Consider the following 115,343-nt stretch of genomic DNA (forward strand, 5'->3'; position numbering starts at 1 on the left):
TGGCTCTACCTCGCTTGCGTCATCGATATCCGGTCGCGCCGAGTGCTCGGCTGGTCGATGGCCCCGCACATGCGGGCCGAGCTCGTCATCGACGCACTCCAGGCCGCGGTCGCGACCCGCGGCGGCGACGTGGCCGGAGTGATCTTCCACGCGGACCGCGGATCGCAATACACCTCGGCCGCGTTCGCCCAGGTCTGCGACCTGCACGGCATCCGCAGAAGCATGGGCAGGGTCGGCTCCAGCTACGACAACGCCCTGGCCGAGAGCTTCTGGCAGGGACTGAAGCGAGAAACGATGCACAGGAGAGTGTTCGTGACGATGTCTCAGGCAAGGCTCGAGATATTCCGGTGGCTCACCTACTACAACGCCCGACGCCGACACAGCGCGCTCTCCTACCTCTCCCCGATGGAGTTCGAACAGCACCACCACAAGACAGCTAAACTCTCACTCGCAGCATGAACCCCTGTGTCCACACTCCGGGGGTCACCTCAGTACGGCGCGTACCGGCGGCCCGCGCGGTGACCAGTGCGGAGTCGGTTTGGGTTTTCGGACCGACCGGACGGCCACGGACCCCGACCACGACATGGAGACCGTTTATGTCACGAACGACGATGGCGAGATCATCGGGCTCGATCTCCATCACGGCAACGTCCGCCGGCGTCGGGACCTGACTGTTGCCGGAATGCCCGTCGTGGCGACCGCGCTGACCGTTGCCGATCCTGGCCGTCTGCTCATTGGCACCACCGACGGGCGGCTCCTGGACTGCTCAACCGTCCAGGCCGTGATCGAAAGTGCATCGTGAACGATGAATGATCCCGGTTCATGGGGAGGGGAGATCTCAAGGACGGGCAGTGGGCGGTACCGGAGCCGTTGTTGGCGAAGGGTGCGAGGGCGGGGCGGCCGCCTGCCTGGTCCCGGCGGCGGTTGACCGACGGCATACGGTTCCGGATCCGGACCGGTGTGCCGTGGCGGAACGTGCCTGCCGAGTACGGGCCATGGGGCAGCAGCGGACCGCGGGTGTGTCGCATCTCGTCGCCACGGCACGGTGCCTCGTGAGGCGGCTACTTGCCGCACTCGACCGCGTGCCGCGCTCTGCAGTCCACCGGGTCGAACTTCGGTGGACTACCACCGGAGGAGCCCTGCTTCTTTCGGCCGCGTGCCTGGTCGGCCTTGTCCGCGTCAGTGCGGCGGATCCCGCGACGGCGCAGGTACGCGCGATTCCTGCGGGAGGCATACGCCGTGTCAGCCCGCACGCGACGGGGACGGGCCCTCGGCCGGCCCGGCCCAATGCGAGGCACGCGAATCCTTTGCCAGCACGGGTTCGAACTGCGGCGAGTCTCCACGCTGCCCTGCTGTGAGGGCGATCGACATCGCCTCCATCAACGAGTGGCTGCAGTCCGCATGCGTCTGCCGTTCGCCCAACACCTGACATCGGGTAGAGAGGCACCTACCTGCCGATGGAACCGTCAGCCTGCTCACGGAGGATGTCGGCGTGACCCGCGTGGCGAGCCGTCTCTTCGATCATGTGTATCAGCACCCACCGCATCGATCGCACGACGGCCGCTTTGCCCGCCGAGCGAGCACACGGTCTGCTCAAGTCGTCACAGCGCTCGATGATCTCGTTGGACCGTGCGACGGCACCGCGATAGGCAGCGAGGAGACCGGCCGCGCTGTCCTCCTCGGAAAGATCCATGCCGAAGTCCGGATGCTCGACATCAGCACCCTCGAAGGCCCAGGCGAACCAGTAGAGCTCCGCAGCTGTCAGGTGCTTGACCAGGCCGAGAACACTGGTCCCCGAGGGCACGCCGGGCATTCGCCCCTGCCTGTCGTCAAGGCCCTGCGCCTTTGCGGCCACCGCATCGCGGACGTAGTCCAAGAACGCGAGCAGTGTCGACTTCTCGTCGGAGTCGCCGTCAGGAGGGCCCACGTCCTGGCGTTGTTGTGTCTCTGTCATCGGGGCACACTAGCTTGATCGTTGTGCGTCACGCTGTACCGATGGCTGAGCGTGTGCAGGTCCGGGAGATCGATGACGACGAGGAAAGCGGCTGCTGCGGATCATTCGCCGGGAGACCGGGTCGGTCGCGCACAGCTGCACCGTCACCCCGCGAGCCGCCCGCAACCCGGTGGTCACCGCCGGCGGCGTGCTCCCCGGGTGCCGGCCCGTCCGCCCGTGACGTTGAACGCGGCGGCGTTGGACACCTCGGCCGCGTAGTCGGGCAGGTCGACACTGCTGATCCGCTTCCCCTTCTCCAGCATCCTGTCGAGGATCCAGCGCCGGTTCAGAAGCCCGTTGCGCACCCGCAGCCGGGTCGCGGTGCCGGGTGCCAGGAACGGGCCGGTGCGGTCGCCGCCCTTCTGGCAGCCTTGGGCGTAGTCGCGCAGGGTGTGCTCGTAGCGGGCGAAGGCGGTGCGGTGGTCGCCGCGGGCCCGGGCCAGCTCGCCGGCCAGGACGTACGCCGCCACCACCGCGGTGCCGGTGCCCATCCCGCCGATGGTGGCTCCGCACGCGGCGTCGCCGAGCAGGGCGATGCGACCGGTGGACCAGGCGGCGACGTCGGCCCGACTGATCGAGTCGAAGTACAGCTCGGGGGCCTGCCCCAGGCTCTCCAGCAGCCGGGGCACCTCCCATCCGAGGCCGGCGAAGGCGTCCTCGATCAGACTCTTGTGCTGCGCCATGTCGTGGCGGTCGTAACGGAGTTCGGCCGAGGCGAAGAGGAAGAAGGCATCCGCCCGGGTCGGGTCGCGGTGGTCGGCGCCGACGGCGGCCAGCCGGCCGGGGACGTTGAGCCCGACTGAACCGGGAGGCAGGTCCAGGTATTTGGGCAGCTGCCAGGTGGCCGCGTAGTGGCCGAGGTGGCGGACATAGCGTTCCTCCGGGCCGAAGGCGAGCCGACGGACGTGGGAGTGCAGTCCGTCCGCGCCGATGACCAGGTCGAACTCGCGTGGCGCGCCGTTCCGGAAGGCCACCCGGACGCCGGTGGGCGTCTCCTCCAGGGAGGTGATCGATTCGCCGAAGTGGTACTCGGTGCGCGGGAGGCTGCGCCGGTACAGCACCTGGGCGAGCTCCCCGCGCGGGACCTCGATGTCCCCGCCCGCGACGTCGGCGGGCAGGTGGAGGAGCTGACGGCCGCGCTGGTCGACGAAGGTTATCGGGCTGCCGCCGGTGTCGAGGGCACGCAGCTCGTCGAGCACACCCATCCGCTCCAGCACGGCCAGGTGGGTCCTGCCGCGGAAGTCGACCGCCTGGCCGCCGCCGCGCAGGGCGGGGGCCAGCTCGACGACGGTGGTCTCGAAGCCGTACCGGCCGAGCCAGTAGGCCAGTGCGGGGCCGGCGATGCTCGCGCCCGAGATCAGGACCTTCGTACTCACGTGAACCACTCCATCCGGGACCGTTCGACCAACTGTGTCCGCAGGACACTATTTATTGCTGTGTACGGTAGACACAGTTAGGCCGCCCCGCAAGGGCAGCCCGTAACACGAGACGGAGCGGGAATTGGGTGAGGAAGCGAACGAGGCGGTGCGGCTGCTCTGGGGACCGCCCGCCAAGCCGTCCCGGGGGCCGAAGCCCGCGCTGAGCCTGGGGCGGATCGCCGCGGCGGGCATCGAGGTCGCGGATGCCGAGGGCCTCGGCGCCGTGTCGATGCAGAAGGTCGCCGGACTGCTCGACTTCACCAAGATGTCGCTCTACCGCTACGTGCCCGGCAAGGCTCAATTGGTCGCGCTCATGGTGGAGGCCGCGGTCGGCCAACCGCCGCCGGCCCCGCACGGACTCGGGTGGCGCGAGCAGCTGATGGCCTGGGCAGAACAGTTGACGCGGTCGTTCACCGAGCACCCGTGGCTGCTCGACGCCACCGTCGGACCACGGGTGATGGGTCCCGAGGAGCTCGGCTGGCTGGAGCGAGTGGTCGGGGCCCTGGACGGCCATGGACTGACCGGCCCCGAGCGGATGGACGCCGCGATGCTGCTGGCCGGGCACGTCCGGGGCATCGCCGAACAGGCCCGCGCGGCCCTGCCGGACGGCTCGCCCGAGACGGAACTCCTGGCCGCTCTCGGCCCCCTGGTGCACCAGCACGCCGACCGCTTCCCCGCGCTCGCCGCGGCCATGGCCCCACAGGACGGCCGGGACCAGGCACTGGACTTCGGCCTGGAACGGATCCTCGACGGGCTGGAGGCCTTGATCACGCGCCGCGCCGGCCAGGTCCTGGATAAGTTCAGCCGGAGCCCATTTCACGCGGCGCCCGGGGGGCCTCCGACCGATGCGCCCCGGCCGTGACCAGCCCTGCTCGCGAAATACTTCACCGGACTTACGATCCCGGCGAATGGGGCGCAACAGACAAGAGGTTGACCCGTTTTCAGGCCATGCTCAGATCATGGCCCTGAACCGGCGGCGCCGGATGGACCCAGAAGGATCTTCACGTCCAGGGCGCATTCACAGCGGAATCTCCACTTTGTGATCCGTGGAACGTCCGCGCGGAGTGGGACCGAGGTCGATGGGACCCGCATGACCTGCGAAGACATGTCCATATGACAGCCAACCAAAAATTCCCTCCTTCTGTGAACGATCACTCCCCTGTAGGCATGGTCACGGCGGCCCCAAACAACCTGGGGGGGCCGCCTCATTCATGTTCCAGGGGGGATTCACCATGTCCAGACTCACCCGCCGTCAGGCCCTCGGAGCCGTCAGCGGCGCCGCCGCGGGCATAGCGCTCGTCGGCGTGGCCACCGCGTACGCGGACACCGCGCCCGACAAGGAGAACGGCAAGGCGAACGGCAAGGCGGCCGCACCCGGCGGCACCGGAGGGCCCGCGCCCTTCGACGAGGTCTTCCAGGGCCGGCGTATCCAGGGCCTGCCCGCCGAGGCTCATGCCCACGCCGGACACAGCACCGGCTACCGCGTCCTGATCGATGGCCGCGAACTCCATGTGATGCAGCACGGAAAGAGCGGCTGGAGCAGCCCCATCAACCACTACGAGAGATTCACCGGACCGCTCGACGCCGCACGCACCGCGGTCACCTCACTCAAGGGTGCCTCCGTCGTTCCCTTCGACCCCACAGCCTGAGCCGGGAGCAACCGCCATGACCGTACGCAAGAATCAGGCGAACCTCACCAGTGCCGAGAAGAAGGCATTCGTCGACGCGGTACTGGAAGTCAAACGGACCGGCGTGTACGACGAGTTCGTCGCCGCCCACCGCCTCCGGTTCGCGCTGGACATGAACACCGGTGTCTACGTGGGCCACTTCGGCCCGTCGTTCCTGCCCTGGCACCGCAAGTTCCTCATCGACTTCGAGAACGAACTCCAGAAGGTCGACCCTTCGGTATCGATCCCCTACTGGGACTGGACCGCCGACAACACCGTCGGATCGTCGCTCTGGGCACCGGACTTCCTCGGCGGCACCGGACGAGCGCTGGACGACCAGGTGATGGACGGCCCCTTCGCGTACTCCGCGGGCAAGTGGCCCATCACCATCCAGGTCGACACACGCCCGTTCCTCGCCCGCAATCTCGCCTACCGCGTCCCCACGCTCCCGACGCGGGCCGAGGTCGACGCCGCCCTCGCCATTCCCACGTACGACTCCGCGCCCTTCCGTGACGGCTCGGCGGGCTTCCGCTCCACGCTCGAAGGCACGGCGAGCTATATGAGCATGCACAACCGGGTGCACACCTGGGTCTGGGGGCAGATGGAGACGAGCGTCTCCCCCAACGACCCGGTGTTCTGGCTGCACCACTCGTTCGTCGACAAGCTGTGGGCCGACTGGCACGCACTCCACCCGACCAGCGCCGAATACCTCCCCGCCGCGGGCACTCCCGATGTGATCGATCTCGACGAGACCATGCCGCCCTGGACCGACACGACCCCGCTGAGCATGCTGGACCACACCCCCTTCTACACGTATGCCTGATTTCGGGGCATGACGGGTCTGCTGCCGGAATCGACGGCCCCGCGCCGTCGGTCTCCGGTCGCAGGTCCTTGCCGTGTGCGCCGGTCCCCCTGGCGGACCCTCGGCGAGCAGACCAGGACATCCGGGAAAGGGAACGGGGAACGGGGATCGAACGGCGAACCCCCCTGTGCCGTGCGAGACTTCGGCCATGGAGGATGTGAGACTGACCTTCGACGACGGCTCTGTCGTGCGCCTGCACCTCGCGCCGCAGACCGGCACGCCGGGGTCCGGTCCGGGTGCCGACGCGCGCACTGCGGAGCGTGACGGTGATCAGGCGGGCGAGCTGGACCTTCCGCCCGGGTTCGGCGAGGCGCGGCCGGTGAGTGCCGACGGGCGCACGGCGCGGGCCCTCACCCGGAGCGGTCAGACGCTCAGTGACGCGCTGCGCCCCCTCGGCGGGGTACTGAGCGGCATCCACGACTCCGTCAGCCGGTTCGCGCAGCGGCCCGACGAGGTCACGGTCGAGTTCGGTGTCACGCTGGGCAGCGACCTGAGTCTCGGCGTCTTCTCCGGGAGCGGCGAGGCCAGTTTCACCGTCTCGGCGACCTGGAACCTCAACGGCGCGAACGGCACGGAGGAAGCCGCGCCGGCGACCCCGTCCGCAGGGCTGCCGAGCCGGGTCGACGGTTCCTGACCCGGATGCGGCTGGACGTGCCCCCCTCACTCGCCGACGCACCACTGCACCGGGCGTTCGTGTCCGTCCTGGGGCGGGACCAGCCGGTCGGTGCGGGCGTGGTACTACGGCGATCTCGCGGTCATCGAGCTGGACACCGAGGCCCCACCGGGCGCCGAACCGGCACCCTTCCTGACCCATCGGGACGGCAACGAGGTCGTCGCGCAGTGGGCGAGCGGACATGCCCTGCCCACCCTCCGGGCGATGCCGCGGGTCTCCGCCCATCCCTGGATCGCGCTCGACGTCCTGGGCGGGACGGCGGCCGAGGGGTTCAGCGGCGGGCCGTTGTGGGACCGGGCGCGACAGGCCGTCGTCGGGATCGTCGTCGCCGCTCACGAGAGCCGCGCGCGCGAGGAGCGCCCCGTACCGGCCGGGCAGTACGCCCCGCCCGCCGCGATGTACGCGATCGGGCTGTCGTCCATCGAGTCCGAGCTCCCCGGCCTTCCGCCCGTCGCGGTCCCCGCCGCGGGCCGCGGACGGCAGCAACTCCTCAGCGCCCTGGAGAGGCTGCTGCCGACGCGCGGGGAGATCATGGCGTGCGAGGAGCGGCTCGCCTGGCGGCTCGGGCGGCGTTCCTCCGGTCCGGCCGCCGACATCGAACGGCTGGCGGGCATGGCCATGGGCGTGCGCCGGGGCGTCCCCGAACTGCTCAACATCGTCTACGAACAGCTCGCCGAACTGCGTACCGGCTCCCCCGCGACCGATCCCGACTGGGAGCGGGCCCTCGGGGTCGCACGCATCGTCAGTCCGAGGGAACGCCTGTCATCCGGGCAGCGGCGCAATCTCAACGCCCTGCTCGCCGAGTGCCGCACCACCGACCCGAACGCACTCGTCCGCGCCGTACTGCCCTACGCGGACGAGGTCGCGCGGCCCTGCGATCTCGCGGACGCCACGGACATCCTGGAGTGTTACGACCCCCAACCCGGCCAGCCCATGCCCCCGTTGCTGCAGGGCGTCATCCACATCAGCGTCCAGGAGCGCGCATCGGGTGCCTATCTCGCCGACGATCTGGACGCGTGGGTACGCAGCACCGCCCCCCGGCTGGGCGTGGCGCCCGCCGCCGTCGCCCAGTTCCGGGCGGATGTGTCGGCGCACGCCGGGGCGCGTGGAGCACGACCGCCGCGTACCGCACCGCCCCGGGTCCAGGTCGAGCTCCTGCCGGTGTCCACCGGCCATCTCTTCACCTAGCAGATCTGGGTGTGGAGCGGGGACGGGCGGCACGAGGTGGTCCTGACCGAGGACACCGAGGTCTCCAGCCATCGCGTCGTGGAGGCGATCCGGCAGGTGCTGCGCACCGAGGTGGAGGAGCATCCGGAGACGGCTCTGGTCGAGTTCTTCGTGGCCCCCGCCTGGCTGCGGCTCGACGTGGATGCCTGGGAGTTTCCGGGCAGCGCCGACGACGGGGGCTTCCGGCCCGGCATCACCCGCCGTGTGGTGCTGCGGAGTTCGGAGCGGACGCGGGAGACGCACGCCGGGTGGAAGCGTCGCAGCAGCGCGCTGCCGTCCTCGCCCCGGCTGCTGCTCGACCAGCGCTCCTGCGACCCGGCGGTGGCCCAGGCCAGGCTCGAAGTGCATCCGGAGGCCGGGATCGTCGTCGTGTGCTGCGACCGGCAGCACCAGGGGGTGGTGCTGCGGCAGTGCATCCAGGCCGGGGTCCACACCGTGCTGTGGCACCGCGAGGAGCACGGCGGGCAGATCGCGGCGGACCTGCTGGCGCTGGTCGAGGGTGTCGACCACGCGCGCATCCCCGAAGCGGTCCGTCTGGAACGCGCCAAGGCCATGGCCGATCCGGACTGCGCGACCCACCACGGGCGTGAGCTGTCGCTCCTGCACGACGGGCCCAACCACCGGCCACCGCCCCTGGCACCCGCACCATGGGCCCTCATCCAGCCATGAACCCGTCCCGACGAGGAGACCGCGTCGTGCCGCATCCACGCGCCACAGCACCTGGTGACAGCAGCTCGCCCGCCGAACCCTGGTGGGTGTTCCGCGGCCCGTCCGATCTGCCCGAACCGCCACCGTGGCGGCGCTTCCCCGCCGCGCGGCGCAGCCCGGGCTCGCAGCGCTATCTCATGAACGCCGACGAGATCGCCGTGGTCAACGCCGCGCTCCATCTGCGCCGCCCCCTGCTGGTGACGGGCCGTCCCGGCACCGGGAAGAGTTCGCTGGCCCGCGCCCTCGCCGAGGACCTGGGGCTGGGCGAGGTGCTCCGCTGGTCCGTGAACAGCCGGTCGACACTGCAGGACGCCCTGTACCGGTACGACGCCGTCGGCCGGCTGCGCGAGGCCTCCCTGCAACGTGAGCGCGAGGCGCCGCGCGGTCCGGCACGGCGGCTCAAGAGGCGCGGCGCGCAGAGCTCGGACATCGGCAACTACCTGCGTCTGGGGCCGCTGGGGACCGCGCTCGCCGCCACCGGCAGCCCTCGTGTGCTGCTCATCGACGAACTCGACAAGTCCGATCTGGACCTTCCCAACGACCTTCTGGTGGTGCTGGAGGAGGGCGAGTTCGAGATCCCGGAGCTGGCGAGGCTGCCGGAGCACCAGCAGACCGCGGATGTCCTCGTCACGGGCAGCAGGGAGCGGATCCGGGTACAGCGCGGCCTGGTGGCCTGTGACCAGTTCCCGGTCGTCGTCATGACCAGCAACGGGGAGCGTGACTTCCCCCCGGCCTTCCTGCGCCGCTGCGTCCGGCTCGACCTGCGCGACCCGGACGAGGCGAAGCTGCGGGACATCGTCCGGCAGAACCTCGGTGAGGCGGCCCTGGCCGGGGCCGACGACCTGATCTCCGAATTCCTCCGGAAGGCGGCCGTGCAGAGCCTGGCCACAGATCAGTTGCTCGCCGCCGTCCACCTGCGGGTCACCGGGGCCGATCTCACACGTGAGGAGCTGCTCGGCGCGGTCATGCACCGGTTGGACGAAGCGTTCTCGTCATGATCGACCGACTGCGGGTGCTCCTGGATTCCCTGGGGTACGACCTGGCGGCGCCCGAACTTCTCGATGTGCTCTGGCTCGCGCGGGCGATGGGCCACGAAGCACCCGCGACCGAACCCCGGGCCGGCACCCCGACGGTGCAGCCGGGTGCTCCGCCCCTCATGGAGCCGGTGGGGGACGCCGCCGGGCCCGTATCTCCTGTCGCGCCGTCGGAGGCACCCCGCGATCCACGCGTCCCGGCGCCCGCCGCGGAGCCTGCCGGGCGGCCGCACCGCCTGTACGCCGCCGACGGCGGCGGCATCCCGGACGGCGCCGGGACCCGGGCCCGGTCCGTTCGTGCCCCGGGCCCCCGGGCGCTGCCGGGCACGCAGCCGCTGGCCCGTGCGCTGCGCCCGCTGCGCGGCTACCGCGACCACCGGTACCGGACAGTCGCGGACATCGGGGCCACGGTCCGGCTCACCGCCGAGTCGGGTGTGCTGGACGTGGTGGACCGGCCCGAGCAGGAGCTGCGGCACACGGCCGTGCTGCTCGTGGACGACTCGCCGTCCATGCGGCTCTGGCAGCCGCTCGCGCGGGAGGTGAAACGCCTCCTGGAGCGCGCCGGCGTATTCCGTGCGGTACGGGTGCACCGGTTCGCCCTGGGGGGTGGTCACCGCCCCACCGGGACTCCGCGGACGGAATCCCCTGTCACGTTCGTGCTGACGGACGGTGTGGACGAGGCGTGGCAGAGCCCCGCGGCAGACCGGTTCATCGAGGCATGGGGGCGCGGTGGCCCCCTGACCGTGCTGCCGCCGCTCCCCCGGCGGCTGTGGCGTGGCACGGCGTTCGACGCACAGCCCCGTCCCGTCGTGGCGGAACGGCCGTTCGCTCCCGCCCGCGAGCTCCGGGTCCTCGATCCGCTCAGTGGTCTGCCGGTCGGGCGGACGGCGGACCGCCCCAATGTCCCGGTTGTCGCGCTCACCCCGTCCTCACTGTCCGCGTGGGCCCGGCTGCTCACCCGTCCCGGCACGCCCTCGATGGTGGACATCGCCCTGTCCGACACGGGTGACGGGGCATCACGGGCCTGCGGTCCCCCACCCTCGGCGCTCCCGGAGCACCGTGTGGAGCGCTTCCGGGCCTCCTTCTCCCCGGACGCCTACCGGCTGGCCGTGCGGCTCTCCGCGATCAGGCCGCTCAGCCTGCCGGTCATCCAGCTGGTACGGATCGCCTCGCTGCCCGGCACCTCACCGACAGCCGTCGCCGAGGTTCTGCTCGGTGACCTGCTGCGGCCTCTGGAGGACGGCGGGCCGGGAGTCCTCCGGCTGCCGGCGGCCACCGGGGACGGAGCGGCCGATCCTCTCTACGACTTCAGGCCCGGGATCCGGGAGCTGCTGGCGAGCGGGCTCAGCGTGGAGCGGTCCATCGAGGTCGTCGAGGCGGTCGGTGAGGCGCTGGAGCCCTATCTCGGCCGGATGCCCGACTTCGCCGCGCTGCTCGACGATCCGGGCGGGAACGAGCACCGCCCGGCGGGCGCGTCCGCCTTCGCGGTCCTGGTCAGCCCGGTGCTGGACAGGCTGTACGGGAGGACCGCACCGGTCACGGAGGTCCCCCGCGAGCCCCGGGCCCCGCTGCGGTTCACGGTCTTCGGTCCGCATCTCGCCTGGCGGGGCACGGAGCCGGTCCCGATGGGACCGCCACGGCAGAAGGCGGTACTGGTGGCTCTGCTGCTGCGCAGAGGCCGGGCCGTGGACGACACCGCGCTCGTGGAATCGGTGTGGGGTGAGTGGGCGCCCGACGGCAGGAGGCGGACCGCGCGGTCCTACGTCTCCCGGCTGCGGCAGGCGTTGGCCTCCTCCGGAGTCGAGATCGACGACACGGCGAACGGCCACCGGTTGTCGGCGCAGGGCGAGAGGGGCGAACCGGATCTGGATCTGACGGTCGCCGAGCGGCTGTACGAGCAGGCGAAGACGGCGCGGGCGGCGGGCGACCCGGCCGGGGCCCGGCGTGCGCTGACCGATGCGCTCGCCCGCACCGAGGGATCCCCGCTCGACGGGATCCCCGGCCCCTTCGCCACGGGACAGGCCACCCGCCTCGCGGAGTGGCGCCTCGCGCTCCTCGACCTCCGGATCGAGCTCGATCTGGAGGCGGGGGATCATGCCGAGCTCCTTCCCGAACTCACCGCCCTGACCATGGCGAATCCGATGAACGAACGGCTGCGCGCACAGCTGATGCTCGTCCTGTACCGCAGCGGACGCCAGGCCGAGGCCCTCGCGGTGTACACGGACACCCGCAGAGTGCTCGCCGACGAGGCCGGCCTCGACCCGGGCCCGGAGCTGACGAGGCTCCAGCAGCGCATCCTGAACGGCTCCGACCCCCGTCAGCTGGACATCGCCCCGCACCCTCGGTCCGTGCTCACGGCTCCACCGGCCACGCCACCGCCGGCGGACGGGCTGCGGTTCGCCGTACTCGGCCCCGTACGCGTCTGGCGCGGGCGCGATCCACTGCCCTCCGGCTCACCGCAGCAGCGGGCCCTTCTGGCCGGGCTGCTGCTGCACGACGGCCGGACGGCCACCGCGAACGAGCTGATCAGCGGAATCTGGGGCTCCGATCCGCCCCGACAGGCACTGGCCGCACTACGGACATACGCCTCCAGGCTGCACAAAGCCCTGGGCCCCGATGTCCTGGTCTCCGATGGAGGAAAGTACGCCCTCCGGGTCCCTGCCGACTCACTGGATCTGGACCTCGCCCGGCAGTTGGCCAGCGAGGCCGAGCGGGCCCGGGGCGATGGCGATCTCCTTCAGGCCCGCGGCCTCCTCAACAAGGTGCTGGGCCTGTGGGACGGCGAGGCGCTCGCCTCCGTGCCCGGTCCGTACGCGGAGAACCAGCGCGCGCGGCTGGAGGAATAGCGCCTCCAGCTCACCGAGACCCGGCTCGATCTGGATCTGGAATCCGGTCTCCACGCGGATGCGGTCTCCGAACTGACCGCGCTCACCGCCACGCATCCGCTGCGCGAGCGGCTGCGCGAACTGCTGATGGTCGCCCTGTACCGCAGCGGACGCCAGGCCGAGGCCCTCGCCGTGTACGCCGACACCCGCCGGCTCCTCGCCGAGGAACTGGGCGTCGACCCGCGCCCGGAGCTGGCCCAGCTCCAGCAGCGCATCCTCCAGGCCGACGAGGAGCTGGCCCGCCCGGCCGACGAACCGGCGCCCCCGTACACCGCGGCCGCTCCTGCGCAACTCCCCGCACGCGTAACCGACTTCACCGGCCATCAGGACGATCTGCGGGAGGTCACCGAGCATCTGGGCCGGGCTGACGGTTCGGTCATGACCATCGCGTCCCTGGGCGGCCTGGGGGGCATCGGCAAGACGACCCTCGCCGTCCAGGCCGCCCACGCCGTCCGGGCCCACTTCCCGGACGGCCAGCTCTACGTCGACCTCCAGGGCACCGGCCCCCGGGCGGCGGCGGCGGAAACCGTCCTCGGCTCGTTCCTGCGCGCGCTCGGCACCGCCGACCCGGCCGTCCCGGACACGCTGGAGGAACGGGCCGCCCTGTACCGCTCCTCGCTCGAAGGCCGCCGCGTCCTGGTCCTCCTGGACAACGCCCGCGACGCGGCCCAGATCCGCCCCCTGCTCCCCGGTACGGCGGGCTGCGCGGCCCTGGTCACCAGCCGGGTCCGCATGCTCGACCTGGCCGGCGCGCATCTGGTGGACCTCGATGTGATGTCCCCCGAGGAAGCCCTCCTGTTCTTCACCGGCATCGTGGGCAAGGAGCGCGTGAGCGCGGAGCGCGAAGCCGCGCTGGACGTGGTGGCCATGTGCGGCTACCTGCCCCTGGCCATCCGGATCGCCGCCTCCCGCCTGGCCGCCCGCCGCACCTGGACGGTCTCCGTCCTCGCCGCCAAACTGGCCGACGAGCGCCGCCGGCTGGACGAGCTCCAGGCGGGCGACCTCGCGGTCAAGGCCACCTTCGAACTCGGCTACGGCCAGCTGGAGCACGCCCAGGCCCGCGCCTTCCGCCTGCTGGGCCTCGCGGACGGCCCGGACATCTCGCTGGCCGCCGCCGCCGCCCTGCTGGACCGCGAACCTCACGCGGCGGAGGACCTGCTGGAGGAACTGGTCGGCACCAGCCTCCTCGAATCGGCCGCACCGGGCCGCTACCGCTACCACGACCTCGTACGCCTCTACGCGCGTGCCTGCGCCGAGCGCGACGAACAGCCGCCCGTGGAGCGGGAGCTGGCGCTGTCGCGGCTGCTGGACTTCTACCTCGCCACGGCGGCCGAGGTGTACGCGCTGGAGCATCCCGGCGACCGGCTGGTCGAGCATCTGGAGCCCACGGAACACGGGGGTCTGGTCTTCGGCGGCCGGCCCACGGCGATCGACTGGCTGTACTCGGAGGCGGCCGGTCTGCTCGCCTCTGTCCGGCAGTCCGCGGGCCCGTCGCTGCGGCGCGCCGTGGACACCCTGTGGGTCACCCAGGATCTGGCGGACTCGGGTGCCGCAGCCCGGCAGTACGAGGCGGCCGCCACGGCCCTGTGGGAAGAAGCGGCGCGGCGTGGTGACGCGAGGGCCGAGGGGCGGGCCGCACTGGTGGTGGCCAGGACCAGGATGAACACGGGCAGGTTCGAGCAGGCCGACGACGTGGCAGCCCGCGCGCATCTGATGGCGGAGAGCTGCGGGGACGCCCTGACGGCCTGCTGGTCGCAGAACAGCCAGGGAACCATGGCTCTCTACCGGAACCACCATGAGCAGGCCGAACGGCATTTGACGGCTGCGCTGGCGGGCTTCCGGGCCCTCGATGACCGGCCCGGCGAGGCGAGCGCCCTGTGCAATCTGTCCCGTGTCCGGCTCGCCGTCGGCGAGGTCTCCTCGGCCCTGACGCTCGCGGAGCAGGGGATGGCTGTCTACGACGGTCTGGACATGTCCCTGCGCGGCGCCAACGCGCGCTACGCGTTCGGACTCTCGCTCACGGCCGCCCAGCGGTTCGACGAGGCCATCGCCGTGTTCCGTGAGGCCCATCTGAGGTTCGCCGACAGCCGCCAGCGTCTCTGGGAGGGCATGACCCTGTTCAGGATCGCCGAGGCCGAACTCGCCGCGCACCGTCCGGCACCGGCCCTGGATCTGGCCGAGCAGGCCCTGGCCGTGCTGGGCGGCATCGGCGGCGAATGGCGGAGGGGCAACGTCCTGACGGTCCTGGGGCGCGCGCTCCACGCCGTCGGACAGGTGGACCGCGCGCGGGCATGCTGGCAGGAGGCCCTGGACATCTTCGTGGAACTCGGCTCCCCCGAAGCCCGGCAGGTGCGCGAACTGATCGAGGGCCGGGTGTCCGCCGCCGTACCGGACACCGCCTAGCGCCACCGGACCCGGTCCGCCACCAGGCGCCGGCGCCGCTGTCCGAGGAGATCCGCTCGTGCGCGAGCGGGACCCTGCCGCGGCGGCGCCGGCGGAGGCGGCGCCGGGTTACTCCCGGCCGGAGCAGGGGTCGCAGCAGGAACGGGCGCGTTCGACGCAGATGGTGACGCTGTCGGCGTTGTCCGTGGGGTCGGGGTCCTTCTCGCGGGCGGTGGCCGTGGCGGTGTTGGTGATCGGGCCGGCTGCGGTCGCCTTGCCCCGCAGCACGAGCGTGGCGGAGGCGCCGACGGCCAGGTCACCCACGGTCCACTGCCCTGTCGCCGGATCGTAGGTGCCGGGCGAGGGCGTGGCGGACAGGAAGGTGAGACCGTCATGCAGCACATCGGTGACGGTGACTCCGGTGGCCCGGTTGGGTCCGGCGTTGCGGACGGCGATCCGGTAGGTCACGGTCTGTCCCTCGGTGACCGTGGTCGCGTCGGCCGCTTTGGCGACGGTCAGGTCGGCAGCCGGCCTGACGTCCGTGACCGCCTCGTCGGACGTGGCGGTCAGCGGTTCGGGGGTCGGCCCGAGGCGGTTCTCATAGGCGGCGGTGGCACTGTTGATGACCCGCCGGCCTCCCGCGGCGAGGCCGATGGTGACCCGGTACTCCACCGTGGTGCCGCCCGGCAGGGTCTCGGTGCTGGGCAGGCTGCCGGCCTGGGTGCCGGAGGCGCCGTTGCCCAGGTGGAAGACCACCTTGTTGCCCTGGGCGTCGAAGTACGCCTGGTCATCGCCGTTCCGGTCGCTCTTCGGCCCGGTGTGGGGACCGTCGACGATACTCAGAGATCCGGGCAGGTACGTCGTGCCGGCGGGGATGACGTCGGTCAGGACGAGGGCTTCGGCCGGGCCTCCGCCTTCGTTCCTGGCCGTGATGCGGTAGGTGACGACGTCCCCCACCTCCAGGGGTCCCACGGGGATGGCGGTCTTGGTGAGCACCACATGGGGAGCGGTACCGAAGAAGACGCCGTCCAGGAAGTTCCCGATCCCCTGGTTTCCGCCGGCGGCGGAGATGGAGCGGAACGCGAACCGGGTCGTCGTCTGGCCTGCCGGGACGGTGTACGTGCCCGTGTAGTAGCCCCAGGCGTTGTTGCCGTCGGTGAAGCGTCGCTGTTCGACCGCGGGGCCCGGTGTGCCGATGTCCAGTGCCATGGTGTCCTGGCCCTGCCGTCCGCGGTGGTACAGCCTCCAGTACAGCTTCGACCCGGGCGTGGTCGGCAGGTCCTGGTAGAGCGTGGCCACCTGGCGCGCGTTCAGCTCGGCGAACTGGGAGCCGTGCACCGCCGGCACCCCGTTGAAACCGGAACGCCACAGCTCGATCATGTGATCGGTCGAGGTGGTACGCCATCCCGGTACGCGCTTGGCCGCCTGCGTCTGCGACGCGTCCGGGAGGATCTCGAAGCCGGTGACGACGGGCTCTTCGAAGCTTCCGTTGACCAGTGCGACCCGGAGCGGAGCGGGCGGAGGTGCGGTCACTGTGTCCCCTTTGGTTCGGCGAGGGCCGGCGCTCCCGCCGGCCGGGCCATGAGAGCGGGCTTCGGCGGAGCCTCGGCGGAGCTCTGGCCCCCGAGAGCACAGCGCAGTCCAAGGGATACGGAAAGCAAATCCCCATCGGTCCTCGCCAATCCCGCACGGCTGGTTTACCGGGCGCATCCGCCAGGGCCGACGGCACCGCGCCCGCCCCGGCGGCTGTCCGCACAGCACCCGGAGCTCATGAGCCACACCTCTACCTGCCGCCACCCCCTTGAACGGCCGAAAAGGGCTCCACTGCCACTCCCACTCGCCTCCCGTGAGGGTGAATCCGCCGCGCGACGGGTTGATGGCCAGGGGGCTCTCCGACCGCCGGCGTCTCGGGCACCAGGTGTTCTGCCTCCCAGGCACCCTTCAGTGCTCCCGCCGCGGGAGCCGCCGCAGCCCGCTCGCCATGCCGTCCTGTGACAGGAGCTTCACCGCTGTGTCCCGACTGTGTTGCCATCGGCCGTTCGGCCGAAATTCGCTGGTTAGCTGACACGAACGCCGCAAAGAGGCATCGCAACGACCGGACGGAAATGAGAACAGACATGGGCAGACGTTACGGGCACACGGTGTCACGCAGGCAGATGATCAGGCTGGCCGGAACAGGGCTGGGGCTGGTCGCCCTCGGAACCGGGGCCGTGGCGTGCGGGTCCGAGGAGCAGCCGGAAGCGCCGGGCGGCGGTCCGGCACCGGGCGCGGGCAAGGAAGGCGGAGGGTCCACGACACCGCCGCCGGGCACCGCACCCGAACCTCTGTGGAAGTCGGATGCCGCGAACACCAATCTGGCCGGAATGGACGCGCTCGCGGTGGTCGGCGACACGGTCCTGGTGTCGGGAGACCCATTGGTCGGACGGGACATGGCACGCGGCACGAAGAAGTGGTCGCGCGCCGGTGTCACCACCCCCGGCGCCAAACTCATCGTCGGAGGCGGGACGCTCTATCTGGCCAGCGCCGAGTACGACGGTGACGTAGTGGGGCTGGATCCGGCCACGGGCAAGGAGACCTGGCGGAGCCGGCTGGGCAAGCAGTACCAGCTGCCGCGCCCGATCGCGGCCGACGACCGCCATGTGTATGTCCTCGCCGGCATTCTGGAGAAGGACTTCACGACGCCGAACAATGTGATCGCGGCGATCGACACCACGTCCGGCAGGATCGTCTGGCGTGAGCAGCGTGACGCGGGGACCGAGGAGCACGGAATCACCGCCGCGTCCGTCGACGGACACCTGATCTATACCGACTACCGCGAGAACGTGACCGTCCGTGACACGGCGACGGGCCGGCAGGTGTGGACGAAGAAGATCAGCGAGTCCAACCGCCGCCGCTTCGCCGTGCACAAGGACCTGGTGATCGTGGCGGACGGAGGGCGGCTGCGGGCGCTCGACCTGGCCGGAGGCAAGGACCGCTGGTCTCTGAAGACCGAAGAGTTCAGCAGGTTCTACGATCCGCAGATCCTGGACGGGGTGCTCTACGCCGCCGACAGCACGCGCGGCATGTGGGCGGTGGATCCCGGCACGGGCAGAGCGATCTGGCACAACGAGGATCTGCTGGAGTCGGCGACACAGGCATGGCAGTTCGCCAAGATCAAGGGAACCCTGTACGGCGCGACCGAGTTCGACAAGGACGGCGGCGTGCATGCCTTCGACACGGCGACCGGAAAACTGCGCTGGACCTACAACGACGGCACCGGCGACATCCAGCAGTGGTACGTGGTGGCCGCGGGCAGCCGGCTGGCCGTGATGCACGGGAAGCGGCTCTACGCGCTGCCCGCCGTGTGATCGTGATCCCCACGCCCGGTTCGACACACCTGCTTTCCTAAGGGCTGTCCCGCCTCCGAACCGTGTGCCGCACCCCGTGGTGGGCGAACTCCGGTCTCCGGTCGCTGAGTTCGCCCACCGGCTCACAGAGCGCCGGGTCCTGCGGGCGGAGTCCGGCGGCGATCCGCGGGTGGGCCGCGGTTTGAGAGCGGCGATGTCGCGGACGGGGCAGCGGCTTCAGATCCCGTCGCACGCTCAGGAGCGTTTACCGGGAGCAGGAAACGGGATCATGAGGCTTTGCCCTCCGGCATGCTGTAGAAGCACTCCTCGATCCGCTCGATGAGATCACCCTCGAATCGAAAATACACCACGGCATGGATCTCGTTGAATGACCCGCCCTCCATATTCAGATGGAGCACATGCTGCTGGAACACCTCGTTCGAACTGTGAAATCGGCGGATGACATCGAACTTCAGCGACGTGAAGCCGGCGGCGAAGTCCTTGAACCGCTCCAGGCTCTCGACGATCCCCTTCGCTCCGTCGCCGTCGTTGTGCCAGACGGTCGCCCGGTCCGTACACAACGCCTGGGCGCGGGAAAAATCACACGTCTCCAGACACCGCAGAAAAAGATTCACTTTCTCACTCAGATTTTGCTGCACATCGATCCCTCATTCCTGCCGCGGAGACGGATTGTGCTCGATCAGGTCAGTGGCGAAGTGGGCGACGGCAGCGCCTACGCCGGCGCAATACGAGGTAACAACTCGAACCACTGTCGACGGCCCTGCCGATGTGGTCAAGCTGATTGTGTCGATGTAATCGATCGCACGGGGCGATGCAATCATCCAAAGCCGCGGGATCGGGGCATCGGCGCTTGTCCCATGAGCGCCGGTGACCGGGAGCCGAACTGCCCGATGTGGACTGTGTGAACGGTGCCGAACGGCGCCGGCCCCGGTCCGGCGACAGCCGGTGGCCTCTGTGCGACATCATCTGGCCCGGCCGCGTCTCGCCGCCGGCACACGGCCTTTCTAGGGTCGTGCCATGCCTATGAACTACGTACACCGCAGGCTCTGCAGCTCTCCGGGGTGGGCCGCCGGGGTGGCCGAGCGCATGCCCCAGATGCTGGCCGACACCGATCTCGGGGACGACGTCCTGGAGATCGGGCCCGGCTTCGGGGCCACCACCAGGGCCTTGCTGTCCCGTACGACGAAACTGACCGCCGTGGAGATCGACGAGGCCTCGGTGGCCCTGCTGCGCGCCGAGTTCACCGACCGGGTCGAGATCGTCCACGGCAGCGGCTCCCAACTCCCCTTCCCCGATGGCCGGTTCTCCGCTGTCGTCTGCTTCACCATGCTGCACCACGTGCCCTCCGCCGACCTGCAGGACGCTCTGTTCTCCGAAGCCCGCCGGGTACTGCGGCCCGGCGGGGTGTTCCGCGGGGTGGACAGCCTGCCCAGCCTGCGATTCCGGATGCTGCACATCGGGGACACCATGGTGGTGCTCGACCCCGCGACCTTGCCCGGACGTCTGCGCCGGGCAGGTTTCGAAGGGATCGAGTCACAGCACGAGCCGGGCCGGCAGATCCGCTTCCTGGCCCGCCGGGCCTGACACCGCGCCGCCTTCCTCCTCGTGCGGGATCAGGACCTCGGCGGCGCGGGTCCGGTACCGCTTCAGCTCCGCCGGTGACCGGTGCGGGCTTCGGCGGTCGCCTTCAACTCGCGCAGCCATCCTTCAAGGCCGTCACGGAGGATCCTGGTGGCGGTGGGCACGTCCGCTTCGACCTGCTCTCCGGTGTGGGTCTCCTCGGTCCGCACGAGGACACCTCCCTCGACCTCGGTGAAGTTCCACACGTGGACGCCGTCGATGTGCAGCCCCTCGGCAGTCGCGGGCCCCGTCCAGCGGATGCAGGAGTCGCGCTTGAGCTGCTTGACGGTCGAGGTGATGTCCAGGCCGGTGGCGGGGGTCGAGGGATTGGGGGGTATCGGGGTCGTCCATCGGAACGCCGAGCCCTTCCGGAAGGGGCCGTGGTCGAGGCGCTCCACGGTCGTGACCGGGGCTTGCCAGGACGGCCAGCGCTCCACGTCGGCCTGGAGCCTCCAAATGGTGCCCAGCGACGCGTGGATCACGGTCTCGGTCCTGGACCGGACGAGGGCCTTGGCGTCGACGCCCTCGCCGCGGCAGGTGAGAGAGGTGCCGGAGTGAGGTGTGGCTCCGGCGGGCAGGGCGGTACCGAGGACACCGGCGACGACGAGCGGGACGGCGAACAGTACGGCGCGGACGCCGGTGGGGCTGACCCTGGGCATGGGGTTCTCCTTGTCAGTTTCTGGGCGGGCGTGGTGTGTTGGGCTCGGGCGGCCGGTGCGACGGCGCCGCGTACCGGGCTGGCGCCGGCTCGTCCTACGGGCGCGTCACCGGTTGCGGCCGGCCCCCTCCGGCGCGGCCGGGGCCGACCGCCGGATTCGGTGTCAGCAGGGCTTCGGCAATGTGGTGCTCACGGGAGTCGGGGCACCCGCCCCCGGCAGTGGTGTCACCGTGCGGCGAGGCGTCCGCGCGCCCCGCGAAGGGTCACGATGAGGCCTGCGGACGCGGCGATCATCAGCCCGGCGAACACGGGATGCATGTCCTTGGACAGGCTCTGCGCCCCGTCGGGCCTCGTCAGCCACACGAGGAGCGGGGTCGCGAACGTGGCGGCGACGACCGCGGCCGCCCCCCGTACCGCCCGGTCGGGGACACTCCGCAGCGCGCCGATCAGCGCGATCACGACGGGGATGCCCGCGATGAGGGCGAACTGACCGGCGATCATGACGGGGACCGCCCACGCCGAAACGGTCACCGGCAGCGGAATACGCCGGCCTGCCTCGGTGAGTGGTGACTCGACAGCAGTTGCCATGAGGTTCTCCTGAATCCGGCGGTACGCACGGATGCGCGGCCGCACCGCGCTCCACATAGAGCTAGAAGAGCGTACGTTCGTTATAAGTTGTAACGCACCACGGAGCGGGCGGTCAATAGCCTTCGTGACACCTTCCAGCAAGCCCTCAAAGACACATCCGCCCGCACAGGGAGGGCGCGGCGATGCCATCGAGCGGTACGACCACCCATCCGAACGGAGCCCGAGCCCGGAGCGCCCGCCTGACCAGCACCCCTGCCGCACACGGCACCGCGAGCGACCTTCCGGCGTGCGGAGCGGCCACAAATTGGTCTAGTCCTCATTTGGTTCAGACCATTGACACGCGCATGATCACGGGGCTATTCCGTAGGGCAACGCCAGCGCGTCATACATCAGTTGACGCCCCCTCACCTCTTGGATGGCCATGAGACGTATGCGTTCCCTCCGTGCCGCTCTCACCGCGGCGGCCACCGCTGTGTCCGCCCTGGCCCTGACCGCGGTCTCAGGCGCCCCGGCCCAGGCCGCGACCCCGCTCCCCGCCCATGTCTTCGCCCCCTACTTCGAGTCATGGACGGGCGAGAGCCCCGCTGCTCTCAGCGCGCAGTCCGGGGCCAAGCACCTGACGATGGCCTTCCTCCAGACGGCGACGAAGGGCTCCTGCACCGCCTACTGGAACGGCGACACCTCGCTGCCCATCGCCTCGGCGTCCTTCGGCGCCGACATCAAGACGATCCAGGGGCGCGGCGGGGACGTCATCCCGTCCCTCGGCGGCTACACGGCGGACACCACCGGAACCGAGATCGCCGACAGCTGTTCGGACGTCGACCAGGTCGCCGCCGTCTACCAGAAGGTCATCACGACCTACGACATCCCCCGGCTCGACATGGACATCGAGGTCGACGCGCTGGAGAACAGTGCCGGTATCGACCGGCGGAACAAGGCGATCAAGAAGGTCCAGGACTGGGCCGCCGCCTCCGGGCGCAAGCTGGAGATCTCGTACACCCTGCCGACCACGACCCAGGGCCTGGCGCCCAGCGGTCTCGCCGTACTCAAGAGCGCGGTGACCAACGGCGCCAAGGTCGATGTCGTCAACCTCATGACGTTCGACTACTACGACAATGCCGTCCATGACATGGCGCAGGACACCAGGACCGCCGCCCAGGGGCTGTACAACCAGCTCGCCAAGCTCTACCCGGGCAGGACCCCGGCCCAGCTCTGGGGCATGATCGGCGTCACCGAGATGCCCGGTGTCGACGACTTCGGCCCGGCGGAGACCTTCACGCTGGCCAACGCCCGGCAGGTGTACGACTGGGCGGTCTCCAAGGGAATCAACATGATTTCCTTCTGGGCGCTCCAGCGTGACAACGGGAGCTGCCCCGGCGGCGCTGCCGCGGACAACTGCTCCGGCATCGAGCAGAACACCTGGGACTTCTCCCGCATCTTCGCCCCCTTCACCAGCGGCAGCACCGCGCCGAGCGACGACTTCTCGCTGTCGGCGGCCCCGGCCGCCGCGACGGTCGCGGCCGGCAGCTCCGTCAGCACCACGGTGAAGACCGCCGTGACCGCGGGCAGCGCCCGGACCGTGAACCTGACCGTCAGCGGTGCGCCCGCCGGGGTCACCGCCTCCCTCAGCCCCGCCTCGGTGACGGCCGGAGGAACCGCGGCCCTCACACTCACCACGACGACGGCCGTCGTCAACGGCACCTACGAGATAACGGTCAACGGCGCGAGCCCCTCGGCCGCGCACTCGGCGACGTACTCCCTGACCGTCACCGGCGGGAACGGCAACCAGTGCACGGCCGCTCCGTGGGCCTCGGGCACGGTCTACACCGGAAACCAGCAGGTGTCGCACAACGGCCACAACTGGAAGGCCAAGTGGTGGACGACGGGCGAGGAGCCCGGCACCACCGGCGAGTGGGGCGTCTGGCAGGACCTCGGCGCCTGCTGAACACCCCGCCGGGCCAGGCCCGTCGACCGGCCCGGCCCGGCGGGATCGTGCCGATGTCCGGCACGGCGTGCGGCATCCGGCACATCCCCCCGGTCCGCGGCGCCCTGCCGGACAGGCCCTACGCCACCGTGATCGCCCGCACCGGGCAGACGCGGGCCGCCTCGCCCGCCAGAGGGTCGACGGTGTCGCCGTCCTCCGCACCCGGCAGCAGCTCGCTGTAGCCGTCGTCGTCCTGGGTGAACAGGTTCGGGGCGGTCAGCGCGCACTGTCCCGCGCCGATGCACACATCCGTGTCAATACTGATCCGCGTCATGGCCGGATCCTTTCCGGAGAGCCGTGTCACCAGGCCACGGGCAGTTCGAGCATGCCCTGGATCGTGTCGCCGGGCTTGAACGGAATATCGTCGGCGGGCGCCGCGAGCCGCAGTCCCGGCAGCCGCGCGAAGAGGGAGCGCAGAGCGATCTCGATCTCGGCCCGTGCCAGGTTCTGACCGAGGCACTGATGGACACCGAAGCCGAAGGCGACGTGGTGGCGCGCCTGGCGGCCGAGGTCGAGCTCGTCCGGTGCGGGGTAGGCGGCGGCGTCGCGATTGGCCGTCGACGCGGACATGACGACGCCTTCGCCGGCCCTGATCGTCACGCCGCCGATCTCGATGTCCTCGGTCGCCACCCGGGCCAGCGTGTCCGCGATCGACAGGTAGCGCAGCAGCTCCTCCACCGCGGACGGCATCAGCTCCTCCTCGCCGCGCAGCCGCGCGAGCTGCTCCGGGTGCTGGAGCAGGGTGAAGGTACCCAGCGAGATCATGTTCGCGGTCGTCTCGTGGCCCGCGACGAGCAGGATCTGCGCGAGCCGGACCAGCTGTTCGCGGCCGATCGCCCCGGTATCGAGCTGTCCGGCGATCAGCTCGTCGAGCAGTCCCTCACCCCTGACAGTCTGTTTGTGCGCGATGAGCTTCCGGAAGTACTCGTCGAGGTCGTCCCGCGCGGCCTGGACGTCGGCGGCCCCGGGCCCGCGCAGTAACTTCCGCGAACGGGACTCGAAGAAGTCGTGGTCGGAGTACGGGACACCGAGCAGCGCGCAGATCACCATCGAGGGAACGGGCAGCGCGAACGCGTTCACCAGATCGACGGGGGGTCCCTGCGCGATCATCCTGTCCAGCAGCCGGTCCACGGTCTCCTGGATCCGGGGACGCAGGGTCTCGGTCCGCTTGAGAGTGAAGCTCGGTACCAGCATCCGGCGTTGCGTGCGGTGTTCCGGGTCGTCGACTCCCAGGAGTTCGACGCGGCGCGAGGCGATCTTCGCCAACCGCTCGGTGGGGATGGGGAACGCGGGGTTCTCCCGGTCGGCGGACAGCCGCGGGTCGGCCAGGAGTGCTCGGGCCTCGGCATGCCCGGTGACCAGCCAGACGGTCCGGCCGTCGAAGAGTGTGGCGGACGACAGCGGTCGTTGTTCCGTGCCGGGGGGCGGCCGGTATCCCGTCGGCGGGTGGTAGGGGCAGGTGCGGTCCTGGGGGAAGGCGATGGTGCCGGTCCGAACGCCGGTGCCGGTGTCGGTGTCTGCCATGACGAGCCTCGCAAGAGCAGAAGGGAAGAGGTCCTACCGATCACTCCCTACTAGATGCCTCAGTCACCTATTTGGTCTATGCACTGTTCGGCCAACTCGCTTCTGCCCCGAGGCGTGAGCGCCGGTGCGCCTCGTGCCCGACGCCGTCTCCGGAGCTCCCCCGCCGGCCTGCCCCCGCGACTGCGGCGGGGGCAGGCCGGCTGATGCCCGCATCGGAGGTGTCAGGGCTTCCCTGCCCGGGTACGGGGCAGCCTGCTCGCCCCCGCGGCGGCGAGCAGGCAGAAGCCGAGCACCCACCAGAAGGTGTCGGCGAACGCCGAGGAGACGTCCTGGCCGCGGGCGGACAGCCGGTTCTCCAGGACCACCGCGAGGGCGGCGGTCCCGACCGAACCGCCCACCGTATTGAGCAGGTTGAGCGCCCCGGACGCGCGAGGCAGCTGCTCGGGTTCGATGCGGCTGTAGACGATGTTCATCACGGGCGCGCCGACCATGGCCATGCCGATGCCCCGGACCGCGAGCGACGAGGCGATCACGAGGTCCGGAAGATCGTGGCCGAGCCGGGTGAACGGAACCGTCCCCGCGAGGATCAGCACGATGCCGGTGACCACCAGGGTCCGCGGCGCGACCTTGCTGATGGTGCGGGTCACCAGCACGGACCCGGCCGCCGCGCCCAGCCCCTGGGGGGCGAGCAGCAGCCCGGCCTCCCACGCCGTCAGCCCGCGGGCCGTCTGGAAGTACAGCGGCAGCAGGAACATCGTGCCGAACACCGACGCGCCCAGGACGAGCAGCGCCAGGGCGGCGGCGCCGAAGGGCGGCCGGGCGAACAGCCGGGGGTCGACCAGTGGCGTACCACGGGTCCGCAGCCCGTGGACGGTGAAGCCGGCCAGCATCGCCAGCCCCGCCGTCACACCGACCGCGGCCGGGAGCGTGCGGCCGTGGGCGACCTCGGTCAGCCCGTACACCAGCACGGCGAGGCCGGGCGAGAGCAGCGCCGCCCCCCGCAGGTCGAACGCGGTCCGCCGCGTCGACGGCGGGAGTGCGGGCACGTAGCGGCGGGCGAGCACCGCGGCGACCACGCCGATCGGCAGGTTGACCAGGAACAGCCACGGCCATGGCGCCGCACTGAGGATGGAGCCGCCGGCCAGCGGGCCGAACACCGGGGACAGCAGCGGGACGACCGCGACGACGCTGATCACCCGCCCGGTGCGGTCGGGGCCCGCGACGCGGGCCAGCAGTGCCTGGCCGGTCGCGGGCAGCAGCCCGCCGCCGAGGCCCTGGACGACCCGGAACACGATCAGGCTGGTCACCGACCAGGCCATCGCGCACAGCACCGAGCCGAGCAGGAACACCCCCACGGCGGCGAGCCAGGTCCGCCGGCCGCCGAACCGGTCGGCCAGCCAGCCGGACGCGGGCACGGCGGCGACGACCGCCAGCAGGTAGGCGGTGCTGACCCACTGGATCTCGGCGACGGAAGCGCCGAACTCCTCGGTCAGGCTGTCGATGCCGACGCTGACGATCGTGGCGTCCAGGGTCGCCATGAAGGTGCCGAGCACCAGGATGAACGCGATCCGCAGCAGGTGTCCGTCCACCCGCTCGCCCGGCGGCGCGGACTTCCGCTCCGGCGGTGCGGCGTTCCCGCTCATCGGGCCTCCAGAAGGTCGAGCACGTCGTCGTCGAGGTGGGTGTCCAGGGTGCGGAGCAGGCCGAGCAGTTCCTCGGCGAGGCCGTCGGCGTCCACCCCGGCCCGGTGGGCCAGCACACCGCTCCAGCCGTCGCCGTCCGGCATGACCGTCAGGGTCACCGGGTGGTGCGTGGATTCGCGGAAGCGGGTGGCGACGACCGTGAGTCCGGGGGCGGGTTCGCGCAGACGGTCGGGGTCGACCGGGTAGTTCTCGAACACCACCAGGCTGTCGAACAGCCGGTGCCGCCCGGTGAGCCGTTCCAGGTCGGACAGGGCGACATGGTGGTGCTCGACCAGCGCCCGCTGCCCGCTCTGGAGACCGGCGAGCGTGTCGGCGAGGGTGCCTTCGAGCCGTGCCCGGACGGGCACGGTGTTGGCCAGCAGCCCGATGATCTCCTCGACACCCTCCAGCTCCGCAGGACGGCAGGCGACCATGGCGCCGAAACAGACGTCCGTGAGGCCGGAGCGCCGGGCGAGCAGCACCGCCCAGGCGCCCTGCACCAGGGTGTTCCGGGTGAGCCCGCGGCGCGCGGCGAGCCGTGTGAGGCTGTCCACCAGTGCCGCGTCGAACTCGATGAGCTCGGGTTCCTGCCAGGCCGGACCGGGTTCGCCGCCGCCCAGGTAGTCGCCCTCGGGCAGACCGTCGAGTTCGGCCGCCCAGGCGCCCAGGTCCGGTTCGTGGTCGGCGCACCAGCTCAGGTAGTCCGCGAACGGTACGGGTTCGGGCAGGTCCGGGGCCTCGCCGCGGAGCCGCGCCGTGTACAGGGCGAAGAGTTCGGTGAGGATGCGCGGGGCCGACCAGCCGTCGGAGAGCACATGATGGCTGGTCATGACCAGGTCGGCGCGCCCGGGGCCGCACCGGATCACGGTCAGGCGCAGGAGCGGACCGCGGGCGAGGTCGAACGGCTCGGCCAGGTCCGCGGCCAGCACCTCCTCGGCCGGTCCGTCGGCCACGCGGAAGTCCGGCCGGGGCGCCACCGGGATCACCGCCAGGTCGGCGGGGAAGGCGGCCCCCAGGTTCGGGTGCCGGGCCAGCAGGTCGGCGCCGGCGGCCCGCAGGGCCTCGGTGTCGAGCGCTCCGGCGAGGGAGAACGTCGACTGCACGGTGTACGGGTCGGGGCGCTCGGTGCGCGAGTGCCGCAGCATCACCTCCTGGAGCGGGGTGAGCGGCTGCATCCCGGCGACCGGGCGGTCGGGGTCGAGTGCCCCGATCTCCGGCGCGGCGGCGGTGCGCAGGAGCGCGGCCCACAGGGCCTCGGCCAGTTCCTCGGCCTCGGCGGCGGTGAACAGCGCGGACGGCCAGGTGATCCGGACACCGAGCATGTCGTCGCGCACCAGGGCGTTGACCATCAGGCCGTACGGCAGCGGCATGGCGTCGGACCCGTTGGAGCCGAGCGGTCCGGCGTCCGGGGGCGCCTGCCACGGCGTCTCCAGGGCCGGGGCTCCGGGGTACTGGCCGAGATAGTTCCAGGCGATCTCCGGTTCCACGGGGTCCAGCAGGCCCGCCGAGGTGAGGATGCCGTAGCCGAGGCCGTCGCCCTGGGCACGCAGCCTCTCCCTGACCGCCTTCACGTCGTCGCCCGCGTCGAGCCGCACGGGGTGGACGGCGGTGAACCAGCCGACGGTCTGGGACAGATCGACCTGGCGCGGCCGGCCGTGGCTCTCCAGGGCGACCAGCAGTTCGGGGGTTCCGCGCCAGGCCCGTACCGCCTGGGCGAGCGCCGTGAGCAGCACGGCGTCCGGGGTGGTGCGGTAGGCGGTGGGCAGCGTGGTGATCAGGGCACGGGTCGACTCGGTGTCGAGCCGGATCTCGTGGTGCGCCGCGGTGGCCACGGTGTCCCGGGCGGGGTCGAGCGGGCGGGTGAGTGCCGGGGTGGCCGTCATCCGCCGCCAGTGCGGCAGTTCGGCGCGCCGGTCGGCGTCGCGCAGCGAACGCGCCCAGCCGAGGAACGACTGTCCGTGCCGGGCCAGGGTCCCGCCGGAGTGCGCGTGCTCCAGGTCGTCCAGCAGGACGCGCCAGGACACACCGTCGACGACCAGGTGGTGAGCGATCAGGACGAGGCGCCCGGGGCGGTCCGGACCCGCGTCCACCCAGACGGCGCGCAGCAGCGGGCCGGTGCGCGGGTCCATCGACGCCAGGGCTCCGGCGATCCCGGCGTCGGCCGCGGCGCGCAGGTCGTCCGCCGCCCCCACCCGGGTCAGTACCGCGGCTCCGGTCACCGCGCCGGCCGGCGGGATGTGCAGCGTGTCGTCGGCGAGACGGGCCCGCAGTACGTCGTGCCGGGCCAGGACCGCGTCGAGCACGGTCTGCCAGGCCGCCTGGTCGCCGCCCGGCGGGACGCAGATCTCCACCCACTGGCAGAACCCGTCGGCGGCGGTCCCGGCCCGGCGCAGCAGGTCCCGCATGACCGGGGTCAGCGGCGCGTCGCCGACGGCGGGGGCCTCTCCGCCGTCCAGGGCGCGGGCCCGTGCGGCGATTCCGGCGACCGTCTCGCCCTCGAAGACGTCCCGCGCGGTCAGTCCTATCCCCTGGCGCCGGGCGCGCGAGACGACCTGGAGCGAGACGATGCTGTCTCCGCCGATGGCGAAGAAGTCGTCGTCGGGGCCGATGTCCTCGCGGCCCATGACGTCCCGGAGCACGGCGAGCAGCACCGCTTCGGCCTCGGTGGCGGGTTCGCGCCGTGCGGTGGCCAGGGTCTCGGGGGCCGGCAGCGCGGCGGCGTCGAGCTTGCCGCTGGGGCTCAGCGGCAGCCGGCCGATCGGTACGAGCGCCGTCGGCACCATGTGGTCGGGCAGTTCCCGGGCCAGGTACTCACGCACCCGGGCGGTGTCCAGGTCGGCGCCGTCGGTGGGGATGACATAGCCGGTGAGCCTGCCGTCCCGCACGATCACGGCGCAGGCGCGGACGTCGGGGTGGCCGGTCAGCGTGGACTCGATCTCGCCCAGTTCGACCCGGAAGCCGCGGATCTTGACCTGGTGGTCGGCGCGGCCGAGGAACACCAGCTGTCCGTCGGGCCGCCATCGCACGAGGTCGCCGGTGCGGTACATCCGCTCCCCCGGCGGGCCGAACGGGCCGGCCACGAAGGCGGCGGCGGTCAGCGCGGGGCGGCCCAGGTAGCCGCGGGCCAGGCTCGGCCCGGCGAGGTACAGCTCGCCCGTCACTCCGAAGCCGACCGGCTGGAGTCCGCCGTCGAGAACGTAGGCGCGGACGTTGGGGTCGGGGCGGCCGATCGGCAGCGGGCCGGTGTCGTCCGGGTCGTAGTGCCAGGTCGTGGAGTTGATCGTGACCTCGGTCGGACCGTAGGCGTTGAACAGCGCCCGGCGCCCCTCGCCCCAGCGCCGTGCCAGCTCGGGGTCGAGGCGCTCGGCACCGACGACGAAGAACACGTCGGGGTCGACGGTGCGGTCGTCGGGCATCGCGGCCAGGAACGACGGCAGCAGGTTCACTCCGGTCACGCGGTGCTCGGTGATGTAGTCGAGGAGTTCGTCGCCGGGGACGCGTACCTCCTCGGGAGCGATCACGGAGGTACCGCCGGAGAGCAGCGGCACCATGGTCTGCCAGAACGCGACGTCGAAGCCGGTCGAGGCGAAGTGCAGATAGCGGTCGTGCTCGGTGACGCCGACGACCTCTTCCTGGAGCGCGATCAGGTCGGGCACGGCCCGGTGGGTCACGCCGACGCCCTTGGGCCGCCCGGTGGTTCCGGAGGTGTAGATGACGTAGGCGAGCGCGTCCTCGGTGAGCCCGGCGCGTGCCCCGGCCGGGTCGGTGTCCGGTACGGAGGCGAGTGCGGCCGGGTCGTCCAGCCGCAGGACCGGGATGCCGCGTTCGACGGGCAGGGCGGCGCCGGTGGTCACGGCCGCGGCCGGGGCGATGTCGTCGAACATGTAGGCGATCCGTTCCTGCGGGTAGCTCGTGTCCATCGGTACGTAGACCGCGCCGGCCTTGGCCACACCGAACAGCGCGACGGTCATCTCGATGTCCCGTCCGAGCAGGACGGCGACCGGATCCTGGGGCCGTACACCGCGCTCGATCAGCGCGTGGGCGAGCCGGTTGGCCCGCCGGTCCAGCTCGGCGTAGTCCAGGCTGCGGTCGCGGCAGACCAGTGCCTCGGCGTCGGGCCTGCGGCGCACCTGGGCCGCGAACTCCTCCAGCCAGTGGCCCCGGCTCCGGGCGGCGACGGTCCCGGTGCCGGTACGCAGCATCCGCCGCCGCTCGTCGGTGCCGAGTGCGGGCAGCCGGAGCGCGGGCCGCGCCGGGTCGTCGACGATCTCCCGCAGGAGGTTGTGCAGCCAGCGGCCGTGGTCGCGCACGGTGTCCCCGCCGAAGGCGCCCGGCTGGTAGCCGAGGCCGATCGTGATCTCGTCGTCGGGGATCACGATGACGGTGAGCGCGTAGTGGGTGGCATCGGTGATGTCCACGCCGGCCAGGTCGAGTCCGGGGGCGAGCGGGGTGCGCTTCCGGCTGGACAGCGGGAAGTTCTCCATCACCAGCATCGTGTCGAACAGTTCACCGATGCCCACCGCCCGCTGGATCGCGGGCAGTCCGACGTGGTGGTGCTCGTTCAGGGCGACGCTCTCGGCGTGCACACGCGCCAGCAGGTCGCGCACACTCAGGTCCTGGGTGTGCCGGACACGTACCGGGATGGTGGTGCCGAGCTGACCGATCATCGACTCCACGCCGTCGACCTCGGCGGGCCGCCCGGACACCGGGCAGCCGAACACGACGTCGCGGCGCCCGGTGAGCCGGCCGAGCAGCAGGCCCCACGCCGTCTGGAGCACGGTCGTCAGGGTGACGCCCTGCTCGCGGGCGAACGCCCGCAGCCGGTCGCTGAACTCGCGTCCCAGACCGACGGTTTCGCGGCCGGGCCGCTCCACCGTGCTCCCGGTGCTCGCCGGTGCCAGCCGGGTCGCGTCGTCGACTCCGGCCAGCGCGTCCCGCCAGGCGTCGAGGGACGCCTCCCGGTCCCGGCCCGCCAGCCACCGGAAGTACTCCGAGAGCGGCGGGGAGGCGGGGGCGGCGGGGCCGCCGCTCAGCTCGGCATAGATGGCGAGCAGGGTGCGGCCGACCAGCGGCATCGACCAGCCGTCGAGCAGGGCGTGGTGGTTGGTGATCGCCAACTTGTGCTCGGCGGGCCCGACACGCGACAGCAGGAAGCGGATCAGCGGCGGCCGGGCCGGGTCGAACGGCCGCTCCAGATCGGCGCGGGCCGCTTCGGGGAACCGGTCGGCCTCCCGCCAGTCCAGGGCGACATCGGCCGGGATCACCTGGACGACCTCGTCCCCCGCCGTGCCCAGGTACACGCGCAGGGCGGGGTGGCGGCGCAGCAGTTCGCGTGCGGCCTCGGCCATCCGGTCCGGCTTCAGCTGGCCGGCCAGGGTGGTCACGGCCTGGACGACGTAGACGTCGGTGTCGTGGTCGTCGCGGAGCAGGGTGTGGAAGGACAGCCCGACCTGGAGGGGGGTGGCGGGCAGCACGTCCGTGATGCGGCCGGTGCGTTCGAGGGCGTCGATGGCGGTCTGGTCGAGGCCGACCAGCGGGAGGTCCGAGGGGGTGAGTCCGCCCGTGGTGTGCAGCGCGTGCTCGGCCAGCGCGTCCAGCGCCGCGGTCCAGGCCCTCTGCAGCGCGGCCACGGCATCGGTGCCGAGCACCCGGGTCGCGGCCGTCCACTCGACGGCGAGCCGTGGCGCGCCCTTCTCGTGGACGAAGCAGTTGAGCGCGAGCACCTGTTCCAGGGCCTTGGCCCCGGGCTCGGTCACCGAGAAGGCGTCGTGCCGCGGCAGGTGCCATCCGGTTCCGGTGAGCGGGGCGAAGCGGCCCAGGTAGTTCAGCAGGACGTCCGGGGGCGGGGTGGCCGCGAGTCCGGCGCCGGCTTCGGGGTCGAGGTGGCGCAGGACTCCGTAGCCGATGCCGCCGTCGGGGACGCCTCGCCTGGCCTCCTTGGCGGCGCGCAGCGTCTGCCCCACGTCGTCGGACGCGGGGACGCGGACCGGGTATTCGCTGGTGAACCAGCCGATCGTGCGGGACAGGTCGAGGTGTTCACGGCCGTGGCCCTCCATCGACACGGTCACGGCGTCGTCCGGCAGGCCCCAGCCGCGCAGGGCGAGGACGAGTGCGGCCAGCAGCACTTCGTCGGCTCCGGCGCGGTAGGCCGCGGGCAGGGTGGTGAGCAGCGCCTCGGTGACCTCGGGCGAGGCCACGGTGACCGACCGGTGGGCGGTCGAGACGGTGTCCTCGGCCGGGTCCAGCGGCCGGGCGCCCAGGCGGGGGGCGGAGGCGAGCGCGGTACGCCAGTGGTCGAGTTCGCCCCGGCGCGCGCCGGACGCCCCCTGCTCGGCGAGGAGCGTGGCGTGCCGCCGCCAGGACGTCCCGACCGGGTCGAGAGTGCCGCCCGTGCAGGCCTTGTGCAGGTCGGGCAGCAGGATGCGCCAGGACACGCCGTCCATGGCGAGGTGGTGCACGACGACGACCAGGCGGTCCGGTGTGCCGTCGGCGGTACGGAGCAGGGCCGCCCGGAGCAGGTCGCCCGTCCGCGGGTCGAGTTCACCCGCGAGGCGCCCCGCGAGGGCGTTCACGTCCTCGCCGTGGACCTCGAGAACGACGGCGCGCACGGTGCCGCGGGGCAGTACCTCCAGGCCGTCGGCGACCCGCAGCCGCAGTGCGTCGTGGTGGTCGAGCACGGCCTGCACACCCGTGGTCAGGTCCTGGTGGCCGAGTTCGCCGACGCCGAGGGCGGTCCACTGCGCGTAGCCGGCGACGGTGTCCACGTCCGGATGCGGGTCGAGCAGACCGCGCACGATCGGCGGGGCGGGAACGGGTCCGGTCGGGTCGTCCGCCGGTCCGGTCACGTCCTCCAGCAGTTCGGCGGAGGCGGCCAGCGCGGCGAAGGTGCGGCGCGCCAGCAGGTCGCGCGGCCGGAGCCCGAGACCCGCCGCACGCAGTCTGCTGCTGACGGTGATCGCGGTGATGCTGTCGCCGCCGAGGGCGAAGAAGTCGTCGTCCACACCGACCCGTTCGACGTCGAGCACCTCGGCGAGGACCGCGCACAGCAGCCGCTCCCGCTCGGTGCCCGGCTCCCGGCCGCCGCCGGGCAGGGCGGGTGCGGGCAGGGCGGCGCGGTCGAGCTTGCCGTTGGGTGTGAGGGGCAGCGCGCCCAGCACCACCACCGCCGCGGGCACCATGTGCTCGGGCAGCCGCCCGGCGAGGTGGGCACGTGCCTCGTCCCCGGTGACCGAGGCGGACACGACGTAGCCGACGAGCCGCTTGGACCGGATGCCGACGGCAGCGGCGGTGACGCCCGGCACGGCGGCGAGTGCTGCCTCGACCTCGCCGGTCTCCACCCGGTGGCCGCGGATCTTGACCTGTCCGTCGCCCCGGCCCCGGTAGTCCAGTCCGCGGCCCGGCACCCACCGGGCCAGGTCGCCGGTTCGGTACATCCGCTCGCCGGGTGCGCCGAACGGGTCGGCGACGAAGCGCTCGGCGGTCGCCCCGGGCCTGCCGAGGTAACCGCGGGCCAGGTGCGGTCCGGCCAGGTACAGTTCGCCGGCCGTGCCGTGCGGTACGGGTTGCAGCGCGCTGTCCAGGACGTGGATCCGGGTGCCCGCGAGCGGGTGGCCGATCGTCGGCCCGTCGCCGTCGACGCGCGCGGTGGTGCTGTCCACGGTCGCCTCGGTCGGCCCGTACATGTTGCGTGCGGTGATGCCCGAATCGGCGATCCTGCGCCACAGCGCGGGCGGGGTGGCCTCCCCGCCGAGGACCAGCAGCGCCGGGCGCAGTTCCAGCAGGCCGCCGTCGACCAGAGGCGCGGCCATCGACGGGGTGGTGTCCACGATGTCGATGCCGTCGCGGGCGTAGGCGGCGAGCAGGGCGTCGGCGTCGCGGGCCGTCTCGCTGTCGTAGACGTGCAGTTCGTGGCCGCAGAGCAGCCACACCAGGTGGTCGAGGGCGGAGTCGAAGGCGAAGGAGTAGGTGTGGGCGGCTCGCAGCTGCCTGCCCGCGGCCCGCTCCGCCTCCGCGACGACCGTGGACCGCTGGTGGTGCAGGAGTGCGGCGAGCCCGCCGGTCCGGCCGAGCACCCCCTTGGGGCGCCCGGTCGACCCGGAGGTGTGGATCACGTAGGCGAGGTGCTCGGGGTGCCGGGGCGCGGCCAGTTCACCGGCCGTCAGCGGCTCACCGGACAGCCCGGCGGCCTCGCCGAGCAGGGTGTCCCACGACAGCCCGTCGACCGCTCCGGCGGTCAGCACCAGCGCGGGCCGGGTGTCGTCGATCAGCTCACGCAGCCGCTCGGGCGGGTACGCGGCGTCCAGGGGCAGGAACGCGGCGCCCGCGTCCAGTACCGCCAGCAGGGCGACCACCGCATCGGCGGAGCGCGGCAGTGCTGGCGCCACGATGTCGTCGGGGCCGATGCCGCGGGCGCGCAGCGCACGGGCCAGCCGGTGCACCCGCTCCGCCAGTTGGGCCGCGGACAGCCGGACCTCCCCGCACACCAGTGCCGTGCGCCCGGGACCGGCGGCGGCCATCGCGTCGAACGCGGCCGGCACGTCCATCGGCGTGCCGGGCAGCGCGGGCGGGGACCAGTGCGTAGGCGGCCCGTCCGTGCCGCCGGTCAGGGCGATCCGTCCGACGGGCAGTCCGTCCATCAATCCGGACAGCAGGGTCCTGAACCCGGACAGCAGGCCGTCGACCGCGGCCTGGTCCTTGGACCGGGCGTCGACCTCGAAGCCGAGCAGCAGCCCGCCGTCACGGGTCGGCAGGACGCTCAGGCCCATGTCCTCGGGGGGACCGCCCGCGACGTTGCGCATCACACCGCCGGCCCCGGCGAAGTCGAGTGCCAGGTCGAAGGCCTTGAGGTTGATCCCGCGTCCGTGCAGCAGCGCGCCGGCGCCGGGCGCACCGAGGTCGCGCGGCAGGTCCTCGCCCCGGTAGCGCTGGTGTTCGCGCATCTCGCGCATGGCGGCGGCGACCCGCGGGCTCAGTTCCCCGAGCCCGTCGCCGCCGCGCACGGTCACCCGCAGCGGGAGCACATTGACGGCCATGGCGGGGGTACGCAGCTCGGCCGAGCCGGTCCGGCACATCAGCGGCAGCGCGAACACGATGTCGGTGCGGCCCAGCATGCGGTGCAGGAAGGCGGCGTATCCGGCGATCAGTGCCTCACCCCAGGTGACGCCCTGTGTGCCGGCGAACGCGCGCAGCCGGGCCGTCTCCTGAGGCGTGACGACGGCACGGGCGGTCAGGGTGCGGTCGGGCGGACCGGTCTCGGTGCCGGTGTCACCGAGGTCGGGCAGCGGGGTGAACCGCTCGACCCAGTACGCGCGGTCCTCGGTGAACCGGTCGCTGTCCCGGTAGGCGCGGTCGGCGGCGACGAGCGCGGCGAAGCCGCCGAAGGTGGACTTCGCGGGTTCGGTCCCCCGGACCAGGGCGGTGTAGCGGGCGGCGGTGCGGCGGGCGAGCATCGCCGCGGTGTAGCCGTCGAAGACCAGGTGGTGGCCGAGCTGGGTGTACCAGACCTCCCGGTCGGAGAGCCGGATGACGGTACGTGCGTACAGCGGCCGGTCCACCATGCCCCGGCAGGCCTCCCCCACCCGCGCCCGCTCGGCCTCGACGAGGGCGTGGGCTGCGGCCACCGGGTCGGCCGCACCGCTGACGTCCACCACCTCGGGCGGCTCGACCGGTTCCCGGCCGACCGCCTGGCGTGGCCCCTCGGGGGTGTCGTACACCCGGAGCCGCAGGGTCTCGGCCTCCTGCGTGGTCGCTCTGACCGCCTCGGCCAGCGCGGCGGCGTCGACGCTCCCGCCGCCGGATATCTCCACCACGTCGCCGACCACGTAGTACGGCGAGTCCGGCTCCAGCCGCTGTGCGTTCCAGATGCCCAACTGGGCGCTGGTCAGGGCGAGAAGGCCGTCCGAGGGCACGCTTGCGGTGCTCAACTTACTCTCCTTGAAGTGTGGGAACGACCATCGGTGTGCCGGTCACCGGGTCGGGGACGATGACGCTCGGCAGGTCGAACACGTCCTTGATCAGTGCGGCGTCCACGATGTCCCCGGGGTCGCCCTCGGCGACCACCCGGCCGTCCCTCATGGCGACCAGGTGGTCGGCGAACCGGCAGGCCTGGTTGATGTCGTGCAGGACGGCGATGACCGTGCGGCCCTCGTTGCGCAGCCCGGCCAGCAGGCCGAGCAACTGGTACTGGTGGGTGATGTCCAGGAACGACGTCGGCTCGTCGAGCAGCAGGTAGGGCGTCCGCTGGGCGAGCACCATGGCCATCCACACCCGTTGCCGCTGGCCGCCGGACAGCTCCTGCACCGGCCGGCCCGCCAGGTCGCCGACACCTGCGGCGTCCATCGCCCCGGTGACGGCCTCCTCGTCCTGCGGCGACCACAGTGCCAGCAGCGACTGGTGCGGGAACCGTCCCCGCGCCACGAGCTGACGGACCTTGATGTCCTCGGGGGCCAGCGGGTCCTGCGGCAGGAAGCCGAGCTCCTTGGCCAGTGCCTTGGGCGCGTAGCCGCCGACCGCCCGGCCGTCGAGTTCCACCTGCCCGCTGTCGGGGCGCAGCAGCCGCACCAGCGCCCGCAGCAGGGTCGACTTCCCGCAGGCGTTGGGGCCCACGATGGCGGTGAACGCGCCGTCGGGGACGTCCAGGCTCAGCCGTGTGGACACGACGCGGTCTCCGTAGCGCAGGGTGATGTCCCGCGCGGTCAGGCGTGCGGTCACGCGCGCCTCACCTCCTTGGTCAGCAGCCAGATCAGATAGCAGCCGCCGATCGCGGTACTCACCACGCCGACGGGCAGCGCGACGGGCGCCAGCAGCATCTGGGCGAGCAGGTCGGCGCCTTGGAGCAGAACCGCCCCGGTCAGCGCGGCCGGGAGCAGCGGCACCCCGGCGGCGCCGGCGAGCCTCCGGCCGATCTGCGGGGCGGCCAGGGCGATGAAGGCGATCGGTCCGGCCACGGCGGTCACCGTGGCCGTGCAGCCGACGCCGACCAGCACCATCAGCAGTCGCAGCCGGTCGAGCCCGACCCCGGTGGTCACCGCGATCGCGTCGCCGAGCGATGCCTGGTGCATGGCGTGTGCCCGCGCGGTCATCACGGCCAGCAGTACGGCGATCACCGTGAACGGGATCCCCAGGTCCTCCCAGCCCACACCGTTGAGCGAGCCGGCGCTCCAGCCGACGGCGGCGATCGCCACCTCCAGTTCGGCGCGCAGCACGATCCATGAGTTGATCGCGGTCACCATCGCGTTGACCGCGATGCCGATCACGACCAGCCGTATGCCGGAGAAGCCGTGTTCGAACGAGAGCAGGTAGATCGCGGCCGCGACCAGCAGTCCGCCGAGCACCGAGCCGGCGGCCAGTTGGGCGGATGTGCCCGACAGTACGGTGATGGCCACCAGGGCACCGGTGTAGGCGCCGGCGTCGAGGCCGATCACGTCCGGGCTGCCCATCGGGTTGCGGGTGAGGTTCTGGAAGATCGCCCCCGCCGCACCGAGCGCGGCGCCGAAGACGAGCCCGGCCAGTACCCGCGGCAGCCGCCAGTCCAGGATCACCACGGAGGGGTCCGTCCCGGTGAGCGCGGCGAACACCTCGCCGGGCGTCGACCAGGACGCCCCGTAACAGAGCCCGAGCATCCCCAGGCACAGCATCATCGCCACCAGCACCACGACGAGTACGACGGTGCGGCGTTCGACCCTCGGTCCGTGCCCGGTCACAGTGACCCCGCCCCGTAGCGGCGGACGGCCCAGATCAGCATGGGCCCGCCGAGGAACGCGGTCACGATGGCCACCGGCACCTCGCCGGTGGGCAGCAGGATCCGCGAGCCGATGTCGGCGACCAGCAGCAGGGCCGGTCCCAGCACCATCGAGTAGAGGATCAGCCAGGGCACCGAGCCCGACGCCGGCCTGCGGACCAGATGCGGCACGATGAGTCCGACGAACAGGATCGGTCCGGCGACCGCTGTCGCCGCCCCGCTGAGCACGGTGATGAGCACCAGTGCGGCACCCCTCACCCGGCCCACGCCGGCCCCCAGTGTGTGCGCCACGCTCTCCCCCAGCGTCAGGGCGTTGAGTGCCCGGCTCAGCAGCAGTGCGCCGGTCAGCGACACCGCGATGGCGGTCAGCGGCAGGGCGAGCGGCGCCTGTTCGCGGGCCGCCAGCGATCCGACCGACCAGAAGCGGTACATGTCGAAGACGTCCGGGAGCATCAGCCGCAGCCCGAGCGCGACGCCGCTCAGCACCGCGGTCAGGGCCACTCCGGTGAGCACCAGGCGCAGTGGTGAGCGCCGCCCGACCGCGGCGACCAGCAGCGCCGCGAGCACGGAGCCGATGACGGCGAAGCCCAGTTCACCGGCCTGCCCGGCGGCCAGGCCGAGCGCCGAGCCCACGGTGATGGCGAACCCGGCGCCCGCGGTGACGCCGAGGATGCCGGGCTCCGCCAGCGGATTGCGGGCCAGCGTCTGGATCAGCGCGCCCGCCACCGCGAGCGCGGCGCCCACCGCGACGGCCAGCAGCGCGCGCGGTGCCCGGACATCACGCACGATCACATGGTCGTCGGTGCCCCGATAGTCGAACAGTGCCCGTACGACCTCGGCGGGCGGGACCTGGCGGGCCCCGACGCCCATGCTGATCACGGCGATCACCACGAGCAGCACCAGACCGCCGATCAGCCAGCCGATCCGTGGCACGGCGCGCCGGGTTCCCGCCGCACCGGACGCGCGGCCCGCGACGGTCACCGGTTCAGCAGCGGAGCGAGCGACTCGTCGATCGCGTCCAGGGTCTTCATGGCCGATCCGTAGGTCGCGGCCTCGGTGTAGCGGAGCGGGTAGGCCTTGCCGGCCTTGACGGCGGGCAGGTTCTTCCACAGCTTCGAGTCCATGACGTACTTCACCGGCTCGGGCACGGTGCCGTCGGCGTTGACCGAGTACGTGAGGACATCGGCCTCACCGAATGCGGCCGGGAGTTCCTCGATGGACGGGTACTCGCTGACCGAACGCGAGCCGGGGCCGGACTCCTTGACCTTGCCGTAGTACTTCGCGCCGAAGTCCTCGGCGATGTTGGTGCCCCACGAACCGCCGAACTCGCGCTGGAAGGTGCCCTTGGCGACCTCGCCGTACGAGCCGACGTGGCCCAGCTTGAGCTGCGGCAGTACGTCCTTGTACTTCTTGGACAGCTCGGCGGTCCTGGCCTCGTACGTGCTCTTCACCGCGTCGAACTGCTTGAGCGAGCCCGCGGCGTCGGCCTGCTTGTGCGACAGTTCGCGCCACGCGGAGGGCACGGTCGGGCCGATGGCCACGACCGGGGCTATGGACTCCAGCCGCTTGATGTCGATGTCACCGAGCACCGGGGCGGGCACACCGATGATGATCAGGTCGGGCTCGGCCTCGGCGACGGCCTCGTAGTTGGTCTCGGCCGCCGACTCACCGGCGACCTTGGGGAGTTTCTTGTAGGTGGCCAGGTCCTCCTTGCTCATCATCGGCTCGCCGCGCTTCCACGACGAGATCCCGACGAGCGGGGCGTGGGCCTCCAGCATGGCGGGCACGGCGTAGCCGGTGGCCACCACACGCTTCGGCCGGGCCGGGATGGTGATCTTGCCGTTGTCCGCCGCGAACACCCGGGTCTCGGCCTTGTCCGAGGAGTCCGACCCGCCCTCCGACGACCCGCATCCGGCCAGGACGAGGGCCAGCGACACCGCGCCGGCCAGGCCGAACGATCTGCGTATGGACATGCAAACGCTCCTTGCTAGTTAGGTAAGGCTCACCTTAGTTCATGGCCTTTCGGCAGGACAACCGCGGACCGGCGTCACACCTGTCCCGGTCCGGACGGTTTGTCAGTGATCGGCCTCGTCGAAGTCGGCGACGCCGCGCTTCCAGTACCCGGTGATGTCGGAGTCGACTTTGTCCAGGCCCAGTTCGTCGCGGACCCAGCGGCGCAGCGGCTTGATCTGCCCGGCCTCCCCCGCGGCCCACACGTACACCCGCTCCCCCTCGGGCACGGCCACGGCGGTCACCGCCCGCTCCAGCGCGTCACCGCTCCCCGCGGGGTGGCCGCCGCGGTGCAGCCAGCGCACCTCGAAACCTTCGGGCGCGGACAGCTCGATCTCCTGCGCGGCGTCGGCGACCTCGATGAACGCCCAGCCCTTCGCGGACCTGGGCAGCTCCTCCAGCCGGCGAGCGATCGCGGGCAGTGCCGTGATGTCGCCCGCGAGCAGGTAGCGGTCGTAGGCGTGCGGGACGATCATCCCGCCGGGCGGCCCCGCGATGTGCATGACGGCACCCGGCCGGGCCTCGCGCGCCCAGTCCGAGGCGAGTCCGCCCTCGTGCGGGGCGATGTCGATGTCGATCTCACCCGCGGCCGGGTCGTAGCGGCGCACGGTGTACTCCCGCGAGACGAGCGCCGGCCGCGGCCAGCGCAGCATCGCGCCGTTCCGCTCGGGCAGCCGCAGCGTGCCGTCCGGGTCCGGGAAGATCAGTTTCACGTGCTCGTCCGGCGCGTGGGCCTCGAAGCCCTCGGCACCCGCACCACCGAGGGTCACCCGCAGCAGACCGGAGCCGACCATGGCGACCCGTACGACCTCGGTCTCCCGGATACCGATCGGATAGCCCACCTTCTCGGCATGGCGGCCCGCCCCGACCTCCGCGATCCGCTCCAGGTGGCGGTGCCTGTGGTCGACGCGGCTCATGCGGCGCCCCCCGTCAGCAGCGCCGTCCAGTGCCCGAGTTCGGGCTGCTCGGCCAGGTCGGGAAACTCCAGGGCGCCCGCCCCCGCGGTACGCCAGCGCTCGACCAGGACCATGATCCGCACCGAGTCCAGGCCGAGGTCGACCAGATTCTCCTCGGGATCGATGTCGGCGGGGTCGCAGTCGAGCAGCTCCGCGACATCGGCGCGGACACGTTCGGGCGACAGGATCTGACTCATCGGATGACTCCTGCGGAATGGACGCCGGCGGCGCGGTCGGCGCGCCGGCGGTGGTGGATACGACGCCACAGCGCTGGGTGGCCGGCCGCTTCGGCGGACACGCCGCGGCGGAGTCCGGCGCAGCGTCGTTCGGCCGGCCGGCATGGGTCTCCCACCCCCCCAACCCCCAGGCAAGGCAAGGCTAACCTAATTCATGGGGGCCGGTTATGTGAAAGCGGGCTGACCGTGACGGGGCGTCGATGGCGCCCACGGCTGCGCTCCCTGACCCTGTGTCACATCGCTCCGGACACGGGCCGGTCGGCCGCTGGGGCGCGGCGGCGACGTACCTGCGGGCGACGTACCTGCGGGCGACGGCCGACACCCACAGCCGTGGCGCTGCCATCAGCTGTGGGTGTGGGAGCCGGTGTGGGAGCCGGTGTGGGAGCCGGTACGGATACCGCTCAGTCGCGGTCGTGGAGCAGGCCGATCCGGCGCAGGTCGGTGACGTACTTGCGGATGAGGGCGGACGACAGATGCGGGATGTCCTTGTCGGGGCCGACCTTGGCGGCCCGCACCGCGGCGTGGAACCGCCCGGCGGGGACCGCCGTACCGGGGACGCCGTCATCGGGCCGCGCGAAGGCGTGCAGCAGGGGGAGCAGCGAGTGCTGGCGCTGCTTCTCCGGCAGGGCGCGGAGCGCCGCCGAGACGCGGAGGAACCAGTCGTCGTAGTCGTCGATGCGCTGGACGGGGTGTCCGGCTTCGGCGAGCCAGTCGACGAAGGTGTCGAGCGAGATGCCGTCGTCGTGCGGGTTCAGCACGTTGAAGGTCCGGTAGCCCTCGGTGGCGCGCTCGCCCAGCGCGGTGATGGCCTCGGCGGTGAAGTCGACCGGCAGACCGTCGTAGTGGGCGCGGGTGCCGGCCCGGTAGAACGAACGCGGGGCGATTCCGGTGACGGCCAGGCTGAACAGGAGACGGGTGAACATGTCGGGCACATTCAGCTGGCCCGGGTATCTGCTGTGCGCGAGGAGCATGTTCGAGCGGAAGACGGTCACCGGCAGGCCGCACAGGTCGTGCGCCTCGCGGAGCAGGACCTCGCCCGCCCACTTGCTGGTCGCGTACCCGTCCGCGTAGTCCCGCCCGATGCGCCGGACGGGGCCGGTTGCGCGGATGTCGGCGTCCTCGTCCAGTGCGGCGGCCCCGGCTCCGATTCCGAGGGCGACGGTGGACACCTGGATGACGGGTTTGATCCGGGTGGTGAGCGCCAGCCTGATCACCTCCGCCGTGCCGACGACGTTGGGTCCGAACAGCTGGGAGTAGGGCAGCACATGATTGACCAGCGCAGCCGGGTGGACGATCAGGTCCACGGTGTCGGCCAGCCTGCTCCAGGTGTCCTCGTCGAGGCCCAGACGCGGATCGCCGATGTCACCCGCGAGCACTTCCAGGGTCCCGTCGGCCAGGTCCCGGTACCGGCGCAGCAGTTCGGCCTCGCCGCTGCCGAACGCCTCCTCCAGCCGCTTCGCCGCGACATCCCCGCCGGTGCCGCGCACGACGCAGATCAGTCTGCCGCCCGAGGCCGCCAGCCGCTCCAGCCATTCCAGGCACAGGAACCGGCCGAGGTAGCCGTTGGCCCCGGTCAGCAGCACGGTCCGTACGGCCCCGTCGGGGCGGGGCAGCGCCGGGGCGGCGGCGAGCACCGGCGCGTCGAGGAATCTGTCCAGGGTGAGGTCACCGGCACGGACCTCGCGGCTGCTCCGGCCGTGCACGGAGGCGAAGGTGGGCCGCTTCGCCCCGGACTCCCGCTCCTCCTCGATGTACGCGGCCAGTTGTGCCAGACCGCCGGCCGGGCCGATGACCACCCCGACGGGAACCTCGACGTGGAAGATCTCCGTCATGAGCCGGGAGAAGGACAGCGCGGACAGCGAATCCCCGCCCAGGTCGGTGAAGTACACCTCCGCGCCCAGCTCGGTGTCCGCACAGCCGAGCAGCGCCTGGGCGGCCCGGCTGACCGTGTCCAGCACCGGCCGGTCCGGCGCGGCCCGCCGCAGCTCGCGCAACTGCTCGGCCTGCCCGTCGGCGAGGTCGGCGTACAGCTGCTCCAGGACCTCGCCGTAGCGCTCCCTGAGTCTGGGGCGCAGCATCTTGTGGCTCTCGGTGAGCAGTCCGTTCCCGGCGCTGAAGGGTTCGGTCTCGATGAGGAAGTCACGCGGGATCTCGTACGAGTTGAGCTCGGCCTCCTTGGCGGTCTCCTGGAGCGACGCGCTGAGCAGTCGCTTGAGTTTCCCCGGCTCGTCCCCTGCCCTGGCCAGCGCGTCCGGCGTGGGCACCACCACCGCGAGCAGATAGGCGCGCTCGCTGTTGCCGTGCACGAAGATCTGCTGGATGAGGGGGCTGCCGCCGAAGACGGTCTCCAGGCGGGAGACGGCCACGAATTCGCCCTGCGAGAGTTTCAGGGTGTCCTTGGTGCGGTCGATGTAGACCAGCCGGTCGGGACCTGTCTCGGCCATGACGTCGCCGGTCCGGTAGTAGCCGTCCTCGTCGAAGATCGCGGCGGTGACCTCGGGGCGCTTGTAGTACCCGGAGATCATGGAGTCCGTCTTGAGCAGCAGTTCGCCGCGCGGATGCGGCGAGTCGGTGCGGAAGTAGCCCAGTTCCGGGACGTCGGCCAGCTTGTAGTCGATCACCGGCGGGCGCTGCACCACCGTGTCGAGGAGCACCCCGCCGGCTTCGGTGGATCCGTAGCCGGTGTACAGGTGGAGATTCAGGCAGGACTCGACGAAGGCCGCCACTTCGGCGGAGAGCGGGGCGGTCCCGCAGAAGGCCTTGGTGACCCGCCCGCCCAGCTGGTTCTCCCGCAGGTCCGTCCTGACCGCGGTCTCCAGGTCGCCCGGCTCGCCGGCCCGCCGGACCAGTTCGCTCTGGTACTGGTGGAAGAGCATGTCGCACAGCCGCGGGACCATGGTCAGTTCGGTGGGGCGGATCAGGGCGATGTCCTCGAACAGGGTGGACAGGTCGCTCCTGGCGGTGAAGTAGCCGATACCGCCCCGGACGAGCGACCCCATCAGCGAATAGCGGCCCGCGAGATGGCTCTGCGGCATGTAGAGGAGGCTGACCGGGGGGCCGTCCGCGGCCCCGTAGCTGAAGCCGTACCACGCGGTGCCGACCAGCCGCTGTGTGTACATGGCCCCCTTGGGGGTCCCGGTGCTGCCGGAGGTGTAGATCAGCAGGGCCAGCGGGTCGTCACCGGGCTCGGCGACGAACAGCGGGGCGGGCGGCAGGTCCCTGCCGCGTTCGATCACCTCGTCCAGCGACTCGACGACGACCGCGCCGCGGGCTTCGGCCAGGCGGCGCCGGGCCGACTCGAAGGTCTCGCGCTGCTCCGCGATCCGTGGGTCGTACCCGAACACGATCACCCGCTCGACCGAGGCCGCCCCGATGACGGCTTCGACGGCGGCTTCCACGCGCTCGATGCTCGCGGCGAGGACGCGCGGCTCGGTCTCCGCGATGATCGGCTTCAGCTGGGACATCGGCGCACTGGACTGCAGCGGCACGGACACGATGCCCAGATGGATGCAGGCGAGGTCGATGGTCGCGTAGTCGGTGCTGGTGAAGCCCAGGATGCAGATCCGGTCGCCCGCGCCCGGCACGGACCGCGGGCCGTGGTGCCAGGCACCGGCCACCGCGCGGACGCGGGCCCACAGTTCGCGGTAGCTGATGGTGTCGAACCTCGGGAGCAGGCGCGCCGTGGCAGGGTCCCTCGCGCGTTCGCCGAGGGCCGGCCGGTCCCCGTAGCCCTCCAGGACGGCTGCCATGACCTCGGCAAGTCCCTTGCCCGGGTCACGCACCGCCGCGGTGACCTCCTCCACTGCCTCGGCCATGGTCAGCTCCTCCCCCGGTGTCCCGGTGAATGCCGTCGAGTCGTGCGCGGGCACATGGGCGGCCGGCCCTGCCGGGCGGCGGCGCGGGCCGGTGCGGGCCTCACCAGCTGACGGGCAGCGCGGCCACCCCGCGGATGAGGCGGTCGGTCCGCCAGGACACCTGGTCGACCGGGATGGAGAGGTGCAGTCCGGGCAGGCGGCGGACCAGGGAGTCCAGGAGTACGCGCAGCTCCATCCTGGCCAGTTGTGCGCCGAGGCAGTGATGCACACCGTGTCCGAAGGTGAGGTGCGGGTTGTTCCCCCGGTGGAAGTCGATCACCCCGGGGTGCTCGAACACCAGGGGGTCCCGGTTGGCCATGCCCAGCTCGGCGACCACCGCGTCCCCGGCGCGGATGGTCTGTCCGCTCAGCTCCACGTCCGCGACGGCGATACGGGTGAAGCCGGCGGAAGCGCTGATCGGGATGATCCGGGAGAGTTCCTCGACCGCGTCGGGTACGAGAGCGGGATCGGCGACGAGCTGCTGCCAGAGGCCGCGGTTGGTCAGCAGCGTGTAGACGAAGTTGCCGAGCTGGTTGGCGGTGGCCTCCTGCCCGGCGGACAGCAGGCTGACCCCGAGGCTGACCAGCTCCTTCTCCTCGAGGCGGTCCTCCTCGTCGGGGTCGTTGACCAGTTCGCCGAGGAGATCGTCGGTCGGGTCGGCGCGGCGGAGCCTGATCAGACCGGCGAGGTAGTCGTTGAGGTGTTCGCGGGCCTGCAGGGACTGGGCCGGATCGGTCAGCATCAGCAGACCGTCCACCCAGATGTTGAACCGGTCGCGGTCGGCGACGGGCACACCGAGCAGTTCGCAGATCATCGTGATCGGCAGGGGCCAGGTCAGCATCTTCGTCAGGTCGGCGGACGGACCGGCGGCGATCATGTTGTCGAGCAGTCCGTCCATGATCTGCTGGGCACGCGGGCGCAGCGCCTCGACGCGGCGCACGGTGAACGCGTTGGCCACCCGGCGCCGCAGCCGGCTGTGCTCCGGCGGGTCCATGCTCATCATGGAGGTACTGGGCAGACCGGCGGAGACCGTGCGCGGGACGTCCTCGCCGACGGCCGCGGCCCGGCTGAACCGGGGATCGGCCAGCACGATCTTGGCATCCGCGTGCCGCGTGACCAGCCAGGCCTCGCCACCGTAGGGCAGGTTCACCCGCAGCACCGGCTGCTCGCCGCAGATCTCGGCCAGCTTCGCGTCCACGTTGAGCCGATCGGCCGGGCCGAAGGGATAGGCCCGCACCTCTTCCCCTGTCGTGGTCATCGTGTCAGTCCTTCCAGTCCTGGCAAGCCGTTACCTACGGATATGGGGTTGCTGAATGAATGGCGCGAGAAGGCCGGGCGGGTCCGCCGTCGTACGGAGGTCCGGGGGAAACCCGGTTTCGCCGGGCGATGGACGGGGAAGGGCCTCAGCCGCTTCCCACAGGTATCGGCGGCGGTTCGCCGCCGCGGGTCACAGGGCGGCGACGCGCCCGCCGTCGATGACGAGACTGCTGCCGGTGATCCAGGCCGCGCGCGGGGAGACGAGAAAACTCACGGCGTCGGCGACGTCCTGCGCCCGGCCGATCCGTCCGAGGGGAATCTCGTCGGCCCACGACGCGGATTCGTCGCTGTCGCCGCTGTCGCCGCCGAGATAGTCAATGATCTTGTCGCGCGCCTCGTCGGCTCCCGGTGTCGCCACGTTGCCCAGGGAGACGGCGACCACGCGGATTCCCTGCGGCGCCAGTTCGGTGGAGAGCCCCTTGCTGTACGTCTCCAGCGCGGATTTGGCGACCGCGTAGTGCAGGATCATCGGGTAGGACGAAATGGTGGCGATGGACGACACATGCAGAATGACCCCGCCGCCGCTCTCACGCATGGCCGGCACGAGCGCGGAGTTGATCCGGACAGCGGCCAGGAAGTTGATGTCCATCGTGTACTGCCAGTCCCGCTCGATATCCAGCGCGCTCTGGAAGGCCCGGCATCCACCCGCGTTGTTGATGACGATATCGACTCCGCCAAGGCTTTCCAGAGCGGCGTCGGCGAACCCGCGCACGCCCTCGGGAGTACTGAGGTCGGCCTTCACGAACTTGGCCGCGGACGGGGTGTGTTCGGTCGAACTGCGGGCCGAGGTGACCACGGTGGCACCGGCGTCGAGCAGATTCCGCACGATCGCCGCCCCGATACCGCGGCTGCCGCCGGTGACGACCGCCCGCTTGCCTTCCAGCTCTTGGGATATCTCTGCAGAAAGGCGACTCTGGCTCACCCTGGGTTCCGCCCCTTCTTGGCTCAACAGCCCTGCCCGCGGCACAGATCGACGAGAGAAACAGATGGTCCGATTGCGATCCAGAATGGAGAATTCATCCCGTTCGATCATGGTGGCGCGGAATCACCAGAACCACTATCAACGATCTCTTTGACACGGTCAAACTGATTATATCGATGCACAGGATCGCCTCATGCGATACAAGCCAGGAACAGCTGCGGCGAGGAACAGCGCTGCCGGATCGACTGGACATCTTGATCAGCACAATCGATAATTGTTGCTCACCGGTGTGCGGCCGTGAATATTTCCGCACCGCCTGGAATGAAATTCCCAGAAACCACCCTTCGACGTGTCAGGTCTCCTTGGGCCCGCGATCCTTCGATCACGCCCCGGGGGACCCGGCCGACGGCTGCACCACCGGCCTTTCCACAAAACACTTCAGGGTGGTGAACAGGCGCGCACGGAACATCTGTGTCAACAGTGGCGAAAACTCGGGAGGAACAATGGCCAGCCTGGACGAGCCGTTCACCGTGGGCGATCTCGTGGTCCCGAACCGGATCGTGATGGCCCCGATGACCAGAATGAAGTCCCCCGGCGGTGTGCCGGGCCCGGACGTCGCGGAGTACTACGCCCTCCGGGCGGCCCACCAGGTCGGGCTGATCATCACCGAGGGAACCTATGTCGACCGCGCCGCCGCCGGCGCGTACGAGGACGTGCCCCATTTCTACGGCGAGCGGTCCCTCGCGGGCTGGGCGGACGTGGTGCGGCAGGTGCACCGGGCAGGCGGCAGGATCATTCCGCAGCTGTGGCACACCGGGGTCGTGCGCCCGGGGACCGAGCCGCCCGCCGAGGGCCCGTCCGGACTCGGGCTGGACGGCTCACCGGCCGGAAAGGCGATGACCCAGCAGGACATCGACGACACGGTGGCGGCCTTCACCGAGGCCGCCGCGGCCGCCGAGCAGCTCGGGTTCGACGGCATCGAACTGCACGGCGCGCACGGCTATCTGATCGACGATTTCCTGTGGAGCGGCACCAATCGCCGGACCGACCGGTACGGCGGTGATCCGGCCTCCCGCGCCCGCTTCGGCGCCGAGATCGTGCAGGCCATCCGCGCGGCCGTCGCCCCGGGGTTCCCCGTCTTCTTCCGGCTCTCCCAGTGGAAGGTCAACAGGTACGACGCCCGCACCGCGGAGAGCCCGGCCGAGCTGGAGCGGCTGCTGGCCCCGCTGGCCGACGCCGGGGTCGACGCGTTCCACGCCTCGACCCGCCGCTACTGGCAGCCCGAGTTCGAGGGCAGTGACCTCAACCTGGCCGGCTGGGTGCGCAAGCTGAGCGGCAGGGCCACGGTGACGGTGGGCTCGGTCGGCCTCGACCGGCAGTACGGCGAGGGCCTCTTCACGGAGGGCTTCACCCGGCCGGCCGGACTGACCGGTATCGAGGAGCTGGTGGCCCGGCTGGGGCGCGACGAGTTCGACCTCGTCGCCGTGGGCAGGACGCTGCTGGCCAACCCGGACTGGGCGGCGAAGGCACTGCGCGGCGAACTGGCCCGGACCGTCCCCTACGACCCGGCCGTACTCAAGACCCTGGTCTGAGCGCCGCCTCCGCCGGCCGCCGCGACGGGACCCGCACGCGGCGGCCGGCACCACGGCCGGGTCACCGCCCCCGCCCCCGCCCCCGCGCGCCCCTGTGAACGGGCTGCGGGCGACAGGCGGCGGGCTGCTCTATTCCACGCCCGCTTCCTTCTGAATGACCGCATACCACTCGTCCCTCATACGCAGCACCGTGGTTTCGTCAAATACTTGGGTGTCGTACTTGAGGAACACTTTGTACCCGTCGCCCTCCCGGTAGAACTCCACCGAGAGAGCGAACTCTCCGGCGTACGGCAGGTCACCGAACCGGCGCAGGTCCAATTCCCCGGGTCCGGCCGATGAGTTGTTCGTCAGCAGGTCGGCGCCGTCGAAATTCTGGAAAAGGAAGTTCGTCGGTACCAGCGGCTTTCCCTCCGCTCCCAGGGCGCGGGCGATCTCCGGCAGGGGGAGGGCTCCGTGGTCGATGCCGGCGATCACCTTGCGCTGCATGGATCTGAGCAGCTCGGGAAAGGTGCCGGAACCGGTGGAGCGGATGGGCAGGCAGTTCACGAACTGGCCGACCACGTCCTGGAACCGCTCCTCGTAGCGGGCGACCGCGGTCAGGCCCGTGATCAGGTCGTCCTGTCCGGTCAGCCGGTGCAGAAACCGCACGTACGTCGAGAACAGCACGATGGCGACACTGACCCGGTGTTCCCTCGCCCTGCCGGCCAGCGCGGTCACCAGCGCGGGCGGCAGATCCATCGTCGCCACATCCACGCGGGGCATCCGTTCCGGGTCGTACGGACGGTCGTAGGGCAGCGCGAGCGCCGTACGCGGACCCGCCAGCTCACGGACCCAGTGGTCCCGGTGGCGATGCGCCCGCGGGCCGGCGAGCATCGCCGCCTCCCATGCGACGAAGTCGCCGTACGTGGCCCGGCCCGCGCTCTCCTGACCCCGGTAGGCCTCCTTGAGCGTGCGGATCAGGAGCGCCGTGGACGTGCCGTCCAGCAGGATGTGGTGCACGGTGATCAACAGCAGCCGCCGCCCTCCGGCGAGGGTGATCAGATGGACCCTCACCAGGGGGCCCGTCGCCAGGTCGAAGGGGACGTCGGCCAGCGCCCGCAGTTCGGCCAGCTGCCCGGCGTGCGAGGTGGCCGCGAGGCCGGCCCGCTCGAACGACGGAACCCGGTCCGGGTCGATGTCCATGTACGGCACACCGTCCAGCTCCCCGAAGACCGCGCTCAGCACCGGGTGGATCCTTGTCTGCGCCCGGACCGCCCGTTCCAGGGCCGCGGTGTCCAGGTCCCCGTGGATCTCGAAGAGGAGCGGGAGGTTGTAGGTGACCGGCTCCGGCCAGCGCCGGTGGTCCCGGTACATCGTCAGCTGACCGCTCGACAGGTTCCAGCGATCGCCCCCCGTGCCCGGGGTGCCGGACAGCACCGAGTCCAGGTGCGGCACCCGGCCCGGTGCCTCCTGGTGCAGGCCCGCCCAGTCCACTTCGATGCCCGCCACCCACAGCGCCGCGAGCCGGGACAGCTCTCCGGTGGCGGTCCAGCGCCGGATCAGCAGGTCCCGCAGATCGCTGTCGTCGCGGATCTCCTCGACCAGTCCCCGGGAAGCCTCGACGGTGCCCGGGTGTCCCCGGCCGGCCCGCAGGGCGGCCCTCAGCTCCTCGGTCGAGGACACCACGACCGCGTACCGCTCGGCCATCGCCTCCTGCCCCACCTGGAGGGTGAACGCCAGGCCGGCGAGACCGGTGTCCGGGTTGCGGTCGAGGAACCCGGACAGCCTGCCGACGGACGCGGCCAGCTGCCCGGGAGTCCGCGCCGAGAGGACGACGACCTGGTCGCCGGTGGCGGGCATACCGTCAGTGGGACACACGGCACACTCCTCGGTGGTACGCGGACGCCCGCACGGGGCGGTGGAAATCCGTCTCACACATGGGAGTTCGCTTCGCAGCTGATCGAAACCGCCGATCTCAGCACATCAAGGAAGGCTCCGCCCCGGCTGCTCATGGTCAGATCGGGCATCACGGCCACCCCCAGCGACACGGAGGGAGGATTCCCGAGAAGCCCGACCTCCCGGACCCTCCCGCCGTCCAGGGTCGTCGTGCTCGGCACACGCTGGCACATCAGCGCGAACCCGGCACCCGCCGCCACCAGCCCGCGCACGGTCTCCACGCTCGTCGCCGTCATCACCCGGGGCATACGGACACCGGCGTCGGCGAACAGCGTCTCGGCATGGCGGAGAACCGCCGGATCGTTCAGGGCCACCAGTGGCCGGACGGCCAGCTCGTCCAGACCGAGGGGGCCGGACAGACCCATCGGGTCGTCATCGGCCACCAGGGCATGAACGGGCAGATCGGCCAGGAGGTGGAACCGGCAAGCGCCCGACAGGAAGCCGTACGTCACCGCCATCTCGCACCGGCCGTCCTGAAGGGCTTTCAGAACGCCCTCGGCGGACGCCTCGTGGGCGTTCAGCCGCAGCGCCCCGTACCGCTCCCCGGCCACCCGGTGGGCCACGGGCAGCAGAAACGGGGAGAGGGCGAGGAGGAATCCGACATCGAGCTGGCCCGCGGTGTCCCCCGCCAGGGCATCGCCCTGAGCCTTGAGGTTCCTGGCCTGGCCCAGCAGTACGCGCGCCTCCCGCAGGAGGTGGCGTCCGCTCGGGGTGAGACTCACCCCACGGGCGTGATGGCGAAGAAGCAGCTGCACACCGAGCTGCCGTTCCAGCCGCATCACGGCCGACGAGACCGTCGACTGCGAGGCGCACAGCTTCTCGGCCGCCTCGGAGATATTGCCGAGCTCGGCGGACACGACGAAATACCGCAGTTGCGTGAGGCTGAAGCCCAGGCGGTCGTTCATCGCGCACATCCGGGGAGGTTCTCCCGGGGCCCGGCCGGCGGGTGTTCCCGCCGCCGGGCGGCCGCGGGGCGGAGCCCCGGCCGGCGGCCGGGCTCCGTTCGCGCTGTGCCGGTGGCACACGGCTCCATCAGAACCTCTCCCGGACGTCGCTGTGTTCGGACAGCCACTGGTGGACGGCGAGGGCGGTCGAGCCGGCGTGCTCCTCCAGCATGGAGAAGTGGTCCCCCGCGACCTCGGTTCCCAGATGGTCCAGCGGCCAGCCGGCATGGGTGTCGTCGCCGAGCAGTTCGGGCAGGGCCCTGTCCTCCGCGGCCCGCACCAGCAGGGTCGGGGTGGTCACCGGCAGCGGGCGCCAGCCGTCGAGCAACCGCGCGTACCACGCCATCGCCGTGAGCTGTTCGTCGACGACCGGAAGCCGCGGGAACCGGTCCAGCAGCCGCCGCGTGATCACCGTCATGCCCCGGGCCATGGCCTCCCCGGCCGACCGGGGCGTATCGAGCAGCACCAGGGCGGCGGGCGGAGCGCCGGCCGACTCCAGCCGTCGTACGAGCTCGTGAGCCAGCCACCCCCCGGAGGAATAGGCCCCGATCGCGAACGGCCGCCCCTCGAACCGCCGGAGCAGCTTGTCCGCGAGCCGGTCCGCGGCGGCGCCCAGGTCCACGGGCAGCGGCTCCCCGGCCTCGTATCCCGGGACGGCGGCCGTCCATACCTGGCGGCGGTCGCGGAGCGCGGCGGCGAACTTCACGTACTGGAACGGGCCGGTGGGGGCGATGAGGGAGGGCAGGCAGACCAGCGCCGGTCCCTGTTCGCCCTCCGAGAGCCGCAGGGTCTCCGGCTCGGGTCCCGCCCCGGCCGCGAAGGTCGGCCGGAGCCGGGCGGCGATCGACAGCAGGTCGGCGGCCTGTTGCGGGGTGCCGGTCTCCAGCGCGGTGCGGAAGAGCGCGGCGATGGGGTGCGACGCGGACGGGGTGTGGGGCGCCGTCCGGTCCGGGGGCCGCGGCGACGGCGGGGAGGTGTCACCGGGATCGGCAGCGGAGACGGGTGTCTCCGACGCGGAGCCCAGCCGTGCGAGGAGCGCGTCCACATCGGCGCCGCCGGCCGTCAGGAAGTGGTCGGCGAGTTCCTCGATGGATTCGGCTTCGAAGAGCAGGGTGGACGACACCTCGCCGAGATCCTCGCGCAGCGCGTTCGTGAGCTGGAGGACCAGGATGGAGTCCATCCCGTAGTCGCTGAGCGGTGCCGGGAGGTCGATCTTCTCCGCCGGAACGCCCAGGGTCCGTGCCGCCTGTTCGCGGAGGTACCCGGTCATGGTGCCGGACCGGTCGCGCGTACCGGCGCCGGGGACGGTGACGGTCGCGGCCCCGGCCTCCGGCTGGGCCGGGATCGCTGTGGGAGTCACCGGGGCGACGGGGGCTGCCGGGGCCGCCTGGGCGGGAACGGGTCCGGGCAGTGCGGTGGTGGTCCCGGGCGCGGTCCTCACCGGTGCGCGCCCGGTCGTGGATTTCCGCTGTGCCGTCGGTGCCACGGTCCGGCGCGCGATCCCGTCGCTCTCGGCGGCGATGATCTGCTGCCCGAGCTCAAGTGCCTGGGGCAGCACGGAGACGACCGACGGGAACCCCTCGCCCGCCAGCACCTCCCGCCAGTTGGCGGGTGACAGCGCGGGCGAACCCGGCACGCGCAGCGAGTGGTCCTCGAAGAGCCACCAGCCCTCCAGCAGCCCGAACGTGAGGTGGCTGGAGAGATCGAACGTCGCGAGCTCGTTCATCAGGAGCCACCCGCCGTCGCGCATGGTCGCCTTGGCGTTGCGGATGGTGTTCCGGGTGTCGCGCGTCGCGTGCAGCACGTTGGCGGCAATGACCAGGTCGTAGCCGCCGACGTCCATGCCCTGGCCCGCCGGCGGCTTCTCGGCGTCGAAGCGGGCGTAGGTGAGATAGGTGACCTCCGGTCCGTACTCGGTCCGGGCGTGGTTCAGGAACGCCTTGGAGAGATCGCTGTACGTGTAGGTCTCGATGTGGTCCTGGAAGGGGCGCAGGGCCGCGAACATCCCCACGCTCGTACCGCCCGTGCCGGCGCCGATCTCCAGGATGCGAAGACGTGCGGACGGGTCCAGTCGCAGCCGTTCGGCGACGATGGCGGCCGCCGCGTCCGACATGGCGCGGTTGTACATGTCGGCCACGCGGTTGTTGCGGTACGTGCCCTCGACGAGCGCGACGGAGCCGCGCGGGAACATGATGTCGGTCGGCCGGGTCCGGCCGGTGAGGATGTCGGGCAGGGCCCGCAGGGTGGCGTCGAGCAGGGCGAGTTCGGCGCTCTTGTCGGGGTCCTGGGACCACTGCGCGCGGCACCGGTCCCACTCCTCGTCGAGGACGGCGAGCGGCGGGGCGGACTCCGGTACGGCACGGAGGGCGTGGTCGAGCCACGGGCCGTACCGCTCCAGGATTCCGGCACGCCGGCGGAGTCCGGCGACATCGGCGGCGGACGAGGGTGTGCCGGATCCGCCGAGGCCGCCGAGCGCTTCGAGGTGGCCCCGGATCATGCGGGCGAGGAGCGGATCACGCTCGGTCCTGCGCCAGGTGGCGATCGCGCGCATGGCCTCCCACGCGGACGGTTCGGTGATGCCCGCCACGAGGGCGGCGGGGGCGACGTGGGCCGTCGCCCTCGCGTGGACCGTGAGCCGTGTCGCCGGGTCGATCCCCCCGATGGCGTCGGGACTCTTCAGCTTGATGAAGCTCAGCTGGCGCTGCGGGCCGCCGAGCAGTGTGTCGAGTGCCGCCATCGCCTCCGGCGGTTCGATCGAGGCGAGGCCCCAGCGCGCCATGTGTTCCCGGTGGAATTCGGACGAGGCGCTGCCGATGCTTCCCCACCATCCCCAGTTCATCACCTTCACCGGGCAGGCCCAGTGCCGGCCGAGGAAGTGGGCGTAGGCGTCGCTGAAGGTGCACCCGGCCGCGTAGTTGGCCTGGCCCGCGGCCGTCGTGAACGACTGGACGGACGAGAAGAAGAGGACGAAGTCCAGTGGCTCCCGCGCGAACACCTCGGCCATCGCCACGCTGACGTCGATCTTCGCGCCGAGGCTCGCCCGAAGGGTCGCTTCGTCCATCCTGGCCAGGCTCTGGTCCCGCAGGACGAGCGCCGCCTGGATGACGCCGTCGATCCGCGGGTGATGCCTCCTGACCTCCTCATGGGCGGCGCGCAGCGCGACGGGGTCCGCGGCGTCGGCGGAGATGTAGCGCACGCTGCCGCGGCCGGTGTTCAGCTTCGCCTCGATCGACGCGTCCAGCGGACGGCGGCCGATCCAGATCACATGGGCGCCGTAGCGCTGGACGACATGCTCGGTCCATACGGTGCCGAGTCCGCCCGCGCCTCCGATCACGACATAGACGCCGCCTTCCCGGTACGCCGCCCGCTCCGTCTTCCCGGGGTCGTTCGGCGCCCAGCGGCGTACCAGCCACTGGCCGGCGCGGCGCACCAGGACGTCGTGCCCGAAGGGGCCGGGGAGCGCCTGAAGGTCCTCGGGCAGGTCGGTGGTGTCCAGGTCGATCCGGCGGACCGACCAGTTCGCGTACTCCTGCCCGAGCGACCCGAACAGCCCGTGCAGTCCGGCGTGGGCGGGTGCGGCCTGCTCACCGTCGTACGTGGCCATGGCTCGTCGCGTGATCAGGGTCACGGCGAGCGGGCGGGCGTCGTGGCCCGTGCGGACGAGGGCCTTGATCATGCGGAAGGCGGCGATGACACCGTCCTCCTGGGCGGCGGTGAAGCCGGCCGTGTCGGTCGGCAGGAGAGCCGTCCCGTCCTCCCGGCCCGCGTCGGGCGCGATCCAGACGAGATGGCCGATCGTCGCCGACGCCCGGAGCCGGGAAGCGATCTCGTCCGTCGACGCGCCCGGTGCGAGGTCCCATTCCGTGGCTCGGGGGTACTGACGGGCGAGCGCGGAGCGCTGTCCGGCGCTCCCTCCCACGACGAGCACCCGGTCCGCGCGCGGTGGTGCGGCCTCGTCCGAGGCGTGGCCGGACAGGGGTTCCCAGACCGGTGCGAACAGCGAGGGAACCGGTTCCTTCACCCGGCGCGAGGTGTAGCCGGTCATCCGGACACAGATCCCGCCGTCGTCGTCGACGAGGTCCACGTCGAGGCGGCTCAACGCGGTGGGCGTCCGCGTGGCGTCCGCGACGCGGACGACCGCCCATACCCGGGCCGGGCACGGGGCGAGGAGTTCGAACCGGTCGAGCGCGAACGGCACCACGGTCTCCGGCGGGTCTCCGCCCTCGGTGAGGTGCAGGGCGGTCGAGGCCTGGATGGCCGAGTCCAGCAGGGCCGGGGGCAGGACGTACGCGGTGTCGGCGGGGGCGGCCCCGCCGGGGAGGTCGAGCCGGGCCAGGACGGTGCCGTCGCCGACATGTGCCTCGTGGACGGCGCGCAGCGAGGGACCGTGGACGATGCCCATCGCGGCGAGCGCCGCACGGATGCTCTCCGCCGATACGGTCTTCTGGCAGGCCGCGCGGAGCGAGGCGAGGTCGACGCGGCCGGGACGGGGCGTGCCGGAGGGTGAGAGGCGCCCGGTGGAGACCACGACGGCTTCGCCGGCCGGGTCGCTCTTCGCGGCGATCTCGAAGGTGAGTTCGCCGTCCTTCGCCGGTTCCACCAGGACGTCGACGCTCAGCAGCGCTCCGTCGAGGGCGGCCGGCCGTACCCAGGTGATGTCGCGCATCAGCAGGGGTTCCGTTCCGGCGGCGCCCCAGGCCCGTACCGCGGTCTCCCGTGCCATTTCGAGTTGGGCGACGCCCGGGAGGACGTGCTGTCCGCGCACCGTGTGGTCGCGGAGGACGGGCTCGTCGCCCCGGAACACCGTCGAGGCCCGCAGTGCGCCGGAGTTGCCGGGCACGGCCCGGGACCCGTGGATCAGGGGGTGGTCCGGGGTGCGTACCGCCGCGGGGCGGGCCGGCGGTGCGGGGGACGTGGGCGGCGGCCCGGCCCAGTGGCTCTCGCCGGCGAAGGGGTACGTCGGCAGGGGGACCCGCAGATGGGCTCCCGCCGCGAACACCGTACCGAGGTCGAGGTCGGCTCCCCGGGTGATGTGCCGGGCGAGAGCGGTGAGGTCGGCGCGGTACGCGCCGGTGGCCGCCGGGTCCGCGCAGCGTCGCAGCACCGCTTCGCCGTCGTCCTTCGCCGCGCCCGCTCCTCCTCCGCGCGCCGGCGACGCGCGGCCGGTGAACGCCCGTGTTCCGTCGAGCCCCTCGTCGAGGATCCGCAGCAGCTCGGCGTGGTCCGAGGCCACGCAGGCGAACCGGTGGGCGAACCGGTCCCTGCCCACGGCGAGCGTGTGGGCGAGGTCGCCCAGGTCCGGGGCGTCCGCCCGGCGGATGTGTGCCGCCAGAGCCGTCAACTGCCGGGCCAGCTGCTCACGCGAGTGCGCCGAGAGGACGACGAGGTACGCGGAGCGGCGCGCGCGGTCCCGTACCCGGGAGGCGGGCGGCGCCTCCTCGATGACGAGATGGGCGTTGGTGCCGCTCGCGCCGAAGGAGCTGACGGCTCCCCGGCGGGGGCGGCCGCCGGACGGAGCCTCCCAGCGGTGGTTGCGCGTGCTGGGGTAGAAGGGGCTGTCCTCGATGCTGATGGCGGCGTTCGGCTTCTCGAAGTGGAGCGAGGCGGGGATCTGTTCGTGCCGCATCGCGAGAAGGATCTTGAACACCCCCGCGACTCCGGCGGCGAACTGGGTGTGCCCGAGGTTCGTCTTGACCGATCCCAGGGCGCAGTAACCGGTCTTCCCGGTGCCTGCCCGGAACGCACGGGTGAGCGCCGAGAATTCGATGGGGTCGCCGAGCGGGGTCCCGGTGCCGTGCGCCTCCAGGAGCTGGATGGATTCGACGTCGATGCCGGAGGTCTCGTAGGTGTCGCGGAGCAGCTGCTCCTGCGAGACGGAGCTGGGCGCCGTGATGCCGTTGGTGGCACCGTCGTGGTTGCTGCCCATGGCGCGGATCACGCCGTGGATGTGGTCGCCGTCGGCGAGGGCGTCGTCCAGCCGCTTGAGGACGAGCACCCCGACGCCCTCGCCCGGCACGAAGCCGTCGGCCCGGTGGTCGAAGGTGTGGCAGCGGCCCGTGGCCGAGAGCATTCCGGCGCGTCCGGCCCGCTCGTAGAGGCGTGGTGTCGACTGGACGAAGACACCGCCCACCAGTGCCATGTCCGTCTCGCCGGACCGGAGTCCCCGGCACGCCAGGTCGATCGCGACGAGCGAGCTGGAGCACGAGGTGTCGACCGCCAGCGCGGGACCTTTCAGATTCAGGAAGTAGGAGACACGGGCCGGGATGAGGGAGGCCATGTTCCCCCAGAACGCCTGGGCCGGCGCGTCCTGTCCGACGATGTCCTGGTAGTCGCCGTTGGAGCAGCCCACGTACACACCGCAGCGGGTGTCGCTCAGCTGCCGGCCGGCGTATCCGGCGTCCTCCAGCGCCTTGTACGACTCTTCGAGGAGCAGGCGCTGCTGGGGGTCCATCGCCGCGGCCTCGACGCCCGAGATACCGAAGAACAGCGGGTCGAACCGGTCGATCCCGTCGAGGAACCCGCCGCGTGTGCAGCGCGCCGATCCATCGGCCCCGGTGTCCGCGAGATCCCATCGGGTGGCTTCGGTGACGAGATCGTCACCGTTCACGAGGTGGGTCCAGAGGTCGTCGAGTGTGTCGGATCCGGCGTACCGTCCGCTCATCCCGACGATGGCGATCGGCTCCCGGTCGGTGGAGCGGCCGGCGGGCCGGTCCGCGGGAGCGGTGTCGAAAGGAGCGGCTGAAGTGATCCGCGGCCGGTCGTCGGCACTCGCGGCCCGCGCCGGGGCGGGGGCGTCGATGCCGCCGTACTCGGCGAGCAGATGCGCGACGAGACGGTCGGCGGAGCTGTGGTCGAAGACGACTCCGGTCGAGAGGTCGGTGCCGAGCGTCTCGTTGAGCAGATGGACGAGCCGGACGGCGAGGATGGAGTCGAGTCCGTAGTCGGCGAACGCGAGCCCGCCGTCGAGTTCGTCCGGGGACATGACCAGGACTTCCGCGATCTTCTCCGTCACGAGGCGCGCGACCCGTTCGTCCCGGGTGAGACCGGAGTCCGCCTCGTCCGCGGGCTCGGGTGCGATGTGCGCGGGTGCGATGTGCGCGGGTGCGATGTGCGCGGTGGGCTCGGGCGTGCTGGGCCGCGTGATCCCGGGCGTGACCGGCCGCGGTGCGGCGGGGGCGGGAGCACCGCCCCCGGTCACCCGGCTGACGGGCTCCAGGTCCCCGATCCAGAACCGGTCCCTGGCGAACGGATACGCCGGCAGGGAGATCCGGCGGGGCGGGGCCGCCGTGTGCAGCATCGTCCAGTCCAGCTCCACGCCGCCGGCCCAGAGCGCGGCCAGCTTGTCGTGCTTGCCCGCCCGCGCCCACCGTTCGATCAGCAGTTCCCGCAGGTCGTCGTCGGCGGAGATCTCTGCGACGGCTCCCGGCAGCTGTCCGGTGCTGCCCCGGTGGACTCCCTGCGTGCCCGTCCCGTCCCCGTCCTCCGTGTATCCGCGCAGTACGCGCCGGAGTTCGGACAGGGAGGCCACGGTCACCGCCAGACGTTCCTTCATCGCCTCACGTCCGGTCTGCAGGGTGAAGGCGAGGTCCGCCAGGGCGACCGCGCCGCCCTCCGCGTCCCTCCGTTCGAGGAACGCCAGCAGACGTGCGGCGGAGTGCCGCAGCCGCTCCGGTGTCCGCGCGGAGAGGACGACGATGTGCTCGCCCCCGTCGGGGGCCGCCGGGCCGCCGCCGTCGGCCGCCGCGTACTCCTCAAGGATCACGTGTGCGTTCGACCCGCCGGCTCCGAAGGAGGAGACCGCGGCGATCCGCGGACGTTCGGACTCCCACGGTGTGAGGGTCCGCTGGACGAAGAACGGTGTCCCGTCGAACCTGATTCCGGGGTTCAGCTCCTCGGCGTGCAGGCTCGGCACGAGCGTGCGGTGCTTGAGCTGGAGCACGGCCTTGGTGACCCCCGCGATGCCCGCGGCGGCCTCCAGATGGCCGATCCCCGACTTCACGGACCCGATCGCGCAGAACTGCCGCTCGTCCGTGGACTCCTCGAAGGCGAGCGAAAGGCCCTTCACCTCGATCGGATCGCCCAGCTCCGTACCCGTGCCGTGCGCCTCGACATAGCCCACCCCGCGCGCCGGAATCCCGGCCCGGGTCAGCACCTCACCGATCAGTTCGGCCTGGGCGGTCGGGCTCGGCACCGTGTAACCGTGGGACCGGCCGCCGTGGTTGATGCCGGTCCCGCGCACCACCGCGAGCACCCGGTCGCCGTCCGCGAGAGCGCGTCCGAGCGGTTTCAGCAGCACGGTGCCCACGCCCTCGCCGGGCACGAACCCGTCACCGCCGCTGCCGAAGCTCCGTACCCGGTCCTGCGAGGACAGCATGGTGGAGCGGCACAGCTCGACATAGTCGGAGGGGTGCAGATACAGGTTCACCCCACCGGCGATGGCCACCTCGCAGGAGCCGCGGCGAAGGTGCTCGCAGGCCTCGTGGATCGCGGTGAGCGAGGACGAGCACATCGTGTCGATCGTCAGGCTGGGTCCATGGAGGTCCAGGACGTACGAGGTCCGTGCGCTGAGCGAGGCGAAGGACAGCGCGGGCGCGACCGTCTCGCCCGAGGGCAGCCGGGCCTCGCCGTGCCGTGCGTGGCCGGACTTGGTCACACCGGCGAAGACCCCGACGCGGCTCCGGTGGCGGCGCGCCAGCTCCTCGCGGGTGTAGCCCGCGTCCTCGATCACCTCCCAGGAGGCCTGGAGGAAGAGGCGCTCCTGCGGATCCATGGTGTAGGCGTCGCGCGGCGCGATCCGGAAGAAGTGCGGATCGAACGCGTCGAAGTCGTCCAGGAATCCGCCCCATTTGCTGTAACTGCGCCCCGTGGCGATGGCGGTGGCACGGTCGGGTTCGTAGAAGCCGTCCAGCGGCCAGCGGCCGGGCGGGATCTCCGTGATGGAGTCCCGTCCCGCCTTGAGGTTCTCCCAGAACTCGTCGGTGTCGGCGGCCTGCGGGTAGCGCCCGCTCATTCCGATGATCGCGATGGCCTCGTCGGGGCCGGGCGTGCCGGGGGCGCCGGAGGCCGCGGAGCCGGGCCGTGCCGCCGTGGTCCGCGCGGTGCCCGACGGCACGCCGGACGCCGTGGCGGAGGGTGCGTCGGTCCGTGTGCCGGGAGCCGAGGGGGCCTGCCTCCCGGCGAAGTGCCCGGCCACGGCGCGCAGTGTGGGGGATTCGTAGAAGAGCGTCGTCGGGACCTCTCCGTACACGGTGGACAGCTCCCTGTTCAGCTGGACGACCATGACCGAGTCGAGGGCCATGTCGTCGAGCGGCCGGTCTGCGTCGATGTCCAGGAGCGGAAGCTTCGTGACGCGGGCGAAGAGTTCCACGACCGAGCGGAGTGTCTCCCGGTCGGGCTGCCCGCCGGCCGTCCCCGGCACGGACGCGGGAGCGGGAGCGGAGTCAGCGGCAGCGGAGTCAGCGGAAGCGGAGGGGGAAGCGGAGGGGGAAGCAGCGGGAGCGGAGGCGGCGGTGACCGCCCGTCCGGGGACGGCCTTCGCCGCGTCGCCGTGGTGCACCCAGATCTGGTCCTCGCCGGACTCCGCGAGCCGCCAGGCGCCCAGCAGGGCGTCGATTCCCTCCTCCGACTCCATGGGCACGAGGCCGCGGTGGCGCCGGAGGTAGGCGCGGGCCGCGTCGTCGACCGTCATTCCCCCGTCCTTCCAGAGCGGCCATGCGATCGAGACCGTACGGCCCGGCCGCTCCCCCGCCGCGACGCGTGCGTTGCGGCGGGCGGCGTACGCGCCGAGATGGGCGTTGGCTGTCGCGTAGTCGCACTGACCGGGATTTCCGGTGATGGCGGCGCCCGACGAGAAGAGCAGGAAGGCTTCGAGCGGCAGATGCGCCGTGGCCCGGTCCAGGTGCACCAGGCCGTCGGTCTTCGGTGCGAGGACGCTCTCCCATTCCTCCGCGGACTTGTCCGTCAGATACGCGTCGTGGATCACGCCCGCCGCGTGGATGATTCCGTGGATCGCGCCGCTCTCCTCGTCCACGCGCGAGACGAGATGACGCACCTCCTCCCAGCGGGAGACATCCGCGACGGCGTACCGGGCGACCGCCCCGGCCTCCCGCAGCTCGTCGAGCAGCCGGCCGGTCCGGGTGTCCGGTGCCGACCGGCCGACGAGGATGAGCGTCGGGCGTACGCATTCGCGCGCGATCCTGCGGGCGACGACGGCGCCGATGCCGCCGGCACCTCCTGTGATCAGGTACACGCCCTCCGAGCGCCACGGCGTGCCCGTACCGGCGGCCTCCTTCGGCTCCCAGGTCCGCACCCGTCGTCCGGCGCCCCGGTGCAGGACGAGTCCGTCGTCCGCCTGCCGTGCGTTCTCGGCGACCAGGGCCGCGATGCCGTCCGCGTCGTGCTCCCCTTCGAGACCGACGACCTGCCCGGTGATGTGCGGGTGTTCGAGCGTCGTCGTGCGCAGGAGTCCCGCCAGCGCCAGTCCGACCGCTTCGTCGCCGTCCGACGGTGTCACCACCTGTACGAGCGTGGCACCGCCGGCCTGTCCGGCGAGCGTCCGGACGATCTCGAACACCTGCCGCGAGAGGTCGGTGAAGCGGCTCTCGGGACGCTGCTTGGCGGTCGTCACGGTGTGGCGGAGCGCGTTCGGCAGCCGGCGTCCGACGGCGTCCCGCGCGGCCGCCGCCGCTCCGCAGAGGATCACGGCGTGACGCGTGTACGTCACCTCGCCGGCACCGCCCGATGTCACGGGTTTCGGGGTCCAGCGGGGTACGAGCAGCGTCGTCGTGGCCGCGTCGGCGGGCACGGCGGGACGGCCCGACCCCGCGGTGCCTCCGGCGGCCGCGGCGTTTCCGGCCGCGGCGGTGCTTCCGGCCCCAACGGCGCTGTCCGGGAGCCAGTACCTGTCGCGTGCGAACGGGTACGTCGGCAGATGCGCGCGGCGCGGCGGGGCGGAACCCGTGGCCCCGTGGAGCCGGCGCCAGTCCACCTCGGTGCCTTCGCTCCAGCGTGCGATCGCGTCGTCGAGGCCGTCCGGAACGGGCCCGGTGCCGCGCCGCGGACCGGATGTCGCCCCGTTGACGAACTCCCGCAGATTTTCCGCGAGTTCACGACGGGATGCGACGACCCAGCCGGCCCGTACGGCCATGGCCTCGCGCCCGGTCTGGAGCGTCCACGCGATCGAGGCGAGCGGGGCGGGCCGGGGGACGTCGTTCTCGATATGGGCGAGCAGGTCCCGCGCCCGCTCGCGCAGCTGCTCCTCCGTACGGGCCGAGAGGGGTACGGCCACACGGTCGCCGGGGCCGTCCGCTTCCTGCCCCGCAGGCGCGTCCGTGCCCGGTCCGGCGTGGTCCTCGATCACGACGTGGCAGTTCGCACCGCCGAAGCCGAAGCTGCTGACTCCCGCCCGGCGCGGCACGGGAACACCCTCGCGGTCGCGGGAGCGTTCCCAGGGTTCACTGGCGCGCACGAGGCGGAACGGGCTGTCTTCGAGCTGGATGTAGGGGTTGATCTCGTCGCAGTTGCGGGTCGGCGGCAGGGTGCCGTGTTCCATCGCGAGAAGCACCTTGAGCAGCCCGGCGATACCGGCGGCGGCTTCCAGATGCCCGATGTTGGTCTTCACGGAACCGAGTCCGCAGGTCGCGGCGCCGTCGCCGCCCAGCTGCCGGAAGGCGCTCCGGAGCGCGCGCACCTCGACGGGATCGCCCAGGGCCGTACCCGTGCCATGGGCCTCGACATAGCCGATCGTGCGGGGATCGATGCCGCCCAGCGCGCGGACCACGAGGTCGGTCTGCGCGGTGCCGTTCGGCGCGGTGAGGGAGTTCGCCCGCCCGCCGTGGTTCTCGGCGTTCCCGACGATCACGCCGAGGATGGCGTCCCCGTCGCGCTCGGCGTCCGCGAGGGGCTTCAGCAGGACCGCGCCGACGCCCTCGCCCCGGACGTATCCGTTCGCGTCGCTCGCGAAGGTCTTGCAGCGTCCGTCCGGGCTCAGCATGCCGGCCCGCGCGGCGCTGACGAAGGTGTCGACGCTGAGGAGCAGGTTCACCCCGCCCGCGATCGCGGCCTCGCACGCCCCGGAGCGGATCGCCTCGACGGCCCGGTGGACGGCGACGAGCGAGCTGGAGCAGGCCGTGTCGACCGGCTGGCTGGGACCGTGGATGTCGAGTACGTACGAGATGCGGTTGGCGAGCATGGAGTGGGCGTTGCCCGTGGAGGTGAAGGCGTCCGGCGGGGTGCCGTGGGCCGCGAGCAGAGTCGCGTAGTCGGTCCCCGAGACGCCGAAGAACACCCCTGTGCTGTCCGGCAGGCCGGAGGGGGTGTACCCGCTGTGCTCCAGCGCGTTCCAGACCGTCTGGAGCGCCAGGCGGTGCTGCGGGTCCATCAGCTCGGCCTCGCGCGGCAGGATGCGGAAGAAGGCGGCGTCGAAGGCGTCCACGTCGTCCAGGACGCCCGCGTGGTGCGGGAATTCGGACGTCTCCACGATCCGCGCGTAGGCCTCGTCGTACCGGTCGGGCGGGAACGCCGTGACGTTGTCCGCCCCCGCGGCCAGGTTCGCCCAGTACGCCTCCAGGCCGGGTGCGCCGGGGAAGCGGCCCGCGGCCCCGATGACGGCGACCGGCATGCGCGGGTCCGCGGGCGCCGGGCGGCGCGGGGCGGTTTCCGGCACGGCGTCGACGGCATGGGGGGCCTCGGCCGTCCCCTCGTGGACCGGGCCGAGGCGACCGGGGGCGGCGCGGTGCCCGGCGGGGTCCGGCGGGAGCGACCGTTCGTACGCCACGCGCAGCGGGCCCTCGTATTCCGCGGCGAGGTGCCTGCCCAGTGAGTCGAACGTGTTCCGGTCGAAGAAGACCGCGGGCGTCAGATCGATGCCGAGCCGCTCGCGCACCCGCTTCGAGAGGGAGACGAGCGAGATCGAGTCGAAGCCGAAGGCGTCGAAGCCCGTACGGGGGTCGAGTTCGGCGAGTTCGAACTTGAGAATGCCGCTCGCCATCCCGCGCAGCTCGTCCACCGCGAAGGAGATGATGCCGTCGCTGTCCTCCCGCGGCTTCCGGCTGTCCGTTCCCTCGGTCGCGTCCACAGCGCGTACGCTCACTCCCTCTTCCTTTCGGGGTCCTTCGTCATCGCCGCACCACATGTCGCGGAGAACCGCGGTCACTTCGCCGTGCCGGTCCAGCAGGGTGACGGAGCCGCCCAGGCCCTCGCCGTCCGCGGTCACATCGAGGACGACATGGGCCACCGGTTCACCGGCGGCGCTCCCCTCGGCGAGGAGCCGGATCTCGTCGATCCGGTGCGGTGCGGTCCGCGCCCAGTGCGGGAGGCCCGCCCGCTTCGCCTCGTACTGGATGCCCTGCGCGACGGCGGCGAGGACGTGCGGCGCGAGGGTGACGTTCGGTTTCACATGGTCACGCTGGAGCTCGGGGGCGGTGACCTTGAGCACCAGCCGTCCGTCCGGCAGCCGGTGTGCGCTCTCGGTGCCGTTGAGCTCCGGCGTGTATCCGATTCCGCCTTCGGCGAGTTCCGCGAGGAATTCGGCACGGGTGCGCGGTTCCAGCGGTCCGGCCGTGAGCTGCGCCACCGCGATCCCCGTGAAGGCCTTCGCGCGGAGCCCGCCGGACGGCGGCGTACGGTCCTCGTCCCCCGCGGTCACGTCGAATGCCGCGACGGCCACCCGGGCCCCCGACGCGTCCTGCGCGAACACGAGGGCCGAGGCCGACTTCCCGTCGGCGGCGGGCTCGAAGGACGTCGTCAGACGGACGGCGGTCGTCCAGGGCACCGGGCTCTGCAGGCGCAGCCGGCGCACGACCGACCCGTCGGAGAATCCGGAGACCTTCGTGGCGGCGATCGCCAGATCGACGGCGTACGTGGGGACCACGGTGCGCCGGCTGTCGTGGTGCTCCCCCGTCGTGCAGCCGTAGTCCAGGAGATCGTCCAGGTGCAGGTCCAGCACGTACCGCAGCCCGCTGACGTCGGACACGTTGCGGCCGAGGAAGGGGTGGAGCTTTTCGCGGAGCGCGAGGGGTGCGGTCACGGACGGCGCGCCGTCCTCCTGGGCGACCCAGCAGCGCACGCGCTCGAAGGGATACGCGGGGAGGGAGACCCGCCGGGGTGCGCGCGTGCCCCGTACGGCCCCGCTCCAGTCGACGCTCCTGCCGCCCACCCATGTGGCCGCCAGGGTCCGCAGGTCCTCGGAACGCCGGTCACCGCTCGCGAGAGCCGCTGCGAGGTCCCGGTTCCCCGCCAGATAGCGGTCGACGGCGGCGATGGCCTCGCCGGTGGTCCTGGCAAGGAATGCCCAGCGGTGCGGGAGTTCGTTCTTGCCGACGCGGAGCGTGAAGGCGATCGACGCGGTGTCCGTCTCCGTTCCGGCGGCGAGGTACGCGCGGAAGCGGCCGAGGTAGGCGGCGAGCGCGGATTCGTTCATGGCGGAGAAGACGAAGAGTTCCTCGGGCCCGTCCCCCGTACCGCGCGGACCGCCGCCGGTACGCGGGTATTCCTCCAGGATGATGTGCGAGTTCATCCCGCCCGCACCGATCGAGGTGATGCCCGCCCGCCGGGGGTGGGTGATCCTGCGTCCGTCGACGGTGGTCACCGCCGGCTCCCAGGTGGCCAGTTGCTGCTGGACCCGGAAGGGGGTGCGGGAGAAGTCGATGTCCGGGTTCGTCACCGAGCTGTGCAGCGAGGGGGCCAGCTTCCCCTTCTGGAACTGCAGGATCACCTTCGCGATGCCGATCATTCCGGCGGCGTGCAGAAGGTGTCCCATGTTGGACTTGACCGAACCGATCGCGCAGAACTGGCTGTCCTGTGTGTACTTCTGGTAGGCGGTGGTCAGCGCCTTGACCTCGATCGGGTCGCCCAGCGAGGTCCCGGATCCATGGGCTTCCACATAGCTGATGGTCCGCGGGTCGACCCCCGCGTCGTCGATGGCCTTCTCGATCGCGCGGGCCTGCATCCGCGGGCTGGGGACCGTGAACCCGTTGCGCACACCCGCGTTGGCCAGTGCCGTTCCCTTGATGACCGCGTACACATGGTCGCCGTCGCGCTCGGCCTCGACGAGCGGTTTGAGGACGACGGCGCCGACGCCCTCACCGAGTATGGTCCCGTCCGCACCGACGCCGAAGCTCCGGATCACGTCCGAGGTCGCCGTCGTGAAGTGCTCCTGCGAGGAGCTGATGAGGTTGTAGGGGTGCAGGAGCAGGTTCACCCCGCCCGCGACGACCATCCTGCACTCGCGCGCCCGGAGCATCTGCACGGCCTGGTGCACACAGGTCGAGGATCCCGAGCACATCGTGTCCACGAAGATCGAGGGCCCGGTGAGTCCGTAGAAGTACGAGAGCATGTTGGGCAGCGTCCCCGTGTAGCTGCCGCTGGCCTGCGACCCGCGCGTCAGGCTGTTCTGGAATCCGTACAGGCCGTAGTGGTTGCTCATGGAGCCGACGAGTACGCCGACGTCGCCCTCGTACATCCGGTGGATCGTCTCGCGCGAATAGCCCGCGTCCTCAAGTGCCTCGACGCCGGTCCGGAGGAACATCCGCACTTCGGGCGACATGCTCTCGGCATCACGCTTGGAGATACGGAAGTAGCGGGGGTCGAACGTGTCGATGTCCTGGAGGAAGGTGCCGGTGCGGATGGAGCTCTTGCCCAGGACGCTGCGGTCGCGGCTGTAGACCGCGTCGTAGTCCCAGCGCTCGCGCGGCACTTCCCGGAACTCGTGGCGGCCCTCTTCCAGCACCGACCACAGCTCGTCGAGCGTCCCCGCTCCCGGGTACGTCCCCGAGATGCCGATGATCGCGATGTCGTGGTAGTCGTCGCGGCCCGGTGCGGGGGCGGTGCCGTGCCGGTCCTCGGCGGTGGGCGTGGCGGTGACCGGTGCGAGGTGTGAGGGTGCGGCGGGAGCCGGCGCCCCCGCCGCCCCGGCCGCCCCGGCGGCGGCCGGCGGCGGGTCTCCGGCACCGAGGACCGCGCGCAGCGTGTCGCCGTGCTCCGCGATGAAGTGGCCCGCGACGCCCTCGATGCTGGTGTGCTCGAAGAAGATCGTCTTGGACAGCGGGCCGAAGAGTTCTTCGAGCGACGAGGTCGTCTCCAGGATGGCCAGCGAGTCGATTCCGTATTCGACGAGGTTGGCCGTCTCGTCGATCGTCCCGGGATCGCGGTGGAGCACGTCGCCCACGATGCGCCGCAGGAGTTCCGTCGTCCGTTCCGTCAGGTCTTCCCCGGCGACGGCGGGGACCGTCTCCACGGGCACGGAGACGGGTGCCCGCGGGGGCGGGGCGGCGGCGGACGTGAGTGTCGCGGCCCCGCCGTAGGCCACCACGACCTGTTCGGGCCCGTCGCGCAGGACGCGCCCCAGCACCCGGAGGCCGTCCTCCGTCGGGAGGGGCTCCCAGCCGCGGTCCCGGCGCACCGCCTCCCGTGTCACGGGGTCCACGGTCATCCCGCCGTCGGCCCACAGCGGCCAGCCGACGGCGCAGGTCCGCCCGGTGCGCTCGCCGAGGCCGACGAGGGCCCGGCGATGGCGGGCGAAGGCGTCCAGGAAGGTGTTGGCCGCCGCGTAGTCCGACTGCCCAGGGTTGCCGAACACCCCCGCCACCGAGGAGAAGGTGACGAAGAAGTCCAGCGCGAGACCGCGGGAGGCGGCGTCGAGGTTGAGGACGCCGTCGATCTTCGGCTCCAGCACCGCCCGGAGATCGGAGGCGTCCTTGGTGAAGATGTACGAGTCACGCAGGACGCCGGCCGCGTGGACGATGCCGTCGAGCGTTCCGTGGTCCCGGGTGATGGTGCCGGCGGCCGCGTCCACGTCCGCCTTCGACCCCACGTCGGCGGGGAGGTAGTGGGCGTCGATCCCCTCCTCGCGCAGCGTTCGCAGGGCCGCCTCGCTCGCGGGGCCGGGCGCGGACCGTCCGCTCAGCACGACGGTGACCCCGGCGCACCGGCCGAAGTACCGCGCGACATGCAGCCCCAGGCCGCCGAGCCCGCCCGTGATCCAGTAGACCCCGCCCTCTTTCAGCGGCGGGATCCCGGGCCCCTCGCCCAGGTCGAGTTCCACGGTCCGGGACGCCTCGCGGGTGCCGTCCGCGCCGTAGCGGATCTCGCAGTCGGGCCCCCGGTCGGCCGCCTCCGCCCGCAGGATCTCCGCGATCCGCTCCGGCGGCGCGGTGTCGAGTCCGGCGACGCGTACGAGACGGCCCGAGATGCGGGGGTTCTCCAGCACAAGGGTCCGGAACAGGCCGGTGAGCGGCGCGTGGTGGTGGCGCGGTGTCCGGTCGTCCACCAGGGTGACGAACCGGTGCGCTCCGGTGGGCTTCGACCTCACCAGTTCCGCGACGTGTCCGAAGACCAGACCCAGCACGGCACCGGCACCATCGGCGACATGGGCGGGCGCGACCTCGGGGAGGCCGGTGACGGTGAAGCCGGTGGTGTTCTCCAAGGCGGCGCGGTGCGCGGCCGCTCCCGCACCCAGGTATCCGCGCACGGACGGGAAGGACGCCGCCCCGGCCTCGTGCGGGTCCAGGGGCGCACGCACCCAGTCGACAGCGGCGGTCACGACGCCGGTGCGGGTGCCGCCTGCGGGCCGCGCCGGGTCCGTGCGCTGGACCAGCCCGCGCAGGGCGACGCTGACGACGCCCTGCGCGTCGCAGAGGTCGATGTCGAACATGTCGAGCGTGCTGTGTCCCGTACGGCGCCGCACCCACGCCCAGGTCTCGGACCCGCAGGGGCCGTACACCGTGAGTTCCTCGAAGGCGAACGGCAGTGCCGGGCGCTCGGCCTGCTGATCCGACGTCTGTGCCATGAGCACGAGCGAGGCCTGGAGGGCCGCGTCGAGCACGCTCGGGGGCAGTACGCAGCCGGTGTCGCCGGCCCGGCCGGCGGCGGGCTTCCCGATGCGCGCGACCACTTCCCGTGCGCCCAGCCGGATCTGCTCCAGGCCGCGCATGGCGGGCCCGTACTCCAGCCCCCGGGCGTGGAGGGCCGCGTACACCTCGGCCGGTGCGCGCTCCCCGGGGCAGGCCGCCAGCAGCCGGCCGAGATCGAGCCGTTCCGGCCGCTCGGGCCCGCCGATCACGGCGATGCCCGAGCTGTGGGCCACCGGTTCGGTGGTTCCGGTGGAGATCTCGAAGGCGATCGCGCCGCTGTCCTGCGGGGTGAGCGCCACGTGCGCGTCCACCGGTGAGTCCCCCACGACGAGCGGGCGCGTCCACGCGACGTTGCGGAGTGTGAGTACCACGGGCTCCTCGGCCTCGCGCCCCACCGCGCGCACCACCGCGGCGCGCGCCATCTCCACCTGGGCCGCGGCCGGCAGTACCCGCCGCCCGCCCACGATGTGGGCGGCGAGGAACGGCTCCTCTCCGGAGAAGGCCGAGCTGTAGCGCTGCCCGGCGGGGCCGGAGGTGTCGGTGTGAACGAGCGGGTGTGACACGGCGCTTCCACTCGTCGGGGGCGTCGTGCCCGTCGCGGTTTCCTTCGGCGGCGTCCTGAACCAGTGGCGCTCACGGGCGAAGGGGTACCCGGGCAGGCGCACCCGCCGTGGACGCTCGCGGAGGGCGTCCCGGCCGTGCTGCTCCGCCCAGTCCACCGCCCCGCCGTTGACCCAGCGTGCTCCGGTCGTGCTGAGGAGGTCGGCGCTCCCACCGGCACCCGGTGCACCCCCGCCCAGGTGGACCTCTCCCTCGGCGCGGGTACCGTCGGCGAACTCCGCCAGCAGCACGGCGAGTTCGTCCCGGTCGGCAACGACGAACGCCACCCGCGCGGGCATCGGATCACGGCCGGTCCACAGGGTGTACGCGATGTCGGCGAGCGCCTGCGAGGGCTGCTCGCGCAGATGGGCGAGCAGGTTGCCGGCGACCGCGCGCAGCCGTTCCGGTGTCTTCGCCGAGAGCGGCACGAGCTGAGCCTCCCGGCGGGCCGCGTCGTCCGCGCCTTCGTGGACCGCGTCCGCCGCCCCGTCCCCTGCGGGGTGTTCCTCCAGCACGACATGCGCGTTCGTGCCACCGAAACCGAAGGAACTCACCCCGGCCCGGCGTGGCGGGATGATTCCGTCCGGTCCCGCGGGCGGCGCGTCCCAGGGCAGGCTGTCGCGGACCACGTGGAAGGGGCTGTCCTCGAACTTGATGAGCCTGTTCTGATTGCGGAAGTTGACGGTCGCGGGCAGCGTCCGGTGGGCCAGGGAGCCGATCACCTTGGCGATTCCGGCTACGCCCGCGGCCCCTTCCAGATGGCCGATGTTGGTCTTCACCGAGCCGATCCCGCAGCTCGACGGTTCGGCGACGGTGCCCTGTGCCGTGTGCAGGTTACGGAAGGCCCGCTTCAGGGCCATGATCTCGATGGGGTCGCCGACCGGCGTTCCCGGACCGTGCGCCTCGATGTAGGACACGGTCTCCGGGCGGATTCCGGCGCGGGTGTAGAGCTTCTCGATCAGATTCGCCTGTGCCGCCGGGTTGGTGACCGTGAGGGAGTTCGTGCGGCCGCCGTGGTTGGTGGCGACTCCCTTGATGACCGCGTGGACGAGGTCACCGTCCTCGACCGCCCGGTCGAGGGGTTTCAGCAGAAGGACGGCTCCGCCCTCACCGCGCACATAGCCGTCGGCGCTCTCGTCGAAGGCGCTCGCCCGGCCGGTGCGCGAGAGCATGCTCGCCTGGCTGAAGGCGACGAAATGCTTCGGCGACCAGATCAGGTTGACTCCGCCCGCGAGGGCGAGGCCGCACTCGCCGTTGCGCAGTGCGCGGACCGCTTCGTACACGGAAACGAGGGAGCTGGAGCACGCCGTGTCATTGGTGATGCTCGGACCCTGGAAATCGAAGTGGTACGAGACACGGTTGGCGATGATCGAGTAGGCGGTGCCGGTGGGGAAGTAGACGTCCGTCCTGGCCCCTTCGCGTTCCATCATCTCCGCGTAGTCCGCATGGCATACGCCCATGAAGACGCCCGTTTCCGTACCGGCGAGCCCGCTCGCCGCGTAACCGGCGTCCTCCAGGGCCCGCCAGGCGAGTTCGAGTGCCATGCGCTGCTGCGGGTCCATGCTCTCGGCCTCGCGCGGCGAAATATTGAAGAAGTCGGCGTCGAAGCAGTCCGCGTGCTCGATGAAGCCGCCCCAGATGCTGTTCGTCTTCTGGGCCCCGCGCTTCGGATCGCCGAAGTACCGCTCCTTGGACCAGCGGTCGGAGGGGACCTCCGAGATGAGCGAGCGGCCCGCGAGAAGATGGCGGCTGAGTTCTTCCAGTGTGTCGGCACCGGGGAATCGCAGGGCGAGCCCGACGATCGCGACATCGTCCGGCGCGGGCGCCGGTCCGGCCGTACTCATCGGCGTCCTCCCGTCCGGGGCATGGCCTCGGTGAGTTCGTGTCCGGCCGGCCCGGGCCGCCGGGATGTACGGTGATCCACGATCGTCCGCACGGTGAAGCCGGCCGGCGGGGCGGTGTACCGGTGCGTCCCCCGGCCGAGGACGTACTGCTGGTTGAGGACCGCGGTCGAGAGCAGATAGACGAAGGCCTGGTCCTCCTTCGTGCTGATCTCCCCCTCCGGCGTGGCCATGATCTTGGTGACGAGTTTCCGCGCGAACACCGGGTCGATACCGTCGATCTTCCGCAGTTCCGTGTCCGAGAGCAGCAGGTCCAGATAGTCGGGCCGCTGCTCCTTGAACACGGTCGCGCCGGGCGCACGGTAGGGCTGCTTCCGCCGGGTGAGACTCGATTCCGGCAGCTCGCCCCAGAACGCCTTCTTCAGGATCGCCTTCTCCTCGAAACCGTCGTCGAACCGCAGGTTGACCGACGCCGCCGCGCGGACGACCGCGGGATCGAGAAATGGACAGCGGTTCTCCACGCCGTGAGCGAGGCTCATGCGCTCGCCCTGAGTCGAGAGGAGGTAGCCGGGAAGGAGCGTCTTGTATTCGAGCCACTGCGCCTTGCGGACCGGGCTCAGTGCGGCGTAGCCGGCGGTCGCCTCCGTGAGTGCCAGCAGGTCCGCGAACGGTTCGTCACGCCGCCCGACCAGCCGTGCGGCGAACCGGCCGTTCTGGTAGCGGAGTTCGTGCGAGAAGAGTCCCGGCAGCCGCTCGACGGCGAACTGCTCGAAGAGGCCCTTCAGCCGCGCCCGGTTCGCGGGACCGAAGTGGCTCAGCTCCGGGTGGAGACTGCCGAGCCTGGCCATCCGCTCGTCGTCCGACAGGTCGTTCCAGGAAGCACGCAGCAGCGTCTCGCGGAAGAGTGAGTAGCCGAGGAAGGCCTCGTCGGCGCCTTCGCCGCTGAGGATCACTTTGATTCCGGCATCCCGCGCGTGGCGGGACAGAAGATACATGGGGACGAACGCCGCGCGGAATGCGGGCACTTCGGCGTGATACACCGCTGCGGGGAAGTTCGCCGCGATATCGGCGTGCGAGACGGCGATGGACGAGTGGAGCGTCCCGAGATGCGAGGCGACGACCTGCTGGCTGCTCGACTCGTCGAAGGCCGCGTCCTCGAACTCCACCGAAAAGGTGCGGACGTCGTGCGAGGAGAGGTCCGTGGTCAGCTTGGTCACAATGGAGGAGTCGAGGCCGCCGCTCAGGTAGACGCCGACCTCGACATCGCTCCGCAGCCGCACCTCGACACTCTCCCGGAGTGCTTCACGGACAAATGCGGCCGCTTCGCGTTCGGAACCGATGAACGGAGGCACATCGAGTTCCAGCGCGGCGTAGTCGCCCGGCGTCGCCCGCCCGTCCCGAACGGTCAGGTATCCGCCCATGGGGACTTGACGGATGTGCCGGAAGGGAGTCCGGTCCGGCAGCGGCGTCCATACGGCGAAGGTCGAGGCGAGTTCATGGGGATCGAGTTCGAAACGGAACCCGGGGAAGGCCTGGAACGCTTTCATCTCGGAGGCGAAGAGGAATTCCCCGCCCCGGCCGTCCGGCGCACCGCCGCCGGGGCCGTCGCCGGCCGCGCCGTCGACGTAGAAGAGCGGACGCTTGCCGAACCTGTCGCGTGCCAGGAGAAGATCGCCCGTCAGCACGTCCCGGATAGCGACCGCGAACGCCCCGTTGAGACGCGGCAGACAGGCGAGCCCCCATTGGGCCCACGCCTGCACGAAGACCTCGGTGTCCGAACGTGTACGGAATTGGCGGCCGAGCCCGCGCAGCTCTTCGCGCAGTTCGACATGGTTGTACAGCTCGCCGTTGAAGCAGATCCAGTGGCGTTCCGCCGGGTCCGCCATCGGCTGTGCGCCCATGGGGAGGTCGACGATCGACAGCCGGGTGGTGCCCATGGCGACGCCGTCATCCAGGTAGTAGCCCGCGTCGTCAGGTCCGCGGTGGTGAATGAGCGACAGCATCGAGGCCATGACCTCGGGTATGGCTCCGGCGTCGAGCGTGGGCGAGACGAAGCCTGCGATTCCGCACATGCGGGGTCTCCTTGCTCAGTGGTCGTCGCGCTCGGCGAGTTTTTTCGCGATGAAGGCGTCGATGGCCGCCAGCGAAGAGAAAATGTTCGCGATGAACTCCTCGTCCGTCAGCTGGAGCGAGAAGTCCTTTTCGAGGGAACTGAGGAGCTGAATGTATCCGAAGGAGTCCATCACCCCCGCCTTGAAAAGATCACTCTCGGCCGTCAGTTCATCATCGAATTCCACGAGAAACTGATCCTCGATAAGAGCCTGGATACGCCTCGTTCGGTCCATGTCTCACACCCTGCTTTTCCTGAGATTGTTCCGGGCACCGGTCTTCGCGAGACTCTTCACCATCCGGAGAAGTGAGTTCCCGCCGATCTCCTCGTACTCCAGCCCGGGGTCGAGAGAAAGGAGGTGACGGACACTGTCGGACCATCGCACCGGTTCGACCAGCTGTCTGCCCAGCATCTGGGCGATCGTGCCCTTCTCGTAGGGCCGTCCGCTCACATTGGAGATCACGGTCGCCCTGGGCTCCGCGAACGTGAATTCTCCGAGAAATTTCTCGAACTCGGTGCGAACGGGTTCCATATGGCGGGAGTGGAAGGCCGCGCCGACCCGCAGCGGGGCGAAGCGGATCCCCCGCGCCTTGAGCGAGGCGTGGGCGGCGCGCAGCGCCCCGTCACTGCCGGCGATCACGACCTGGGCATCGGTGTTGTAGGCCGCCAGGTCCACGTCCTCGACACCGTCCGCACGCAGCATGTCGAGCAGTTGCGGACCCGGGGTGTCCATGACCGCGCTCATCCCGCCGCCCGAGGCCGCGGCCATGAGCTCGCCGCGCTTCCTGACGAGCCGCAGACCTGTCTCGAAGTCGAAGACCCCGGCGGCCAGGAGCGCGTTGTACTCCCCCAGGCTGTGTCCGAGATAGCAGTCGGCAGGCCTCTCCTCACGGCGCTCACGCTCGAATGTATGCAGCGCATTGACGGTGAAGAGGGCCGGCTGCGTGCACTCCGTTCGCGCGAGCACGTCGTCCCGATTGTCGCGGCACCGTGCGACGAGGTCATAGCCCAGGACCTCGCAGGCGTATCTCGCGATGCCTGGATAGCGGCCGAAAACATCTGTACCCATGCCCCGAAACTGCGCCCCTTGCCCAGGGAAGAGAATCGCAAACACGTTGATGCCTCCAGGGTCTGCACCGGTGGTCGGCCAACACCCACTCGGCGATGTCGGTTCGGAACATGCTGCGGCACCGCCCTTGCGGCGTACTGGCTGGAATGCTGATGACCCGGCGCGAACCCTTGTCCGGATCCTTGCCGTCCGATTGCCGTTCGCTTGCCCGCCGCATCGGCATACACGAGAATCGCATTGCCAATTCTGTGATCGTTTATTAGCCATTCATCAGCCACGATTCACGCGGAAGCACATGTCCTGCTCTAAGATCAATTGGCCGGAGAAGTCTCAAGCGTGAGAACGAATGGGGCCGAATATGTCTGTACGCCAGGCTCAGACCGCACTGCCGCCGCCTCCTCCACCCGCCCCCTCCGGACCGGTGCTTCAGGTCCTCGGGCCCATGTCGGCCCAGTGCGGGGGGCACGACCTCCCGCTCGGCCCGCCCCGGCGCCGGGCGCTTCTGGCCCTTCTGCTGATCAGGCTGGGCCGGGTCGTGCCCACCACGGTCCTCATCGAGGAGCTCTGGCGGGACGACCCGCCGCAGCGGGCCGTCGCCACCCTGCAGAGCCATATATCCCACCTGCGCCGGGCGCTGGCCCCCGCGGCGGGCCCCGGCAGGTCGGCGGTACTGCGCCACCGGGCACCCGGATATGTCCTTGAACTGACTCCGGAACAGGTGGATGTCCACCAGTTCGAGCAACTCCTCTCCGCCGGGCGCCGATTCCTCACCCGCCAGGATCACGCCGCCGCCCGGGACCGGCTCACCCGGGCGCTCGCGCTGTGGCGCGGCTCCCCGTACGCGGAGTTCACCGTCCACCAGCCGCTCGCCGACGAGAGCACCCGCCTGGAACAGGTCCGGCTCACCGCCCTGGAGGCCTCCGCCGAGGCCGGACTCGTCCTGGGGAGGACCGCCGAGGTGGTCACCGAGCTGGAACGCGAGGTGCGTCAGCATCCGACGCGGGAGCGCCTGGTGGGCCATCTGATGACCGCGCTGTTCCGGTCGGGCCGCCAGGCGGAGGCGCTGGAGGTGTACGAGTGGACGCGGAACTATCTGGTCGAGGAGTACGGCGTGGACACGACCGCCGAACTCCAGCAGCTCCACACCGCTCTGCTCAGGCAGGAGCTGGGCAGCCACCGGACTCTGCCCCCGGCGGGCGAGCACCCGCAGAACAGGGTCACCGAATTCCCGTTGCCCGAACGGACGGCGATCCCGGCCGGGGCCCCACCGGTGACCGGGGTGTCTCCACCGGTGGGGGAACCCTCCGCGCACACCCTGCAGACGCCGAAGGATTCCGGCCGTACGGCACAGACGCTGTCCCTGGTGCCCGGCCTCACCTTCGGCGAACCGGCACTGCCCCCGCAGCTGACCGGCCGCGAAAGGGAGTTGAGGCGTCTGGTCGCCGCGACGTCCGGCTCGGCGACCGGCCGTGGACATCTGGCCTGTGTGTTCGGATCCTCCGGGCTCGGCAAGACACATCTGGTGATGGAGCTGGTCCAGCGGCTTCAGCACCTGGACGAGAACATCGAAACGATCAGAAGCAGCTGTTTCCGCGGTGAGGGAGTCCCGCCGTACTGGCTGTGGACCCAGGTGCTGCGCCGGCTGGCGGCGGCCCGGCCCGATGAATTCCGGACCGCCGCCGCGCCCTTCGGCTCCTTACTGGCCCCTCTCCTGCCCGGCGGGCAGGGCGCGCCGCCGGGCGGGGGCGGCCGTGATCCGGACAGCTCCCACGACTCCTTCCGGACCCATGACGCGCTCTGCGAAGTCCTGTTCACGCTGGCCGCACAGAGGCCGCTGGTCCTGCTCCTGGAGGACGTGCACTGGGCGGATGCCGCATCGCTGGACCTGCTCCGTCTGCTGAGCACCCGGCGCCAGGGGCATTCCCTCAGCATCGTGCTGACCGGCTGGGACCTGGAGGCCTGGCCCGACGCCTCGCGGTTCCGCGTGATGACCGAGGTGCTCAAGGGTCCCAACACGGACATACTGCGGCTGGCCGGACTGGCCCGGCAGGAAGTCGCCACGCTCGTCGACGCGCACGCCGGGCCGGGTGTCGACGAGCGGGTCATCGACGCGCTGCACCGTCAGAGCACGGGCAGCCCCTACTTCGTCCTCCAGATGCTCTCCCTGCTCAGCGACGCCCGGGACCTGCGTGATCCGCGCGGCACCAACGAACTGCTCGGCCTCATAGTGACGTGCGCGCGCAAGGTCCTGCGCCAGGAGTTCGCCATGCTGCCGGAGCCGGTCCTGCGGTTGCTGCGGCTGTGCGCGGTCGTCGCACCCGATGGCGAACTCGAACCGCTCTGCCGCGCCACCGGCGGCAAATCGGCCGTCGCGGTCGTGGAGTCGGCGATCCGTTACGGCCTGCTCACCGCCGACCGGCAGCACACCGGACGGCTCCGCCTCGCTCCTCCTCAGGCGCAGGAGGTGCTCACCGCCGAGCTGACGGACGAGGAGCGCCACCAGACGCACGCCCGGTACGCCGACGCGCTGTCCTCGCACGTACACGCGCGGAGCACTCCGGAGGAGATCGGCCGCGTCGCCCATCACGCATGGCACGGCAAGGACGCCATGCCGGCGAAGCAGGTGCTCCCCTGGCTGCTGCGCGCCGCCGGGAACGCGGAGTTGCGCCTCGCCTCCGGGGAACGCGAGTTGTGGCTGCGGCGTGCGGTCGGGATGGCCGGCTCGCTGCGCGGGGACACGGAAGCCCGCGACCTGGAGCAGCGCCTCCACCTGGAACTGGGCCGCCTGCTGGGCCAGATCCGCGGGTTCGGCGATGCCGAGGCCGAGGCCGAGATCGCCCGGGGGCACGCCCTTCTCCCGACCCCCCAGACGTCGGACGACCCGGCGGTCCTGTCGATGCTGGGGGCATCGCTCCTCGTCCGCGGGTGCTACGACGAGTCACGGCAGCTGTCGGCCCTGCTCAGGAACATCGCCGAGCGCACCGGCGGCCCGACGGCGCAGCTGGGCGCGTCGTTCGGCGAGAGTGCGGCGCTCTTCGTCCGGGGCCTGCTGCCGGACGCGCTGAAGGAGCTGGAGCAGGGTGTCGGACTGGCCGACCGGCTCGCTCGTGAGGGCAGGCTGCCGGACGGCGTGTACCGCTCCGACCCCCGTGTCTACTTCCGCTCCTACGACGTCTTCGCCCGCTGGCTGCTGCGGGACCGTGCGGCGGCGGCCGAACAGCGCCGGCGCCTGCTGAGGCTGACCCAGCACGACAGCAGGCCCTGGGACCGTACCCAGGCCCTCTATGTCAACGCGGTCGTGGCCGCCTGGGAGGGCGATGTGGAGACGGCGCGTTCCTCGGGCACCGAAGGGGTCCGGCTGGCCGTCGAGCACGGGCTGTACTACTGGAAGGCGATGCTTCATCTGCCGCTGGGCTGGGCCCTCGCGCACGGCGGCCGGCCGGAGGGGATTGCCGGGATGAAGAACTCGCTGGCCGAACTGCGGCTGTCCCGGACCCATATACGTCTGCCCCTCCATCTGGGGCTGCTGGCCCAGGCCCAGCACCGTGCCGGGCAGCGGGAGGACGCGGTGGACACCCTGCGCACGATGGTCGCCGTGGTCGAGCACCGGCGGGAGTACGTGTACTTCCACTCGGCGCTGCCCGCCACGCAACTGCTCCACGAACTCCTGGGCAAGGACACGACCGAGCCGGTGCTGCGGGAGTGAGTGGCGCCCCGGTGCCGCGAGCAAGGCCCGCCCTCACGGGACACACCTCTGCCATATGGAGGCCGAAAGCCTCCGCACCCGCGGGAAGAGGCGCCTGACCAGGTCTTCCACCCGGCAGGCGCCTTTCGCTGCGGGGCGGCCCTCATGCCCCGACCAGGGATCACAGGTACACGGGGAGGGCCTTCAGATGCCAGTTGACGGGGTTGGTGCCACGTTCCAGGTCCTCCGGGTCGGCGGCGAGCCGCAGCCCGGGGAAGCGGCTGAACAGCGCGCTCAGGGCACCGGCGGCCTCTTCCTGCGCGAGGTGCGCTCCGAGGCAGCGATGGGCACCGTGGCCGAATCCGAGGTGGGGTTCGCGGCCGCGGCGGTTGCGGGTGATGTCGAGGCGGTACGGGTCGGTGAACGCGGCGGGGTCCCGGTTGGCCGCGGACACGATCGGCAGGACCGCGTCACCGGCGCGCACCGGGGTGCTGCCGAGGGTGGTGTCGCAGGTGGCGTAGCGGGGCAGTGCGCGCACGACGGGACCGCAGTAGCGCATGAGCTCGTCGACGGCGTGCGGCATGAGGGGGAGGTCCCGTCGCAGCAGGGCGAGTTGGGCGGGATGGCTGAGAAGCGCTTCGACGCCGTTGCTGATGAGGTTGACGGTGGTGATGTGCCCGGCGACGACGAGGTTGACGATGAGCGAGACCAGTTCGTCGATGCTCAGCCGGTCGTTTTGGTGGGGGCTGAGCAGGTCGGAGATGAGGTCGTCCCCGGGGTGCGCGGCGTGGCTCGCGATGAGCGTGTGGGCGTCGTCGACCATGCCGGCGAGCGCGTCGCCCAGTTCCTCGCCGCAGATGCCGGCGGTCAGGGTGGTGCTGCGGGCACGCCAGCGGTCCCGGTCGGCCTCGGGGACGGCGATGAGTTCGCAGATGACGGTGATGGGCAGCGGCCGGGCGAAGTGCTCGACGAGGTCGACGACACCGTCCTCGGCCCGCTCCGGCAGGCGGTCCAGCAGCTGGGCGGCGATGGTGTCGATCCTGGGGCGCAGGGAGGCCACGCGCCGGGGGGAGAAGGCGGCGGTGACCAGGCCGCGCAGACGGCGGTGGTCGGCGCCGTCCGCGTCGAAGATCCCGGCGCGCAGATATCTCTCGTTGTCCGCGTGCATACCGCGGGCCTGCCAGGTCTGTTCGGTGCGGTGCGCCACCGGTGCGCCGGGGACGGCCGCGGCGTCGATCGTGAAGCGGGGGTCGCTCATGAGCGTACGGATGTCGTCGTAACGGGTGGCCACCCACATCGGGTCGACACCGCGCACGCACCCGCGCACCATCGGCCCGCGTTCGCCGATGCGCGCGTAGGTGGTGAACGGATCCCGCACCAGTTCCTGACCGGCCAGGTCGAGGGGTGCGTCTTCGAGGTCGCCGGATTCGGGTTCGTGCACAGCCATGCCAGGGATCTCCCAACGGTCGGGCATTCTGTTGCGGCATCATCCCGCCGGCACCGGACCCCGCGGCCCCCCGAAGGGGCGAATCCACCTGGATGAGCGCATTCGACGCAGACAGGGGCATCGCCGGTTCTCCCGGGGCGCCGTGCACGCGGAGCGGGAGACGGGTCGCATGCCCCGCCGAGGGCGCCCGACGGTACATTGGTCCGGAATTCGATGGAGTGAGCGGCACCGGCCGGGGGGCGGGGAACAGTGAGCGGTTCGCGCGGGAGGCTTCCTTCGGCACTACGGGGCCGTCCGGCCTCCGGAGGCCGGACGCCATGACCGTTCTCCGCCACTCGGTGACCGTCACGGCCGTGGAATCCGGCCGGTTCCGCGAAGTCGTCGAGCTGTTGGTCGACTTCGCGGAATCCACTCGGGCGCGCGGCGGCGAGATCCGCCTGGCGGACGGACAGCCGGTGCCGGATGTCCGGCTGGTCAAGGGGCGCCATCTGCGTCCCGGCGCGCGGTACGAGTACACGGATGCCGGAACCTCGGACCGGATGGCCGTGATCGTGCGCGAATGGCGGCCCCGCCGGTCGATCGCGGTGGAACAGGTGCTGGTCTCGGAGGAACTGACGGCACGGGTGACCCTGCGGCTGAGCAGCCCCGACCACCTGCGGCTCGTGGAGGCCACCGCACGGGTACGGGGCCCCGAGGGCTCGGGGGCGCTGCACCGGGGTACGGGCAGGGCACGGTTCGATCCGGACGCGTGGTGGGCCGCGGCCGGTCTCGAACCCGGGGCCCCGCCTGTGGCACGGGCACCGGCGACCGCGCGTCTGAAGCACCGGCTGGGAGAGGCCCGGCTGCATCTGCGGCCCCGTCGGGCGGACGGCGGCCGGTGGCAGGTGGATGTCGCGGCCACCGTGCGCGGGCGGTGGCTGTTGCGGCCGGTCGCCGCTCTCGCCCTGATGGTGGCCGGGCGCCCCTTGCGACGGAGCTTCCGCTCGGCGGTGGACCGGGCGGCCGAGGGGTGGAACCGGGCACTGGACGAGCTGCTGGCGTTCGACCCCGACGAACTCCGGGCCGAGCTGGCCCGGCAGGCCACGGAGCGGACCCCGGAGGAGCCGGATTCGCCGTGATCCGCCCGGGAGGCCCGGGGCCGGCCGGCAGCTCCGAGCGGTCTCCGCGACCAGGCCGGCCTCGAATGGTCCGGCCTCGGACGGTCCGGCCCCGGGAGGCCCGGCCCCGACGCTGCGCCCGCCCGTACGCCGCACACCTGTCGGCGGGGCACTGCGCTCGCCCGGGGTCCGGGACGGCCGCCCCGCGGCCGGCCGCCCGCGGCCTGTACGGGCCGGAACCGTGGTGGCGTACCTGAGCGGCGCGGTCACTCACCCGGACGGATACCGAGGTGGCGCAGCGCCGACGCCGCCGCGCCCGCGCCGCACATGCCGTGGGCTCCCGGACCGGGCGGGGTGGCGGCCGAGCAGAGGTAGACCCCGTCCAGGCCGGTGGCGTACGGGTCGAGTGCCGGGCGGGCGCCCAGGAGGAGTTGGGGCACCGTCCTTGCTCCGGTGAGGATGTCGCCGCCGGCGAAGTTGGGGTTGGCCGCGGCGAAGCCGGCCGGCCGGGTGACCTGGAGGCCCAGGACGCGTTCGCGGACGCCGGGGGCGAAGCGTTCGAGCTGCCGCAGTACCGCCTCGGTCGCGTCCGCGTCGTAGCCGTGCGGGACATGGGCGTACGTCCAGACGGGGTGGACGTTCCCGGCGGACCGCGAGGGGTCGGCGAGGTACTGCTGGCCGACCAGGACGAAGGGGCGCGTGGGCATCCGTCCGGCCGCCACCTCCTTCTCCGTGTGCGCGACCTCGGCGAGCGGGCCGCCGAGGTGCACGGTGCCGGCCCGTCGCGCGTCCTCGTGGGTCCAGGGCACGCCTCCCTCGACGGCCAGATCGACCTTGTACACGCCGGGGCCCCGCCGGAAGCGCCGGTAGGCGTCCCGTACCCGCACCGGCAGCCGGTCCGCGTAGACGGCGGCTACCTGCCCGGGGTCGAGGTCGAGGAGGGTCACGTCGGCGGGTGGGATCTGCCGGGCGTCGGTGATGCGCACGCCGGTGTGGACCGTGCCGCCGTATTCCCGCAGTGCCCGCTCCATGGCGCGGGCGATGGCCTGCGAGCCGCCTTCGGCGACGGCCCAGCCGGAGGCATGGCCGGCGGTGAGGATGCCGAGTCCGATGGCCGAGCCGAACGGGGCGGACAGCGGGCGGAAGGCGTGCGCCGCCACCCCTGCCCACAGGGCCCGTGCCCTCGGAGTGCGGAACAGGCGTGCCAGGACCGCGGCGGGCAGCGTGGTCGGCAGGCCGAAGCGCGCGAGCAGCAGCGGGTGCGACGGGATGCGCGACAGGGGGCCCATCACGTCCTGGGCGAGCGCGTCCCAGTGCTGTACCGACGGTCCGATCAGCGCCCGGTAGCGCCGTCCGTCGGCTCCGAGTCCGTCCGCCGTCTCCGCGACGGAGCGCCGCAGCACTCCGGCCGTGCCGTCGTCGAGAGGGTGTACGCAGTCGATCTCGGGCAGCCGCCAGCGCAGTCCGTGGCGCTCCAGACCGAGCGAACGCAGCGCCGGTGAGGTGACGGCCATGGGGTGGGTGGCCGAGCAGTGGTCGTGCAGCAGTCCGGGCAGGACCGCCTCGTGGCTGCGGGTGCCGCCGCCGGTCTCGTCGGCGGCTTCCAGGAGCGTGACGCGCAGGCCCGCGCGTGCGAGAAGGGCCGCGGCGGTGAGCCCGTTGGGCCCGCCGCCGACGACGACCGCGGACGTCATGACCCCGGGTGCTGGGCAGGCTTCGTGGATCTCATGTCCCCCATTCTGAGGGGTGGGTGGAGATCCGGTCCCCTGGACGGCTCCCCGCTCACGCCGCGGGCGCGATGGTGACCTTGACGTGCTTCATGAGCGGCTGGTCGCTCTGGGTGCTGTAGTCGCACAGCCCCACCAGGACGTTCATCTCGGGCATGTATCCGGCCGCGCAGCCGCGGGGGATGTCGTAGGGCACGGCCAGATGGCCCGCGAGGGAGCGGCGGCTCCCGTCCTTGGCGGTACTGGTGATGTCGACGGGCTGGAACGTCGAGATCCCGCGTTCGCGCATGTCGTCCCGGTTCATGAAGACCAGGGTGCGCAGGTTCTTGATGCCCCGGTAGCGGTCGTCGGCGGAGTAGATGGTGGTGTTCCACTGGTCGTGGGAGCGCATCGTGCCCAGGGCCAGCGTCCCCGGCGCCGGGACCACGTCGGGCAGGACGGCGGTTGAGAACTCGGCGCGGCCGGAGTGGGTGCGGAAGACCAGTTCGCGGGCGGGCTGCTTGATACGGAAGCCGAGCGGCAGCCGTACGCGGCGGTTGAAGTCCTCGAAACCGTCGAGGACCTGGGCCATCGTGTCGCGGATACGGTCGTAGTCCTCGATGTACCACTCCCAGGGCGTGGCACTGCCGGGCAGGGCGGCACGGGCCATGCCGGCGATGATCGCCGGCTCGGACAGCAGGTGCGGTGAGGCGGGGCGCCTCATGCCGGCGGACAGGTGCACCATGCTCATCGAGTCCTCGACGGAAGTGCTCTGGACACCCTTGAGCTGATGGTCCTTCTCCGTGCGGCCCAGGCACGGCAGGATGAGGGCGCGACGGCCGTGGACGAGATGGCTGCGGTTCAGTTTGGTGCTCACCTGGACCGTGAGTTCGCAGGTGCGCAGCGCCTCGTGGGTGTACGCGGTGTCGGGGGCGGCGAGGGCGAAGTTGCCGCCCATGCCGACGAAGACCTTCACCTCTCCCTCGTGCATCGCCCGGATCGTGGAGACGGTGTCCAGGCCGGGCTCACGCGGCGGCCGGACGGCGCAGGCCGCGGCGAGCCGGTCCAGGAACTCGCCGGAGGGGCGGTGGTCGATGCCGCATGATCGCCCGCGGTCCGTCGGCGAGGACGCCCTCGCGCAGCATGAACCGGGTCACGCTCCTGGCCGCGCCCCATCCGGCGGCCGGGTGGTGATAGGGCCGGGATACCGGATCCCCCTGGGGTTCGTGCCCCACGCGGGACTCCGTCCCGCCCTCTTCGTCCTGGGAGGCGCTCACGATCTCACCTTTCGGCCGTGCGGCACGGTCGGAGAAACAGCACTCCGGTCCAGGCTAAGGGCGGGACAGCTCGCGGGCGCGCCGGTCATCCCGCGCCGGCCGGCCCGGTGACCTGCCGCGCCTCCCGCTCCCCGCCCTCCCCACCGTTTCCCCGCGCTTCACCGGGCAGTCACCGCAAAGGCTCTCCCCGTGGTGAACCGGCGCCATACGATGCGCTTGCGCAGCGAGAATCGGGACCACGAGGGGGAGCCGCGATGTCCGGACGGCCGAAGGACGGCATATCCGACGTCATGCCGCGCGGAGCGTGGCACACCCTCCCCGGCGGCGTGGAGCTGTACCACCTGCGGCCGGACGGAAGCATCGAGCTGGCGGACCGCGACGGCGCGCGTGAGCTCGGACCCGGGCGGGAGTTCCTCCGCTTCATCGACGACGGGCAGTTCGCCCGCTATCTGGTGGGCGACGCGGCGACCTCGCCGGAGCGCCCCTCGAACGCCACCGTCAAGCTCGGCGTCGTGGGGCCGCGCAGCGCCTTCACCCCGCACGCCCATGGCGGCGAGCACTTCGTCCTCAGCCTCGGCCACGCGTCCTGCGGCCTCCACGACCGGGACCGCGGCCTGGTCACCGAGGTCCCGCTGACTCCCGGGACGCTGATACGGATCCCGGAGATGATGCCGCACTCCTTCGCGAACAGGGGCACCGATCCGCTGACCATCCTCGCGGCCAACACCGGCTACGGGATCGACCACGAGGACTACGCGATCACCGCCGGGGAGGCCGAGCGCCGCGCCGAGGGCGGCACCCCTGCGTCCGGCCGGACGGCCACCGCCACCACCACCGACCACCGCGCACTCGCCGCCGCCCTGCGCGACATCGAGCGGTTCCAGCAGGACCGCGGCATCGCCGCCACCACCGTCCGTGAACGTCTGGCCGCACGACTGCGCAGGATGGCGACCGCTCTGGAGGTCCGCCGGTGATCTGTCCGCACTGCGCGAAGAACCTGCTCCGCAAGGAGCGCCCCAGGAACACCTGCTCCCACTGCAAGCGCGCGTACGCGCTCGACCCCAAGACCAACTCCCTGCACCTGAGCGATCTGCGGGTGCGCAGGGTCCTCGCCAAGCTGACGCGGGACGGCAGCATCGCGGTGACGCCGGACCAGTTGTGGTACGCGCTCTCGCGCAAACGCCTCAAGGAGGGCACGTACGCGCGGGGGTGCGCGGGCACTTCGCTCTTCGTCGGCCTGGTGTCCGGTGTCCTCGCCCTCGCCGTCGAAGCCGTGTTCTTCTCGGTCCTCTGCGGCGTCCTGCTGCTCGTCTCCACGGGCATCGCCTACGCGCGGGCCTCCGGTGCGGGCCGGGGAATCCCCGTCATGAGCCGTGCGGCGTTCCGCTCGGAGGCGCTCGTACGCTGGCAGTGTGTGTACGGCGCTCTGCCGCCGGGGGTGCTCGACGACACCCGGCCCCTTCCCTCCCCGGCCGGAACGCGGCCGCTCCCCGGCACCCCGCCCCGGGCCGTACTCCTGTGCCCCGACCGCTCGGTCCTGGCGTTCCTCGCCGCCGACGGGCTGCCCGGCCGGTACGGGGTCGCGCTCGCCGAGGACCTCCGCACGGTCCACGCCCTGCCCACCCGGGGCCCGGTGATCGTGCTCCATGACGCCGACGCGCACGGGGAGCTCCTCGCCCGGCGTGTCCGCGAGAGTCTGGACCGGCGCACGGTGATCGACGCCGGGCTGCCGCTGCGTTCCGTCCGCGGTCTCGACCGGGCGGTGCCCTACCGCGAACGGGGCGGCAGGCCCGACCCGGCGACGATGGCGCGGCTCGCCGAGCTCGGCGGACACAGTGCGCAGGATCTGGAGTGGCTGGGCAAGGGCTGGCGGTTCCCGCTCATCGGGATGCCCCCGGCCCGGCTGCTGGCCGCCGTCGCACGGGTCTTCGAACAGCTCACCCGCGACGCCGGTCCGGAACAGCGTCGCGCCGCGTCCGTGGGCTTCATGACCTGGCCGGGCCCGGAAGGGCCGGGTGGGCCGTGATCTGCCCGCGGTGCGCCGCCTCGATCACGCGCAAGGAGCGCGCGGGCCGTGTGTGCCCGCGTTGCCGGAAGCGCTTCGCGCTCGACCCCGCGGTACACGGTCGGGGCATGAACGACGTCCGGATACGGAACATCGCCGAGCGCGCCACCGATCACGGCCGCCTGAAGGTCACCCTCACCCAGCTCTGGTATCTGTCGCGTACCCACAACTACGCCTGGGGCGCGCGGGAGCCGGAGGGCGTGCCGGCGGGGCTCCGCTGGCTGGTGGCGCTGCCGGTGGCCGCCGCGCTCCTGGTGTGCGCGGTTCTGGCGGGCGGTGACCTCGCGTTCTTCGCCGGGGTCGCGGCCTTCCTGGTCCTCGTCGCCGCGTCGCTCCTGCGCCATCGCCCCGGTCAGCTGCCGCGCTCCCAGGTGATCCCGTCCGAGGAGACGTTCCGCGTGCTGATGACGGGCGCCTGGTCAGCGGCGTACGGCAGCCTGCCGAAGGGCGTCTTCGACGACGCGCACCCGCTGCCCCGGCCGGGTGGCACGGGTGGTGCCCGTACGGCGGCGCCGGTGGCCCGGCCCACGTCCCTGATCCTGTGCACCGACCCGGTGGTGGCGCTCTTCCTCACGGCGAACGGCCTACCGGGCCGGCTGGGAGCCGTTCTCCTGCGCCCCACCGTCCCGGAGGGAACCACGGGGCACGCCGCCGTGGTGACCGATGCCCTCGCCCAGCTCGCCGGGTACCGGACCGCGCTGCCGCTGGTGGTCCTGCACGACGCCGATCCGTCCGGAGTCCTGCTGGTACCGCTGCTGCGTGCCGCGCAGCCCGGCCGCGTCGTGGTGGACGCGGGGCTTCCCGTCCCGGCGGCACGGGGCAGGGCGGGTGTCGTACGGCTCGCCCGGCCCTGCCGGTCCGCCGACGAGGAACAGCTCCGCACGGTCGCGGGTCTGTCCGGGGCGGACGCCGCATGGCTCATCGAAGGATTCTGGAGCCCGGTCGCCGCCGTGCCGCCGCGCCTTCTCGAATCGGTCGTCGTACGCGCGGTGGAACGGGCCCTGGCCACCACGCCCCCCAGCAGCCGGAGCGCGGACACCAGCGGTTTCCTCAGCTGGCCCCCGGTGCCGCGGCCCGCTCGGGAGCGGGGCACCGGCCGGCCCGGCAGCGGCACCACCAAGAAGGAAAGGCCCAGCTCCGCATGACCCCGCGACACCCCCAGGACCCCGCAGACGCGGCCTGCGCGGCCCCGGCCCCCCGCACGGGCCACCGGCCCGGACTCCGTCTCCTCGATCTCGCCATCACCAAGGCCGCCGCCCGCGCCGCGGGCCCCGGCGGCATCAGGTTCACGGAACGGCAGCTCTACTACGAGACATGCCGTGTCCTGAGCCCGGCCTCGGCCCTGCTCACCCGGGTCCCGCGTACGACGTCCCCTCCCCTGCGGCTGCCGACGTTCACCCGCGCCCTGGAGGCGCGCGGCAGACAGACCGTCGCCGGCCTGCTCCCGCCGGTCCCGGCAGCGCCGACGGCACTCCCCCGGCCCCCGGCCGCGCCGGGTTCCGGTGAACCCGATCTCTACGCCTACGGGTTGCCCCGCGTTCTGGTCTGCCAGGACCTCTCGATCGCCCGGATGCTGCTGGCCAACCATGTGCATCTGGAGGCGGCGTGCCTGGTGCTCGCGGCGGCCGACGCCCTGCCGCTCGCCCCGCGCCTGCGCACGGCTCTGGAGCGGGCCGAGGGCGCGACGGTCCATGTGCTGCACGACGCGAGCCCGCAGGGCATCGGCCTTCCGGCACGGATCAGGGCCGCGCTCGGTCCCGTCCCCGGCGTCCGGATCTCCTCCATCGGACTCGTACCCCGGCACGCGGCCGCCCTGCGGCTGCCCACCGGGCGCGGCCCGGCGCCGGCCGCCCCGCGCGGAGCCTGGCCACCGGCGCTGCGGCCCCAGGAGGCCGGGTGGCTGGCGCGGGGACACTTCGCGCAGGTCGCGGCCGTGCCGGCGCCCCGCCTGGTGCGTACGGTGCTGCGCCTCACGCGGGGAGCGCGACCGCCCCGGAATTCCCTGTGGAGCGACCTGCGGGGGCTGCGTACCACGGGCTTCCTGACCTGGCCCACCTGATGAACGGCCTCATCGGCCGCCACGCCTCCCGCCCGTGACCCGCGGGCGCCCCGTTCCGGCGAGCCCCGAACCCCCCGGCCACGACGGCCCCACAGACCCGAGGAACACACGATGATCCGGCCTCAGGAGATCGGCTACTCCGACGAACTGCTCGCCGACGGCAGCGTCCACCGGCGCTACGAGGACGGGCGCGAGGAGTGGCGCCACCGCGAGCGCTCCCACCGTCATCTCGTGCGCTGGCACGACAACCGGAACGCCTCCGGTACCGACGAACTGCTCGGCGACCGCGTCATCAAGCGCACCTTCGCCGACGGGACGGTGACCTACGCCCGGGACATCGGGTACGGCCGCACCCTATGGGGGCGCGGTGAGTCGGTGATGGTCAACCGGACGTCGTTCAGCGGCAGGACGGGCGCCATGCTCGCGGGCCTGGGCGTGGCGGGGCTCGCCATCACCGCCGCCCAGCTTCCGCCGCTGAGCATGAGCCCGGAGGAGGAGGAAGCACTCCGCCAGCAGCAGGCACAGAGCCAGTCCTCGTCCTCGGGGGACTCCGGCGGGGACGCGGGCGGAGGCGGGAGCGGCGATTCCGGTGACGGCGGGTCCGACGACTGGGACGCGGGGTGGAACGACGGCGAGGACGTCTGGAGCGACGACGACTTCGGCTGAGCCCCGCCACGTCACGGCACCGGAGCCGGAGCCGGAGCCGGCGGCGACAGCGGAGGCCGCAGGACAACGGGCAGCGGGCAGCGGGCAGCGGGCAGCGGGCAGCGGCACGGAACAGGAACTGGAACACCGAGGAAAGGAGCCGTCCATGACACGTCTGTGTGTCAGCCTGGCCCCGACGACCGGGCAGGCCCGGACGCACACCGAGGCGATGGGCGCGGCAGCGGACGGCCGGGACCCCGTGGACGTACCGGGCGCCGATCTCGGGCTGATAGCGGGCGAACCCGGCCGTGCGGAGGGCCCGTTCACCGCGTACGGTCTGACGGCGGCCGGCGAGGTCACCCTCCACAACCGCCCGGACCTCCTGGCCGCGCTGCACGCGGAGGGGGCTCCCGTACCCGCCCGGTGCTCCGACGGCGAACTCCTGCTGCGCTGCTGGGCGCGGCTCGGCGAGACGGGCCTGGCGCTCGCCGAGGGCATGTTCGTCCTGGCCGTGCTGGACGGAACGGATCTGATCGTGATCCGCGACCAGGTGGGCGCGAGGACGGTCTTCTACGCCCGCGCCGAGGGTGCCTGGGCGGCCTCCACCTCGCTCCGGGCGCTGCGCCGATGGCCCGCGCTCGGTACGTCGATGAATCTGTCCGCGGTCCGTTCGTTCCTCACGTTCGCCTATCTGCCGGGCGAGGAGACGCTCCTGACCGGTGTCCGGGAGGTCCTGCCCGGCCGGGTGCTGCGGCTGGGCCGGGACGGCACGGCCGTCGAGACGGTGTACTGGGAACCCCGCGAGGAACTCGCGGAGCCTGCGCCGCGGGATCCGGCGGCGCATGTCCTGGCGCTGCGGACGCTCCTGGAGCGGGCGACGGCCGACCGGCTCCCGCGGGCCGAGCCGGCGGCGGTCCTCCTCTCCGGCGGGATCGACAGCTCCCTCGTGACCGCGCTGGCGGCGAAGCTCCACAGCCGTCCGGTGCATACGTATTCCATCAGCTTCGGCGACGAACTCCCCAACGAACTGGGCTACTCGGGCCTGGTCGCCGCCCACTGCCGCACCCGCCACCGGGTGCTGAACGTGTCCGGGGACACGGTCGCCTCACGGCTCGCGGAGGCGGCCGCGCTCCTGGACAGCCCGGTGGGCGATCCCCTGACGGTCCCGAACCTGCTGCTCGCGGAGGCCGTGGCGGCGGACGGCGCCTCGGTGGTGCTCAACGGCGAGGGCGGCGACCCCGTGTTCGGCGGTCCGAAGAACCTCCCGATGCTGGTGCAGGAGATGCACCGCGAACCCGGGGCCCCCTGGGACGAGGACCGGGCGACGGCCTATCTGCGCTCGTACCGCAAGTGCTGGACGGACCTCCCGGTGCTGCTGACCCCGGGGACACTGGACGCGTTGCGCGACGCCCCGGCCCCCCAGCGGTTCGTCGAGCCGTATCTGTCCCCGGGGGCGGACGGCCCGCACCGGATGGGTCATCTGCTCAACCAGCTCCTGCACTGCAATCTGCGGACCAAGGGCGCGCACCACATCCTGACCAAGGTGGAGCGTCTGACGGCCTCCCAGGGCATCGAGGGCCGGGCGCCGCTGTTCGACCGCCGGGTCGTCGACCACGCCTTCGCGACGCCGCCGACGTACAAGCTCCGCGGCTCGACGGAGAAGTGGATCCTCAAGGAGGCCGTCCGCGACCTCCTCCCGGACACCGTCGTGGACCGCCCGAAGAGCGGGATGCGGGTGCCGGTGCAGCAGTGGCTGACGGGGCCGCTGCGCGAGCTGGGAAACGATCTGCTGCTGAGCCGGCAGTCGGCCCGCCGCGGACTGTTCCGCCCCGACACGATCCGTACGTGGATGAAGGGCGAGGGCACACTCCTGCCTCGTCAGGGCGGCAAGCTGTGGCTGGTGCTGACGCTGGAACTTTGGCTGCGGTCGTACGAGTTGTGAAGGACGAGCGACAGGAAGCGACGAGCGGAGCAGCGATGAACACCCGACTCACCGACCCTCGCACGGGACACCCGCGCGGCACGGCCCCCCTCTCGCGCGGGCCCGAGGTGGCCGCGGCCGTGGCGACGGCCCGCACGGCGCTCGGCGCGTGGAGCGCCCTGACACCCCGGGACCGGGCGCGGCGCCTGGAGCGGCTGGCGGCGCTGATCGAGGACGGGGCGGCGCGGTACGCGGCGCTGGAGCGGGCCGGGACGGGCAAGCCGGAGTCGGAGAGCGCGGGCGAGGTCGAACAGGTGGCGGATCTGTTCCGCTTCTACGCGACGGCGGCGCGGACCCGGACGGCCCCCGCGGCGGGGCGGCTGGTGGCCGGGCACGAGAGCTGGGTGCGCTGGGAGCCGATGGGCGTGGTCGGGGTGATCGTCCCGTGGAACTATCCGCTGATGATGGCCGCCTGGCGCTGCGCCCCGGCACTCGCCGCGGGCAACACGGTGGTGGTGAAGCCCGCGGAGAGCACCCCCGACTCGCTGCGGCTGCTGGCGGAACATGCCGCGCGGGCTCTGGGCGAGGGCGTGGTGCAGTGTCTTCCGGGTGACCGGCACACCGGCCGGCTGCTGGTCGAATCCCCGGTGGACATGGTCGCGTTCACGGGCAGCGGCCGGGCGGGCCTGGAGGTGGCGGCACGGGCGGGGACGCGCCGGACCAGCCTGGAGCTGGGCGGCAACGCTCCGGCCGTCGTGCTCCCGGACGCCCCGGCGGACACCTACGCCTCGCTCGCGGCGGCGGCCACGTACAACGCGGGGCAGAGCTGTGCCGCCCCGGCCCGGGTGATCACGCTGACGGAGAACTACGAGCCGACAGTGGCCCGGCTGTCGGAGGCGATGGGCGCCCGGCTGGCGGGCCGCGACTTCGGCCCGCTGAACAACCCGGACCAGGTGGCGCGGTACGACGCCCTCGTCGCCTCGTCGTCCGCGAAACGTCGATCGGCGGCGGCGCTCGCCGTGCCGCCGGGCGAGGAGCGGGGCCACTGGCGTCCGGCCCTCGTGCTGGCCGATCTCCCGGACGACGACCCGGCGGTCACCGAGGAGGTCTTCGGCCCGCTCCTCACGGTCCAGCACGCGGACACGGTGGAAGCGGCTCTGGGTCTGGCCAACAGCGTCCCGCAGGCCCTGGCCGCCAGTGTGTGGACGGACCGTCTCGGTGCGGGGCTCGATCTCGCCGCACGCCTCGACGCGGGCGAGGCATGGCTCAACTGTCATCTGGTGCAGACGGCGGAGCTTCCGCACGGCGGGCGCGGCGCGTCCGGCCACGGCACGGACCTGAGCGCGCTGGCGCTCCAGGAGTACCAGCGGCCCAAGACGGTGACGGTACGGCTGACGCCCGGCGTGCACGAGGGCTGAGGCCCGGCACCGTCGCCGTACCGCCCCCGCCCGGCACCGGACCGCACCGTTCCGGCTGCCGGGCCGCCGCCGTGCCACCGGCTCCGACCTGCCCGTTCACCGAGCGAAGGCGAATTCCCGGCAAACCCTTGACACCCGTGGACCGTGCACGCATCCTTTCGCCAGAAATCGCAACGTCGTTGCGATTTCCGCACCGGTACGGATGACGTGAATCAGGAGGTCGGCCCATGGCGGAGCACGGCACGGACACCGCCCCGGCCGCGGCCGGACCCCAGGCCCCCGGAGTCCTCCAGACCGTGGACCGGGCCCTGCTCGTCCTGCTCACCTTCACCGAGCAGCGGCCCGAGTGGGGCGTCAGCGAGCTGGCCCGTCACCACGGCTGGGACAAGGCCGTCGTCCAGCGGCTGCTCACCACCCTGACCGCGCGCGCCTTCCTCGTCTGCGACGACCGCACCCGGCGCTACCGCCCGGGGCCCGCGCTCTCCCGGCTGGCGAGGGTGAGCGAGCACAGCGGGGTACTCTCCTCGCTGGCCCGGCCGGTGCTCGCGCGGCTGCTCCGCGAGACCGGCGAGAGCATCGTCCTCAATGTCCCGCACGGCGGCAGCTACCGCTGCGAAGCCGCTGTCGACGGTACCGGACCGGTGCGCTACACGGCGATCATCGGCGCTGTCATGCCCGGCCACGCCGGGGCCTCCGGACACACCATCTTCGCGTACCACCCCGAGCGCGAGATCCGGCAGATGTTCGGCGCGACCGGGCTGACCCGCTTCAACGACCGCACCATCACCGACCTGGACGCCCTGCTCCGGTGCTACGCACGGGTCCGCGCCGACGGGTACAGCATCAGCCGCGGCGAGTACGACGAGGCCGTGACCGCGGTCTCCGCACCCGTCTTCCAGGGCGACGGCGTGCCCGCCTCCCTGACGGTCATCGGCCCCTCCCACCGGGTGGACCGGTCCGCCGACACACTCGTGAAGCTGGTACGCGCCGGAGCGGCGGAGATCACCGCCGCCCTCGGCGGCTGAACCGGCACATACCCGCGCAAATCCTTCCACCGCCCCGACACCCCACGCGGCACCGCATCACCACACCGTCACCGCTCCACCGCTCCACGCGCGGCCTCCCCGCGCCGACGGTGCGCCCGGCCCTGCCCGCGCGCACCCACCGGCGGGACCGACCCGCCCCGAACTCTCTCCTGCCACGCTCACCGAAGGGGGTGCCCCATGGCGCACCATGTCTCCGCCCCGCACCCTGTCCCACCGGACCCCGGCACCGACGACACCCGGTCGCACCCGCGCGTCCTGGAACCCGTCATGCTGGTGATCCTGGTGGTGCTCGCAGCCGTCGGCGCCGTCATCGGCATCGACCTGGTCTCCAAGCTCGGCATCTCGGCCAACACCTCCGTGGTCGGCGCCCTCGTCGCCATGCTGATCGGCCGCATCCCGCTGGGCTTCCTGCGCCGGATGCGCTCCGTGCACCGGCAGAACCTCGCCCAGAGCGCCATCTCCGCCGCCACCTTCGCCTCCGCGAACGCGCTGCTGACCTCGGTGGCCGTCCCGTACGTCTTCGGGCGCACCGACCTGGTCTGGCCGATGCTCGCGGGAGCCTTCATCGGTCTGGTCGTGGACGCCTGGGTGCTCTACCGCGCCTTCGGCTCCCGGCTGCTGCCGGCCGACGCGGCCTGGCCGCCGGGCACGGCCGCCGCCGAGACCATCAAGGCCGGCGACCGGGGCGGCCGACGCGCCCTCATCCTTGCCGGTGGCACCGCGGCCGGCCTGGCCGGAACCCTTCTCAGCCTGCCGCTCTCCGCAGCCGGCGTCCCTTCCTGGGCAATGTCTGGGCACTGATGATGTTCGGTATCGGCCTGATGCTGCGCCAGTACAGTCCCGATGTCTTCCACACTGATCTGGGCGCCGGGTTCATTCCGCACGGTGTCATGGTCGGCGCCGGGATCGTGGCTCTGGGCCAGGCCGTCGTTCTGCTGATCGGCCGTCGCGAGCGCAAACGGAAGTCCGGCGCCGAGAGAGCACGGAGCGCTCCGGTCCCGGCCCAGGACGCCTCACACGACCCGACCGTCGCGTACACCGTGGACGAGCGCGCCCTGCGGCTCTCCCTCATCCGCGGCTACGCGCTGTTCACCGCGGGTGCGGTGGTCCTGGCCGTACTCGGTGGGCTGATCGGCGAGATGAGCCCGCTCGGCATCGTCGGCTGGGTGCTGTTCGCCGCGTTCGCCGCCCTGGTGCACGAGCTGATCGTCGGCCTCGCCGCGATGCAGTCCGGCTGGTTCCCGTCCTTCGCCGTCACCCTGATCTTCCTCATTCTCGGGCTGGCGATCGGCATCCCGTCCGTGCCGCTCGCCCTCCTGGTGGGTTACGTCTCCGCGACCGGACCGGCCTTCGCCGACATGGGGTACGACCTCAAGGCGGGCTGGCTGCTGCGCCGCGAGCACCGCCCCTGGGACCCGTACGAGCGCGAAGGACGCCGTCAGCAGTTCCTGGCCGCGCTCATCGGATTCGGCGTGGCGCTGGCCGTCGTCGCCCTCGCCTGGCGCTCCTACTTCGGACAGGGCCTCATCCCGCCGGTCGCCAAGGTGTACGCCGACACCATCAGGAGCGGGCTCAGCGACCCGGACGCGGTGCGCACCATGCTGCTCTGGGCCATCCCCGGCGCGGCCATCCAGCTGCTGGGCGGCACGCGCCGGCAGATGGGCGTGATGCTCGCCACCGGCCTTCTCATCCTCACTCCGCAGGCCTGCTGGCTGGTCCTCGGCGCCCTCGTGGTCCGGGTCGGCTACCGCAGGCTGCGCGGTCCCGCCGCCGACGAGGAACTGAACCTGGTCGGCGCCGGACTGATCGCGGGCAGTTCGCTCGGCGACTCGGCCCAGATCCTCAAGGCCTGACGGCCGCCCGCCCGGCCTCCGCCCCGGACAGCCGCCCCCTTCACCGCACCACCGGGTCGCACCAGTACGACCCGCACGGCAAGGAGATCCCTCCATGGACATGTACAGCAGGCTCGAACCGCGCCCCGAGTACCTCAGCTTCGAACTCGCCCTGGCCGCCCGCAAGCTCGTCGAGGAGGTCATGCTCGTCAAGCGCGGCGAGCATGTCGTCCTCACCGGCGACACCAGCAGCGACCGCCGGGTGATCGAGGCCACCGCACAGGCCGTCGCCGCCGCCGGGGCACACCCCGTCGTCGTCTGGTACGAAACGCTGCCCGGCGCCTCCATGGAGCCGCCCCGGCCCGTGGCCGGTGCCATCGCCGACGCCGATGTGTGGATCGAGTTCGCCGTCTCGTACCTGATGCACTCCGACGCCTTCCGCACCGCCATGGCGGCGGGCTGCCGCTACACCAACCTCACCGCGATGGACGTCCAGATGCTGGTCGCCACCGTGGGGCGCCCCGACTTCCAGGGCGTCATCCGCCTCGGCAAGGCCCTCGTGGCGCTGCTGGAGGCGGCGGACGAGGTCCGCATCACCTCCGTCAACGGCACCGACCTGGTGGGCCGCAACGGCGACCGGCCGATCAACCTGCGGGGCAAGCCCGCGGAGAAGCCCGGCGAGACGGTCATGCTCTCCGGCCAGATCTCCTGGAACCCGCTGGAGGAGACCCAGGACGGCGTCCTCGTCTTCGACGGGGCCCTGTGGCCGCCGGACGAGATCGGTCTGCTGCGCTCCCCGGTCCGCTGCACCGTGGAGAAGGGCGTCGTCACCAGGATCGAGGGCGGCGCCGACGCGGACACCTTCCGCCGCTGGATGGAGTCCTTCGACGACCCGAACATGTTCCGCGTCGCGCACTGGTCGCTCGGCTTCAACCCGGGCGTGCTCGCGCCGACCGGCCGCATCGTCGAGGACGAGCGTGTCTTCGGCTGCGTCGAGCTCGGCATCGGCACCAAGGGCGCCTGGATCGGCGGCGAACCGTGGGTGGCCGCCGCGCACACCGACGGCAGTGTCCTGGGCCCGTCCATCTACCTGGACGGCGTCGCCATCGAGGAGAACGGGCGCTATGTGCACCCGGAGCTGGTCGGGATCTGCCGCGAGCTGGGAGTGGCCGGGTACTGAGGGCCCGGCGAGGTCCCGCCGTACGCCCCGGCGTCCGGGTCCGCACCCCGCGGTGCGGGCCCGGACGCCGTCCGTGAAACCGTTCCCCCGTCGCGAAAGGAGCGCCCATGTCCGCCCCCGCCCCCCTCCCCTACCGTCACAGCGGTCTCGTCTGCACCGACCACACCCTTGACGTGCCGCTCGACCACCGGTCCCCCGCCGGACCCGCCATCAGCCTGTTCGCCCGCGAGGTCGTCGCCGCCGGCCGCGAGCACGAGAACCTGCCCCGTCTGCTGTGGCTGCAGGGCGGCCCCGGCGGCCGCGCCGAGCGCCCCAACGCGGCGGGGGCCTGGCTTCGCCGCGCCCTCGCCGACTACCGCGTGGTGCTTCTGGACCAGCGCGGGACCGGCCGCTCCACACCTGCCGACCGCATCTCGCTCGCCCGGTTCGGCACCGACTCCGCCGCGTCCGCCGGGTATCTCGCGCACTTCCGCGCCGACTCGATCGTCCGCGACGCCGAACTGCTGCGCCGTCATCTCCAGGGCGACGCGCCGTGGAGCGTCCTGGGCCAGAGCTTCGGAGGCTTCTCCACGCTCACCTATCTGAGCCTCGCGCCCGAGGGGCTCACCCAGGCGTACATCACCGGAGGCCTGCCGACGCTGACCGGACACGCCGATGACGTGTACCGGGCGGCCTACGCCCGCACGCTCGGCCACAACGAGCGCTACTTCGCCCGCTACCCCGGCGACCAGCGCCTCGCCGACGCCGTCGCCGCACATCTGCGGGCACACGATGTCCGTATGCCGGCCGGCGAGCGCCTCACCGTCCGCCGGTTCCAGACCCTCGGCATCACGTTCGGCACCTCGGCCCGGTTCGACTCGCTCCACTATCTGCTGGAGACCGCGTTCACCGAGGGCGCCCACGGCCCGGAGCTCAGCGACACCTTCCTGCGCGGGGTGGACGCCGCGGTCTCCTTCGCCGAACGCCCCCTGTACGCCGCGCTCCACGAACCGATCTACGCGCAGGGCGGCCGCGCCACCGCGTGGTCCGCCCACCGTGTGCGGGAGGAGTTCCCCGCCTTCGACGCCGGTGCGGACACCCCCGTCCGGTTCACCGGCGAGATGGTCTACCCCTGGCTGTTCGAGGAGGACCCCGCGCTCGTCCCGCTGCGCGGCGCCGCGGAGGCCCTCGCCGCGCGCACCGACTGGCCGGCCCTCTACGACGTGGACCGGCTCGCCGCCAACGAGGTGCCCGTGGTCGCGGCCGTCTACCACGCCGACATGTACGTCGACCGCGCCCAGTCCCTCGTCACCGCCGACGCGGTCCGCGGTCTGCGGACCTGGGTGACCGACGCCCACGCGCACGACGGGGTGCGGGCCGACGCCGCCGTGCTGGACCGGCTGATCGCCATGGCGCGTCACGAGGCCTGAGCGTCCGCCCGCACCCGCGGGCCGCGCCGGGGCCGGGCCGCCGGCCGGGGAACCGGCGGCCCATTCTTGGTATGGACACGACCAAATGTCGTGGCTAGTCTCGGAGTTGGTCTAGACCTAGTGAGGTGGAGCGCGCCCGCCCCACTCGTCCGCAGCGCCCCCCCCACTCCCCCAGGAGCGAAGCATGCGCCGAAGGATCACCTCATCACTGCTCGGGCTCGGCATCGCCGGAGCCTCTCTCCTCGCCACCACCGGCAGCGCCCAGAGCCACGGCTACACCGACTCCCCCATCAGCCGTCAGCAGCTCTGCGGCAACGGCACCGTGCGCAACTGCGGCCAGATCCAGTGGGAGCCGCCGAGCGTCGAGGGCCCCAAGGGTTTCCCCGCCCGCGGCCCGGTCGACGGCACCCTCTGCGCCGGCGGCAACGGCCGGTTCTCGGAACTCGACGACCCGCGCGCCGGAGCCTGGCCCGCGACACAGATCAGCAGCGGACAGAACCACACCTTCCGCTGGCGGATCACGGCACGCCACGCGACAACCGACTTCCGCTACTACATCACCAAGGACGGATACGACCCCACCAAGCGCCTCACCCGGGCCGACCTGGACCCGCAGCCGTTCCTGACCGTTCCCTTCGGAGGCCGCCAGCCGGGCTCCACGGTGACCCACGACGGTGTTCTGCCGCAGAAGTCGGGCAGGCACCTGATTCTCGGCGTCTGGACCATCGCCGACACCGGTAACGCCTTCTACGCCTGCTCGGACGTGAAGTTCTGAGCCGGACCGGCTCCCGCACGCACAACCGCCCGGGGCGGGCGGTCCCCCAGCACGGGACCGTCCGCCCCGGAACCTACGGCCACCCCCGCCCTCAGCCCTCCAGGTAGACGGCCCGCCCGTCCGCGCGGGCCGCGTCGACCGCCACGAGACGGTCGAAGCCCTCGGAGGCCATGTCGGGCTTCCACTCCTCAAGGGTGCGCACGAGCAGTTCGGTGTGCTCGTCGGGGTCGAGCACCACGGCGGCGATCTGCTCGTCGCTCAGGACGCCGCCGTCGAAGATGAAACCGATGTGGTTCGCGGGCCACGCCTCACCCCGGTGCCCGATGAAATGGGTGCCCAGCAGCCGGGGTTCGCCGGTGAAGTCCATGCCGGTCTCCTCGCGGCACTCGCGCAGCGCGCACTGCCACGGAGTCTCGCCCGGGTCGATGTTGCCGCCGGGCCACTGCCAGACCTCACGGTCGTACACGGACCGCAGCTGGACCGGACGGCCGGCGGTGTCGGTGAAGTAGAGGCAGGCGTAGCCGGTGGACTGGGCAATGGTCTTGACGTACTCATGCGGCGGAAGCCAGGCGTGGGTCATCTCGGTCCGTCCCGTCGAGCTGTGCGGCAGGCAGTGGCAGCGGATCATTATGCCGAGACAGACCCCTGCGGTACGGCGGCCGTTGCCCCTTCATCACCCCCCGCGCGTCTGTGCGGCCACCCCCCGCGCCCGCGGCCCCTCCACGGACACACCCGCGAAGGGCGACACACACATGAGGCGAGGCCGACCCAAGTTTTCTTGCGACCAACAAGAGTGTGCGACTGGGCAGCCAATTCGCATTAGGTTAGGCTTACCTAATGATAGGGGAGGTTGCTCATGCCTGATCACATACCGGGGCACATTCCGTACGGTCATGGTGAGTTCGAGGGCCGCACGGTGCTGGTGACCGGTGCGGGACAGGGCATCGGTGCCGCCGTGACCGAGGCGTTCGCCGGGCTCGGAGCACGGGTCGCCGCCACCGACCTCGGCGCATCCGGCATCGACCGGCTCGCCGGCACACACCCGTCGGTGACCGCGTACGCCATGGACGTCACGGACCGGCACTCGGTCGACGACATCGTGGCGAAGGCCGAGAGCGACCTCGGCCCGCTCGATGTCCTGGTGAACGTCGCCGGAATACTCCGTACCTCTCCCGCGGCCCAACTGTCCGACCAGGACTGGGCGGACACCTTCGCCGTGAACACGACCGGCGTCTTCCACACGTCCCGCGCCGTCGCGGCCCGGATGACGCGGCGCGGTTCGGGCTGCATCGTCACCGTCGGATCCAACGCCGCCGGAATCCCCCGCACCGGTATGGCCGCCTACGCCGCGTCCAAGGCCGCCGCCGCGATGTTCACCAAGTGCCTCGGGCTCGAAGTCGCCCGCGACGGCATCCGCTGCAACGTCGTCGCGCCCGGATCCACCGACACCGCCATGCAGCGCGGTCTGTGGAGCGACGAACACGCGCACCGGCGGGTCATCGACGGCGACCCGGCCACGTACCGCACCGGGATCCCGCTGGGCCGCATCGCCGAGCCGCACGACATCGCGGACGCCGTGCTCTTCCTCGCGTCGGACCGGGCCCGCCACATCACGCTGCAGGAGCTCTGCGTCGACGGCGGCGCCACGCTCCGCTGAGCCGAGCAGCTCCGCACTCCCCCACGCGATCCGCGCTTCCCCGCACCGCTTTCACCTGCCTGCTTCCCCTACCTTCCCGTTCCGGGAACACAAGAAATGGAGCCCCCGTGTCGACGGCATCCCAGGTCGCCACACACGTCCCTGAGGCCGGACCGGCCCCCGCAGCGGTCGGAGCGGCCACAGCGCTCCTGGACGCCTACACCCCAGGCGCCCGGTTCCTGGCCACCCCCTCCCGCACGCTCCTCGCGCACGGGGTGCACAGCGAAGTACCCCACGGCGAGCAGCCGTTGGCCGAGCGGGTGTCCGCCACCCTGGCGGCGGCCCGCGCCTCGGGCCATCTCGCACCAGCGGTCATCGGCGCCATCCCCTTCGACCATGAGGCGCCCGCATCGCTCGCCGTCCCCCGGACGGTCCGCGCCGCACCGCCGCTCACCGCCGACCCGCTGATCGCGCTGCCCGCCCCCGCACCGGACGCCGCCCGCTGGCAGGTGCGCGAGGTCCCCGGGCCCGCGGAGTACGAGGCCGGGGTCGCCGGGGCCGTGGAGCGGATGTGGCGCGGCGAGTTCAGCAAGGTGGTCCTGGCCCGGACCCTCGAACTGACCTCCCCCGGGCCACTGGACATCCGCCCGCTGCTGGAGCGCCTCGCCCGCCGCGACCCCTCCGGCTATACGTTCGCCCTGCCCACCTCCCCCACCGGCACCCTGCTCGGCGCCAGCCCCGAACTGCTGGTCTCCAGGCGGGGCCGCCGGGTCGTCGCCAACCCCCTGGCGGGCTCGACACCCCGCAGCGTCGACCTCGCCGAGGACGTACGCCGCGCGGCCACCCTGCTGGAGTCCGCGAAGGACCTCCATGAGCACGCCGTCGTGGTGGACGCGGTGCATCAGGCGCTCGCGCCGCACTGTTCGGAGCTCACCGTGCCCGCGCGGCCGACCCTGATCCGGACCGCCACCATGTGGCATCTCTCCACGACCGTGACCGGCACCCTCGCCTCCCCGGACACCTCCGCCCTGGAACTGGCCTGCGCCCTGCACCCGACGCCCGCCGTGTGCGGCACCCCGACCGCCACCGCGCGCCGGGTGATCCGCGAGACCGAGCCCTTCGACCGGGGCTTCTTCACCGGAATGGTGGGCTGGGGCGACGCGGAGGGCGACGGTGAGTGGGTCGTGACGATCCGCTGCGCCGAAGCCGAGGGGAACGCGCTCCGGCTGTACGCGGGGGCGGGGGTCGTCGCCGCGTCCCGGCCGGAGTCGGAGACCGCGGAGACCGCCGCGAAGTTCCGTACGTTCCTCGACGCGGTGGGAGCCGATCTGTGAGCCGCACCCGTACGACAGACCTTCAGGCACCCACCTGGCCCGCGGAGTTCGCCGAGCGCTACCGCGCCGCCGGGTGGTGGCGCGGTGAGACCTTCGGGCAGCTGCTGCGCGACCGCGCCGCCGCGCACCCCGACCGCGTCGCGATCGTGGACCCGGCCGGCGGCGGGCGCCGCTGGAGCTACGCGGAGCTGGACCGGCGGGCCGACGCGCTCGCCGCCGGGCTGCTCGGCCGGGGCATCGGCAAGGGCGACAAGGTCGTCGTCCAGCTCCCCAATGTCGCCGAGTTCTTCGAAGTGATCTTCGCGCTGTTCCGGATCGGCGCGCTGCCGGTCTTCGCGCTGCCCGCGCACCGGGAGACCGAGATCCGGTACTTCTGCTCGTTCACCGGGGCGGTCGCCCATGTGATCCCCGCCGTGCACGGCGGCTACGACTACCGGGATCTCGCCACGGCGGTCAAGGCCGAAGTCCCCACGCTCCAGCATGTGTTCGTGGCCGGGGGCGACCCCGGCGGGCACGAGGCCCTCGCCGATGTCCCGGCCGAGCCGGTGCACATCCCCGGACCGGCCCCGGACGATCCGGCCTTCCTCCAGCTCTCCGGCGGCAGCACCGGAGTACCCAAACTGATCCCGCGCACCCACGACGACTACATCTACTCACTGCGCGGCTCCAATGAGCTGTGCGGGGTCGACGAGGACAGCGTGTACCTCTGCGCCCTGCCCGCCGCGCACAACTTCCCGCTGTCCTCGCCCGGTTCGCTGGGCGCGCTGTACGCGGGTGCGCGCGTCGTGCTGGCCCCGCAGCCCACCCCGGACACCGCGTTCCCGCTGATCGAACGGGAGGGTGTGACCCTGACCGGACTGGTCCCGCCGCTCGCGCTGGTGTGGACGGAGGCGGCGCCGTCGAGCGCGTACGACCTCAGCAGCCTCGATGTGCTCCTGGTGGGCGGCGCGAAGTTCAGCGAGGAGGCCGCGCGGCGGGTGCGGCCCGCCCTCGGCTGCACGCTCCAGCAGGTCTTCGGAATGGCGGAGGGACTGGTCAACTACACCCGCCTCGACGACCCCGCGGAGACCATCGTCACCACCCAGGGCCGGCCGATCTCCCCCGACGACGAGATCCGGGTCGTCGACGACGAGGACAACGACCTGCCCGTCGGCACGGCCGGGCATCTGCTCACCCGCGGTCCGTACACGATCCGCGGCTACTGGAACGCGCCCGAACACAACGCCCGCTCCTTCACCGAGGACGGCTTCTACCGCACCGGGGACATCGTCCGCCTCACCGCGACCGGGCATCTGGTCGTCGAGGGGCGCGCCAAGGACCAGATCAACCGGGGCGGCGAGAAGATCGCGGCCGAGGAGGTCGAGAACCACATCCTCGCCCACCCGGCGGTGCACGATGCCAATGTGGTCGCCGAGCCCGACCCGTATCTGGGCGAGCGCACCTGCGCGTACGTCATTCTGCGGGCCGGGGCCGAGCCGCTGACGCCCGTCGCCGTCAAGAAGTTCGTCCGCGGCCGCGGTCTCGCCGCCTACAAGGTGCCCGACCGGGTCGCGTTCGTGGACACCTTTCCGCGGACCGGTGTGGGGAAGATCTCCAAGAAGGACCTGCGCGCGGCCACTACCGCCCCCACGGCCTCCTCTCCGGCCGCCTCCTCCACCGTCCCGCCGACCGCCCAGAACTGAACGGACCGTCACCGACATGCCCCTGCCCGCCATTTCCCCCTACCCGATGCCGACCGCCGCCGACCTGCCGGCCAACCGGGTCGCGTGGAGCGTCGACCCGGCGCGTGCCGTGCTGCTCGTACATGATCTGCAGAACTACTTCCTGGGCGCGTTCGACCGCACGGCCTCCCCTGTCACCGAACTCCTCGCCCATGTCGCCCTGTTGAAGAAGCAGGCCGAGGAGCTCGGCATCCCGGTCCTCTACACGGCCCAGCCCAGCGACCAGTCGCCCGCCGAGCGCGGACTCCAGCAGGACTTCTGGGGCCCCGGACTGCCCGCCGACGCGTATCTGGCCGCGATCGCCGACGAGGTGGCTCCCGGCGGCTCGGACACCGTGCTCACCAAGTGGAAGTACAGCGGTTTCGTCCGCACCGACCTGCTGGAGCGGCTGCGCGAACAGGGCCGCGACCAACTGGTGATCACCGGGATCTACGCGCACATCGGTGTGCTGATGACCGCCTGCGACGCCTGGATGCAGGACATCCAGGCCTTCGTCGTCGCCGACGCCGTGGCTGACTTCTCGTCCGACGACCACGCGATGGCGCTGCGCTGGGCGGCCGGCAAATGCGCGATGGTCACCACCACCGGCGCCGTCCTCGGGGACAGCTGATCACCAGAGTGCCGACGCGCGGTTACCGCTCCTGAAACCGCTGTGCGGCCGGTGGACGCCGTGGCGTTCACCGGCCGCACAACGGTGCGGCGAGGGGAGACTCCGCCCCTGCCGGGTCGGGGCGCAAGGCCGTCCTAGGCGCCGTCGCCGAAGGTCCACACGGCTCGGCTGCCCGGACCGACGACGAGGGTGGACCGGCCGATCCGCTCCTCGTGGCGGTCCTTCACGGGCTCGTTGAGCGACATCTCGATCCGCCGCAGACCCGCCTGCTCGCGCGGGACGGGGTCGAGCCGGATGTCGGTGCCACCGCCCTGTGCGAGAACACCACCGTCCTGCGTCGTCCCGACGGCGAACCCGCCCGCCCGCAGCAGCGGCACCGTGCCGGCCAGGTCCCCTGCCGTGACCGCGAGGCGCACGGACGTCACATCGCGCATCCGATGGCTGCGGTAGCCGTCGGACAGATAACGCTCCCGGCCGACGTCACCGGGATATCCGGCCGGCTCGGTGTTGCCGCGCGGGTCGGCGAAGTACTCCTCCAGGTATTCCATCCCCCAGGCCCCGAAGGCGTCGTACTGGGCGGTGGTGAAGACCGCGTCGAACCAGGGCACCGGGACCCCGTCGCCGAAGTCACGTGTCTGACGGAACTCGACGGGATCGGCGATCCCCTGGTCGCGCAGCCGCTGGACCACCGTCTTCAGGTCCCCGGCGCGCTCGGCCGAGATCCCCATTCCGGTGGAGCCGTGGGTGCCGTCCTGGCCGGGCAGGTCGCCCACCCCGAACAGTTCGAGGTAGGTCTCCCGGCCCATCAGATAGCGGCCGGTCCACGTGGCCCCGTCCGCTCCGGTCGTCGTGCGGACCTGGAATTCGGCGAAGTCACGGAGATAGCCGGAGTGTTCGATGGCGTCGGCGGTCTCCCGGTCGAGCACCCCGTAGGCGTGGTTGAAGAAGAGCAGTTGCCGGGGTGCGGGTGACGGCGTCCCGTCGGCCCGCGCCGTTCCGCCACCGCCTGCCGCGCCCGCGAGGGCCAGTGCGAAGGTCATGGCGAGGACGAGGGGTATCCGTAACATCTGGCGAAGCAGCATGCGAGGCATCGTAGGCCGGGTACGGGGCGGGCGACGGGTATTTCGCGGGCCCCCGGACCGGGGCGGCCGCCTCCCGCCGGCCCGCCACCGGCTCACCGGCCCCGCTGTCCGGCCGGGGTGACGCGTTCCAGGCCGTAGTAGTCCGCGACGCAGGAGGCGGGCCAGATCATGTTGCGGCTGAACGGCTCGGTCATCCCGCTGATGGGCGTCCGCCGGTAGGGAAGGACCTGCTCGCCGGCCGCCGAGCGGCTGCGGAGCCAGGTGTCCTGGTCGTCCCATTTCCGCGCCCGCGCGGACATCTCGGAGTCGAGGGTCCCCAGCGACGCGAGCAACGAGAGGCAGACCACGGCGTACACCGTCGCGCCCGCGGCCAGCGGCGCCCCGGCGCGGCGCGTGAGGTGCCGCCATCCACGGGCGAGGAGTGTGCCCACGTGGACGAGAAGCAGGATGTAGAGCAGCAGGTAGTCGTTCCACAGACGGTTCGAGGTCGCGACGCTCGGCCCGAAGGCGGGATACGTGATGACCGTGCACAGATAGCCGGAGACGACGAGGGCGCAGAAGCAGACCCCCGCGCACAGCATCTCGGTCCGCACGGGGAACGGCCGGCCGTACGGGAACCGGGCCACCAGCCCCAGGACGAGGCCGACCGCCACGGCGCCCAGGTACTGCCACGCGGTGAGACAGGTGACGGCGATCCGGCCGAAGCCGTCCAGGGAGGCGAGGAGCGAGTCCGGGTCGAGCATCGAATCGGCGCCGTGGACCTCACGGCGGTGCCGCGCCCCCGGGGAGGTGAAGAGGAGCAGTCCCGCGATCAGCATGCCCGCGATCCCCGCCGAGCACCACGTCCGTACGAAGGGCCTCCGCGCTCGCGGAACGACCCGGCCGCTGATCAGCAGGAGGCCGCCCAGGACGGCCACCGCGACGACGCAGGTCTCCTCCGAGAGTGTGCCCAGGAACAGTCCGGCGGCGAAGACGGTGCACAGGGCCAGGCCCCGGCCCCGCCGTGAGGTGGCCCGCAGCGCGGGAATGGCGGCGGCGCAGGCGAACACCGGTGGCAGGGTGTGCGAGACGGACGCGGCCGGCCAGTAGAACGTCTTGTACGTGTTGGCGGTCCCGAAGAGGAACAACGCCGTCACCATGGACGCCACCAGGAACGGGACTCCACGCGGGAGGCACGCCGCCGCCCCGCGCAGGATCGTGGCGGTGAACGCCCAGAGAAGCCCGAGTACCAGCAGTCCGCTGATCAGCCCGAACCACTGGTGGCCCGTGACACCGAACCGCGCGTAGGACCACACCAGCACGGCGTTCACGATCCGCCCGTTGTCCAGGAACCAGAACCTGTGCGTGATCGCGGCCAGTCCGCCGTCCTGGACCAGCGGCAGAAAGCACCAGTCGTCGCCGCTGGGGCGCACCCAGCGGCCGGACCGGGCAGCCGCAGCGAGCAGGCCCACCGGCAGGAGTGCGAGCGCGTTCACCCACAGCGGCGTCCACCGCCGCACCGCCCCCGGGCCCCGGGCGCTGCCCGCCCGGGAGTCTCCCGCCGGAGTTCCGTCGTGCCGGACATCCTTCTCCGGTGCGGCGTCCTGTCTCTCCGGTGTGGCCGCGCCCTGGGTGCCGCTGACGCGCCGCTCGCGAACGGTCCTCTCCGACACGCGTTCCACGACTGGTCTCCTTCCACGTCGAATGCGCACGGTGTGTCCGGCCCACGGCCCGCACGGGGCGGTGGCGGCGGCTCGGAGCTGTCCCATGGGGAGAGCGGCTTCCTCCGTGCGGGATTACAGCTTGCGGCCCACGAGGGGCCGGAACCGGGATCCGCGGGAAGGTTCGGGGAAATGACTCCCGGCTTCGCCCATTCGGTGCCACCGCGAAGGCCCGCACGGCCATATGACGCGCGTCCCCCACCCCGGGCTGCAAAATTCATTCGACACAGATTCCGGCCGAGGCGTGCCTGGAGAGCGCGTGCCACGCCCTGAGATTCCGTAACCACACCTGCCGGAACCACACCTGCCGGGGAACTCAATGAACGAATGCCAGATCTCGATCGTCGTTCCGTGTTTCAACGAGGATGAGGTGCTCAACACCTTTCACCACGCACTGATTTCGGTCCTCGAATCGACCCGGAGAACCTTCGAGGTCTGTTACGTCGACGACGGCAGCCGCGACCGGACCCGCCAGCGGCTGCGCACGCTCGCCGCGGCGGATCAGCGGGTCCGCTACACGTCCTTCAGCCGGAACTTCGGCAAGGAGGCGGCGATGCTCGCGGGACTGCGCATGGCACGGGGTGATTCCGTGGTCCTCATGGACGCGGACCTCCAGCATCCGCCGGAGCTCGTGCCCCGCATGCTCGAACTGCGCCGGCGCGGCTACGACCAGGTCGTCGCCCGCCGGGACCGTGCGGGCGACGGCGCCCTGCGCAGTGTGCTCAGTTCGGCCTACTACCGGACCATGGGGCGCTGCATGGATGTCGAACTGACCGATGGCGAGGGAGACTTCAGACTCCTTTCGCGTCCCGCCGTCGACGCGGTCCTCGCCCTTCCGGAGGCCAACCGGTTCTCCAAGGGGATCTTCTCCTGGATCGGCTTCGACTCCGTCAGTTTCACCTACCCCAATGTCCGCCGCGCCGCGGGAAGCTCGAAGTGGGGTGGCAGACGGCTCCTCAACTACGGCATCGACGGCCTCATCTCCTTCAACAGCCGGCCGCTGCGCCTGGCCATCCACGCCGGGCTCACGCTGTCCGTCGCCGCGTGCGGGTACGCGCTGTGGATCATCGCGGACATCGCCCTGCACGGAGTGCGGGTACCGGGATTCGCGACCATGCTGGTGGTGGTCGTGGCGCTCGGCGGAATTCAGCTCGCCACGCTGGGCATCATCGGTGAATACGTGGGCCGCATCTATTACGAGACGAAGCGCCGGCCACCGTACGTGATCCGCGAGACGGAATGCGGCACGGGCCGGGAGAACGGGCCCGCCGGGATCCGCGAGGGGCGCCCAGCGGTGCCCGCGGCGGAACGGGCGGCGCCTGTCACGGTCCCGGCCGGCGCCGTCGGCTCCGGCGCCGCGGAGGCCGGCGGGCGGGGCGGCGGCGACCGGGGGGCCCGGCCGGCCGGCACCGGCGATCCGCTGGAGCGCGAGGGGCACCGGCCCCCCTCCCCGGCGGTTCCCCCGCAGCACTGAACGGCCGGGCCCACCGCACCACGCCGCGCCGGGCGGGCCGCCGTGTGCCGGGTCAGCGAGCCGGAGCGATGTCCGGCACACGGGGACCGGAACCGTCGACCAGGTCGCGGGCGACGGAGGCGAACGCCGCCCTGTCGGGCAGGCCGGTCTTCTGGAGAACGCTCGCCACATGCTTCTCCACGGTGCGCGGCGAGATGTGCAGCCGGCCGGCGATGTCCTTGTTGGCGATCCGTTCGGCGAGCAGCCGGGCGACATCGAACTCGCGGACCGTGATGCCGAACTTGCGCAGGTGCGGCGGCACCTGCTCGGTACCGGTCCGTCTCTGCCGGACCGGCGCGCCCATCCCGCGCAGCAGCGCCCGGCAGGCGCCGGCCGCCTCCCGGAGACACGCTCCGTGGAAGTACTCCTCCGCCTCGCGCAGCCAGTCGACCGGCGTGCCCCAGCCGTCCTCGTACGCCGAGCGCGCGACCAGGCGCAGGCACAGATGGCGGGCCATGGGGTAGAGCGCGGCCGCCTCCAGTGCCGCGCCCGCGACGGCCGTCGCCTCGCCGGAGCGGCCCTCACGGCCCAGCAGCACGGCGTGCGCCAGACCGGTGAACTGACGGTTCCAGCGGGTTTCGCTGACGCTCGCCGCCGCGATCCCGGCGTAGTGCCGCCGTCCCATGCGCCCGGCCAGCACACCGAGCAGCAGGACGATGCCGTGCCTGCCGAACTCCACGTTCGCCGGGTTCTCCGCGTCGAAGGCGAGCGCCCGCGCGAACTCCTGCTCCGCGTTGTCGTGCTTCTCCTCCAGCAGTGAGCAGAACGCCCGCGCCAGCCCGTAGGCCATGGACCGCAGGCCCGGCGACGCGTCGATGAGCGGAGCCAGCCGCTCCAGTGCCTGCTGCATCTCCGCGCGCCGCCCGCGGTGGGCGTGGCGTATCGCCTCGGCGAGCCGCAGCAGGGACAGGGCCCGGCCCAGACGCAGCCGTGACGCTTCGGCCGCCCCCACACGGATCCGGTTCCCGGCGGCCTCGAACTCGCAGCGCCGGATCTGGTCCAGGGCCAGGACGAAGCCGGTCTCGTGCGCCAGTGGCAGCAGGCCCGCCCGCAGGCACTCCTGCCGGGCCTGTTCGACCCGGGCGGGGCGTCCGTCGCGCCGCGCCGCGAGCCGGGCCAGTTCGGCCTCCGCGGACACCCGGAGCGCGGGGAGCCGGCGCCCGTGGGCGATCGCGCGGGCGCGCAGGAAATACGCCGTCGCGGTCTCCTCGTCCTGGTCCCGGGCCAGCTGTCCGAGTATCAGCAGGGCCCTGCAGACCACCACCGGAAGGTCCGCGCGCCGGGCGGCGTCCGCTGCGCGCCTGGCCAACTCCGCTGCGGTGCATAGACGTTCGGGCGAAAGCCGGTTCAGCTCGACCTGCGCCGCGGTGACATCCACGACGGCGGCCGCGGCGTCGGCCGGGCATCCTCCGAGCAGCCGGCGGGCGATGTCCAGGTGCCGGAGGGCTTCCGCGGGCCTGCCCGCCGGCAGGGCGACGTCCGCCAGCCGGGCGTGGAGCCCGGCCCGGCGCGGAGCGGGCACGCCGGGGTCGCCCGGGATCTCCGGACGGGCGGCCGGCGCTTGTATCCGGTTGAGCCGGGCCGAGCGGGCGATCGCGTCGAGCAGGTGCTCCAGCTCCGTGGGGCACGGTTCGGGGGCGACCAGCCGGTGTGCGCCGGTCAGCAGGTCCGCCGCCCGCCCCGTGACGCCGGCGGGGACGGGGCGGAAGGGGGTCGGCCCGTCCGGCCGCGCCGCGGCCCGCCCGTCCGCCACGACGCCGTCCCACCCCGTGTCGTTGTTCCCGTTCACATCAACAGGTGGGGATCGGGGAGGGTTCTGGACAGGTCCCGTCCGTGCCGGGCACCCACCGCGGTAAGGAGCACAGCTCGTCCGCCGACGCCGGCCATGAGTCAGACACCGGTCCCACCTCCCCGGCGGGGCCGCCTCGGCGCCGCCGGGGACGATCGTACGAAGGCGGGGACCGTCCCCGGCAGCCGTCTTTTTGGGGGGCTTGCGCCGGTGATCAGTCCCCGTCGAGGCGGTCCTCGTGCACCCTGCGGGCCAGATCGATCTTCGTGTACGTGGGACGGCCCGCCCGCTGGTACTTGGACTTGACCCGGTCCAGGTAGTCCTTGGCGGTGTGGACCGTGATGCCCGCCCGCCGGGCGGCCGACTTGAGGGTCATGCCGGACGCGTAGTCGAGCAGGATCTGCCGCTCCCGCGGCGAGAGCCGGGGGCGGGCGGGGCTGCTGTCGTGCGCGCAGGCGAAGGCGAGCTCCGGCGAGTGGGCGCCCAGGCCCGCGGCGACGTCCTTGACCGCCGCGACCAGCGTCGGCAGATCGTTGTCCTTGGTCAGATAGCCGTCGGCGCCGGCCCGGAGGGACTCGATGACGCGTGCGTGGTCCGGGACGGTGCTGATCACCAGGACCCGGCTTCCGCCGCGCCGCAGCCGCCGGATGTTGTCGGCCGAGGTCGAGCCGTCCCGCAGCAGGAGGTCGAGGAGAACCACGTCGGGAGGGACGTACACCGCACCGGGGCGCACCGGGACGGCGGAGCCGCGGAGGGGCTCCGTGCCCGGCTCGCCGAGCAGTTCCCCGGCGGTGGCCGCGGTCGCCACCAGCCGCAGCTCCGGCACCCCGTCCAGCCAGGCCCGCATGCCGTCGAGGAGCATCCTGTCGTCGTCGACCACCGCGACGGTGATCACCCGGGCCATCGCAGCTCCACCCGTACCCCTTCGCCGGGCGCGGTGTCCACCGTGGCACGGCCGCCCACCTCCGCCATCCGGCGGTGGACCGAGCCGCGCAGCCCGAGGCCGGGCACCTGACGTTCGGGGTCGAACCCCGGCCCTCGGTCTACCACGGTGACGACGGCTCCCCCGCCCCCCTGGGACTCCCCGGCCGCGGTGAGATACGCGTGTCCCGTACCCGCGTGCCGGCGCACGTTGTTGAGGGCCTCCCGCGCGGCGTCCGCGAACGCGGCGGCGACCTCGGGCGGCACCTGCGGCAGGTCGTGGTACTGCGCGGTGACCCGCAGTTGCAGACTCTCCACGGAGCCGATCGCCTCTTCCAGCGCCGCACCGATCTCCCGGTGGTGGACCTCCTCGGCGGTCTGCTGGATCAGCCGGCGCAGATACGCCGCCTCCCGGCCGCAGCGCTCCCGCACCTGGGGGGCGTTGGCGTCGAGACCGCCGGCCGCGAGGGTGGTCAGCGTGGCGAGGACGGTGTCGTGCAGCGCCCGGTGGTGCTCCAGCCGCTCGGCATAGCGCGCCTTGTGCGCCTCGGCGGCCAGCGCGCGGGCGTTGGCCTCGTCGAGGAGGCGTCCCTGACGGCGCAGGTACCACCAGAAGACCCACGCCATCGCGGCGGAGAACAACAGCGAGTTGACATGTCCGGCGAGGACCGCGGGACCGGCGCCCACCAGCCGGTAGCCGATGAGATGGGTCAGCACGAGAAGCGCGATGGCGGCGGGGACCTGGAACCGTTCGAGGGCGACGGCCGCTGCGGCACTGGCCGAACCTCCGAGCAGCATCGCCCATCCCATCGAGGCGGGATCCTGGACGCCGCCCCAGGTCCAGAGGACGAACGGCAGCACGCACCCGCTCACCAGGACGTCCGCCCGGATGTGCCACCGGTCGAACCAGCCGCGCCGCAGCGCCGTGCCGTAGACCAGCACGCTCAGCCCCAGCGCGGCGGCGAGTCCGGCGTACTGCAAGGGATGGCCCGGCTGACTGCGGGCGAGCGCGAGGAGACCGACCGTCAGATGGCTCGCCCGGTAGAGCAGGGTGGCCAGGATCATGAAGGACTGGGCACGCTGGAGCCCCGACCCCACCCCCGGAGTCACCCCCGGGTCCGCTGAGCCTCGTAAACATCGTCTCGGTAGGGGTCCTGCCGACAAGTCATGCCTCCCCGGACCAGTGGGACCGCGGGGCCCGGCACCGTCCCGCGGGATCGGGGCCGGGGGCCGCAGTGTCCACAAGTGTCACTGCCAGCACGTATTTTGCCCCAGCGTCCGCGCGGGGAGAGAAGCGCGCGGAGGCTTTTCCGGCGGGCGCCGACGAGCGGACGTCCGACGCCGGCGCCGCGGACTGACATGATCGGTTCCCGACGATCACCCCGCCGGGCCGGTGCCGCACGGCATCCCGCCCGGCTTCCTCGTTCCATCCGGGAGAGAGCGCCAGATCATGATCACTGTCCACCTCACCTACGAGATCGACCCGTACAAGCTGGCGGACTTCGAGGAGTACGGCAGGCGGTGGGTGAGGCTCGTCGATCGTTTCGGCGGCACGCACCACGGCTATTTCCTGCCGAGCGAGGGCGACAGCGACATCGCGTACGCCCTCTTCTCCTTCGGCAGTCTCGCCGAGTACGAGCAGTACCGCATCGCCAGCGCGAGCGACCCGGAGTGCCAGGAGGCCTTCGAACTCGCCCGTACCAGTGGGTGCATCAGGCGCTACGAACGCCGGTTCCTCAGGCCGCTGGGGACCGGGGAGTGACCTGAGGCGGACGTCCGCCGCCACGCCCGGCAGGTGCCGGGGCGCCGGCCCCCGTGAGGACCGGCGCCCCGGCGATCCGGCCCCGTCGGGGCCGCCCGTGCCCCGGTCAGGCGCCGACGTACGCCGCGAGGTGCTCGCCCGTCAGCGTGGAGCGGCCGGCGACGAGGTCGGCGGGGGTTCCCTCGAACACGACCAGGCCACCGTCGTGACCGGCGCCCGGACCGAGGTCGATGATCCAGTCCGCGTGTGCCATGACCGCCTGATGGTGCTCGATGACGATGACCGACTTCCCCGAGTCGACGAGCCGGTCCAGCAGTCCGAGCAACTGCTCCACGTCGGCGAGGTGGAGGCCGGTCGTCGGCTCGTCCAGGACGTACGCACCGCCCTTCTCCCCCATGTGGGTCGCCAGCTTGAGCCGCTGCCGCTTGCCGCCGGACAGCGTGGTGAGCGGCTGGCCGAGGCTGAGGTAGCCGAGACCGACGTCGGCGAGCCGGACGAGGACACGGTGAGCGGCCGGTGTGGCCGCCTCGCCGGAACCGAAGAACTCCTCGGCCTCGGTCACCGACATCGCGAGCACCTCGCTGATGTCACAGCCGCCGAGGTGATAGTCCAGCACGGATGCCTGGAACCGCTTGCCCTCGCACTCCTCGCACGTGCTGGAGACACCGGCCATCATCCCCAGGTCGGTGAAGACGACACCGGCACCGTTGCAGGTGGGGCAGGCGCCCTCGGAGTTGGCGCTGAACAGCGCGGGCTTCACGCCGTTGGCCTTCGCGAACGCCTTGCGGATCGGGTCGAGCAGTCCGGTGCAGGTCGCCGGGTTGCTGCGCCGCGAGCCCTTGATCGGCGCCTGGTCGATGAACACCACGCCCTCGTCGGCGGGGATCGACCCGTGGACGAGCGAGCTCTTCCCGGAGCCCGCCACACCCGTGACGACGGTGAGCACCCCGAGCGGGATGTCGACGTCCACGCCGCGGAGGTTGTTGGCCCTCGCGCCGCGGATCTCCAGCGCGCCGGTGGGCTTGCGCAGGGTCTCCTTCAGCGAGGACCGGTCGTCGAAATGGCGGCCGGTGACGGTGCCGGCGGTCCGCAGTCCCTCGACGGTGCCCTCGAAACAGACGGTGCCGCCCGCCGATCCGGCGCCGGGGCCGAGGTCGACGATGTGGTCGGCGATGATGATCGTCTCCGGCTTGTGCTCCACGACGAGCACGGTGTTGCCCTTGTCCCGCAGCCGCAGCAGCAGCTCGTTCATCCGCTGGATGTCATGGGGGTGCAGGCCGATGGTCGGCTCGTCGAAGACGTACGTGGTGTCGGTGAGCGAGGAGCCGAGGTGCCGGATCATCTTGACGCGCTGTGCCTCGCCGCCCGACAGGGTGCCCGCCGGCCGGTCGAGCGCGAGATAGCCGAGGCCGATCTCCACGAACGAGTCCAGGGTCTGTCCCAGCGCGGCGAGCAGCGGTGCCACCGACGGCTCGTCGAGACCGCGGACCCATGCGGCCAGGTCGCTGATCTGCATCGCGCAGGCGTCGGCGATGCTGATCCGCTTGATCTTGGAGGACCGGGCGCCCTCGCTGAGCCGGGTGCCGTCGCATTCGGGGCAGGTGGCGAAGGTGACCGCCCGCTCCACGAACGCCCGGATGTGCGGCTGCATCGCTTCCTTGTCCTTGGACAGGAACGACTTCTGAATCTTGGGGATCAGCCCTTCGTAGGTGAGGTTGATCCCGTTGACCTTCACCTTGGTCGGCTCGCCGTAGAGGAAGTCCCGCATCTCCTTCTCGGTGAACCCGCTGATCGGCTTGTGCGGGTCGAGGAAGCCCGACTGGGCGTAGAGGCCCACGGTCCACTGGCTGTCCGACTTCCAGCCGGGGATGGTGAACGCGCCCTCGGCGAGCGACTTGGAGTCGTCGTAGAGCTGGCTGAGGTCGATGTCGGAGACCGTCCCGCGGCCTTCGCAGCGGGTGCACATGCCGCCGGTGCGGGTGAAGGTGGCCTTTACCCGCTTCTTGGCTCCGCGCTCGACGGTGATGGCGCCGCTCGCCTGGACGGAGGGAACGTTGAAGGCGTACGCGCCGGGCGGGCCGATGTGCGGCTTCCCGAGCCGGCTGAAGAGGATGCGCAGCATCGCGTTGGCGTCGGTGGCGGTGCCGACCGTGGAGCGCGGGTCGGCGCCCATGCGCTGCTGGTCGACGATGATCGCTGTCGTCAGGCCTTCGAGGACATCGACCTCGGGCCGCGCCAGTGTCGGCATGAAACCCTGGACGAAGGTGCTGTAGGTCTCGTTGATCAGCCGCTGCGACTCGGCGGCGATCGTGCCGAACACCAGCGAGCTCTTGCCGGAGCCGGAGACCCCGGTGAACACCGTCAGCCGGCGCTTCGGGATCTCGACGCTGACGTCCTTGAGGTTGTTCACCCTCGTGCCGTGCACGCGGATCAGATCGTGGCTGTCCGCCTCGTGCGGCACAGGCGCCTGCGTGCCGGTCCTCGTG

General features: G+C 71.9%; 67 protein-coding genes and 5 pseudogenes (1 of these 72 running past the window's edge). 36 read left to right on the plus strand and 36 right to left on the minus strand.

From position 1 onward, the window contains the following. The 3 genes from ACIGJO_RS20035 to ACIGJO_RS20045 all read left to right on the plus strand — a co-directional run. Window positions 1–459 (plus strand): IS3 family transposase (locus ACIGJO_RS20035; RefSeq protein WP_399959773.1); only part of this gene is annotated, 459 nt, incomplete at its 5' end. 124 nt (window positions 460–583) lie between these two features. Continuing rightward, entirely contained in the window at window positions 584–802 is a 219-nt protein-coding gene (locus tag ACIGJO_RS20040; RefSeq protein ID WP_399959775.1) for a hypothetical protein, read from the plus strand. A 20-nt stretch (window positions 803–822) separates the two neighbouring features. Then, window positions 823–1,056: a transposase gene (locus ACIGJO_RS20045; RefSeq protein ID WP_399959777.1), complete on the plus strand. Its 234-nt coding sequence runs from the start codon at window positions 823–825 to the stop codon at window positions 1,054–1,056. A gap of 391 nt (window positions 1,057–1,447) precedes the next feature. Here the strand turns inward: ACIGJO_RS20045 and ACIGJO_RS20050 are convergent, their stop codons facing one another. Both ACIGJO_RS20050 and ACIGJO_RS20055 read right to left on the minus strand, forming a co-directional pair. Further along, the gene (locus ACIGJO_RS20050) at window positions 1,448–1,954 is read right to left on the minus strand and encodes a DinB family protein (RefSeq protein ID WP_399959779.1); all 507 of its coding nucleotides are present in this window, start codon (window positions 1,952–1,954) and stop codon (window positions 1,448–1,450) included. 173 nt (window positions 1,955–2,127) lie between these two features. Further along, window positions 2,128–3,369: an FAD-dependent monooxygenase gene (locus tag ACIGJO_RS20055; RefSeq protein ID WP_399959781.1), complete on the minus strand. Its 1,242-nt coding sequence runs from the start codon at window positions 3,367–3,369 to the stop codon at window positions 2,128–2,130. Window positions 3,370–3,493: 124 nt separating this feature from the next. On the opposite strand from ACIGJO_RS20055, the gene ACIGJO_RS20060 reads away from it, so the two are divergent. The 9 genes and pseudogenes from ACIGJO_RS20060 to ACIGJO_RS20100 all read left to right on the plus strand — a co-directional run bounded on the left by ACIGJO_RS20060 (window position 3,494) and on the right by ACIGJO_RS20100 (window position 14,870). Beyond that, window positions 3,494–4,273 (plus strand): TetR/AcrR family transcriptional regulator C-terminal domain-containing protein, encoded by a 780-nt coding sequence (locus ACIGJO_RS20060; protein WP_399959783.1) that lies wholly within the window; start codon window positions 3,494–3,496, stop codon window positions 4,271–4,273. 370 nt (window positions 4,274–4,643) lie between these two features. After that, window positions 4,644–5,060: a tyrosinase cofactor gene (locus tag ACIGJO_RS20065; protein ID WP_399959785.1), complete on the plus strand. Its 417-nt coding sequence runs from the start codon at window positions 4,644–4,646 to the stop codon at window positions 5,058–5,060. A 16-nt stretch (window positions 5,061–5,076) separates the two neighbouring features. Beyond that, window positions 5,077–5,901, plus strand: a complete 825-nt coding sequence (locus ACIGJO_RS20070) for a tyrosinase family protein (RefSeq protein WP_399959787.1) — start codon at window positions 5,077–5,079, stop codon at window positions 5,899–5,901. Window positions 5,902–6,088: 187 nt separating this feature from the next. Next, on the plus strand, window positions 6,089–6,574 hold the full coding sequence (locus tag ACIGJO_RS20075) for a CU044_2847 family protein (RefSeq protein WP_399959789.1): 486 nt from the start codon (window positions 6,089–6,091) through the stop codon (window positions 6,572–6,574). A gap of 90 nt (window positions 6,575–6,664) precedes the next feature. Next, on the plus strand, window positions 6,665–7,801 hold the full coding sequence (locus tag ACIGJO_RS20080; protein WP_399959791.1) for a hypothetical protein: 1,137 nt from the start codon (window positions 6,665–6,667) through the stop codon (window positions 7,799–7,801). Window positions 7,802–7,810: 9 nt separating this feature from the next. After that, window positions 7,811–8,509 (plus strand): hypothetical protein, encoded by a 699-nt coding sequence (locus ACIGJO_RS20085; protein ID WP_399959793.1) that lies wholly within the window; start codon window positions 7,811–7,813, stop codon window positions 8,507–8,509. Continuing rightward, the gene (locus ACIGJO_RS20090; protein WP_399959795.1) at window positions 8,506–9,546 is read left to right on the plus strand and encodes an AAA family ATPase; all 1,041 of its coding nucleotides are present in this window, start codon (window positions 8,506–8,508) and stop codon (window positions 9,544–9,546) included. The genes ACIGJO_RS20085 and ACIGJO_RS20090 overlap by 4 nt, the downstream gene beginning before the upstream one ends. Then, window positions 9,543–11,822 (plus strand): annotated as a pseudogene (locus ACIGJO_RS20095) (SAV_2336 N-terminal domain-related protein); the annotation flags it as partial. The gene ACIGJO_RS20090 and the pseudogene ACIGJO_RS20095, both read left to right, overlap by 4 nt. Before the next feature lie 108 nt (window positions 11,823–11,930). Then, a pseudogene (locus ACIGJO_RS20100) lies at window positions 11,931–14,870 on the plus strand (BTAD domain-containing putative transcriptional regulator). A 108-nt stretch (window positions 14,871–14,978) separates the two neighbouring features. Here the strand turns inward: ACIGJO_RS20100 and ACIGJO_RS20105 are convergent. Next, window positions 14,979–16,382 carry a hypothetical protein gene (locus ACIGJO_RS20105; protein ID WP_399959797.1) on the minus strand — a complete coding sequence of 468 codons (1,404 nt, stop codon included), beginning with the start codon at window positions 16,380–16,382 and terminating at the stop codon, window positions 14,979–14,981. 584 nt (window positions 16,383–16,966) lie between these two features. On the opposite strand from ACIGJO_RS20105, the gene ACIGJO_RS20110 reads away from it, so the two are divergent. Then, window positions 16,967–18,196, plus strand: coding sequence for a PQQ-binding-like beta-propeller repeat protein (locus ACIGJO_RS20110; RefSeq protein WP_399959799.1), 1,230 nt, complete (start codon window positions 16,967–16,969; stop codon window positions 18,194–18,196). A gap of 37 nt (window positions 18,197–18,233) precedes the next feature. Here the strand turns inward: ACIGJO_RS20110 and ACIGJO_RS20115 are convergent, their stop codons facing one another. Beyond that, window positions 18,234–18,428 (minus strand): hypothetical protein, encoded by a 195-nt coding sequence (locus ACIGJO_RS20115; protein ID WP_399959801.1) that lies wholly within the window; start codon window positions 18,426–18,428, stop codon window positions 18,234–18,236. A gap of 34 nt (window positions 18,429–18,462) precedes the next feature. Beyond that, window positions 18,463–18,834 carry a nuclear transport factor 2 family protein gene (locus tag ACIGJO_RS20120; RefSeq protein ID WP_399959803.1) on the minus strand — a complete coding sequence of 124 codons (372 nt, stop codon included), beginning with the start codon at window positions 18,832–18,834 and terminating at the stop codon, window positions 18,463–18,465. A 379-nt stretch (window positions 18,835–19,213) separates the two neighbouring features. Here ACIGJO_RS20120 and ACIGJO_RS20125 point away from each other — a divergent pair, with 379 nt between their 5' ends. Beyond that, window positions 19,214–19,780 carry a class I SAM-dependent methyltransferase gene (locus ACIGJO_RS20125; protein WP_399959805.1) on the plus strand — a complete coding sequence of 189 codons (567 nt, stop codon included), beginning with the start codon at window positions 19,214–19,216 and terminating at the stop codon, window positions 19,778–19,780. A gap of 62 nt (window positions 19,781–19,842) precedes the next feature. On the opposite strand, the gene ACIGJO_RS20130 is transcribed toward ACIGJO_RS20125, so the two are convergent. Beyond that, window positions 19,843–20,475: an SRPBCC family protein gene (locus ACIGJO_RS20130; protein ID WP_399959807.1), complete on the minus strand. Its 633-nt coding sequence runs from the start codon at window positions 20,473–20,475 to the stop codon at window positions 19,843–19,845. Window positions 20,476–20,699: 224 nt separating this feature from the next. Beyond that, a complete protein-coding gene (locus ACIGJO_RS20135; RefSeq protein ID WP_399959809.1) occupies window positions 20,700–21,062 on the minus strand; it encodes a hypothetical protein in 363 nt (120 codons plus the stop codon). A 421-nt stretch (window positions 21,063–21,483) separates the two neighbouring features. Between ACIGJO_RS20135 and ACIGJO_RS20140 the strand changes: the two genes are divergently transcribed. Then, window positions 21,484–23,007: a chitinase gene (locus tag ACIGJO_RS20140; RefSeq protein ID WP_399959811.1), complete on the plus strand. Its 1,524-nt coding sequence runs from the start codon at window positions 21,484–21,486 to the stop codon at window positions 23,005–23,007. 118 nt (window positions 23,008–23,125) lie between these two features. Here ACIGJO_RS20140 and ACIGJO_RS20145 read toward each other — a convergent pair whose 3' ends face one another. The 13 genes from ACIGJO_RS20145 to ACIGJO_RS20205 all read right to left on the minus strand — a co-directional run bounded on the left by ACIGJO_RS20145 (window position 23,126) and on the right by ACIGJO_RS20205 (window position 47,287). Further along, window positions 23,126–23,320 carry a ferredoxin gene (locus ACIGJO_RS20145; protein WP_399959813.1) on the minus strand — a complete coding sequence of 65 codons (195 nt, stop codon included), beginning with the start codon at window positions 23,318–23,320 and terminating at the stop codon, window positions 23,126–23,128. Between the two features lie 26 nt (window positions 23,321–23,346). Next, a complete protein-coding gene (locus ACIGJO_RS20150) occupies window positions 23,347–24,570 on the minus strand; it encodes a cytochrome P450 (RefSeq protein WP_399959815.1) in 1,224 nt (407 codons plus the stop codon). A 221-nt stretch (window positions 24,571–24,791) separates the two neighbouring features. Then, a complete protein-coding gene (locus ACIGJO_RS20155; protein ID WP_399959817.1) occupies window positions 24,792–26,213 on the minus strand; it encodes an MDR family MFS transporter in 1,422 nt (473 codons plus the stop codon). Further along, entirely contained in the window at window positions 26,210–36,175 is a 9,966-nt protein-coding gene (locus ACIGJO_RS20160; protein WP_399959819.1) for an amino acid adenylation domain-containing protein, read from the minus strand. Before ACIGJO_RS20160 ends, ACIGJO_RS20155 begins: the two co-directional genes overlap by 4 nt. Before the next feature lies 1 nt (window position 36,176). Next, on the minus strand, window positions 36,177–36,962 hold the full coding sequence (locus ACIGJO_RS20165) for an ABC transporter ATP-binding protein (RefSeq protein ID WP_399959821.1): 786 nt from the start codon (window positions 36,960–36,962) through the stop codon (window positions 36,177–36,179). Beyond that, a complete protein-coding gene (locus ACIGJO_RS20170) occupies window positions 36,959–37,891 on the minus strand; it encodes a FecCD family ABC transporter permease (RefSeq protein WP_399960257.1) in 933 nt (310 codons plus the stop codon). The genes ACIGJO_RS20165 and ACIGJO_RS20170 overlap by 4 nt, the downstream gene beginning before the upstream one ends. Window positions 37,892–37,950: 59 nt before the next feature. Continuing rightward, a complete protein-coding gene (locus ACIGJO_RS20175; protein ID WP_399959824.1) occupies window positions 37,951–38,973 on the minus strand; it encodes a FecCD family ABC transporter permease in 1,023 nt (340 codons plus the stop codon). Beyond that, window positions 38,970–39,965 carry an ABC transporter substrate-binding protein gene (locus tag ACIGJO_RS20180; RefSeq protein ID WP_399959826.1) on the minus strand — a complete coding sequence of 332 codons (996 nt, stop codon included), beginning with the start codon at window positions 39,963–39,965 and terminating at the stop codon, window positions 38,970–38,972. The genes ACIGJO_RS20175 and ACIGJO_RS20180 overlap by 4 nt, the downstream gene beginning before the upstream one ends. A gap of 102 nt (window positions 39,966–40,067) precedes the next feature. Next, window positions 40,068–40,919 (minus strand): siderophore-interacting protein, encoded by an 852-nt coding sequence (locus tag ACIGJO_RS20185; RefSeq protein ID WP_399959828.1) that lies wholly within the window; start codon window positions 40,917–40,919, stop codon window positions 40,068–40,070. Then, window positions 40,916–41,155: a phosphopantetheine-binding protein gene (locus ACIGJO_RS20190; protein ID WP_399959830.1), complete on the minus strand. Its 240-nt coding sequence runs from the start codon at window positions 41,153–41,155 to the stop codon at window positions 40,916–40,918. Before ACIGJO_RS20190 ends, ACIGJO_RS20185 begins: the two co-directional genes overlap by 4 nt. Before the next feature lie 440 nt (window positions 41,156–41,595). Then, window positions 41,596–45,009: a carboxylic acid reductase gene (gene car / locus ACIGJO_RS20195; RefSeq protein WP_399959832.1), complete on the minus strand. Its 3,414-nt coding sequence runs from the start codon at window positions 45,007–45,009 to the stop codon at window positions 41,596–41,598. Between the two features lie 100 nt (window positions 45,010–45,109). Further along, entirely contained in the window at window positions 45,110–46,306 is a 1,197-nt protein-coding gene (locus ACIGJO_RS20200) for a cytochrome P450 (protein WP_399959834.1), read from the minus strand. 189 nt (window positions 46,307–46,495) lie between these two features. Continuing rightward, window positions 46,496–47,287 (minus strand): SDR family oxidoreductase, encoded by a 792-nt coding sequence (locus ACIGJO_RS20205; protein WP_399959836.1) that lies wholly within the window; start codon window positions 47,285–47,287, stop codon window positions 46,496–46,498. A gap of 503 nt (window positions 47,288–47,790) precedes the next feature. Between ACIGJO_RS20205 and ACIGJO_RS20210 the strand changes: the two genes are divergently transcribed. Further along, on the plus strand, window positions 47,791–48,879 hold the full coding sequence (locus ACIGJO_RS20210) for an NADH:flavin oxidoreductase (RefSeq protein ID WP_399959838.1): 1,089 nt from the start codon (window positions 47,791–47,793) through the stop codon (window positions 48,877–48,879). A 129-nt stretch (window positions 48,880–49,008) separates the two neighbouring features. Here the strand turns inward: ACIGJO_RS20210 and ACIGJO_RS20215 are convergent, their stop codons facing one another. The 6 genes from ACIGJO_RS20215 to ACIGJO_RS20240 all read right to left on the minus strand — a co-directional run bounded on the left by ACIGJO_RS20215 (window position 49,009) and on the right by ACIGJO_RS20240 (window position 75,272). Then, the gene (locus tag ACIGJO_RS20215) at window positions 49,009–50,736 is read right to left on the minus strand and encodes a condensation domain-containing protein (protein WP_399959840.1); all 1,728 of its coding nucleotides are present in this window, start codon (window positions 50,734–50,736) and stop codon (window positions 49,009–49,011) included. A gap of 53 nt (window positions 50,737–50,789) precedes the next feature. Next, complete coding sequence (locus tag ACIGJO_RS20220) at window positions 50,790–51,719, minus strand: LysR family transcriptional regulator (RefSeq protein WP_399959842.1); 930 nt, start codon at window positions 51,717–51,719, stop codon at window positions 50,790–50,792. Window positions 51,720–51,846: 127 nt separating this feature from the next. After that, window positions 51,847–72,051: an SDR family NAD(P)-dependent oxidoreductase gene (locus ACIGJO_RS20225; protein WP_399959844.1), complete on the minus strand. Its 20,205-nt coding sequence runs from the start codon at window positions 72,049–72,051 to the stop codon at window positions 51,847–51,849. Further along, entirely contained in the window at window positions 72,048–74,120 is a 2,073-nt protein-coding gene (asnB, locus tag ACIGJO_RS20230) for an asparagine synthase (glutamine-hydrolyzing) (protein WP_399959846.1), read from the minus strand. The genes ACIGJO_RS20225 and asnB overlap by 4 nt, the downstream gene beginning before the upstream one ends. Window positions 74,121–74,135: 15 nt before the next feature. Then, entirely contained in the window at window positions 74,136–74,393 is a 258-nt protein-coding gene (locus tag ACIGJO_RS20235) for a phosphopantetheine-binding protein (protein ID WP_399959848.1), read from the minus strand. A 3-nt stretch (window positions 74,394–74,396) separates the two neighbouring features. Beyond that, on the minus strand, window positions 74,397–75,272 hold the full coding sequence (locus ACIGJO_RS20240; RefSeq protein WP_399959850.1) for an ACP S-malonyltransferase: 876 nt from the start codon (window positions 75,270–75,272) through the stop codon (window positions 74,397–74,399). A gap of 397 nt (window positions 75,273–75,669) precedes the next feature. Here ACIGJO_RS20240 and ACIGJO_RS20245 point away from each other — a divergent pair, with 397 nt between their 5' ends. Beyond that, window positions 75,670–78,933, plus strand: coding sequence for a BTAD domain-containing putative transcriptional regulator (locus tag ACIGJO_RS20245; protein ID WP_399959852.1), 3,264 nt, complete (start codon window positions 75,670–75,672; stop codon window positions 78,931–78,933). Between the two features lie 160 nt (window positions 78,934–79,093). On the opposite strand, the gene ACIGJO_RS20250 is transcribed toward ACIGJO_RS20245, so the two are convergent. Next, window positions 79,094–80,359 carry a cytochrome P450 gene (locus ACIGJO_RS20250; RefSeq protein ID WP_399959854.1) on the minus strand — a complete coding sequence of 422 codons (1,266 nt, stop codon included), beginning with the start codon at window positions 80,357–80,359 and terminating at the stop codon, window positions 79,094–79,096. A 317-nt stretch (window positions 80,360–80,676) separates the two neighbouring features. Between ACIGJO_RS20250 and ACIGJO_RS20255 the strand changes: the two genes are divergently transcribed. After that, window positions 80,677–81,477, plus strand: coding sequence for a hypothetical protein (locus ACIGJO_RS20255; RefSeq protein ID WP_399959856.1), 801 nt, complete (start codon window positions 80,677–80,679; stop codon window positions 81,475–81,477). A gap of 245 nt (window positions 81,478–81,722) precedes the next feature. On the opposite strand, the gene ACIGJO_RS20260 is transcribed toward ACIGJO_RS20255, so the two are convergent. Beyond that, window positions 81,723–83,150: a phytoene desaturase family protein gene (locus tag ACIGJO_RS20260; RefSeq protein ID WP_399959858.1), complete on the minus strand. Its 1,428-nt coding sequence runs from the start codon at window positions 83,148–83,150 to the stop codon at window positions 81,723–81,725. An 88-nt stretch (window positions 83,151–83,238) separates the two neighbouring features. Next, window positions 83,239–84,270: pseudogene (locus ACIGJO_RS20265) on the minus strand (molybdopterin dinucleotide binding domain-containing protein); the annotation flags it as partial. Between the two features lie 423 nt (window positions 84,271–84,693). On the opposite strand from ACIGJO_RS20265, the gene ACIGJO_RS20270 reads away from it, so the two are divergent. The 12 genes and pseudogenes from ACIGJO_RS20270 (at window position 84,694) to ACIGJO_RS20325 (ending at window position 98,789) form a co-directional block, all read left to right on the plus strand. Next, entirely contained in the window at window positions 84,694–85,413 is a 720-nt protein-coding gene (locus tag ACIGJO_RS20270; protein ID WP_399959860.1) for a cupin domain-containing protein, read from the plus strand. Further along, window positions 85,410–86,465 carry a hypothetical protein gene (locus tag ACIGJO_RS20275; RefSeq protein ID WP_399959863.1) on the plus strand — a complete coding sequence of 352 codons (1,056 nt, stop codon included), beginning with the start codon at window positions 85,410–85,412 and terminating at the stop codon, window positions 86,463–86,465. The genes ACIGJO_RS20270 and ACIGJO_RS20275 overlap by 4 nt, the downstream gene beginning before the upstream one ends. A gap of 107 nt (window positions 86,466–86,572) precedes the next feature. Continuing rightward, window positions 86,573–87,649, plus strand: coding sequence for a hypothetical protein (locus ACIGJO_RS20280; protein ID WP_399959865.1), 1,077 nt, complete (start codon window positions 86,573–86,575; stop codon window positions 87,647–87,649). Continuing rightward, a complete protein-coding gene (locus ACIGJO_RS20285) occupies window positions 87,646–88,563 on the plus strand; it encodes a hypothetical protein (RefSeq protein ID WP_399959867.1) in 918 nt (305 codons plus the stop codon). Before ACIGJO_RS20280 ends, ACIGJO_RS20285 begins: the two co-directional genes overlap by 4 nt. Before the next feature lie 111 nt (window positions 88,564–88,674). After that, window positions 88,675–89,229, plus strand: coding sequence for a hypothetical protein (locus ACIGJO_RS20290; protein ID WP_399959869.1), 555 nt, complete (start codon window positions 88,675–88,677; stop codon window positions 89,227–89,229). A 145-nt stretch (window positions 89,230–89,374) separates the two neighbouring features. After that, window positions 89,375–91,150 (plus strand): asparagine synthetase B family protein, encoded by a 1,776-nt coding sequence (locus ACIGJO_RS20295; protein ID WP_399959871.1) that lies wholly within the window; start codon window positions 89,375–89,377, stop codon window positions 91,148–91,150. A 35-nt stretch (window positions 91,151–91,185) separates the two neighbouring features. After that, on the plus strand, window positions 91,186–92,547 hold the full coding sequence (locus ACIGJO_RS20300; protein ID WP_399959873.1) for an aldehyde dehydrogenase family protein: 1,362 nt from the start codon (window positions 91,186–91,188) through the stop codon (window positions 92,545–92,547). Between the two features lie 227 nt (window positions 92,548–92,774). Next, the gene (locus ACIGJO_RS20305) at window positions 92,775–93,572 is read left to right on the plus strand and encodes an IclR family transcriptional regulator (RefSeq protein ID WP_399959875.1); all 798 of its coding nucleotides are present in this window, start codon (window positions 92,775–92,777) and stop codon (window positions 93,570–93,572) included. 198 nt (window positions 93,573–93,770) lie between these two features. Then, window positions 93,771–95,446 (plus strand): annotated as a pseudogene (locus ACIGJO_RS20310) (OPT/YSL family transporter). Window positions 95,447–95,540: 94 nt separating this feature from the next. Then, window positions 95,541–96,605 carry a hypothetical protein gene (locus ACIGJO_RS20315; protein WP_399959878.1) on the plus strand — a complete coding sequence of 355 codons (1,065 nt, stop codon included), beginning with the start codon at window positions 95,541–95,543 and terminating at the stop codon, window positions 96,603–96,605. A gap of 107 nt (window positions 96,606–96,712) precedes the next feature. After that, a complete protein-coding gene (locus tag ACIGJO_RS20320; protein WP_399959880.1) occupies window positions 96,713–98,014 on the plus strand; it encodes an alpha/beta fold hydrolase in 1,302 nt (433 codons plus the stop codon). 184 nt (window positions 98,015–98,198) lie between these two features. Continuing rightward, complete coding sequence (locus ACIGJO_RS20325; protein ID WP_399959882.1) at window positions 98,199–98,789, plus strand: lytic polysaccharide monooxygenase; 591 nt, start codon at window positions 98,199–98,201, stop codon at window positions 98,787–98,789. A 91-nt stretch (window positions 98,790–98,880) separates the two neighbouring features. Here ACIGJO_RS20325 and ACIGJO_RS20330 read toward each other — a convergent pair whose 3' ends face one another. Then, window positions 98,881–99,369: an NUDIX domain-containing protein gene (locus ACIGJO_RS20330; RefSeq protein ID WP_399959884.1), complete on the minus strand. Its 489-nt coding sequence runs from the start codon at window positions 99,367–99,369 to the stop codon at window positions 98,881–98,883. Window positions 99,370–99,645: 276 nt separating this feature from the next. Between ACIGJO_RS20330 and ACIGJO_RS20335 the strand changes: the two genes are divergently transcribed. From ACIGJO_RS20335 to ACIGJO_RS20350, 4 genes are all read left to right on the plus strand, one after another. After that, window positions 99,646–100,446 (plus strand): 2,3-dihydro-2,3-dihydroxybenzoate dehydrogenase, encoded by an 801-nt coding sequence (locus ACIGJO_RS20335; protein WP_399959886.1) that lies wholly within the window; start codon window positions 99,646–99,648, stop codon window positions 100,444–100,446. Between the two features lie 107 nt (window positions 100,447–100,553). Continuing rightward, window positions 100,554–101,759 (plus strand): isochorismate synthase DhbC, encoded by a 1,206-nt coding sequence (dhbC, locus tag ACIGJO_RS20340; RefSeq protein WP_399959888.1) that lies wholly within the window; start codon window positions 100,554–100,556, stop codon window positions 101,757–101,759. After that, window positions 101,756–103,441, plus strand: a complete 1,686-nt coding sequence (locus ACIGJO_RS20345) for a (2,3-dihydroxybenzoyl)adenylate synthase (protein WP_399959891.1) — start codon at window positions 101,756–101,758, stop codon at window positions 103,439–103,441. Before dhbC ends, ACIGJO_RS20345 begins: the two co-directional genes overlap by 4 nt. Before the next feature lie 16 nt (window positions 103,442–103,457). Beyond that, window positions 103,458–104,090 carry an isochorismatase family protein gene (locus tag ACIGJO_RS20350; protein ID WP_399959893.1) on the plus strand — a complete coding sequence of 211 codons (633 nt, stop codon included), beginning with the start codon at window positions 103,458–103,460 and terminating at the stop codon, window positions 104,088–104,090. Between the two features lie 134 nt (window positions 104,091–104,224). On the opposite strand, the gene ACIGJO_RS20355 is transcribed toward ACIGJO_RS20350, so the two are convergent. Next, window positions 104,225–105,172: a DUF5829 family protein gene (locus tag ACIGJO_RS20355; protein WP_399959896.1), complete on the minus strand. Its 948-nt coding sequence runs from the start codon at window positions 105,170–105,172 to the stop codon at window positions 104,225–104,227. Window positions 105,173–105,264: 92 nt separating this feature from the next. Further along, window positions 105,265–106,833 (minus strand): DUF6056 family protein, encoded by a 1,569-nt coding sequence (locus tag ACIGJO_RS20360; protein WP_399959898.1) that lies wholly within the window; start codon window positions 106,831–106,833, stop codon window positions 105,265–105,267. A 358-nt stretch (window positions 106,834–107,191) separates the two neighbouring features. Between ACIGJO_RS20360 and ACIGJO_RS20365 the strand changes: the two are divergent. Then, window positions 107,192–108,283 (plus strand): annotated as a pseudogene (locus ACIGJO_RS20365) (glycosyltransferase family 2 protein); the annotation flags it as partial. 115 nt (window positions 108,284–108,398) lie between these two features. Here ACIGJO_RS20365 and ACIGJO_RS20370 read toward each other — a convergent pair. From ACIGJO_RS20370 to ACIGJO_RS20380, 3 genes are all read right to left on the minus strand, one after another. After that, window positions 108,399–110,174 carry a response regulator transcription factor gene (locus ACIGJO_RS20370; protein WP_399959900.1) on the minus strand — a complete coding sequence of 592 codons (1,776 nt, stop codon included), beginning with the start codon at window positions 110,172–110,174 and terminating at the stop codon, window positions 108,399–108,401. A gap of 214 nt (window positions 110,175–110,388) precedes the next feature. Next, a complete protein-coding gene (locus ACIGJO_RS20375) occupies window positions 110,389–111,078 on the minus strand; it encodes a response regulator (protein WP_399959902.1) in 690 nt (229 codons plus the stop codon). After that, window positions 111,066–112,205: a sensor histidine kinase gene (locus tag ACIGJO_RS20380; protein WP_399959904.1), complete on the minus strand. Its 1,140-nt coding sequence runs from the start codon at window positions 112,203–112,205 to the stop codon at window positions 111,066–111,068. Before ACIGJO_RS20380 ends, ACIGJO_RS20375 begins: the two co-directional genes overlap by 13 nt. Window positions 112,206–112,545: 340 nt before the next feature. Here ACIGJO_RS20380 and ACIGJO_RS20385 point away from each other — a divergent pair, with 340 nt between their 5' ends. Then, window positions 112,546–112,857, plus strand: a complete 312-nt coding sequence (locus ACIGJO_RS20385) for an NIPSNAP family protein (protein WP_399959906.1) — start codon at window positions 112,546–112,548, stop codon at window positions 112,855–112,857. A gap of 106 nt (window positions 112,858–112,963) precedes the next feature. Here ACIGJO_RS20385 and ACIGJO_RS20390 read toward each other — a convergent pair whose 3' ends face one another. Continuing rightward, window positions 112,964–115,343 carry the 3' portion of an ATP-binding cassette domain-containing protein gene (locus tag ACIGJO_RS20390; protein WP_399959908.1) on the minus strand. The gene runs 5 nt beyond the window's last position, so the window shows 2,380 of its 2,385 coding nt (coding positions 6–2,385); the start codon falls outside the window, past its right edge — the gene reads right to left on this strand; the stop codon is at window positions 112,964–112,966.

It is taken from the genome of Streptomyces sp. NPDC079020 (assembly GCF_044542225.1).
Classification (GTDB): domain Bacteria; phylum Actinomycetota; class Actinomycetes; order Streptomycetales; family Streptomycetaceae; genus Streptomyces.

Bases quoted from the DNA above. Each gene is read 5' to 3' on its own strand.
- car (WP_399959832.1), bottom strand. From the start codon at position 45,009: ATGGCCGAGGCAGTGGAGGAGGTCACCGCGGCGGTGCGTGACCCGGGC.
- ACIGJO_RS20145 (WP_399959813.1), bottom strand. From the start codon at position 23,320: ATGACGCGGATCAGTATTGACACGGATGTGTGCATCGGCGCGGGACAG.
- ACIGJO_RS20375 (WP_399959902.1), bottom strand. From the start codon at position 111,078: ATGGCCCGGGTGATCACCGTCGCGGTGGTCGACGACGACAGGATGCTC.
- ACIGJO_RS20185 (WP_399959828.1), bottom strand. From the start codon at position 40,919: ATGAGCCGCGTCGACCACAGGCACCGCCACCTGGAGCGGATCGCGGAG.
- ACIGJO_RS20050 (WP_399959779.1), bottom strand. From the start codon at position 1,954: ATGACAGAGACACAACAACGCCAGGACGTGGGCCCTCCTGACGGCGAC.
- ACIGJO_RS20065 (WP_399959785.1), top strand. From the start codon at position 4,644: ATGTCCAGACTCACCCGCCGTCAGGCCCTCGGAGCCGTCAGCGGCGCC.
- ACIGJO_RS20190 (WP_399959830.1), bottom strand. From the start codon at position 41,155: ATGAGTCAGATCCTGTCGCCCGAACGTGTCCGCGCCGATGTCGCGGAG.
- ACIGJO_RS20385 (WP_399959906.1), top strand. From the start codon at position 112,546: ATGATCACTGTCCACCTCACCTACGAGATCGACCCGTACAAGCTGGCG.
- ACIGJO_RS20075 (WP_399959789.1), top strand. From the start codon at position 6,089: ATGGAGGATGTGAGACTGACCTTCGACGACGGCTCTGTCGTGCGCCTG.
- ACIGJO_RS20285 (WP_399959867.1), top strand. From the start codon at position 87,646: ATGACCCCGCGACACCCCCAGGACCCCGCAGACGCGGCCTGCGCGGCC.
- ACIGJO_RS20235 (WP_399959848.1), bottom strand. From the start codon at position 74,393: ATGGACCGAACGAGGCGTATCCAGGCTCTTATCGAGGATCAGTTTCTC.
- ACIGJO_RS20150 (WP_399959815.1), bottom strand. From the start codon at position 24,570: ATGGCAGACACCGACACCGGCACCGGCGTTCGGACCGGCACCATCGCC.
- ACIGJO_RS20350 (WP_399959893.1), top strand. From the start codon at position 103,458: ATGCCCCTGCCCGCCATTTCCCCCTACCCGATGCCGACCGCCGCCGAC.
- ACIGJO_RS20170 (WP_399960257.1), bottom strand. From the start codon at position 37,891: ATGATGCTGTGCCTGGGGATGCTCGGGCTCTGTTACGGGGCGTCCTGG.
- ACIGJO_RS20220 (WP_399959842.1), bottom strand. From the start codon at position 51,719: ATGAACGACCGCCTGGGCTTCAGCCTCACGCAACTGCGGTATTTCGTC.
- ACIGJO_RS20305 (WP_399959875.1), top strand. From the start codon at position 92,775: ATGGCGGAGCACGGCACGGACACCGCCCCGGCCGCGGCCGGACCCCAG.
- ACIGJO_RS20140 (WP_399959811.1), top strand. From the start codon at position 21,484: ATGAGACGTATGCGTTCCCTCCGTGCCGCTCTCACCGCGGCGGCCACC.
- ACIGJO_RS20210 (WP_399959838.1), top strand. From the start codon at position 47,791: ATGGCCAGCCTGGACGAGCCGTTCACCGTGGGCGATCTCGTGGTCCCG.
- ACIGJO_RS20320 (WP_399959880.1), top strand. From the start codon at position 96,713: ATGTCCGCCCCCGCCCCCCTCCCCTACCGTCACAGCGGTCTCGTCTGC.
- ACIGJO_RS20280 (WP_399959865.1), top strand. From the start codon at position 86,573: ATGAACGACGTCCGGATACGGAACATCGCCGAGCGCGCCACCGATCAC.
- ACIGJO_RS20325 (WP_399959882.1), top strand. From the start codon at position 98,199: ATGCGCCGAAGGATCACCTCATCACTGCTCGGGCTCGGCATCGCCGGA.
- ACIGJO_RS20130 (WP_399959807.1), bottom strand. From the start codon at position 20,475: ATGCCCAGGGTCAGCCCCACCGGCGTCCGCGCCGTACTGTTCGCCGTC.
- ACIGJO_RS20225 (WP_399959844.1), bottom strand. From the start codon at position 72,051: ATGAGTACGGCCGGACCGGCGCCCGCGCCGGACGATGTCGCGATCGTC.
- ACIGJO_RS20335 (WP_399959886.1), top strand. From the start codon at position 99,646: ATGCCTGATCACATACCGGGGCACATTCCGTACGGTCATGGTGAGTTC.
- ACIGJO_RS20090 (WP_399959795.1), top strand. From the start codon at position 8,506: ATGAACCCGTCCCGACGAGGAGACCGCGTCGTGCCGCATCCACGCGCC.
- ACIGJO_RS20135 (WP_399959809.1), bottom strand. From the start codon at position 21,062: ATGGCAACTGCTGTCGAGTCACCACTCACCGAGGCAGGCCGGCGTATT.
- ACIGJO_RS20330 (WP_399959884.1), bottom strand. From the start codon at position 99,369: ATGACCCACGCCTGGCTTCCGCCGCATGAGTACGTCAAGACCATTGCC.
- ACIGJO_RS20200 (WP_399959834.1), bottom strand. From the start codon at position 46,306: ATGACCACGACAGGGGAAGAGGTGCGGGCCTATCCCTTCGGCCCGGCC.
- ACIGJO_RS20255 (WP_399959856.1), top strand. From the start codon at position 80,677: ATGACCGTTCTCCGCCACTCGGTGACCGTCACGGCCGTGGAATCCGGC.
- ACIGJO_RS20155 (WP_399959817.1), bottom strand. From the start codon at position 26,213: ATGAGCGGGAACGCCGCACCGCCGGAGCGGAAGTCCGCGCCGCCGGGC.
- ACIGJO_RS20110 (WP_399959799.1), top strand. From the start codon at position 16,967: ATGGGCAGACGTTACGGGCACACGGTGTCACGCAGGCAGATGATCAGG.
- asnB (WP_399959846.1), bottom strand. From the start codon at position 74,120: ATGTGCGGAATCGCAGGCTTCGTCTCGCCCACGCTCGACGCCGGAGCC.
- ACIGJO_RS20245 (WP_399959852.1), top strand. From the start codon at position 75,670: ATGTCGGCCCAGTGCGGGGGGCACGACCTCCCGCTCGGCCCGCCCCGG.
- ACIGJO_RS20040 (WP_399959775.1), top strand. From the start codon at position 584: ATGGAGACCGTTTATGTCACGAACGACGATGGCGAGATCATCGGGCTC.
- ACIGJO_RS20125 (WP_399959805.1), top strand. From the start codon at position 19,214: ATGCCTATGAACTACGTACACCGCAGGCTCTGCAGCTCTCCGGGGTGG.
- ACIGJO_RS20045 (WP_399959777.1), top strand. From the start codon at position 823: ATGGGGAGGGGAGATCTCAAGGACGGGCAGTGGGCGGTACCGGAGCCG.
- ACIGJO_RS20270 (WP_399959860.1), top strand. From the start codon at position 84,694: ATGTCCGGACGGCCGAAGGACGGCATATCCGACGTCATGCCGCGCGGA.
- ACIGJO_RS20250 (WP_399959854.1), bottom strand. From the start codon at position 80,359: ATGGCTGTGCACGAACCCGAATCCGGCGACCTCGAAGACGCACCCCTC.
- ACIGJO_RS20295 (WP_399959871.1), top strand. From the start codon at position 89,375: ATGACACGTCTGTGTGTCAGCCTGGCCCCGACGACCGGGCAGGCCCGG.
- ACIGJO_RS20260 (WP_399959858.1), bottom strand. From the start codon at position 83,150: ATGACGTCCGCGGTCGTCGTCGGCGGCGGGCCCAACGGGCTCACCGCC.
- ACIGJO_RS20300 (WP_399959873.1), top strand. From the start codon at position 91,186: ATGAACACCCGACTCACCGACCCTCGCACGGGACACCCGCGCGGCACG.
- ACIGJO_RS20180 (WP_399959826.1), bottom strand. From the start codon at position 39,965: ATGTCCATACGCAGATCGTTCGGCCTGGCCGGCGCGGTGTCGCTGGCC.
- ACIGJO_RS20290 (WP_399959869.1), top strand. From the start codon at position 88,675: ATGATCCGGCCTCAGGAGATCGGCTACTCCGACGAACTGCTCGCCGAC.
- ACIGJO_RS20355 (WP_399959896.1), bottom strand. From the start codon at position 105,172: ATGCTGCTTCGCCAGATGTTACGGATACCCCTCGTCCTCGCCATGACC.
- ACIGJO_RS20070 (WP_399959787.1), top strand. From the start codon at position 5,077: ATGACCGTACGCAAGAATCAGGCGAACCTCACCAGTGCCGAGAAGAAG.
- ACIGJO_RS20315 (WP_399959878.1), top strand. From the start codon at position 95,541: ATGGACATGTACAGCAGGCTCGAACCGCGCCCCGAGTACCTCAGCTTC.